Origin of the sequence: Pauljensenia sp. UMB3104 (assembly GCF_030217285.1) — a bacterium.
Lineage (GTDB): Bacteria > Actinomycetota > Actinomycetes > Actinomycetales > Actinomycetaceae > Pauljensenia.
Genome location: NZ_JASONN010000002.1, coordinates 114,441 through 208,589, shown reverse-complemented (window position 1 = coordinate 208,589; position 94,149 = coordinate 114,441). Strand labels below are relative to the sequence as shown.

Sequence of the window (94,149 nt, the reverse complement as noted above, 5' to 3'; positions counted from 1 at the left end):
TGCCCGGCCACAAGCAGCCGAGACTACTCAGAACAACCCTCTCAAAACAAACGGTCCGAAAAACCCAGACCCCTCCAAAGGCTGCGCGGAGTCGTTCTTGTTGACGCTTCGTGAGCCGATCACGCGAGGCGCGAAGGAGAAGCCGGATTTGGTAGAGGGGATCCCCCTTGCGTCCGCGGTGACCGGTCGTGTCTTGCTGGACGCGACGACGTACCTCATCGAGAGCGTCACCGGCGAGCTTGACGATGTGAAAGGCATCGAGCACGCTGGTGGCGTCTTGGAGCTGGTCATCAATGGCGTTCTTATATCCCTGGAAGGGATCCAGCGTCGCGATCTGGATACCGGAGCGAAACTGTTCGCCGCGCTCGGCCAGCCAGTTCTTGTACACGGTGCCAGACCTTCCCGGGACCAGATCCAACAAGCGGGCCGTGGGATGATCCTCCCCGCGTGTCAGGTCCACGATGCCGGTGAACTCACGCGGGCCCCGGCGGCGTCGGTCCTGGTGGTGCCACACGTGCTCATCGACCCCCAGCACCCGCACCCCTGCGAAACGGGCGGGGTCATCAGATGCGGCTTGCAGGCACGGCTTAATATGGGACCACACGGTATTCCACGTGGTTCCTAACTGGCGAGCCAGCCCCGAGATAGTGGCTCCCTCGAAGCGCAACTGTCGGATCGCCCAGCGGATCGCCCGAACACCCAGGCGCGCCCTGGGAGCACACACCGAGTGGTTCTGCTCAGTGAAAGTCGCGATCTGGCAGGTGTGTTCGCGGCATATCCAGCGTCGCTTAAACCACCGGATCCGCGCCGGGACCCCGGCCCAGGGCGCGTCAATCACCTCCACCACCACACGCCCGTGACCTTGAGCGATCACCCCACAACCCGGGCAGCCAGCAAAGTGCTCGCAGGACTCTATGTCAAGCACCAGACCACACTCACGTCGAGCGACAGCGATCAGATGGAAGCCCTCCAAGTCGACGAGCAGATCACACCGATCACAACGATCAAGCGACACAGAGCAGCAGCAGGTAGGGTGAGACATTGTCGAGGTCCTTGACGACAGCGGGGGTAGAAGTCCGCTCATCATCAAGGACCTCGACCTCTACCCGCAACCCCCGACCAACACCCGGTCACCCACACTCAACTCGGAAGAGCCCTATTTCACTGTCTGGGACAAGGATGGAACCACGTTCTTCTCATGGTCGGAAAGACAGCCATCGACTAGTGCTGATCTTCAGACCGATTCTGATTCTGTCGCTGCTTACGTCTTAACGATGGAGCTGGGAGCAAAGCGTGCCATGGCACTGCATTTCGACGTACCGAGATTCCCCGAAAGGCTCGAACAACTCCACCCGTCATGGGTAGCCGACAAGACCCCATGGCCACCCACCTTGCTCTACCACCGCATCGACGATCCGAGCGTCCGCTTTTATTCAATCAGCTCATCCCTTGCCGTGCCCATCACTCACGCGATGCAAGACGACCTCGAAGACCTCCTCAAGAAATACATGGCCTAGGCCAACAGTCGGATCACTTCGGAGTTCTCTCCCTCCAGCACGCACGCCTTGTCTGGCCAGCCTGCCTCGCCCCGGCCTCGTCCCCGCACACAGACAGCGAGGCAGAGGGAGCTACGCGCTCCCACCGCCTCCCCAGATACACGTCGGGGGCCGCGCCAGCCGGCGCGGCCCCCGAGCACAGCTCAGATACGATTACTTCGTGCGATTCGCACGGTAGTACTCGATGAGAGCGCGGGTGGACTGATCCTGCGCCTCCAGGGCCTCGGAGGAGCCCTCGATGGCGGGGAGGATCTGCTTGGCCAGGACCTTGCCCAGCTCAACGCCCCACTGGTCGAAGGAGTCAATACCCCACACGGCACCCTCCACGAAGGTGATGTGCTCGTACAGGGCGATCAACTGGCCCAGGACCGAGGGGGTCAGGGCGGGGGCCATGATCGAGGTCGTGGGACGGTTGCCGGTGAACACGCGGGCGGAGACGATGGCCTCGGGCGTGCCCTCGGCGCGCACCTCCTCGCTGGTCTTGCCGAATGCCAGGGCCTTGGTCTGCGCGAAGAAGTTCGACAGGAACAGCTCGTGCATGTCGGCGTCGCCATCACCCAGTGCCCACGTCGGGTTCGCAAACGCAATGAAGTCGGCGGGAACCATGCGGGTGCCCTGGTGGATCAGCTGGTAGAAGGCGTGCTGGCCGTTAGTGCCGGGCTCGCCCCAGAAGACCTCGCCGGTCTCGTAGGTGACGGGGCTGCCGTCGCGGCGCACGGACTTGCCATTGGACTCCATGGTCAGCTGCTGCAGGTACGCGGGGAAGCGATGCAGGTACTGGGAGTAGGGCAGGACGGCGTGCGTGTCGGCGCCCAGGAAGTTCGAGTACCACACGTTGAGCAGGCCCATCAGCAGGGGCACGTTCTTCTCGGGCGCGGTCTCGACGAAGTGACGGTCCATCGCGTGGAAGCCAGCGAGGAAGTCAGCGAAGCCCTCGGGGCCGATCGCGACGGCCAGGGAGGTGCCGACGGCGGAATCCACGGAGTAGCGGCCGCCGACCCAGCTCCAGAAGCCGAAGGCGTTGGCGGGGTCGATGCCGAACTCGGCGACCTTGTCCAGGGCGGTGGACACGGCGACGAAGTGCTTGGCGATCGCTTCCTTCTCGGAGGCCTCGTCGGTGACGATGCCGCGCTCACGCAGACCGTCCAGCAGCCAGGCGCGCACGACCTTGGCGTTCGTGATGGTCTCGAGCGTCGTGAAGGTCTTGGAGGCCACGATCACGAGGGTCGTCTCGGGATCCAGGTCCTTCGTGGTCTCACCCGCGTCGGTGGGGTCAATGTTGGAGATAAAGCGGCACTCCAGGCCCTCCTGCACGTAGGGCTTGAGGGCCTCGTACGCCATGACGGGACCCAGGTCGGAGCCGCCGATGCCGACGTTGACGACGGTCTTGACGGGCTTGCCGGTGATGCCCACCCACTCGCCGGAGCGGACGCGGCGAGCGAAGGCGTAGACCTTCTCGAGGACCTCGTGCACGTCGGCGATCGCGTCCTGGCCGTCGACCGTCAGCGAGTCGGTCGCGGGGCGACGCAGCGCGGTGTGCAGGACGGCGCGGTCCTCGGTGACGTTGATGTGCTCACCCGCGAACATGCGGTCGCGCAGCTCCAGGACGCCCGTCTGCTCGGCGAGGGCGAGGAGGTGGCCCACCAGCGTGGGGCACACGAGGTTCTTCGACAGGTCGACGTGCAGGTCAGCCGCGTCGAAGGTGAAGGTCTGGGTGCGGTTGGGGTCATCCGCGAAAAGCTTGCGCAGATCGGGTTCAAAGTTGTCGGCCAGCTGGTCGAGCGTGTCCCACGCGGGGGTCATCGTCGGGTCGATCACGGGGATATCACTCATGGGGTCTCCTGACAGTAGAGATAGGTTCGCACATTAGTTTAGCGGGGACTTGGCCCCTGGTCACCCCCGCTTGGCTCTCCTGACACGACGAGGCCGTGGCCCGCGAGCGCTCACGGAACCACGGCCTCGTACGCCGCGCGAATTCGGCGGGGTCAGGCGACCGGATCGTCGATGGGGATGGGCGTGGCCTCGATGCCCGGGTTCTGCAGCGACACGATGCGCTGGACGGGCACGAGGTCAAGCCACCACTGGTGGAAGGGACGACGATTCACGAGGTCGAGGTCGTCGAACATGTTCTTCACCGGGCGTGCCTCCATCGCGGCCCCGACCTGGCCGATGTAGTAGGCGCCGCAGTCGCCGCGCTCGAACTGGTCCACCAGCTGCTCGAAAGCCCGTGCCACGAGGCGTGTGGCGAGCAGGCGGTCGTACGGCGAGGGCGAGCCGCCCTGCTGCATGTGGCCGAGGGCCTGGTGACGCACGTCGTAGATTCCTTCGGACTCGGCGTTGAACACGTCGGCCAGGAACTCGCGGTCGTAGTACTGGGACGCAGACTCGTTGAGGAGCGTGAGGAACAGGCGTCGGCCAGACTTGAAGGAGGCGACCATCCGATCAGCGTCCGCGGCGATCTGCTCGAGGGAGGGGGACTCCTCGTTGATGTACATGTACTCCGCGCCGCTGGACAGGGCGCTCATGAGGGTCAGGTAGCCGCAGCGGCGTCCCATCGTCTCGGCGATGAAGCAGCGCTTGGAGGCCGCCGCGCTCTCCTTGATGCGGTCGATCGCCCACGTCGCGTTGTTGATCGCCGTGTCCGTGCCGATGGCGAGCTCGCAGCCGGGCAGGTTGTTGTCGATCGAGGCGGGGATGAGCAGAATCGGGATCTGGAACGCCGGGTAGCGGTCCTTCTCCGAGGTGATCGCGTGAACACCCAGGTAGGCGTTCATACCGCCGATGACGAGGAGCGCGTCGATCTGGTTGCGCTCGATGGCGCGACCCAGCGCGTAGAACTGCTCGACCGGCGGGATGTCGCGCTTCGTACCGAGCTCGGCGCCGCCCTTGAAGGCCCAGCCTTCCACGTCGGACCAACTCAGTTCACGCACGCGATCGTCGGCCAGGCCGCTCCACGAGCCCTCCACGCCGAGCATCGTCCATCCGCGGGCGATACCCAGGCGCACGGCCACGCGGGCCGCCGTGTTCATGCCGGGGGCCAGGCCGCCCGCGTGCAGGATCGCGACGCGCTTGGACTCACCCGTCGGCTCGGGGGTGAGCTGCGGGGGCGTGGACAGGATCTGGTTGATGCCCACCATCGAGGAGAAGGAGGAGCCGCGCGAGGCCTGGGCAGCCGCGTAGTCGCCGGCCGCGATCAGGTCCTTGACCGCTCGCGTGTCGTGGACGGCCTTCATGAGGGGGACGCGCGTGATGCGGTTGCGGCGCACGCCCAGGATGACGGGCTCGTACTCGGCCGTGGACGCGAGGATCTCCTGGACAGCGGCGTAGCCCAGCAGCGTCGACATCCAACGGTCGTACGCCGAGGGAGTACCGCCGCGCTGCACGTGGCCGAGGATCGTCACGCGCGCATCCTCACCGGTGCGCTCCTGGATCGTGTCGGCGATCAGCTGGGTCGACAGCTCGTTACCGTCACGGTCGTGCGCACCCTCTGCCACCAGGACGATGGACTCGCGGCGGCCGGCCTCGCGACCGAGACGCAGGTGCTCAGCCAGGTCGTCCTGCCAGCCCGGACCCGCCGGATCTTCGGGCGTGAAGACGTAGTCGGCGCCGCCCGCGACAGCCGCCATGAGGGGCAGGTAGCCGCAGTGGCGTCCCATGACCTCGACGACAAACGTGCGCTGGTGCGAGGCCGCCGTGCTGGTCAGCTGGTCGATGGCGTCCAGGATGCGGTGCAGCGCAGTGTCCGCTCCGATCGTCATGTCCGTGCCCACCATATCGTTATCGATCGAGCCGACGAGGCCGACGATGATGAGAGCGGGGTGTGCAGCTGCGGTCTCGGCCGAGATGACGCCCTCGGCTGCCAGCTCGGCAACATGCTGTGCCCACTCGCCGCGGAACTCGTTCGTACCCGACAGGGAACCGTCACCACCGATCACCACGAGGTGATCGATACCGTGCTCAAGCAGGTTCGCGGCCGCGCGGTGGCGACCCTCATACGTGCGGAAGTCCGCGCTGCGGGCCGTGCCGATCACCGTGCCGCCCTCGGCAAGGATCGAGGACACGTCCGACCACTCCATCTTCTTAATGGAATCGCCACCCGCGCAGGCCCCCTGCCAGCCTTCATAGATCGCGTAGGGCTGCGCGCCGCGCGCCAGCGCCGTACGCACAACCGCGCGAACAGCCGCGTTCATTCCCTGGGCGTCACCGCCCGAGGTGAGGACACCGATACGAACTGTGCTCATTTTTCTGCCATCTTTCGTTGACGGAGCGGGCTGCGAAGCCCGGTGTGCCTATCGTTCCCTATTCTACGTGACCTGCGCCTCCGCTACTAGGGCCTAACTCCCATTTACCGAGGAAACGACAAGCGCGCGCCCGCCGAAAGCGGCGGGCGCGCGCGAGCACATGGGCCGGAAACTAGGCGACCGTTTCGCTGCTATTGCGTGCAGCCGACTCCGCCAGTTCCTCGGGGCTCACAACGCCCTCGACGGACACGCGGTCCAGGTAGGCCATGCCGTCAAACGCCAGCTCGCGGGCGTTCTCCGGGTCGCCCTCGTTGCCGATCGAACCGTGGGCCATACGGTCCACGATCAGCGCGATCGCACCATCGCCCGTCACGTTCGTGGCGGTACCGAAGGAGTCCAGAGCAATGTAGGTGGCGATCATCAGCGCAACCTGCGCGTCGTTGAAGCCCAGCATCGAGCTCAGCAGGCCCGTGGCCGCCATGATGGCGCCGCCGGGCACGCCGGGGGCGGCGACCATGGTGATGCCCAGCATGAAGATGAAGCCGACCCACTGCAGGGAGCTCACCGTCAGGCCCTGGGTCAGGACGATGGCGAACGCGAAGGAGAAGATCTTCGAGGTCGAGCCAGCCAGGTGGATCGTCGCGCACAGCGGAATCGTGAAGGACGCGACCGCGTCGGACACGCCGTTCTTCTTCGTCTGACGCAGGGTCACCGGGATGGTGGCCGCGGACGAGGAGGTGCCCAGAGCCGTCAGGTAGGCCGGCATCATCGTAACGATGGCCTTGAAGGGGTTACGACGCGCAACGAGGCCCGCGAAGCAGAACTGGGTCAGCAGGATGATGACCTCGAGGACCAGAACCACGATGACCACGCGCAGCAGCGTGCGGATGACCGAAGCGGCCTCGCCCGTGTAGGTCAGGTTCAGGAAGATGCCGAAGATGTGCAGCGGCAGCAGCGGAATGATGATCGTCTCAATGAGGCGCGTGATGATGGCGCGGAACTCGATGAAGCCCTTACGCAGCACGCCGCGCGGCACCATCGACAGGCCCAGACCCACCACGAAGGACAGGAGCAGCGCCGTCATCACCTGCAGCGGCGCAGGCATCTCGATCGTGAAGTAGGACTCCAGGGCACTGCCCGGCTCGGCCACATCGGCCAGCTGGGTGGACGCCAGGAGGCGCGGGAACAGGGACGCGCACACCAGGTAGGTCAGGAAGCCCGAGAACAGCGTCGACGCGTAGGCGATCGCCGTCGTAATACCCAGCCACTTACCCGCGCCGCGGCCCAGATCCGCGATCGCGGGGGTCACGAGGCCGATAATGATCAGCGGGATCGAGAAGGACAGGAACTGGCTGAAAATAGCCGAGAAGGTCGCAAAGATACGGCCAATCTCAACGGGAACCAGGTGGTTATCGCCGATACGGACGGATCCGAGGACGGTCGCGAGGATGATCGCAGCGATCACCCACACGAGGATTCCGGATTTACGCAGGAACGCGCGCATGTCTTTCACCTTGAAATTAGGGATGATGGGTCACGCCTAGCATGCCCGAACTTTACGCATTCTTGAAGCGGTAGCCAGGATACGGGATAGATGCGGCGCAAATCACGTGGCCGACAGAGCGCCACGACGGGGCCATCCACCCCTCGCGCGGGCCACACTCCGCGGATTAACGCACCGCGAGCGTCGACACGTACGGCGCGAACCACCAAATTATCGCGGCGAGAATCACGTACACGGCGACATCCATGAGACGCGCGCGCGACGCAAACCACGGGCGTCCCGGCGTCCACAGGCGCAGCGCCCCCATCCCGACGAGCACGGCGACCATCAGCATGACTGCACGGTGACGGTGATCCGTCACGGCCAGCGCTATCACGCCGAGCACCCCCACCGCACTGAGGGCAGCCCCAAGCCACGCACCCACTCGTGCGCGCATGGTCTTCTCCTCGTCATTCACGCCCCCTACCCTAGCGCACGAGCGCACCCGACCATACGACCGCTCACATCACTGCGCACACCAGCCCCCGCCTCGTCCACGCACACAACCAGCCCCCGCCTCGTCCGAGCAAAGGAACGAGCAAAGGAATAGGACTCTCAGGGCGCGCGGGTTTAGTATTAGTCCAAAGGTCCCTGAGACCAGCAACATATTTCTCGCATCAAAGGAGCATTCGAGTGTCCCGCTTTATTGTCGTTGCCCCCGGTTCGTCGGAGGCCGCCGCCCTCGCCACTGACGAGCTGGCCCGCGTTCTCGGCGTCACCACGGTCGACGCCCTGGCCGGCACGACGGCCACCGACGCCGCCCTGCGCCCCGCCTCCGCCCTGCCCGCCGTGGTTGAAGCCGTGCGCGCCGCCGGCGACGACGCGCTCATCTCCCCCGCCCGTGAGGCCTCGAACCGCGCCTTCGACCACGTCGCCTGGAACCTGAACCTCGCCGCCGCCACGCGCGCCGGCGTCGTCCTCGCCTTCGATGCCGAGGGTGCCAGCGCCGAGCTCCTCGCCGAAGAGATCGCCGCCGCCCGCCTGCGCGCCGAGGCCGCCGCCGCTTCCGTCGTCGCCGTCGTCCTGACCGGTGGCGCCCCCACGCTCGAAGCCGACGTGCCCGTTCTCACCCTGCCCCTCGGCGAGGACGCCGCCGCCACCCTGCGCGAGGCCCCCGCCCCCACCGCCGTCACGCCGCTCGCCTTCCAGGCCGACCTCATCGAGCGCGCCCGCGCAAACCGCAAGCGCATCGTCCTGCCCGAGCCCGACGATGACCGCGTCCTGCAGGCCGCCGCCCAGGTCCTCGCCGCCGGCATCGCCGACATCACCTTCGTGGGCGACGCCGACTACGTCGCCAAGCGCGCCGGCGAACTCGGCCTCGACCTGAGCGCCGCCCAGGTCGTCTCCGTGAACGATCCCGCTTACCTCGAGCGCTACGCCGAGGAGTTCGCGCGCCTGCGCGCCAAGAAGGGCGTCACCCTCGAGCAGGCCCGCGAGAAGGTCACCGACGTGTCCTACTTCGGCACCATGATGGTCCACATGGGCGACGCCGACGGCATGGTCTCGGGCGCAGCCCACACGACCGCGCACACGATCGTCCCCTCCTTCCAGATCATCAAGACCGCCCCCGGCGTCTCCGTCGTCTCCTCCATTTTCCTCATGGCGATGAAGGACCGCGTGTGGGCATTCGGCGACTGCGCCGTCAACCCCAACCCCACGCCCGAGCAGCTCGCCGACATCGCCGTGACCTCCGCGCGCACCGCCGCCCAGTTCGGCGTCACCCCGCGCGTCGCCATGCTCTCCTACTCCACCGGCACCTCCGGATCCGGCCCCGACGTTGACGCCGTCGTCGAAGCCACCCGCCTCGCCCGTGAGAAGGCCCCCGAGCTGGCCATCGAAGGCCCCATTCAGTTCGACGCAGCCGTCGACGCGGCCGTCGCCTCCAAGAAGCTGCCCGGCTCCGACGTCGCCGGCAAGGCCACCGTCTTCGTCTTCCCCTCGCTGGAAGCCGGAAACATCGGCTATAAGGCCGTCCAGCGCTCCTCCGGCGCGCTCGCCGTCGGCCCGGTCCTGCAGGGCCTCAACAAGCCCGTCAACGACCTGTCGCGCGGCGCCCTCGTCGAAGACATCGTCAACACCGTCGCCCTGACCGCCGTCCAGGCCCAGGGCTGAACGGGAACGAGCCCCCGGGGTCCGGTTACCATTAAACGTAAACGGGCCCCGGCCTCGTCCTTCATCCCCCAACCCCACAACACGAAAGGCGAACGCGTGACCTCGTCCTCCGTTCTCGTCATTAACTCCGGCTCCTCCTCCATCAAGTACCAGCTCGTCGACCCCGAAACCGGCGACGCCATCGCCAAGGGCATCGTCGAGCGCATCGGCGACACCACCGGCCTCATCAAGCATGAGCACGGCGACGCCGTCACCAAGGAAGAGCTCCCGGTTCCCGACCACACCGTCGGCATGCGTGAGGTCCTGCGCCTCTTCGACACGGAGGGCCCGTCGCTGGCTGATGCGAACGTCGTCGCCGTCGGCCACCGCATCGTTCAGGGCGGCCGCTACTTCGACGGCCCGGCCCTCATCACCGACGAGGTCCGCAACCTGATCGAAGAGCTGTGCCCGCTGGCTCCGCTGCACAACCCCGCCCACCTCAAGGGCATCGACGTGGCGCGCGAGCTCATGCCCGACGTCCCCCACGTCGCCGTCTTCGACACCGCGTTCTTCCAGCAGCTGCCCGACAAGGCCGCCCTGTACGCCCTCGAGACCGAGACCGCCGAGAAGTACTCGGTGCGCCGCTACGGCGCCCACGGCACCTCCCACCAGTTCGTCTCCCAGGAAATCTCCACAATGCTGGGCCGCGACGACCTCAAGCAGATCGTCCTGCACCTGGGCAACGGCGCGTCCGCCTCCGCCGTCAAGAACGGCAAGCCGATCGACACCTCCATGGGCCTGACCCCCCTCGAGGGCCTCATGATGGGCACCCGCACCGGCGACATCGACCCCGCCGTCGTGTTCCACCTGCAGCGCGTCGCCGGCATGACCGTCGACGAGGTCGACACCCTCTTCAACAAGAAGTCCGGCATGAAGGGCATGACCGGCGAGTCCGACATGCGCTCCGTGTGGGAGGTCATCAACAACACCTCCGACCCCGAGGCCGCCAAGCGCGCCCGTACCGCCATGGACGTGTACATCAACCGCCTGCTGAAGTACGTGGGTTCCTACGCCGCTGAGCTCGGCGGCCTGGACGTCATCACCTTCACCGCCGGCATCGGCGAGAACGACGACGACGTGCGCCGCGAGCTGGCCGAGGCCCTCGCCCCCTTCGGCGTCAAGATCGACGTCGAGGCCAACAAGGGCCGCATCAAGGAGCCGCGCATCGTGTCCGCTCCCGACTCGACCGTCACCCTCGTCGTCTACCCGACCAACGAGGAGCTGGCGATCGCCCGCCAGGCACTGACCTTCGCCTGATCGGTTTTTCCGCCCGAGGCCGGGGTTCCCACGTGGGGCCCCGGCCTCGGGCGTATCCACGTCCACTGTTGACTGCACGCCAACACACCGACTACCATGACAAGTGGTAACGGCGAGCAAGTCCTCGCAGAGTGCCAATCCGCGGGCCCACGAGCGCACACGTTGCGCCGTGGGTCTTTGCGTCTCTCAGTGAGGAGAAACATGCTCATCGCTTACATCGACGAAGTTGGCGAGGCCGGCGCCTTTATTTCGAAGGACCACAAGAGATTCAATACCTCACCTGTCTTTGGCTATGCAGGCTTCGTCGTCCCTGAACAGCATGTCCATGCTTTATCGCGAGATGTCGCAGCAACCAAGAAGAAGTTCTACTCATTCCTCTGCGGCGAGGGTGAGGAAGAGCCGGGAAGTTACGCTCCTACGTGGGAGCGTAAAGGGTCTGATCTCCTGAGTAAACACGCGATGGGGCGTGCAGGACGACAGGAAGTAGTTGAGCTGCGTTCATTGCTTTCACGAATCCCGAGTAGGTATGGCGGCAAGCTCTTCTACTTCGTGCGCGAGAAACCCATCGGCTCCCCCGGACAGGTGTGGGGAAAAGACACCGGCAATCGTTGGGAGGCCATGCGAGAAGAAAGAACGCTTGAGTGCCTGGGCGAAGCGATCAACCGGCTCTGCAGGCACGCCGAACACGAAGACCAGAACATACTCCTCTTCCAGGACATGATCAACGAGAAGCAACGCTTTCACCAGGTGACACGCAGTTATGCCCACATCTACAGTCGCATCAAGGATCACCAGGAGATGCTGAGAATCCTCGAAGCCCCCGCATATATCGACTCGGAGCTTTCGACGAACATCCAGTGCGCAGACTGGGTCGCGGCTCTCATTGGCCGCGCATGCGACTATCAACTGGTTCTCCACAGCTCCTACCGATGGGTAGCAGACAGTTTTATCGCTGATCTTCGGGGAGGTTTCACATATGAATCCACTCTCCAGTTTCATCAACGCAGCATCGACAATATCCACCACATCCGGATTCTCGATAGGGCACGACCCCACCTCGATTCGCTGACCGGCATGTCTGCCGAGAATCTCTCTCGCCTCCAGCTCGTGCACGCTCGCGCAAGTGCACCGACCCCGAGCAAACCGTCGTCTTCAATCTGCTGACGTCAAGACACACACCGGGAGCTGGCGATCGCCCGCCAGGCACTGACCTTCGCCTGACCGGTTTTTCCGCACGAGGCCGGGGTTCCCACGTGGGGCCCCGGCCTCGGGCGTATCCTGGGAGAGTAGTCATCCCGAGGAGGGCCTCATGAACAGCGACGTTTCCACCCTGGCGGACTGGATTGCTGCTTCCCCGTCAACCGTGTTTTTCGGCGGCGCGGGCGTCTCCACTGAGTCCGGGATCCCCGATTTTCGCGGGGCGAACGGCTTCTACTTCCAGGAACGCGAGATCCCCCTCGAAACGGTCCTGAGTATCGACTTTTTCACCCAGCACCCCGAGGCGTACTGGGAGTGGTTCCACGAGATCTACCGCCCCGTGGAACCCAACGGCGCGCACAGGGCCCTGGCCGCGTTGGAGGGCGCGGGGCGCCTGGACGCTGTGATCACGCAGAACATTGACGGCCTGCACCAGCGGGCCGGGTCGCGCGCCGTGTGGGAGCTGCACGGCAATTGGGAGCGGCTCGTGTGCACGAGCTGCGGGACAGTCGCGTCATTAGGGGATGCCGTCACGATTGACGGGGATCCCGTGCCCGCGTGCCCCTCGTGCGCCTCACAGATGCGCCCGGACATCGTCATGTACGGCGAATCCCTCGACGAGGGCGTCATCGAGGCCGCCGTGTCAGCCATCGCGCGAGCGTCCACACTGATCGTGGCCGGAACGTCCCTCGTGGTCTACCCGGCTGCTGGCCTCATCAACTACTTCTCCGGGGACCACCTGGTCCTCATGAACGCCACCCCGACCTCGGCGGATGCGCACGCCGACCTGATCGTCCGCGAGCCGGTTGGCGCGACCCTTGATCGCGTCATGGACGAGCTGAGCGCGCGGGGCATCGTGCCCGCGTAGCGCTTGCGGCGGACGGGATTCACTCACAAGCCACGGCCTCAACGCACAGGCGCCCCTGCCCTACACACATGCGGATAGGTTGTGCGCATATGGATAGGTTATGCGCATGCGGATAGCTTATTTTCCTATCCGTATCTTCATTACCTATCCGCATCTTCGTAACCTATCCGTATCTCTGTGTCCTATCCAGAAGCCATCACACACCGCCCCACAGGATCACCCCTCCCCCAGGCCAGCCGGATCGACGAGAGCGAGGGCTCGCGGGGCGCGAGCGATCCGCACGCGTTGCCCCCAGGTGAGGGTCAGGCGGTCTGACTCCATGCCGTCGCCGAAGAGCACGAGGGATTCGGAGCCAACGACGAGGCTGAGATCCTCACCGTCGTCCAGGAGGCCCTCGGTGTGCTCGACTCCGGTGTAGGGAGAGGGCCACGCCTCGCGCACGAACCACGCGAGCGAGCGCGAGGTCGGCGCGGGAAGCTCCCCCATGTGGCGGCCGCGCTTGAGGGAGGCGCCCCACCCGGTCGCCCCGGTTCCGGTGGAGACGACGACACCGGAGGAGGATTGGCGTTCGACGGATGAGCCCACGGACAGCTCGTAGCGGGCACTCTGGTGACTGTGATGCCCAATAAAAACCTCGTTGAGGGCTGTGAGCGTGCGCGAGTCGTCGGCGCTCGCGCGCACCATCGTCAGCTGGTCCACACGCAGGTCGGCACCCGCGTCGATGCGACCGAGGGCCGCAACCCCCTGGTCGGGCGTGCATCGTACGAGGACACCGGCGTTTGACTGGGGCACCGAGTTGATGCCGACGATGGTCTGGTCGCCCGCGTACTTGGAGACGTTGGCGACCAGGCCGTCGGGCCCCACGACGACGATGACGTCCTCGGGGGCGAAGAGGAAGCGCGAGAGGGAGTCGCGCTCCACGTCGGCGCTCGCCCACCCGTCCGGGATGCCCGCCCGCACGTGGGCCAGCGCGGCCGTGTGCGCCTCGTGAGCGCGTTCGACGGACTCCAGGGTGCGCCCACGCGAGCGCAGGACGAATTCGACCTGGCCGCGCGTGGAGTAGCGGTCCATGAGCTCGTCGAACTCGGTGGGGCGACGGACGATGACGGCGCGGCGACGCATGGTTACTTGCCTTCCTTCGCGTGACCGGTGAACGCCGAGACGAGATCGCTGAGCACGTCGGCGGTAATGGTGATGTTTCCGAAGGACGGCATGTTCTTGGCCATTTCCTTCAGGGCGAGGGCGCGCGCCACTTCGGGGCCGGCCTCGGCGAGGGCCTGGATGTAGGCCGCGTCGTTGGCGATGCGTGCGCGGCCCGCGGTGTTCCAGTCGATTTCGTATGCCTTGGCCTTCTCCGTGATGCGGCGGGCTTCCGCTTCGACGGCGATTGCGTCCGCTGCAGCCTTCTCCTCGGCTTCGCGACGCGCGTTGTGGCCTTCCTGATCGACCAGGTCAGCACGCTTGCGGGCCAGGTCGAGCTTGGATTGCATCTCGTTTTCAGAGATCTGGGATTCGCGTTCGACGGCGAGTGCACGACGTTCGTAGAGGGCGCGGTCGGCCTCGGCCTGGAGCTGCTCGAGGAGCGGGGCTCGCAGGGAGGATTCGACGCCCTCGTCCGGGCGCAGGCTCAGGAGGCGTGCGTCGACGACGGCAACGCCGGTGGCGCGCAGCTGCTCGTCGTCCGCGAAGGCTTGGGTAAGCACGCGGCCGACCCGCTCGAGGGATCCAGCGATGGCGTCGGTCAGCGTCATCTCCCCGATCGCCGAGGCCAGGGCGGAGAAAGCGATGCGGGTGACGGTTTCGTCGATCTGCCACAGGCCCTGTGCGTCCGCCCCGGCCTCGCGCGGGTAGAGCCCGAAGTCGTAGTGAGCGGCGGCGGCCTCGGCATCCTCGATGTGGTAGGTGATGGCGACCTGCGCGTTGATGTTTTGTTGGTCGGAGGTCGTCGCCTGGACGAGGAAGCTGTGGGCGCGGTTGGCGGTGGGGACTTCCGCGAGCGCACAGCGTCCGGCTCGCAGCCAGAAGGACTGGCCGACGCCGGATCGGATGGTGCGTCCGGCGCGGATCTGGACGACGTGGTCGCCGGCTCCGCCCTGGTAGCGGATGAGGAAGGGGTGGTGGTGAAGGGTTCCCATGATGGCTCCTTGGTTGGTGGCTCATTTGTTTATGTCAGGATGACGATAACTCCATCAGGCATTTAATGTCAACTCGACACAAATGGGGTAGGATGACACCATGACACAGCCCCTCACCGTTCCTATCGCGGTCGACATCGTCGCCCTGACGGTCATCGACCACACCCTCCACGCCCTCGTCGTGCGTCGCGGTATCGAGCCCTTCAAGGACCACCTGGCCCTGCCCGGTGGCTTCCTGCGCGAGGGCGAACAAACCGAGGACGCTGCAGCGCGCGAACTGGCGGAAGAAACCGGCATCACGCCCCCCGGACACCTTGAACAGCTGTGCACCTACGGGCCGCAGGGACGAGACCCCCGAGGGCCGGTCCTCTCGGTCGCCTACCTCCTCCTCGCCCCATCTTTTGCGCCGGCCCGCGCGGGAGGCGATGCCTCGGGAGCTCTCTGGCACCCCGTCGACGCCCTCCTTGCGCCCGATTCACCCCTCGCCTTCGACCACGCGAGCATCCTCGCGGACGGAGTCGAGCGCGCCCGCTCCAAGATCGAATACTCACCCCTGGCCACGTCCTTCTGCGGCCCCGAATTCACGATCACGCAACTGCGCACGACGTACGAGGCCATCTGGGGCTCGGCACTCGACCCGCGCAACTTCCACCGCAAGGCCACAAAGACTGCCTCCTTCATCGAGCCGACGGGCGGCACCGTGCGCGAAGGGGCCGGTCGCCCGGCTGCCCTCTACCGCCTCGTCCCCGGCGTTGACGACACTGCCTTCGTCCTCGATCCTCCCCTGCGACGCCCGCCCGCCCCGGCCTCGTCACCGAAGAGCGCGAGCGCGCCGAGTACGCAAGAATAAGCCCAGTACCAAAGGAGAACTATGAACTTCCATTCCCTCTACGATCAGGGCTTTGCGCGCGTCGCCGCCGTGACCCTGCCCGTGCATCCCGCCCGCCCCTTCGAGAACGCGCGCGAGATCATCGACGCGGCCCGCCAGCTCGATGCGCGCGGCGTCGCCATGGGTGTCTTCCCCGAGCTCTGCGTCTCCGGTTACGCCATTGACGACCTCCTCTTGCAGGACGTGCTCCTCGATAACGTCGAGAAGGCCCTGGCCACCATCGTCGAGGCCAGCGCCAACCTGCTCCCCCTCCTCATCGTCGGCGCTCCCCTGCGCAAGGACAACGCCCTGTACAACTGCGCGGTCGCCATCCACGGCGGACGCGTCCTCGCGATCGTCCCCAAGTCGCACCTGCCCAACTACCGCGAGTTCTACGAGAAGCGCCACTTCGTCACCATGCCCCCGCGCGCCTGCGAGCGCATCGAAGTGCCGTGGGGCGGCGTCGAAGAATTCAGCGGCGGCCCCGTGTGGGTCCCCTTCGGCCCAGTCCTCCTGTCCGCCGACGACGTGCCCGGTCTGACGGTCGGCATCGAAGTCTGCGAGGACATGTGGGTCCCCGTCACGCCATCCACGGAGCTGGCGCTCGCGGGCGCGACCGTCCTGGCGAACCTGTCCGCCTCCCCGATCACCGTCGGGCGCGGCGCGGATCGCGAGCTCATGGTGCGCTCGATTTCCTCGCGCTGCTGCGCGGCCTACGTGTACACGGCCGCCGGCATGGGCGAATCCAGCACGGACCTCGCCTGGGACGGCGAAACCATGATTTACGAGGCCGGGGAACGCCTCGCGATCGGCGAGCGCTTCCAGGAGGGCACCCACATCACGATCGCCGACGTGGATCTGGAGCGCCTGCGCACCGAGCGCAAGCGCCAGAACTCGTTCACGGACAACGCGCAGCGCTACTTCGCAGGTGACGAGCGCATGGCCCCCCAAGAGGTTGAGTTCACGCTCGACCCGCCGCGCACCGACCTGGGCCTAGAGCGCTCCGTCAACCGCTTCCCCTTCGTCCCCAACGACCCGACCCGCCTGGAACAGGACTGCTACGAGGCCTACAACATTCAGGTGGCCGGCCTCGTGCAGCGCCTGCGCGCGATCGGGAACCCGAAGATCGTCATCGGCGTCTCGGGCGGCCTGGATTCGACGCACGCGCTGGTCGTGGCCGCGCACGCGATGGACCTGCTGGGCCGTCCGCGCACGGACATCCTGTGCTACACACTGCCCGGCTTCGCCACCTCCGAGCGCACGAAGACGAACGCGACCCGCCTGTGCGAGTACCTGGGCACGTCCTTCCAGGAGATCGACATCCGTCCGGCGGCCGCGCAGATGCTCGCCGACATCGGTCACCCCTACGGCGAGGGCGAGGCCACCTACGACGTGACCTTTGAGAACGTCCAGGCGGGCCTGCGCACCGACTACCTGTTCCGCCTGGCCAACCACCTGGGTGGCATCGTGCTGGGCACGGGCGACCTGTCCGAGCTGGCGCTGGGCTGGTGCACGTACGGCGTGGGCGACCAGATGAGCCACTACGCGGTCAACACGGGCGTGCCCAAGACCCTCATGCAGCACCTGATTCGCTGGGTCGTGGCCTCCAAGCAGTTCGACGAGCGCGTCGGCGAGGTCCTCCTGTCGATCCTGCACACGGAGATCTCTCCCGAGCTGGTTCCCGCTAAGCCGGGCGAGAAGATGCAGTCCACGCAGGACAAGATCGGCCCCTACAACCTGCAGGATTTCACGCTGTACTACGTGCTGCGTCGCGGCGCGCGCCCCTCGAAGATCGCTTTCCTGGCCGAGAAGGCCTGGTCGGACGCCTCGGTCGGCTCCTGGCCGGTCGGCTTCCCCGAGGAGGACAAGGTCGCGTACTCGCTGGACGAGATCGTCAAGTGGGAGCGCCTGTTCCTGTGGCGTTTCTTCAGCCAGCAGTTCAAGCGCAGCGCCCTGCCCAACGGCCCGAAGGTCATGGCCGGCGGCTCCCTGTCCCCGCGCGGGGATTGGCGCATGCCCTCGGACGTGTCGGGCGCGGATTGGGTCGCCGAACTCGACGAGGCCGTGAAGGGCCTGGTCGACTAAAGCATCGCGTCGCTCGGGCCGATTGCACAGGCGCGAGCGAATGCGATCAGCACACACGCCGTCGAGGCCCTTGGGAACCACGGAGACAGCGATCCGTTGCGTCCCGAGGGCCTCGACTCGCACCTCCGTCATATCCCTCCCAGCCGTAGAATTCGCCCATTAGTCAGGAGGCGACACGATGCCCATCGCTATCAACGGAAACGTCAACGGAACTCAGATTTGGATACCCGACCACCACTGGTGGGATAACCCGTTCCTCTGGCCGCTCCCCAAGCGGCCCGAGGACGGGCAGCTCGACTGGGAGCGCCTCTTCCCCCATCAACGCGACGTTGTCCGTCGTTTTTCGTCGATCTTGCGCACGCTGTGGGGACTGCCCCCGGAGCTGCCGCCGGTTCCCTACCAGCCCTTCGGAACGCCGAGTCCGCAGGGGTGGGTAATGCCCCTGGACATGGGCAGTCGAGCCTACCTGCAGATTGGCGGGATGCGCTGCGGCGGCTTTATCCAATCCCATCACCCCGTTCGAGGAACGGACACATTTGCGCTGCTCATCGACTTCGGAGCTGGCAACCCCTGGTTCGTTCTGCGCGCAGATGGCCGTCCCTGGCACGACAATCCGCGCGCTAATCACACACGAGCAGCCTCCGTACAAGTGAACGTTCTCGCGTGGCAGGCCACCACAAAACGGGTCTTGCCTGATAGCACGATCGACATCATCCCCCAGACCCTCCCTACGTGGGTGCGCACCATCTACCCAGAACGGAACCGCGACGACTCATCTCTCTACGGCACTCTCGAGTCTCTGCCTGCACCGGTCGAGGATCGCATCGAGGTTCAGGATGTCCCCGTGTGGTGGAAGGGATTGCACAACCAGCTCTGGAAGCACTTCCTGCGACCAGATCCCCAGAAACCAGAGAGCCTCCCCTACGGAGCGAACTCGATCGAGGAGGAGAATGCCTTCCAATGCATCACCCAGTACGGGTACCTCGTCAAGGACTGGACGGAACCCTACGAACCCAATCCTCGTTTGGCGGCACGCTTCGAGGAGCAGGATTGATAATGAGCCAATAACCCGTCATGGCATATAACGGGCCTGGTCGACTGACCTGACACACGCTCGGCAAGCCGAGCTGTTTCCTGAGGGGCGGTGCTCACGCGAGCACCGCCCCTTGGCATACGCACAGCGGTCATTTCCGGGCCTCATCAGGCCATACACCCCCTGCACATCACCCTCAAAACTATGCAGGTATTCACACGCACGAGGCTCAAAATTTCTGTAAGGTTAGTTTGGCAGTTAGGTAAGCCTTGCTTTTCCTATTTCAGCCCCAACACAGATACCCTCGACGGAGAAATGATGTCTCGTACGACCACCTCCCTGGCCGCCATCGCCGCCCTCGCCGCCCTCGGACTGGCCGCATGTTCTTCCGGCGCCACCACTTCTTCCTCCCAGTCCTCCGCTTCGCCGAGCGAGACCACGCAGGCCACCCAGGCCTCGTCCGTGAGCATCGAAGCAAACGATGGCACGGTCGAGATCAAGCTGCCCGTGACCCGCGCCGCCTCCCTTGACAACCGCACCTTCGAGGTGCTGCAGCAGTGGGATGTTCCGCTCGTCGCCGTCCCCAAGAAGCTGATCCCCTCCACCGTCACCGCGTACAACGGCGATGACATCGCCGACGTGGGCATGCACCGCGACCCCAACCTGGAGGCCCTGGTCGCCGCCGAACCCGACCTGATCATCTCCGGTCAGCGCTTCTCCAAGTTCGACGCGCAGATCAAGGAACTCGCGCCCGACGTCCCGCTCATCAACCTGGAGCCGCGCGAGGGCCAGCCCTTCGATCAGGAGCTCATCCGCGAGGTCACCAACCTGGGTGAGATCTTCGGCAAGCAGGACGAGGCCAAGAAGCTCGTCGACGACTTCAACGCCTCGATCGAGCGCGCGAAGAAGGCCTACGATGGTTCCTCGACCGTCATGGCGGTTGACGTCTCCGGCGGCAACATCGGCTACGTCGCGCCCGGCAAGGGCCGCACGTGGGGCCCGGTCTTCGACCTTCTCGGCCTGAAGCCCGCCCTCGAGGTCGAGGGTGCGACCGACTCGCACACCGGTGACGACATCTCCGTCGAGGCCATCGCCGAGGCCAACCCGGCGTGGATCTTCGTCCTCGACCGCGACGCCGCCATCACCAAGGATGGCTCCAACACGCCGGCCGAGACCGTCATCAACGACAATGCTGCCCTGCAGAACGTCGCTGCGCTGCAGAACAAGCACGTCGTGTACGCGCCGAATGACACGTACACCAACGAGTCCATCATCACCTACACGGAGATCTTCAACTCCATCGCGGACGCCTTCGAAGCCGCGAAGAAGTGACCCTCTGACACACAAGCGGGTGCCGCCCCTCGGGGCGGCACCCGCACCCCGTTTTCCTATGACGCACTCCCCCACCACCACACCTCCCGCGGGCGCCGCAACGAGCGAGCCCCACGCGCGCGAGGCCGCCCCGGCCTCGTCGAAGCGCCGACCCCTGGCGCTCGCTGTGGCCACGCTCGCCGTGGCTGCACTCCTCGTCCTGTCACTCTCGACCGGCGAATACTCGATCTTCTCCCAAGATGACGGCTGGCAGATTTTCCTCGCCGTTCGCGTGCCTCGCACGATCGCGCTCGTCCTGTCAGGCGCCGCGATGTCGATGAGCGGCCTGGTCATGCAGCTGGTCACCCAGAACCGCTTCGCCGAGCCCTCCACGACGGGCACGACCGAGTGGGCGGGCCTCGGCCTGCTCGTCATCATGATCGTGTGGCCCGGCGCCCCAATCCTGGTGCGCATGACCTGCGCGATCGTCTTCGCGTTCGTGGGAACCATGGTGTTTTTCGCGCTGCTGCGCCGCGTCTCACTGCGATCCTCGCTGCTCGTGCCGATCATGGGCATGATGCTCGGCGCGGTCGTCTCCGCGATCTCGACGTTCCTGGCCCTCGAGACGAACACCCTGCAGAGCGTGTCGGTGTGGTTCCAGGGGTCCTTCACCTCGGTGTACGAGGGCCAGTACGAGGTCCTGTGGATCGTCGCCATCGTCGTCGCGATCGTGTTCGTCATGGCGGACAGGCTGACAGCCGTCTCGCTCGGGGAGGACATCGCGGTGTCGCTTGGCGTCAACTATCACCGCATGATCCTGATCGCGACGGGGCTCGTGGCCGTGGCAACCGGTGTCGTCACCGTGGTCGTCGGATCGCTTCCCTTCCTGGGCCTCATCGTCCCCAACCTCGTGTCACTGTCGATGGGCGACAACCTGCGCACGAACCTGCCGTGGGTGTGCCTGGCGGGCATCGCGCTCGTGACGGTCACGGACCTGCTGGCCCGCACGATCATCTCCCCCTTCGAGATGCCCGTCTCGGTCATCCTGGGCGTCCTCGGATCCTTCGTTTTCATTGTGCTCGTGCTGCGCCAGGCCAGGAAGGGGGCCACCCTGTGAGCGCCCTGCCCTCCGCCGCGCGCGCCGAGGCCCTCCCCGCTTCCCCGGCCCCGGCCTCGTCCGCCCGTGCGAAGCGCCCCTCTCGGCGCACCGGCGCCTTCACCTCCCCGGCTGCCCGGCGCCGCTGGTGGATCCTCTTCGGTGTCGCGTGCGCGGTCGCGATCCTCGCCTGCATCGGCCTCATCGCGTGGAAGAACCCCGCGCAGTTCGGCACCCCGGTCTTTTGGAGGCTCGCCCGCAGGCGCGCCTTCGCGGTCCTCGCGATCGCCATCGTGGCGGTGTGCCAGGGCATGGCGACGGTCGCCTTCCAGACGGTGGCGAACAACCGTATCATCACGCCCTCAATCCTCGGGTTTGAGTCCCTGTACCGGGCGATCCACACTTCCACGATCTTCTTCCTGGGCGTGGCCGGCCTCAACGCGTCGGCGACAGTCGGGAACTTCGTCGGGCAGCTCGCCCTCATGATCGCCCTGACGCTCGCGCTCTACTCGTGGCTGCTGACCTCGCAGCGGGCCTCGATGCACGCGATGCTCCTCATCGGCGTCATGCTGGGCGCGGGCCTCGGCTCAATCTCGACGTTCATGCGGCGCCTCCTCACTCCCTCGGAGTTCGACGTGCTGACCGCGCGCCTGTTCGGCTCGATCGCGAACGCGCAAAAGGAGTACTTCCCGATCGCAGTGCCGCTCGTCGCGGTCGCGGCGATCGCCCTCGTGGCGCTCACCCGCCAGCTTTCGGTGCTCTCGCTCGGCCGAGAGACGGCCACCAACCTGGGCCTGAATCACCGTCGCACATCCGTACTCGTCCTCGTCCTGGTGTCGATCCTCATGGCCACGTCCACCGCGCTCGTGGGTCCCATGACGTTCCTCGGGTTCCTCGTGGCCACGCTGGCCTACCAGTTCTCGGACACGCACGATCACCGCTACATCTTCGCGATGTCCGTCGCCCTGGGCGCCGCGATCCTGGCCAGCGCGTATTTCGTCATGAATCACGTCTTCAACACGCAGGGCGTCGTCTCCATCATTATCGAGTTCGTCGGCGGACTCGCGTTCATCGTCACTATTTTGCGGAAGGGCCGCCTGTGATCTCCATCGATTCCGTCGTCAAGCAATACTCCCCGTCCGTGCGCATCGGCGCGGTCTCCCTCGACATCCCCACGGGTGGCATCACGGCGCTCGTCGGCCCCAACGGCGCGGGCAAGTCCACGATCCTCACCATGATCGGGCGCCTCCTGGGCATCGACGAGGGCACGATCGAGGTCGGCGGCCTCAACGTGGCCACGACGAAGTCCGCCGAGCTGGCGCGCACCCTGTCGATCCTGCGCCAGGAGAACCACTTCATTTCGCGCCTGACAGTGCGTCAGCTGGTGGGTTTTGGGCGCTTCCCCCACTCGAAGGGACGCCTCAGCGCCGAGGACGAGGCCATCATCGACCGCTACATCGGCTTCCTCGACCTGGAGGAGCTCGAGGGGCGCTACCTCGATCAGCTCTCGGGCGGCCAGCGCCAGCGCGCCTACGTCGCCATGGTGCTCGCTCAGGAGACCGAGTACGTCCTGCTGGACGAGCCCCTCAACAACCTGGACATCGCGCGCAGCGTCGAGATGATGCGCATGCTGGAGCGAGCGGCCCGCGAGTTTTCGCGCACGATCGTCATCGTCCTGCACGACATCAACTTCGCGGCGCGCTACGCCTCGCAGATCTGCGCGCTCAAGGACGGGAGGGTCGCCTTCATGGGCACGCCCGAGGAGATCATGCGCGAGGAGATCCTCACCGACATCTTCGACACCCCCGTCACCGTCGTTCCCGGCCCGCACGGCCCGATCGCCTGCTACTTCTAAGCGGGGCTGGTTCGCGCTTTTCTCGGAGGCCAACGTTTCCGCCCGCCGCTGCCCGCCCGACGTTTCCGCCCGCCTCAGCGGCGACGAGGCTGGGGCCGGGTAGAATGGTCGCGCGGCCCCTCGTGAAACGGCCGTGAAACGCTTATCTTCCAAGGGGTTCCCGTGCACGTCGGACTGATCGCCGTCTTCCTGCTTCTCGCTCTCGCTCTCATCGCGGGCGGCCTCTACCTCTTCATGTCCGGGCTGACCGCACGCGCCGGGGTGTGCCGCCCGCCCCTGGGGCTGCGCCTTCAGGGCGTCGAGCCCGGCTCGCAGGACTGGGAGCGCGCCCACCGCGCCGCGTGGCCCATCCTCTTCGGTGGTGGCGTCCTGGGCACCGCCCACGGCATCGCCCTGGCTGCCACCACCCTCATGGACGCGCGCGTCTCCGTGCCCATCGTCTTCATCGTCTCGGGGCTCATCGTCGAGGTCGGCCTCTGGCTGGTCGCCAAAGGCGCCGGGAAGGCGTCGCTGAAGTAACGCCTCGCGGGGCGCCGATGCCCCGCTCACCCGCCGCGGATACGACAAACGGGCCCCGGCCTCGTGCATCACCTCACGAGGACGGGGCCCGCCGCACAGTGTCGGGGTCTCAGGCCTTGGGGCGCTCGCGGCGATCGAGCATGTACAGGGCCATCTTCGAGGGCTCGAGCGCGCGCACGGCGTGCGGCAGGCGCGTGCCGAAGTGGATGACGTCGCCGGGCTTGAGGACAACGGTGCGACCGTCAGCCTCGATTTCGAGGGCGCCCTCGAGGGTGTGCAGGATGACGGGCATCGCAGCGGTGTGCTCGCTGAGGATCTCGTCCTTATCAAAGCTGAAGAGCACCAGGCGCACGCCCTCAGCGTGCATGACGGTACGCGACACCGTGGCTTCCTCGTTGACCTGGATCATCGAGGCGATGTCCTGCAGGTCCGTCATGATGGGCGTGGGGACCTCGGTGTTCGAATCGAGGGACAGGCTCATTGGCTCTCCTTGGGTTTGCGCGCGACGATGGCGACGCCGCACAGGTGTCGATCATATTTCTGAAACGTGCGCGCCATCGTCGTGACGCGTTCACGCAGGTCTTTGTCTCGCGCGACGTTGCGCATGATGCGCAGGGCACCGCGCACGCCCTCGTCGGCGACCATTCGGCCGGGCTTGAGGAGGGCCATGGGGGCCATACGGGTTTCTTCGACGACGAGGCCGACGTCCTCGAGCGCACGCCTCCAGTCCGCGACCGTGAGGGGGCGGGCGTTGACGTTGATGGCGCGGGCAAGGGCACGGCGAATCTCGGTAGCGGGTTCTTCCCCGATGGTGTCGGGGCGCATCGCCAGCTCGTGGATGACGTAGCGGCCGCCGGGTCGTAGGATGCGCGCGGCCTCGCCCATGATGGCGCGCTTGGCCTTCTCCCCCTGCATGGAAAGCATCGCTTCACCGACGACGACGTCCGCGCTCTCATCCGGCAGACCGGTCTCGGCAGCATCAGCGTTCACGCAGCGCCCCACGCCCGATGCAATGGCGTCCACGCGCGTCGCAGCGTTCGGATCGCGCTCCACGCCCACGTAGGAGGCGGGTCCCACCCCGATGATCGCCGAGGCCGTGACGCCCAGGCCGGGCGCGAACTCGACAACATCGGAACCAGGCAGAACTGCGCGCTTGAGGGCCCACGTGCTGAGCGCGAGTCCTCCGGGGCGCAGCACCGTCTTTCCGGCGCGTGCAAGGACCCAGTGGCCGGGTGCCTTCTCGACGGGCCGGTCGGCGAAGGGAAGGGCCTCCGCCAGCGATTCACTGTGAGTTGCCATATACGCAAGTATAGCGTTATCTATTTCTTCACGCAGGGCTATACCCACAGAAAATACGCCGACGGACCCCTTCCTCTGGACTACAGACCGATAATCTCGGCGAAAGCTCCCTTAATTGCGTCGAGGCGCTCGCGCGCCTGGTCCCAGGGCAGCGGCTCCCCGTCTGCGACCGGCAGGATCACCTCGAGGTAGCACTTGAGCTTGGGCTCGGTGCCGGAGGGGCGCGCAATGACGCGGTCCCCGGCCTCGGTGAGCACGAGGACGCCGTCCGTGGGCGGCAGGCCGCGGTATCCCTGAGAGAGGTCCGAGACCTCGACGACGGGCGAACCGGCGAGGACGGTCGGCGGCTGGGCGCGCAGGCGCGCCATACCGCTGGCGATCTGCTCGATGTCGTCGACGCGGAAGGTCAGCGGCGAACTCACGTGCAAGCCGTGCAGTCGCGCCAGGCGCTCCAGCTCGTCCCACACGCTGCGCCCCTGCGCCTTCAGCGAGGCCACGAGGGAGGCGGCGACGACCGAGGTCGCGATGCCGTCCTTGTCGCGCACGTGGGCAGGGTCCGAGCAAAAGCCGATGGCCTCCTCGTAGCCGAATCCAAGCCCGGGGGCGCGTGCGATCCACTTGAAGCCGGTGAGCGTCGTGTGGTGCTCGAGGCCGTGAGCGCGGGCGATCCTCGAGAGCAGCCGCGAGGACACGATCGAGTTCGCGAGCGAGCCCGTCAGGCCCCGCGAGGCCAGGAACTCGCCCAACAGCGAGCCGATCTGATCGCCGCTGAGCGGACTCCACCCGGTCTCCGACGCCGGGTCTGGCACCGCGAGCGCGCAGCGGTCCGCGTCAGGATCAACCGCGATGATGAGGTCTGCCCCTTGCTCGCGCGCCTGCTCAATCGCCATGTCGAGCGCGCCGGCCTCTTCGGGATTGGGGAAGGGGACGGTCGGGAAGTCGGGGTCGGGATCAGCCTGGGCCGCCACGAGGGAGACGTTGGTGAATCCGGCCTCGGCTAGGACGCGCGAGGTAATCTCAGCACCCACGCCGTGCATGGCGGTCAGGACGATGCGCAGGTCCTCGCGCGCCGATGCGTCGCCCGAGGCCAGGGCGGACGCGCAGGCCACGTACTCCTCGCGCGGGTCCACGGCCTCGATGAGGTCGTCGTTCATCGGGACCTCATCCGCGGGCGGCGCGGCCTCGATGGCGGCCGCGATCTCGGCATCGAAAGGCGGGACGATCTGCACGCCGCGCCCGTCGCCCTGAACGACGCTGCCGCCCAGGTAGACCTTGTAGCCGTTATCGGGGGCGGGATTGTGCGAGGCGGTCACCATGACACCCGCGTCCGCGTCGAAGTGCAGCATCGAGAAGGAGGTCAGCGGGGTCGGGTTGGCCTGCGGCAGCGCGAGGACGCGGACCCCCGCAGCCGAGGCGACGCGGCAGGCGGCCGTGGCGAACTCGGAGGACCCGTAGCGGGCGTCGCAGCCGACGACCAGCGTGGGGGTGCCAGTTGCGTGGCGCTTGACGACCTCGCACAGGCCCGCGGTCGCGCGAATGACGACCGCGAGGTTCATGCGGGACTCGCCCGGACCCACGACGCCTCGCAGGCCGGCGGTGCCGAACTGGAGGGGGCCGTTCATGGCCGCGCCGACGCGGGCCGCCGCCTCCTCGTCGCCGCGCTCCGCGGCCTCAATGTCGGCGCTCAGGGCCGAGGCCGTGGCGGGGTCCGGGTCGTGGCTCGCCCACTGGCGGGCGCGCTCGAGCAGCTCCATCGTCTCAGTCCTCCAGTCCTGCCAGGATGGCCGTCGTCGCAGAGACGCCCAGGCGGGAGGCTCCGGCCTCGATCATGGCCACGGCCGTCTCGGCGTCACGGATACCGCCCGAGGCCTTGACCCCCAGGGCGTCGCCGACCGTGGCGCGCATGAGGGCGACCGCGTGGGTCGAGGCGCCGCCCGCGGGGTGGAAGCCCGTCGAGGTCTTGACGAAGTCTGCACCCGCAGCCACCGAAGCCGTGCACGCGGCGACGATCTCGTCGTCGGTGAGCGCGGCGGACTCGATAATGACTTTGAGGACGCGCGGGGCAGGGACGACGCGACGCACGTCCGCGATCTCCTCCTCGAGCTCGTGGAGGCGCGCGTCCTTCACCAGCTCGATGTTGATGACCATGTCGATCTCGTCCGCGCCGTCGGCGACCGCCTGGGCGGCCTCGAAAGCCTTGACCTGGGGCTTGACCGCGCCCGAGGGGAAGCCGACCACGCAGGCGACCTTCAGGCCCTCGGGAACGTCGAGGGGCAGCATCGAGGGGGACACGCACACCGAGAAGGTACCGGCCGCGGCCCCCTCCTCGACGATGCGCGCCACGTCCGCCTTGGTGGCCTCGGGCTTGAGGATCGTGTGGTCGATGAGTGCGGCCACGTCACGCTTCTTCATGGAACTACTTTCTTGTCGCATCACAGCTGGGCCAGAGGCAGGGCCAGCTCCATCATGGTGGTAAAGGAGGTCTGACGCGCCTGGGCGTCCGTAGCCTCGCCCGTCACCAGGGAGTCCGAGACCGTGAAGATACCCACGGCCTCGACACCCGCGTGAGCGGCCGTCGCGTACAGGCCCGCAGACTCCATCTCGACCGCGAGCACGCCCATGCGCTGCCAGGCCTCGTTGAAGGTCGGATTCGCGTTGTAGAACGTGTCGGAGGAGAGGATGTTACCCACGTGGATCGGCACGTCGGCCTCGCGGGCGCGGCGCACCACGTCCTCAATGAGGCGGAAGGAGCCGATCGGCGCGTAGGAGCCGGGGATCTGGTACTGGTCCAGGAAGGCCGAGTTCGAGCAGGCGGCCTGGGCGACGACGACGTCGTACAGGTTGACGTCGGGCTGCAGGGCGCCGCAGGTGCCCACGCGCACGAGGCGCGTGCAGCCGAACTCGTGGATCAGCTCGTGGGCGTACAGCGAGATCGACGGGATGCCCATGCCCGAGCCCATGACGGACACCGGGGTGCCGCGGTAGGTGCCGGTGTAGCCCAGCATGTTACGCACCGCGTTGAACTGGCGCGCATCCTCCAGGTAGGTCTCGGCGATGAACTTGGCGCGCAGCGGGTCTCCGGGCAGGAGGATCGTCGGCGCGATGGGGGCGGTGGGGTTGATGTGCGGTGTCGAGCGCATGTGTCCTCCTGTGGTGTCGAGGAGCCGGGGCTCCGTCGAGGCTTCTTTACCCTTGTCGCAAGGCTATGCCGTGCAATTGAAATGTGTCAATGAATGCTTTGACAAATGTTCTCATCCGCCCGGGGCGTCCTCGAACGCCCCACGCGGGATTACCCTCTCCTGCCTCTCCAACAGAGCAAGGGCCAGGTCCTGATCGACCACGAGGTGCGTGGCCAACCCCATGTGCAGCGCCGTCTCCAGCGCCTCCGCTTTGACTCGCCCACCTGCAACCAGCACCCGTACGGGGCGAGCGCGCAGCTCCTCGAGCGTGATACCGACCGTGCGGCGGTCGACCGAGGCCAGGGCAACCGCGCCCTCGCGCGTAAAAAATCGCGAACACGCGTCCCCGACCGCGGCGCGCAGGAGCGCCTCCACCTCGTCGTCCTCGAGCTGGCCAAGGTTCAGCGAGAGGGCCTCGCGCCCCAGCGCCCCCACCGTAAAGACCGCCACGTCCACTCCGCGCCCCTCTTGCAAGACACGCTCAATCGCCCGGTCGCGGCGCACGATCGAAAGCATCGCCGTGTCCTGGAAAATCACCGGCAGCGGCAGGTAGCGCGGCTGCGCATCGAAAGCCTCGCAAAACGCCCGCATGATCTCAAAATCATGCGTCGCCCGCTCAGAAAACGACGTCCCGCCCTTGAGCTGCACGACGCGCACCCCCTGACGAGGGGCGCGCGTCAGGTGAGCCGCGAGCGCACTCATCGTGCGCCCCCAGGAAATCCCCACGCTGATGCCGTCGCGCACGAGCTGAGTCACCACATCCGCACCCACGCGGCCAACCTGCTCGATGGCCTCGCCCTCGGTCATATCGCGGCCGTGGGCGACGCGCACGCTCGCCAAGCCGAAGCGCTTCTCCAAGCGCAGGGCGATCTCCGAGGCATCCTCGCGGGGATCGTGGATCTCGATGGTCACGAAGCCGCGCTCACGGCCACGGGCAAGGAGTTTGGCGACCGTGGGGCGCGACAAACCCATGCGGGTGGCGACCTCGGCCTGGCTCAGTCCCTGCTGGTAGTAGAGCTTGACGGCCTCGATCGACTGTTCGTCACGCCTTTCCACGATTCCTCCTCCCTGCGCGCTCGCGGTTTCACGGCTTCAGGACACGGTCTCCAACACGACGCTGCGAGGCTCGGGGGTGACCCCGTCAGCGATCTCGATCGCGCCCGAGAGCGACTCCAGTGCACGCTCGATGCGCCACTCGTCGTCGGTGTGGAGCGTCAGCAGAGGCTGACCCGCCGCGACGCGCTCCCCCGGCTTGGCGTGGATCTCGATGCCGGCGCCCGCCTGCACCGGGTCCTCCTTGACGGCGCGGCCTGCGCCCAGCCTCCACGAGGCCACGCCCACGGACAGGGCGTCCATGCCGACAACGGTTCCCCCGGCCTCGGCGAGGACCTGGTGGGTGTGCGCGGCGCGCGGCAGCGGCGCATCCGGGTCTCCGCCCTGCTCGCGGATCATCGCGCGCCAGCGGTCCATCGCGCGCCCGTCCGCCAGCGCGGCCTCCACGTCGGCGTCGCTCACCCCCGCGAGGTCGAGCATGTTGCGCGCCAGCTCGCAGGTCAGCTCAACGACGTCGGCGGGGCCGCCTCCAGCGAGAACCTCGACGGATTCCTCGACCTCAAGAGCGTTGCCGATCTTTCGTCCCAGCGGCACGGACATGTCGGTGAGCAGCGCCCGCGTGGCGACCCCCGCGTCGCGGCCGAGGTCCACCATCGTGCGGGCGAGCTCGCGCGCGGCGTCCAGGTCCTTCATGAAGGCGCCCGATCCGACCTTGACGTCCAGGACCAGGGCTCCCGTGCCCTCGGCGATCTTCTTGCTCATGATGGAGCTGGCGATCAGCGCGATCGACTCCACGGTCGATGTGATGTCGCGCAGCGCGTAGAGCTTCTTGTCGGCGGGCGCCAGGCCTGAGCCCGCCGCGCAGATGACCGCGCCGCAGCCGGAACCCAGCTGGGTCATGATCTCATCGTTGCTCAGCTGGGCGCGCCACCCGGGGATCGCCTCGAGCTTGTCGAGGGTGCCGCCCGTGTGCCCCAGGCCTCGGCCCGAGAGCTGCGGGACGGCCACGCCGAAGCACGCGACCAGCGGCGCCAGCGGCAGCGTAATCTTGTCGCCCACGCCGCCCGTGGAGTGCTTGTCGGCCGTCGGCTTACCGATGCCGGAAAAATCCATGCGCGCGCCCGAGCGGATCATCGCGTCCGTCCAGCGGGCAATCTCGCCCCGGTCCATGCCGCGCAGGAAAATCGCCATGGCCAGGGCGGCCATCTGCTCGTCCTTGATAACGCCCTTCGTGTAGGCGTCGATCGTCCAGTCGATCTGGTCGGGGGTCAGCACTCCCCCATCGCGCTTGACGCGGATGATGTCAACGGCATCAAAGAGAGCCATCGTGTCCTTCTTTCTCCGTCGGCGAGGCCGGGGTGGCCTGGGCGACGCTCGACAGGTCGTGGGGTCCGAACGCGCCGGGCAGCACCTCGGTCATGGGGGCGACGCCGCCGGGCATGAGGACCAGGCACAAGGGCCCGCCGTGCTCGTAGATGAGCTGGCGGCAACGCCCGCACGGGGCCACCGGCTCCTCGTTGCAGTTAACGGCGACGACCGCGACGAGCGTGCCACCGCCGGAGCGGATGAGGTCTGAGACCATGCCGCATTCGGCGCACAGGGTCACGCCGTAGCCTGCGTTTTCGACGTTGCAGCCGCTGACGAGCCAGCCGTCGGCGGTCAGGCCCGCAGCCCCCACGGGGAAGTTCGAGTAGGGGCAATAGGCGTGGTGCATGGCCTCGATAGCCTCGGCCAGCAACGCCTCCCAGTCAATATCTGTTGGATCCATACGAGTTCTCACTTCACGTAGGGGATGTTCTCGGCGGCGGGCGCGCGCGACTTGCCGACGAATCCAGCAACGGCCACGATCGTGACCACGTAGGGGATCATCGACACGAGGTCCGCGGGGATCGCGGGCTCGATGTTGGGCAGCATGCGCGCCAGGGCTTGCGCGAAACCGAACATGACGGCCGCGCCCATGGCACCCAGCGGGTTCCACTTGCCCAGGATCATGGCGGCCAGGGCGATATAGCCGTTGCCCGCGGAAATGTTATCCGTGAAGGCCAGGCCGGAACCGATCGTGAAGAACGCGCCGCCCAAGCCCGCGAACGACGAGCCGAGGATCGTGTTGAGGGTGCGCGTGCGCCCCACGTTGATACCGACGGTATCGGCGGCGCGCGGGTGCTCACCGCAGGCTCGCAGGCGCAGCCCCCAGCGCGAACGGAACAGGAAGAACGCCAGGGCGATGACGGCCGCGTACATCAGGTACACGAGGATCGACTGGTTGAACAGGACCGGGCCGACGACCGGGATTTCCGAGAGCACGGGGATCTTAATGTCGGACAGCGAGAACTGGTTGGTGTTCAGGCTCCCGGGGGAGTTCTTCATGATCGTCCCGTAGAAGAACGTCGTCAGGCCCAGCGCCAGGACGTTCAGGACGACGCCGACGATGATCTGGTCGACCCCGTACTTAACGGAGAACAGCGCCAGCAGGGACCCCAGGGCCGCGCCCGCGAGGGGTGCGGCGACGAGGCCCGCGTAGGGGGTCTGGAAGTACGAGGCCGCCATAACGCCCGCAAACGCGCCGACGAGCAGATCGCCCTCAATCGCGATATTCACGACGCCGACGCGCTCCGAAACGACACCCGAGAGGGAGCCGAAGATGAGCGGCGTCGAAATCGCCACGGTGGACACGAGGGTCGAGGTCAGGGTGACGACGCCCGTCGACCCGGAGCCCGCGTAGAACAGGAATCCCAGGATCGTCGACAACCCGACGACGGCCATCCCTCCAACGCGCGCCCACGCGGGCTGGGTGATGCGCCGCACGGTCGCCACAACCGTCCACGCGGTGATCGCGATCGTCAGGACTGCAAGCACCCACACGATGGGGGCACCCGCGGTAACGATGTCGGGGATCGTATAGGACTGCGACTTGTCGTTCAGGCGCAGCGTCATGTCGCCTCGGGCAGCCACCGCGAAGACGACGAGCAGAACGCAGGCCGCCACGTAGATGCCAGGCAGCTTCCAGGAGCGCTTCGCCTCAACCTGCGTGACCACGGTGGACTCACTTGTGCTCATCAGCGTTCCCCTTTCGCGTCTGCGCGGCCAGCGCGCGCACATCGGGCAGACGGAACAGCCAGCGCACCAGCGCCGGCGCGGCAATCAGGAGGACGATCACCGACTGCAGAATCAGGATCATGTCGATCGGCACGCCCTTGGCCTGCATCGTGTAGCCACCCGCCTTGAAGGCACCAAAGAGGAGGCCCGCACCGAATGTTCCCCACGTCTTGTTGCGCCCCAGCAGGGCCACCGTGATCGCGTCGAAGCCGATCGAACCGGCCACGTCGCGCGAGACGTACCCGATGGTTCCCAAGGCCTCGTTCGCGCCAGCCAGGCCCAGGAACGCGCCCGAGAGAACCATCGTGATCGCCGTGATGCGCTCGACCGAGATGCCGGCCGTGCGAGCGGCGGCCGCGTTCGCGCCGACCGCGCGAATCTGGAACCCCAGCGTCGAGCGCTCGATGAGCCACCAGAAGAAGGCGAGGGCAACCAGGGCGACAATGAAACCGACATGCAGCTTGAAGGGCGCGGGGAGCAGACGCGTCAGAGCCGCGCTGTCCGCGACCTTCGGCGTCACCGGCTGGTTCGAGCCGGGCACCTGCCACGCCTTCTGCGTGAGCGTGTACCCCAGACCCAGCGTCGCGATCGAGTTGAGCATGATCGTCACGATCACCTCGTTCGCGCCCGTCTTCGCCTTCAAGACGCCCGCGATGCCGCCGTACAGACCACCCGCAATAATCGCGACAAGGAGGGCCACCAGCGTGTGGAGGACCGGCGGCAGGTTCACCGCGAAGCCCACCCACACGGCCGCGAGCGCTCCGACGATGATCTGGCCCTTACCTCCGATGTTGAACAGGCCGGCTCGGAAACCGAGCGCCAGGCCCAGGCCCGAAATGATCAGCGGGATCGAATAGAACAGGGAGTCCGTCAGCGGCTTGATCTGGCGGACGAAGGTCGCCGCGTTGGGGTCGATGATCGATCCGCGGAACATCGCGTAGTAGGCGTCCACCACGGACGCCCCCGACAGCGCGATGAGGACCGCACCGATCACAAACGCAATGAGGACGGCCAGCACCGAGACGAACCACTGCGAGCCAAAGATCCGGGTGAGGATGCCCGGCCCGTTACTCGTGCGCGCGCTCATTGTTCCTCCTTCCTGACAGCCCCGGGGTCCGTGGCGCAGCCCGAGGAGGCGGCCACGGCCTCGTCCAAGGGGACACCCGCCATCATCAGGCCGAGGACGTCACGGCCCGTGTCAGCCGGGACGATGCCCACGATGCGGCCGCGGTACATGACGGCGATACGGTCCGCCAGCGAGACAACCTCGTCGAGTTCCGAGGAGATCAGCAGGACCGCGCAGCCCTGGTCCCGCACGTCCACGATCCGGCGGTGAATGAACTCAATCGAGCCGACGTCGACACCGCGCGTCGGCTGGTTGGCGACGAGCAGCGTCAGGTCGCGCGACATCTCACGGGCCACGACCACCTTCTGCTGATTGCCGCCCGACAGGGAGGACACGGGATCCTCAATCGAGGTCAGGCGGATGTCGTACTCCGCCTCCTTGTCGCGGGCGTTGCGCGCAATCGCGCCGCGTTTCAGGGAGCCGAACGAGGCGAAAGCCGAGGAGCGGAACTGGTCCAACACCAGGTTATCCGCGATCGAAAACGAAGCGATGATGCCATCCGTCGAGCGGTCCTCGGGGATAAAACCGACTCCCGCGTCCAGGGACTGACGCGGCTTCGCACGCGTAATGTCCGCGTCCTCGAGGCGGATCACGCCGCTGTCGGGGGTGCGCAGGCCCAGGATCACCTCCGCCAGCTCCGTCTGCCCGTTACCCTGCACGCCGGCGACCGCCAGGATCTCACCGCGCGGAACGTCGAAGGACACGTGGTCGAGAAGCGGCACGCCGCCCGCACCGAGCAGGGACACGTCCTCGAAGGCTAGGCCGCCGCCAGCGGGATGCGCGGGATCCTTCTCCACGCGCATGAGCACCTCGCGTCCCACCATCTGCGTGGCCAGCGAGGCCTCGGAATCGCTCGGGGACGCGTGCCCCACGACGCGGCCGCGGCGAATGACCGTGATCTCGTCGGCCACGGCGCGCACCTCGCGCAGCTTGTGGGTAATGAACACGATCGACGTCCCCGCATCGGCGAGCTGACGCATGATCGTCATCAACTCATCCGTCTCCTGAGGGGTCAGCACGGCCGTCGGCTCATCGAGGATGAGGACCTTCGCCTGACGCGACAGGGCTTTGACGATCTCCACCCGCTGCTGAGCGCCCACGGGCAGATCCTCAATGAGGGCATCAGGGTCCAGGTCGAAGCCGAAACGCGCCGACACCTCGCGCACCGTGCGCCGTGCGCGCTCTCGGCTGATAATCCCCGCCGGGCCGGTCGGCTCAAAACCCAGGGCAATCGACTCCGCGACCGTGAAAACAGGGATCAGCATGAAGTGCTGGTGCACCATGCCGATACCCGCCGCGACCGCATCTCCCGGCCCCTTGAACGTCACGGGCGTACCGTCGATGAGAATTTCACCCTCATCGGGTGCGTGCATGCCGTACAAGACGTTCATGAGCGTGGACTTGCCCGCGCCATTCTCTCCGAGCAGGGCGTGAATATGCCCCTCCTCGATCGTTAAATCAATCGAGTCATTGGCGATGAGGGGACCAAACCTCTTCGTGATCCCCCGCAGCTCTAATTTCATTCCTTCGACCTTCCCCAGCCGGTGGGCGCACCCCGCCCCGATGCCCGTGTGGGGCCGACAGCGTCACCGCCGCCAGCCCCACACGCATCGCATCACTTCGGGGCGTTCTGCGATTCGATCACGAGCTTGCCGGACTTGATGTCGTCCGTGAGCTTGCTCAGATCCGCCTTCAGCTCAGCGGACACCTTGTCGTCGAAATCGTGGAACGGAGCGATCGAGACACCGCCGTTGGCCAGGGTGCCCACGTACGGGGTCGCGCTGAACTTACCGTTCACGGAGTCCTGAATCGCCTGCTCGACCGAGGCGCCGATCTCCTTCATGACCGAGGTCAGTACGATCGAGGAGTAGTCGGGGTTCGCCTCGTACCAGTCGGAGTCAACGCCGATGATCCAGGTGTTTCCATCCGCCTTGGCGGCCGCAGCAGCACCCAGGCCGACCGGGCCCGCGACGGGCATGATGATGTCCGCACCCTGGGAGATGAACTGCTGCGCCTGCTCCTTGCCCAGCGTCTGATCGTCGAAGGACTGCGTAAAGGAGCCGTTCTGCGTGGCCTTGTCCCAGCCGAGCAGCTGGACGCTCGTCCCCTTGGCCTTGTTGTAGGCCGCAACACCATCGGCGAAGCCGTCCATGAACACCGTCACCGAGGGGATCTGGATGCCACCGAAGGTCGCGACCTTGCCGGTCTTCGTCATGCCCGCGGCGACGTAGCCCGCCAGGTAGGCGGCCTCGGCCGTGTTGAAGAGCAGCGGGCGCGCGTTCTCCACCGTCACCGTGTTGTTGTTGCCATCGTTGAAGCTGGAGTCGACGAGGGCGTAGTGCAGGTCCTTGTTCTCGTCGGCGGAAGTGTGGATGGCCTTCTCCAGGTTGAAGCCGACGCCGATGATCAGGTTGCAGCCGTCGGAGACCATGGACTCCACGTTCGGGTTGAAGTCGGCGTCCGAGTTGGACTCGGCCGTGTTGATCTGGATACCGAGGCTGGACTGGGAGGCCTTGAGGCCGTCATAGGCGGACTCGTTGAATGACTTATCGTCCCAGCCGCCGGCGTCCGAGACCGCGCAGGCCTTGAACGAGCTGGCGTCCTTCGTCCCCGTGGACTGGCTGGTGGTGGCCCCTCCGCCGCCACCGCAGCCGGCCAAGGCGAGGGTTGCGACTCCCGCCGCGGCGAGGAGCTTCGTGAGGTGCTTCATGAGTGTTTTCCTCCGTTGATGTGGATTCTTCCTTGAACCGGTGGCGGCGCGAGCCGCGGATCGTGTCCGCGCAGCCATTGCGCGAACATTTGTCATGATCGACTTTTACGTCTGATCCGAGTGTCTCGCGCCGCCTCCGCGCCTGTCAAGGGCTACTTGTTCTCGCTTTGGTAACGATTGGCGCGGCGACGGGCGACCAGCCCGGCAACACCGATCGCACCGACAAACAGCGCTCCGACCAGGCCCTCCGTGTCCGCGCCCGTGCGGGCCAGGGAGCTCTTGGGAGCCTTCGCGTTCTTGTGCTGCGTCGGAGCTGGCGCCTGGCTGCCGGACTGGGAACCATCCGCAGCATCGGTCGAGGGGCTCGGGGCGGGCGCCGCCGTTCCCGCGCAGGTCACGGGGATCGTCAGGCCGTCCGAGGCCTCGACGACCGTCGCGAAGTCGGTGGCAACCGTGACGGGCACGTTCACGACCTCGCCAGCGGCCTTGCCCTCGCAGGCGCCGACGACCGTCACGTCCACGCTCGCCTGGCCTGCCCCGTCCGTCGTGATGACCGAGGCAGCGTCGGAGGCATGCGCGTCCACGAGGGAGTTATCGACCTCGGCCACGGCCTGCGCTCCCCCGGCGCTCACGCGCACCTTCGTGGTGATGGACGGCCCCTCGGAGAAGGACAGGCCGCGCAGCGGGATCGTCACCATCGAGCCGTCGGCAACCGCCTCGGTGGGCAGGGTCAGGCCGATCGAGGACTTCGCCTCGCGCGGCGTCAGGCCGCCCGCGTCCTGGAGGGAGCGGGCCGCCGTCCCCGAATGCGCACCCAGGTAGGCATTGAAGGAGTCGCGGTCCAGGTTTCCGTTCGTGGTGGCCGCTCCCCCGCGGGTCAGGGCGTCGAAAGAGTCACCGCCAGCGAGCAGGAAGGTCACGGACCCGACCGTGTACGTCGCGTCGGCCTTCAGCGGCTCGCCGTTGATCGTCACCGACGTGATGCGCTCCCCGTAGGGCTTCGCCGGGTCGTAGGTGTAGCGCACGTTCGAGGACAGGCCAAGCTTGAGCATGGGCCGGGAGTTCTGCGAGTTCAGGTCCGTCTTCCACTGCTGCTCGAGCGCGTCCTTGACGTCCGATCCCTTGAGCGTGACGTATCCCAGCTCGTTGGAGAAGGGCTCGACCTCGTAGGTCTGCGCGTACGTGATCGTCCCGTCCTCGTTCGGCACCAGGTCGGCGCGCAGGCCACCCGCGTTGATCATGCCGATGTCGACGCTCTTTCCGTCCGGGGTGAGGATGGTTTCACGCAGGGAGTCGGCCACCAGGTCGCCCAGGGAGGACTCGATGCCTCGGTTCGATCCGGGATCCGTGGCCCCCTCGGGGGTGGTGAAGACGCCGCGCCTGAAGGGCTCCGTGTACCCGGTGGCGACGACGCGCTTGCCAGCTTCCTTCGAGTCGGCCTCGGCCTTATCGACGATGGCCTGAGTATCGGGGTCCGCACCGCACTGGGCGACCTCGGCGGCAGGGATGAGGATCGAGTCCGCACTGGTCACCTGGCGCGTCGCGGGGTCGATCGTCAGGCGGATGAGGCCCAGGTTGTCCGTGTACGAGCCCGACGCGATGCCCGCCAGGCGTGGGTTCGCGGAGTTGAAGGCCTCGACCGAGTTCACGTGGTCGAACTCGTAGGGAACGTGCGTGTCCCCGCCCATGAGGCCGTCGACGTCCTTGCCGACCTTCGTGTAGTTGTTCTTCACGTCGTCGTCGAGCATGGCGATGACGACGTCGGCCTGTCCACTGGTCTTCAGCTTCGCAGCCAGGGAATTGATGCGCGCGATCGGGTCAGTGAATGTCAGGCCCTCCGTCGTGCCGGGACTGAGCTTGTAGGGCACGTCCTGAGCAATTGCACCGATGAACGCCACCTTCATGCCCGAGGGCGACGTCCACACCTTGTAGTCCCCCAGATACGGGATGCCGTCACCGTAGGTGCCCATGCCCTCGATGTTGGCCCCCAGGTAGGGGAAGGTCGCCTGCACGAATTCGCTCGGGTTCGACCCGTCAACGCGCTGCTTGAAGACGGCCTGTCCCATGTCCAGCTCGTGGTTGCCAATCGTCGAGGCCAAAGGGTTCATTGTGTTGAGCGCCGCGATGGTCGGGTTGTCCTTGAGCGCGCCCGAAATGTAGGGGGACGCGCCAATGTTGTCGCCCAGCAGCGTGAACGAGGAGTTGGGGTTCGTCGCGCGTGCCTTCTTCAGATAGCAGTTCATCGCGGGCAGCCCGGCCTCGCGCACGACACCCTTCTTGGTGACCTGCTGGATGTGTCCGTGAACGTCCGTCAGGGTGTAGAGGTCGAGGGTGATCGGCGCGGCCTCGTCCGCTGAGGCCTCGTCCTGCCCGGCCGCGAGCGCTGCGGCTGGCAGGGACGCCAGGGAGAGGGCGGCCGCCGAGGCGAGCGCGAGTCGAGTCCATGGTCTGTGCATGGGTGTGTTCCTTTCATCGGGGCGGCGCCGGCGCCGCGTCCTGCATTGTGCGTGGGGAGTTTGTGGGGTCAGCCGCGGCGGCGAACGCGACGCGCGACGAGGAGGAGGCCACCGCCCGCTGCGGCAAGGAGGACACCCAAGCCCACCGCTCGGTCGGCATCGGTGCCGGTGCGCGGCAGGTTACCTGGGGTGCGGGTCTGGCGCGTGGGTGTCGCGCGGGGCGAGGCCGTGGTCCCCTGGGAGAGGCCGCGCTGGGGCGCCGGGGACGGGGCTTGGGACGAGGCCGGGGCCGGGCTGGGCGCCTCTGTTGGGGCGGCGGACGGGTCGGCGCTCGGCGCCGGGGCTGGATCCTCTCGACCGCTCAGGGTGAGCCCAATGAGCTCGGGGTTGTGATCCGAGGAGCGGTAGGGGTTGTCCGCCTCGACGGCCAGGTGAGCGTTCATACCGGCCCGCGAGTATTCGAATGCGATGGATTCTTGGGCGTTGACGGCCCAGCTGGTCACCCCCGCGAGGAGCGGCTTGGCGGCCGCGTTGGCGAAGACATGGTCGAGCGATCCCGAGCGCCCCGAGTAAACGTAGGAGGACTCGCCAGCGCCGGATACGTGCGCCCAGCCCGCGTTTTCGAGGGTCTTGATCGGGTCCTCCTGGGAGTAGGAGTTGAAGTCGCCGACGAGCAGGGTCGGTTTGTCCGAGAAGCGAGCGGCGAAGGATGCCAGCGCCTCGGCCTGTGCGACGCGGATCGCGTTCGCGTTGCCCTGGCCGTCGCCGTTGTCGACGTTGCCCTCGCCCGCGCCCTCGGGCACGGACCCCTTCGACTTGAAGTGGTTGGCGACGACGACGAAGGAGGCGGGCGTGGATCGCTCGGCGGTGACACGCACGAACTCCTGAGCAAGAGGCTGGCGCGCCAGGCCCGTGAACGCCGGGTCGTCGTCAATGAGCGACTCACCGATGGGGGCGACGGTCGCGGGCTTGTAGATGAAGGCGACGCGGATGACGTCCTCGGCCTCGGGAACGGTCTTGGGCGAGGGCACGTACGCCCAGGTCCCCGCTCCCGCTGCCTTGTTGAGGGCCTCGACAAGGCGCGCCAGGGATGCGTCGCGGTCCGTTCCCACGCCCACGGCCACCGGGTTTTCGATCTCCTCCAGGGCGACCACGTCGGCCCCCAAGGCGTTGATCGCTGAGACGATCTTGGCCTCCTGGTTCGCGAAGGCCTCGCGCGAGAACGCGCCGCGCACCTTGCACTTCTTCGCCGTCACGAAGGCGCCCGTGCGGTCGGGGTAGCCCGTGCATCCGGCCTCGTCGACGCCCAGGTCCGAGAAGTAGTTGAGGACATTGAAGGTCGCCACGCGCGTGTCACCTCCGACCGTGGGGGCGCTCGGACGCTGCCCCGTGATGGTGACGGGCGAGCGGTCAGGGTACCCGGCGACCATGGAGGTCGGCTGGAAAACGAAGGACCCGTGCCTGGGTTCAAGGACAACCGGCCCCGCGAAGGACACGTGGTAGCCGACGCGTGCGGGCGAGCCGTTGGCCAGGTAGGCGTAGGCGGCCTCGGTGGCGGCCCCCTTCAGCAGGTTCGTGTTCGTGCCATCATCGAGGGCGATGACGCGCGCAGCATTGGCGGCCTCGTAGTCGCGGGCCGCCTGCCCGGGAGCGACCACGTCGGTGGCCGAGCGCAGCGGGCTCTCACCCGGGGTGAGGGCGAGGGTGCCGTATTGGTTCGTCTGGTAGTTGTCGGTAATGGTCCACGTGCCCTGGGGAGCCAGGAGCATCGACTCGTAGGGCTCCGCCTGATCGGGGGTAGGGACACCGGTCACCGGCGTGGGTGTCACGGCCTGGCAGCCCTCGACGTTACTCACGGAGGTCACCGCCAACTGGGTGAGGCTCTGCAGGTTTCCCTTCGCGGTCGTCGCGGGGAACTCACCAACCGTTCCGGTGACGCGCACGCACGTTCCGACCGCTGGAACCTGGCCGTTCTTCCCCGCGTAGACAAACAGAGCATCCGAACTCGCGCGTCCTTCATCCCACGCGCCGCCCGACCCGGGGGTCTGGATCGTGTAGCCGTCCAGCGTCGCGCCCAAGCCGGACTCGGCGGCCGGGTACGCGGCGGTCACAACGCCAAGCGTCGTCACGGCGGCCCCCACCATCGCGGAATCATCCCCCGCACCCACGGCCTGGATGTCCGGGATCGGCGTATCGACGAGGCCTGGGCTGGCCTCCCCCGACTGCGCGGAAGTCTCGGGAGCGGAAGATTGAGCGGGCTGCGTCGGCTCCTCAGGCTGCGCCGCACCTGACTGGGCCTGCGTGCCCTCAGTCTGCGCAGCTCCCGACTGGCTTGCTTCCACAGCACCCGATTGGCCCGCATCAGCCGCCCATGCGGCGGGCACAAGCCCGATCGCGGACAGCGCGAGCGCGCCGAATGCAGCTAGTGATCGTGTCCCGCACTTCATCGGGATGTCCTCTCAACCTCACCTCACCGTGAGGGGCCGACCAGCCCCGTGCCGCAGGCGTCTTTACCAACGGCAACACGAGTTATGACAAGTGTAATCACATGCACACGTGTGCGGAAGACATTGAGAATATTCCCGCAAATACAAGGCGTTTCCGGGCGAGCGTGCACCCGACAGCGAGAAGCGGCCCCGGCCTCGTCAAACTGAGCCGAGGTCGCGGCGTTCCCCAGGCCTCGGCATACCCAGCCCCGGCCTCGTCGCGGAGCGAACGAAGGTTAGGACGCCGAGTACGGGGAGACGACCACCTGGGCGCGCTGCAGATCCTTGACCTCCGAGTATCCCGTCGAGGCCATGGTCCGTTTGAGCGCGCCAATGAAGTTCAGCGAACCATCCGCGCGCGTCGAGGGGCCATAGAGGATCTGCTCAAGCGTGCCCGTCGTACCCACGTGGACGCGCTGGCCGCGCGGCATATCCGGGTGCGTCGCCTCCGACCCCCAGTGCCAGCCGCGCCCGGGAGCCTCCTCCGCGCGAGCGATCGCCGCACCCAGCATGACAGCGTCCGCGCCGCACGCAATCGCGCGCGACAGGTCACCGGAGCGACCAATGCCGCCGTCCGCGATGACGTGCACGTAGCGGCCGCCGGACTCGTCCATGTAGTCGCGACGGGCTGCCGCCACGTCCGCGATCGCCGTCGCCATGGGCGCGTGCACGCCCAGGGACTGGCGCGTCGAGTGCGCCGCTCCCCCGCCAAAACCGACGAGGACACCCGCCGCGCCCGTACGCATCAGGTGCAGAGCCGCCGCATCCGTACACACGCCACCGACGATGACGGGGACGTCCAGCTCGTAGATGAAACGCTTGAGATTGAGGGGCTCGCTGCGCGAGGAGACATGCTCGGCGGACACGGTCGAGCCGCGAATGATGAACAGGTCAACGCCCGCGTCCACGACCGCGCGCCAGTACTTCTGCACGCGCTGGGGTGAGAGCTTGCCGGCGACCACCACGCCGGCTTCGCGCAGCTGCTTGAGGCGCGCGGTGATCAGCGACGGCTTAATCGGCTCCGAATAGATGCGCTGGAGGGACGCGATCGACTCCTCCTCGCCCAGGTGGGAGATGCGCTCAAGGATCGGGGTCGGATCCTCGTAGCGGGTCCACAGGCCATCCAGGTCGAGCACGCCGATACCACCGAGGCGGCCGAAGGCGATCGCCGTCTCCGGGCTCATCACCGAGTCCATCGGGGCCGCCATCACGGGAATGTCGACGTGGTAAGCGTCGATCTGCCAGCCCACGTTGACGTCTTCGGGATCCCGGGTGCGCCGCGCGGGCACGAGGGCGATATCGTCCAGCGTGTAGGCGCGGCGCCCGCGCTTGCCACGACCGATTTCCACTTCGTCGCTCATGACCCGATTCTACTGCCTCCAGCACGCTTCCACTGCCTCCGGGACGCAGATGTGCCCGCCCTCTGCCACACTGGAGTCACCGGCAAGGCGAGGAGCAATCATGAGCTGGATCGACGACCCATGGATGGGTTTTGACACCGAGACGACGGGCGTGCGCGCACTCAAGGACCGCCTCGTCACCGCCGCGCTGGTGCTGCGCATCGACGGCGCCTCCTACCGCAGCGGCGTCAGCGCCCCCGACCAGGTGGCCACGTGGCTGACCGACCCGGGCGTCGAGATCCCCGAGCAGGCCACGGCCGTCCACGGCATCACGACCGAGCAGGCGCGCCGCGACGGCCGCCCCATCGAGGAGGTCCTGCACGAGCTGGCCGGTTCCATCGTCGAGCACTGGCTGCGCGGATACCCGGTCGTCGCCTTCAACGCAACCTACGACATCACGCTGGTGAACCAGGAGCTGCGCCGCCACCACCTGGGGTCCTTCGAGGAGCGCCTGGAGGGTGCGCCGATGCTGGTTGTCGACCCGCTGGTTTTGGACCGCAAGCTCGACCGCTTCCGCAAGGGCAAGAAGACGCTGACGGAGATGGCGCCCGTCTACGGGGCGGTCGCTTCCCCGGACGCTCACACGGCCGAGGTCGACGTGGCCATGACGCTCGACGTGCTCGCCGGCATGGTGGATAAGTACCCGCAGCTGGGGTCCATGAGCGCCCTGGAGCTCATGGATTATCAGCTCCAGGCTCACCAGGATTGGGCCGAGGACTTCGAGAAGTACCTGCGCAAGCAGGGCAAGGACGCGAACATCGACCGCGAGTGGCCCCAGATCACGCCGCGAGGCCGCGGCGGCGACCAGGAGTAAGAACACGTCGGGCGGGGGTCGGCGGTCGGCCCCCGTTTTCGTTGTGTCTGAAGAGTCCTCCGTGCGGTGCATGGACGAGCTGCATGGAGGGTGCGGCAGCTAGGTGACGCGATGGCTGGGGTGAGGCGAGCCTGGCCGAGCAACGCGCAACACGTCACCAGTACGCGCAACACGTCACCAGTGTGGAGGGCGCCGCGAGTAGCGCGGCCTGCCCCCAAAAGTCGCATGCAATTCAATTAAGTGAAGATTCAACAAAGCCTGAAAACGTTGCAATTCCAGCGCATATCTTTCAATATCTGAAAGGTTGACAGGGAAATTGCATGCGACATTGTCAGGGAACTATCCCCATGCCCTACACAGGACCAGACCAAGGGACATGACGCCAGTTCGGGAGGATGACGCCAGTTAGGGAGCATTACACCACCTCCGAACTGGTGTAATACCCACCTAAGTGGTGTAACACCACTTAGCAACAAGCCTGAACGCGGGCTCGCTCGAGTGGACAGGCCAAGGCCGTCGGCCACCAGCTCACATACGGATAGGTAAGCAACATCCGGATAGGTAACGAGCATCCGGATAGCTTAATAAGCTATCCGGATGTGCATAACCTATCCACGTGCGCACAACCTATCCGGATGACACCTGGGGGTACAGGGTTTTGCCGAGCAACGCGCACCACGCGCCACCAGTGTGGAGGGTGCCGGCGGGGAGCGATGCCTGTTCGCCCACAAAAGTCGCATGCAATTCGATTAGGTGAAGATTCAACAGAGTCTGAAAACGTTGCAATTCCAACGCTGTAAATTCATGGTTTGAAATAGTCACAGGGGAATTGCATGCGAAATTGGTGGGGATCAGCGGTGAAGAGGCGCGAGGGCTGCAGGTAACGTGGGCCGGGCACGCGCAACGCGCCACCAGTGTGGAGGGCGCCGGCGGGGCCGCGGCCTGGCCGGGCTTCGAGCCGACGCGCCGAGCGAAGCTCGTGGCGCGGACCGTGAGCGGGCAGGCGGGCCCGACGGCGCCCGGAACACCGGTGGCGCAGCCAACGGAACGCCGGTGGCGCAGCAGCAATGCGGGTATGCGAGAGGCCCGGAGGCGAGTCACCACCTCCGGGCCTCTACGCACAGCTCACTTTTCCTTGATGAGGTCCAGCCACGTGCGGCGCTCGCCGACGAGGAAGCCGAAGTCGCGGTTCTGGTCCGCAATGGCTGCGTCAGTCGCGGGGTTCTTGATGAGCGCGGCCAGCACGTCGGGGGCCGCGGTGATAGCACCCACGCCCTGGCGGACCAGCTCGAGGACCTGCTCGGAGTTCTTGAAGGACGCGGCCAGAACGTCGGCCTTCAAGTCGTAGGAACGCAGGGTGCGGTGGATTTCGGAGGCGACGCGCACGCCGTCGATGCCGTAGTTGTCCATGCGGTTGACATAGGGGGCGACGTAGCGGGCGCCCGCCTTGGCGGCCATGAAGCCCTGCATCGAGGAGTGGATGCCGGTCGCGGTGACCTGCATGCCTTCGCGCACGATGCGCGGGATGGCGGCGAAACCTTCGCGCGTGACGGGGAGCTTGATGAAGAGGTTGCCGCCGATCTCGCCGCGCAGGGCACGGGCCTCGGCGACCATGTCATCGGCGCGCTGGGAGACGATCTGGACGTGCAGCTGAGCGCCGTCGGGCAGGAGCTGCTTAATGGCGTGGAGCACCTCGAGAGGTTCCTTGCCCTCGCGGTACAGGATCGTCGGATTGGTGGTCACGCCGTCAATGGGCAGGTATTCCAGGGTCTTGGCGATGGAATCGACGTTCGCGTGATCGATGAGGATGAGCATCTGAGCAGCTCCTTTGCGGTGTTGTGAGTTTTCGCACCCCTAGGATAGCGCGGGCGGGAGCAGCCCAGCGACTGCTCCCGCCCGCAGTTCACGCTCGATCGAGCTGTTCAAGGATGAGCTTCACCGCTTTTGCGTTGCCCCCTGCGTTCCGCGTCTCTTGGCGAAACGCGGACAGGCGCGCATGGCACTCACGATCCGATAGCACGCGCATTGCCGCCTCACGAAGGACATCGGGAGTTGCTTCGCGGATGTCCAACGCTTCACCCAATCCCAGTTCCTCCACCCGCCGCGCCACAGTCGGCTGGTCATTACCAACAGGAACAACCAGCATCGGTACACCGTAGAAGAGTGCCTCATTGACGCTGTTCATACCGCCGTGGGTAATAAAGAGAGATGCTCGCGAAAGCACCTCGAGCTGCGGAACCCTGCGGCGAACCATCATCGTATGAGGAACGGGTCCTAGGCTCTCGGGGCGCACCGAGTCGCCGATTGCCATGACAACACGCATACCAGTGCTGCCGAAAGCTGCCACGCACCGACGGAAGAACCGTTCGGATTTATTGAGTTCTGTTCCGAGAGATATGTAGACGAGAGACCCACTGCCCTCAGGAGGCTCAAATGGCTCGTGGCGACGTCCATCGATAGATGCACCTACGAATGCATACCGTGATTGAGGAAATTCATTGGCGTACACCTGGAAGCTACGAGGCGTGTAGGTGATGTTGAGAGCAGGGCTATTACGCACAATCTCAGCCTCAAGCTCTCGGAATCGCCAGCCATATCTCCTACTCATAGGTGCAGAAATGAGCGATCTCAGGCGCGGAAAACGGAAGATCGAGGTTAGATACAACCCGCCGTTACGCCCGAAGTCTTCCAGCACATGTTCATTAAGTGCGAAGGTTGAAAATAGCCTAATGGGGACTATCCCCAAACGGTCAGCGAGCGCCTTGCCTGATACAAAAAGCATTTCGTAGATCAGGCAGTCGTATTCTGCGCCAATACGCAGCACCGTCCGATAAGCCGCACGCCAGCAGCGCATGCGATCCTGGAATGGACTCGGGAAGAGGGGATAGTCATCGTAAGGGACAAAACGTGCGCCCGTATTTTCCACCGTTTCTCGCCACGTAGGCGAATGAACATAAGTGACACGATGCCCCATATCAGTGAGCATCCGTGCTAAGCCGAGCGTCGGGTTCGTGTGTCCAGAAAACGGCAAATTCACCATGAGAATGGAGTAGGATTTGCGTTCACTCATAGAAACGACCTACCCCGTTCTTGATAACTGCGATAGCGTCCTCACTGAGTACCTGCGCATCGAAACGCTCGAGGAACGCGGCGATGAAGTCCACCTTTTGACACATTCGCTCATACGTATCCGCAACGATCAGCGGATCGACCCACACATCGACAAGGAGGACCAACACTTCGGCGACTTCATGGGGGAAGATACAGCCGATTTCACCAGACTCCATTCCCTGGCGCAGCATTTGTTCCAGGTGGGGCGCAAGCTTCGTCAGCGAGTGACGCAATGATTCCAGTAAGGCTTCAGGAACCTCACTCACCCAGTTGGCGCGTCCGAGACCACTTTGCGGACTAGACGCGACCATGTGCGTCGCAAGGACCTTCATTCTATCGGTCACCGACGCATCAGATTGCGCAGCAAGGTCTTCGACAAATACGTTGAGATAGCGCCACTCTCCCTCTATAACGGAACGCAGCACCTCCTGCTTTGACGAGAAATGATGATAAATCGCCCCCTTCGACATGCCACTCGTCCTGACGATATCTTGCATGGTGGTCGTGTCGTAGCCCTTCTCTGCGAAGAGCTGACGGGCGGCTACGCAGATCGCTTCCCGGGCACGCTCGGATTTCTCGGCCTGATTCATACAACCTCCATTCCAAACCGACGGTCGGTTTTACTTTAGTTTCCTCCTCCACCCCCAACAAGACAGCCCACTGAAGAGTCCGGATAACAAGACGGGCCACACTGCCACGACTTAACGAAAGAACCAGCTCCCCGTCCTCTTTACACAGCTCCCCACCCACACAGTCGCCACATAAACCCTTGAATGTTTCCAAGACACAACATGCCCGCTACCAACTCAGACAGCGCATCTCCCCCGGTCACCCTTGAAGACAAGAAGCGGGCGGGAGCAGCCCAGCGACTGCTCCCGCCCGTCATGACCTCTCGATCTGCGATTACTTCGCCGACGAGGAGTGGTAGTTCGGCGCTTCCGTCGTCATCTGGACGTCGTGCGGGTGCGACTCGCGCAGGCCCGCGCTGGTGATGCGCACGAAGCGACCGTTGGCCTTGACCTGGGAGATCGTGGAGGCACCCAGGTAGAACATGGTCTGGTGCAGGCCGCCGACGAGCTGGTAGATCACCGAGGCGAGGGAGCCGGTGTAGGGCACCTGGCCCTCGATGCCCTCGGGGACGATCTTATCGTCGGAGGTGACGTCGGCCTGGAAGTAGCGGTCCTTGGAGTAGGACTTGCGCCCGCGCGAGCTCATCGCGCCGAGCGAGCCCATGCCGCGGTAGCGCTTGAACTGCTTGCCGTTGGTGAACACGACCTCGCCGGGGGATTCCTCGCAGCCGGCCAGCAGGGAGCCGAGCATGACGGTGTCGGCGCCGGCCACGAGGGCCTTGCCGATGTCGCCCGAGTACTGCAGGCCGCCGTCCGCGATGAGCGGGACTCCGGCGGGGCCGCAGGCCTGGGCGGCCAGGTGGATCGCGGTGATCTGGGGGACGCCGACGCCGGCGACGACGCGGGTGGTGCAGATCGAGCCGGGACCCACGCCGACCTTGACGGCGTCGACGCCCGCGTCGATGAGGGCCTGCGCGCCCTCGGTCGTGGCGACGTTGCCGCCGATGATGTCGATGCCCTCAAACGTCGGGTCGGCCTTGATGCGGCGGATCATATCGAGGGCGAGCTGGGCACCGCCGTTCGCGGTGTCGACGACGAGGACGTCCACGCCGGCCTCGGCCAGGGCGGTGGCGCGCTCCCAGGTGTCACCCCAGTAGCCGACGGCCGCACCGACGACGAGACGGCCGCGCGAGTCCTTCGTGGCGTTGGGGTACTGCTCGGTCTTGACGAAGTCCTTGACGGTGATGAGGCCGGTCAGGTGGTCGTTCTCGTCGACGATGGGCAGCTTTTCGACGCGGTGTTCGGCCAGCAGGTGCTTGGCGTGTTCGCGGGAGATGCCGACCTGTCCGACGACGAGGCGGTCGCGCGGGGTCATGCAGTCGCGCACGCGCAGGGTGGCCCATTCGCTCTGGGGGACGAAGCGCAGGTCGCGGTTCGTGATGATGCCCAGGAGGGCGCCGTCCTCGTTCACGACGGGCAGGCCGGAGACGCGGTAGTGGCCGCAGAGGCGGTCGAGTTCGTCGATGGTGGCGTCGGGGCCGACGGTCACCGGGTCTTCGACCATGCCGGATTCGCTGCGCTTGACCTGGCGGACTTGCGCGGCCTGTTCCTCGATGGAGAGGTTGCGGTGGAGGATGCCGATGCCGCCCTGGCGGGCCATGGCGATGGCCATGCGCGCCTCGGTGACGGTGTCCATGGCGGCGGACAGGAGCGGGACGCGCAGCGAGATGTTTGTCGTCAGGCGACTGCTCGTGTCAACGGATGAAGGAACGACGTCCGTGAGCTCGGGAAGGAGCAGGACGTCGTCGTAGGTGAGGCCGGTCAGGCCGAAAGGATCATGTGTTGCGAGTTCTCCCATGGGCCAATTGTAGGCGGTCGGTGGCGCTTTCGCGTCCTCGCCTCCGCACATATGCCACAGCCGGGCATGAATGGGACGAGGCCGGGGCGCCCGCGCTGCCCTCAGGAGGTCGCGCTGGGGGTGGACTGGGAGGCGGAGCGGGCGGCGGTTGCGCCGGTGACTGTGAGATGGATCGGGGCGGCGCCTCGTGCCAGCATGCGGGCGGCGGTGAGGGCGTCGGGGCGCCCCTCCCACACGAGCATGGAGACGGAGCCGTCGGGCGCGACTTCGTGGATCCAGCGTCCCATCCCGGCGCGGGCGTGGGAGTCGGCCCAGGCGACGGCGCGGGCGTAGTCGACGGCGAGGTCCTCGGCGCGCGAGGGGTCCACGACCTCGGCGAGGACGCGGGCGGCGCTGGCGGCCTCGCAGACGACCCAGTGCATGCGCTGGGGGGCGGCGACAACGCCTGTGGGGTCGAGGGTGTAGACGATGCCGCCCACGCCTTCGTCCGTCCACCCGTCGGCGAGGGCGCGGTCGTAGAGCGCGGTCGCCGTGTCGATCATCCAGGGGCCGGGTTGTTCGCCCATGTGGGTGAGGATGGCGTAGGCCTGCCCGATGAGGCGAGCGGCTTTGAATCCGAGGCCGGGGAGGGTATCTCCGGGGCGGATGAGCTCGACGGGGGCTTGGTCGGCCGAGGCAGGCAGGGGGCGCCATTCCTCGTCGTAGAGGTCGGGCAGGGCGAAGCCGCAGCGCGCGGCGATCTCGCCGACGAGGCGCAGGATTGAGCGCGCGCGGTCGAACCAGACGCGCTCCCCCGTCGCTTCCCAGGCCGCCAGGTAGGCCTGCGCGGTGTCGAGGTTGGTGGAGAGGCGACGCAGGGGCGAGCGCTTGCCAGTCGCGGCCTCGATCTCCTCGCGCACGGCACCGGCGCACGGGTCCCACCAGCGCTGATCCTGGTCCGCTTCAAGGTCGGCGAGCAGATCGCGTGCCTCATCGTGCCCGACCATCACAGCGGCGGCCGCAGCGCCGATCATCGCCGACTGGGCGCGCTGAGAGAAGATCGCTCGAGGAACGGGGGTCGCCCTATTTTCCGACGTGGGAACGACCTCGGCGTACCAGGAGCCATTCGGAGCGCGCAGGGGTCCGATAAGGGCGGCGAGGCCGTGGCTGACCAGGTGCGCGGCCCCCTCAATGCCTCGCATCTGCGCGAGGGCGAAGACGTGCGTCATGCGCGCGCTGATGCGCGCGTCGAGCGGGCGTCCGAGGTCCACCTGACCGTCGGCGCGCAGGAAGGCGAAACCGACCCGCGCCTTCGACCGGGAAGCGAAGGCGACGAGCGCGTCAAAATCAGCGTCAAAAGCACGGCGCAGATCTTCGTTGTTCCAGGGGGCGTTCATGACTGTTCTCCTGCCGGTACGTGCCTTCACGGTATCACCTGTCCAGGCACCGCGGGTGGAGGTGGGGGCCGCGTGCGCGCAGTTGAGCGCACAATTGCGAGTGAGCCGTCAAGGCGTCAGGAGCGGCCGACGAGCTCCAGGTCGGCCTGGGGCGCGAGGAGGGCGAGGGCCTCCTCGACGCAGGCGCTGATGGTGCGCACGCGCTGCACCTGGGGCGAGAGGATTTCGGGGGCGTCCGCGCCGACCATGATCGTGGGCACTCCGTATCGTGCGACGAGGTTTTCCACCGTTTGCGCACACTCGGGACCACATCCGAGGACGACGGTGAGCGCGGGCACGCCTCCGCGCACGTACTCGCGGAAGCGTTCGGTGGTGCTGATGCCGCCGTAGTTTTCGCTGGAGAGCATGCGCGCGTCGCAGCCGTACCAGGCCAGAGCGACGCCGATGACCTGGGCGGCGGTCTCGTGGAGCGAGTCGGAGATGATCGCGACGCGGTCCCCGCCGATGAGGGCGCGCGTGGGCCGCGACTGGTAAGCGCAGCGGCATACGCGCTGGAAGGCGTTGACGAGCATGATGGCGGGCGAGGATCCGACCGGGTCGCCGCCGGGTGCGGATCGCAGAGATTTGAGGGCGGGTTCGACGAAGCGTGACCACGTATGGACGAGGCCGTGGCTGGCGACCGCCGATTCGAGCACTTCCTCGAGGCGCTCGTAGTCGTCGGCGAGGACCACGGTGCGCAGCTGTGCGGCGTTGTCGGGGCCGGATTGGGGCAGGCGTGCCCGTTCGGCCAGGGCACGTTTGGCCGCCTCGGCGGCGGGCAACCCGGCGCGCACGTGGTGGATCATGGCGCGCAGGCGTTCAACGTCCTCGGGCAGGTAGCGACGGCGCGCTCCGGCTTCTCGTTGCGCGGGGCCGAGGCCGTAGCGTCGTTCCCAGGTACGCAGCGTCGACGCTGACACGCCGAGTTCGTCGGAGACGGAGGAGACGGTACGGGAGCGGTCGGCGAGAGCCGACTGCTCGATGATCGCCCGTGGCATGCCTGCTCCTCTCCGCATTGTGTCGGTGTTTGTCCGGTACCCCGATTCTTGCGTGTGAGAAGCTGACACGCCACAGGAACGACCCCACGCACACACAAAAAGTTGTTCATAAAGTTATTCACTGCTCGTTCAACTCGCGTGCCTGAGTTTTTTCGGGGTTTTAACAGTCCAGACCCCCACATGCTGAGAACTGGATCATAATTCGAGAAAGATCCTTGAATAACTACCGCGCAAGTGTCTATTCTTGCCGACATCGTGTGCCGAAAATGTCGGCACGACAGACATGAAGGAGGCACCCAATGACTGACGTCTCCCGTCTGCCCGGACCCATGATCGATGCGTGGGAATGGCAGTACGAAGCGGCGTGCCGTGACCTGGACACCGAGCTGTTCTTCCACCCCGAGGGTGAGCGCGGCTCCACACGCCGACGCCGCGCGGCGAACGCCAAGGCGATCTGCGCAACCTGCCCGGTGATCGAGCAGTGCCGGTCCTACGCTCTAGCCGCCCAGGAGCCCTACGGCATCTGGGGTGGAATGACCGAAGAAGAACGACGCGAAGAAATCCGCTCCTCCGGGCGCGGTCGCCGCGTCTCCTAACGCGCATCCATTGTTCGGTGCGGCATCGCCACCGCGGTGCCGCACCTTTTTACTGCCCACCCAAACGCCCATCCTCTCCGGGAGCTCGCATGACCGACAACGACAACAAGGCCTCGCAGAACAAGGCCGAGGACGCCCCGACCAACCTGTACAAGACGCTCTTCTTCGTGACCGCGCCGATCACGGCGATCCTCGCGGGCGCATGCGTGTGGATGGGCGTCCAGCTCTCCTCCACCTCTCCGGCGGGTCAGGCCACCCCTACGGCGACGCCGACAGCGGCCGCTCAGATGCCGCAGAATACGGAGACTGCGGCTCCCAGCCAGACGAACGCGAGCAATCTGGAGATCATGAAGTCGTTCGTGCGCCACCAGGCTGACGACCCGCAGGCGAAGGGCGACATCAACGCTCCCGTGACGATGGTTCTCTTCTCCGATTTTGCGTGCCCCTATTGCACGAAGTACGCCCAGGAGATCGACCCGGCGCTGGCTGACCTCGTCGCGGATGGCACGCTGCGCGTGGAGTGGTACGACCTGGCGCAAATCACCGAGACCTCTCCCCTGGCCGCGCAGGCGGGCATCGCAGCCGGCGAGCAGGGCAAGTTCTGGGAGTTCCACGACGTGGTCTACGCGGCGGCTGACCCGACCGGGCACCCGCAGTACTCCGAGCAGGCTCTCGTTGATTTCGCGGCCCAGGCGGGTGTGCCCGACCTGGACAAGTTCCGCGCAACGATGCTCGCCGACCACACCGTCTCCAAGGTGAAGGCCGCCAAGGAACAGGCTCACCAGGCGGGTATCAGCGGCACGCCCACGATGTTTATCAACAAGGCGTTCGTCAGCGGTTACCGGGACGCCTCCTACATCCGCAACACGATCCTCGAACAGGCGGCACAGTCCGCTTCCTGATACGAGGCCTCGCGCCGCACGGATGCACGACGCGGAAGACACGAACAAAAGGGCGGCCCGGAAGGATTCCTTCCGGGCCGCCCCTGTAGCGTTCAGTGTGCGAAGCGCTCAGCGCTCCACGACCGCCAGCACGTCACGCGAGGACAGGATCTGGAACTCCTGGCCGTCGTACTTGACCTCGGTGCCGCCGTAGCGCGAGTAGATGACCACGTCGCCGACCTTGACGTCGACGGGAATGCGGTTGCCGTTGTCGTCCACGCGGCCGGGGCCCACGGCGATAACTTCGCCTTCCTGCGGCTTCTCCTTGGCGGTGTCCGGAATGACCAGGCCGGAGGCGGTGGTCTGCTCGGCCTCAACCTGGCGGATGACGATGCGGTCCTCGAGGGGCTTGATGGAGATCGACATTGTCGCTCCCTTTCTTTTTTGTCACGAAGGTGCTCGTCCGTTCCCTGCCGTCGCGGGGGTCAGGTGCGGGACCGGTCGCGGGTTTTCCCGCGCTTCCTCCACGAGTGTAGGCGCGGTCCTGGCACTCGGGCAAGCCGAGTGCCAGGCGCGTTCACCCTGGGCGAGACTCGGCCCGCACTATCCGCACCCGACCGCACACCCACAGACGACCTCGCCGCCGAAGAGATGGGACAATAAGCAGGTGAGCGCCCTGACCCCTATTCTGTCCTCCCCCGGCTGGGAGCTGCTGGAATCCCTGCAGGCCAAGCAGGCCGCCAACCCGATTCCCCTGCCGGAGCTCGGCTCTGCCCTGCGAGCCTCCGGCCTCGACGCGGAGCTGGTGGTCGCCGTCCTCACCCAGCTCGCCCTGCGCCAGGCTGCGCGCGCCAAGTTCGGCCCCTTCGCCTCGCACATGGTGTTCACGCGCGACGGCCTCGAGCAGGCCACGCGCCTCGTCGTGGCCGCCCGGCATGCCCAGCGATTCCGGGACTGCGGTGCGAGCCGCGTCGCGGACCTGGGCTGCGGCATCGGGTCGGATGCCATGGCGATCGCCGGCCTGGGCATGGACGTGCTGGCCGTCGACATCGACCCCGACGCCGCGGGGGCCGTGGCCGCGAACCTGCGCGCCTTCGAGGGCTCCGAGGTGCGTCTGGGGGACGTCACCGACCTCGACATGGGCGAACTGGCCGAAGAAGGCGTCGACGCAATCTTCGCGGATCCCGCCCGACGCACGGGAGCCTCGCGCGGATCGGCGCGCATCACGGACCCGGAGCAGTGGTCCCCTCCCCTCTCTCTCGCCCTGGGCTGGGCCTCCACGATCGACCGCGTCGGCATCAAGGTCGCGCCGGGCATCGCGTACGAGCACATCCCCTCCTCCTGGCACGCGCAGTGGGTGAGCGTGGGCGGCGACCTCGTCGAGGCCTCGCTCTGGTCTCCCGCACTGTCCCCCGAGGGGCGGGGGCGTTCGTGCCTCCTCCTCGACGAGGCCGGGGCCGCCCATTCGCTCTCCACGCCCGAGGGCTTCGCGCCGAACGCGCCAGCGCCCCGCGTGGAGGTTACTCCCCTGGGCGCGATGGTTGCCGAACCCGACAGCGCGGTCATCCGCGCGGGCCTCCTGGGGCGTCTCGCACAGGACGTCGGTGCCGGCATCGTGTCCGACAAGATCGCCTACCTGACAGGGGATGACCTGCCCAACTCTCCCTTCTACGACCGTTTCGAGGTCCTCGCGGTGACCAACCTGCGGGCAAAGGCAATTTCTGTCGAGCTGCGCTCGCGCGGGGCGGGCAGCGTCGAAATCAAGAAGCGCGGAGCAGACATCAACCCGGACGACCTGCGTAAATCCTTGAAATTGGGCGGCGGAGGCGAGCAGCTGACCATCATCGCGACGCGCGTCGACGGGCGTCACCGCGCGATCATCTGCCGACGGTTGGCTAAAAACCTGTAAGGAAGCTCTCGGCCGCCACTGGGCCCCTGCCTGCCAGAATGGAGGCAGCCAGCGAAAGGATCGACATGTCTTTGCCCTTCGGTTCCTCCCAGCGCTCCACGATTGGGGTCGAGTGGGAGCTCCAGCTCGTTGACCGTGATTCCCACGACCTGCGTCAAAGCGCGGACGCCATCATCGACCGCGCCACAACCGACGGCAAGCTCTACCCGGGCGTGCACCGCGAGATGCTCCTCAACACGATCGAGGTCGTCTCCAAGCCACGTGCGACCGTCGCCGAGTGCATGGCCGACCTCATGGACTGCGTTGACTACTTGACTCCGCTGGCCTCGGACCTGCGCATCGACCTGGCGACCGCCGGCACCCACCCCTTCGCGCGCCCAGGCCGACAGCGCGTCACCGATTCGCAGCGCTACGCGCAGCTGGTCGAGCGCACCGCCTACTGGGGGCACCAGATGCTCCTGTACGGCGTCCACGTCCACGTCGGCGTCGAGGACCGCGCGAAGATCCTGCCGATCCAGGCCGCCCTCACCGCACACCTGGGCCACCTGCAGGCCATCTCCGCATCCTCCCCCTTCTGGGCGGGCGAGGACACCGGCTACGCATCCAATCGCGCGATGGTCTTCCAACAGCTGCCCACCGCCGGTATCCCGCGCCAGTTCGCCACGTGGGAGGACCTTGAGGCCTACACGGACGACATGATCCGCACGGGCGTCATCGAGGGATTCGACGAGGTCCGCTGGGACATCCGCCCCTCCCCCGCCTTCGGCACGATCGAGAACCGGGTGTACGACGCGGCGACGAACGCGACCGAGGTCGGCATTTTCGCAGCCTTCACCCACGTCCTCGTCGAGCACTTCTCGCGCCTGTACGACGCGGGCGAGCCGCTACCCGTCCTACCGGACTGGTTCGTCGCCGAAAACAAGTGGCGCTCCGCCCGCTACGGCATGGACGCAACCCTCATCGTCTCGCGCGACGGCGCAACCGAGAGCGCCCGCGACGGCATCGCACGACTGAAGGAGGAGCTGGCCCCCGTGGCCGAGGACCTGGGATGCGCGCGCGAGTTCGCGGGCCTTGAGACGATCCTGGCGATCGGCGCGTCCTACGAGCGTCAGCGCGCCGTCGCGGCGGCCGCCCGCCCCGGTCAGGGCCTCGACGCAGTGGTGGATCTCATGCGCGCCGAAATGAGCGCTGGACGCCCCCTCGCCCTCGCCGAATTCGCAACCCTGAACGCCTAAACGCGTGCAACAAGTTGCCCCACGCCTCCACCCGGGCGTGGGGTTTTGTCATCATCGCCACACGTTCCCAGCACACTGTCAGCGCACTCCCAGAACACCGCCGTATCCTTAAAGCGGCCGTTAAACTGAAGCTGAGAGGACACTCGCCCGTGGTGCAGGAAGCAACGCAGTCACCCGAATCCGAACACGTTCCATCCACGCTTGCCAAGGTCCTCACCCCGGTTGGAACTACCCTGCAGACCCTCTGGCTCCTGCTCTCCTCGCTCGCGCGACTCACCGTCCGCTGGCTCTCGCGCTGCCCCGCCACAGCGGTCCTGACCGTCGCGTTGATCATCGCCTCGGCGAGCTACTGGGTATGGCGTGGCCAGTTCCAAGCCCTCGAAGCCGACCCGTCCAGCCCCCACTGGTGGGCCATCCTCTCCTCCGTCGGCGCGGTTCCCGGCAACTTCATCGCGACGGCCGTGCTCGGCATCATCGTCATGATCGTCGCGGGCGGCGCGGCCGAGCGGCACCTGGGTACCCGCGCGTGGATCGCCGCCGCCGCGGCCGGACAGATCGTCGGCGTCGCCGCCACCTGGCTGACGCTGCCGCTCCTCACCCGCTTCTTCTCCACCTGGGGACAGACCATCGACGCGGGAAGCCTGTGGGGCACCAGCCTCGTCCTCGTCGCGCTCGTGGGTGCGGCCGCGCAATCGCTGGCCTCCCACTGGCGCTGGCGCGCACACTTCCTTCTCATCGGCATCCTCGTGCTGTCGGCCGCGATCCTCGGGTCGGCGATCTCCTACGCGCGCGTCTGGGCTCTTCTCGCGGGCATGGTGGCCGCGCGGCTTGCTGGCGTGCGCGGCCCGCGCACCGACTCGCGCGACGACATCACGATCGGCCGCCAGCTCGCCTCCGTCTCCGCCCTGTGTTGGGCGTGCGCGGCTACCCTGACGGTCGTGGCCTCGTCCCCCGAGGGCCCTCTCGGGCAGATGCGCTGGTCGCTGGGACCGGCGTGGTGGCTCGAAGGACGCACGGGCATCATCGCAACCCTCCTGTGTCTGGCACCCATCACGCTTCAGCTCATCTTCGCCTACGGCTTGCGTAAGGGCCGTCGCGCCGCCTACTACGGCACCCTCATCCTGCAGCTCGTTCTCGGCCTCTCGACCGTCGCGTCGACGGCTACTGCCCTCGCCCAGGGCACCGACGAGAACGGCATGGCCAGGCCCGAGCTCGTGACCACGGCGTCGCTCCTCCTCGTCCCCGTCATCCTCAACATCGCCCTGTGCGCCATCACGTGGTCGGTGCGCCGCGCCTTCACCATCCACGCGGTGCCTTCCACGACCTCGACCCTGCTGCGCCGCTGGCTGATCCTCATGGCGGCCTGCGCGGGCGCTGTCCTCGTCCTTGGTTTCCTCACGAGCGACTCGTTCGTCCCCCTCGACGCTCTCAACTCCGGCGATGAGCTCACTGTCACCGACTACGCCTCACCGTTGCAGATCTTCCACGACTACCTGCTCGCTCTGCTCCCCACGGCAACCGCCTCGATCTTCGAGCCGTCCCTCGTTCCGATGACCCTCTTCGCCGAGGCACCGGTCCAGTGGGTGCCCCTCGTCGCCTGGGTGGGCACGCTCGTGATCATCCTGAGCGCGCTGCTGGCCAGGCCTCGTATCCCGCAGTCCTCACCGCTCGAGCGCCTCACGCCGCTCCTGCGCGCCCACGGCGGCGGCACGCTCGGATGGATGCAAACGTGGGCGGGCAACCAGGTGTGGGTGTCTGAGTCGGGCGAGGCGGGGGCCGCCTACCGCGGGTCGGGCGGCGTCGCGCTGACGGTCACCGACCTCGCGTACGAACCGGGCAAGGCCACCGAAGCCATCGCACAGTTCGCGTCCTTCGCGTCCTCCGCGGGCCTGACCCCCGCGCTCTACTCGGTCCACGAGGAACTCGCGCAGGCCGCGCGCGAGGAGGGCTGGACGATCATGCAGGTCGCCGAAGAATCCCTGCTCGACCTGCCCGATCTCGCCTTTAAGGGCAAGGCCTACCAGGACGTGCGCACCGCCATGAACCACGCGACCCGCGAGGGTGTGTCGGCTGTGTGGACCACCTGGGACGAGTGCCCGGCGGGATGGCGCGACCAGATCACGGTCATTTCCGACACGTGGAGCGCCGACAAGGCCCTGCCCGAGATGAGCTTTACGCTCGGTGGCGTGCGCGAACTCGCGGTTCCCGAAACACGCATCCTGGTCGCCATCGACGAGGAATCGACGATCCACGCCGTCACCTCATGGCTGCCCATCTACCGCGACGGAACGGTCATCGGCCTCACCCTGGACGTCATGCGTCGGCGCGCAAGCGGGTGGCGCCCCGCGATCGAGTTCCTCATCGGCAAGGCCGCCCTGGCCGCACAGGAGGAAGGCCTGGAGATCCTCTCCCTGTCGGGCGCTCCCCTGTCGCGCTCGGCCGACGACACCTCGGCGTTCGGGCCTCTCACCGACGCACTCGCGGCCATCATGGAGCCGCTCTACGGCTTCACATCGCTGCACGCGTTCAAGCGCAAATTCAAGCCCCGCACACAGTCCCTCTATCTGGCGGTTCCGGATCCGGCCTCGCTCGCAACCGTCGGCCTGGCCATCTCGCACGCATACGTGCCCCACGTATCCCCCGCGCAGACCCTCACGCTCGTCGCTTCGGTCAGCGGCGGACTGGCCAAACTCGCCGCGAAAGGCGTGGGCGATCTGCGGTCCACGCGCGCGGCCTCGCGCGAGGTCGCGCAGGCCCAGGCCGGGAAGGACAAGCAATGAGCGTTATTGGAAACATTCCGCTGACCTCGCTGACAACCCTCGTCGTTGTCGGAGCACTCGCCCTCGTCGCCCTGCTGGGTGGGGCGGCCCTGCTGGCGCGCTCTGAGCCCTCGCGCTGCCCGGGACGGGCGAGGCGATGGCTGGGTCGCACCGCCATCCTCCTCGTCCCCACGATCCTCCTCGCGTCGGCGGGTGGGTTGGTCTTCAATCGTTCGCTCGTCCTCGTGAAAACCAGCGGCGACCTGGGAAACCTCATCATGTCGACCGTCGTCGGCTCGACCACCCAGACCGGGGGCGAGGCCGACGTCGAGGCGCAGTCAGCTTCCGCATCCGAACTCGACGCAACCTTCACGACCGCCGACGACGGAATGCTGGAAACCACCTGGACCGGCCCATCGAGCGGGATCACCCAACCGGTCGACGTCATTACGCCGACCGGATATTCGACGACTGACGGCAAGACCTACGGCGTCATCGAGCTCCTACACGGTTACCCGGGCGGCCCCGACGGAATCCTGCAAGGCCTCGGCATCCAACAGGAACTGGACAAGGCCATTGCCGCAGGCATCATCCCGCCGGCGATCGTCGTCGCCCCCGGTCTCAACGTCGATGAGGAAGCGCACGACTGCGCTGACATCGAAGGGCGCCCAGCCGTGTACACGTGGGTCTCCCACGACGTCCCCGAGATGATTCGGCACAACTTCCCCAACACGACGTCCAACCGCGATGGCTGGATGATCGGCGGCTTCTCCGCGGGCGCCTACTGCGCGATCTGGACCGCTCTGCGTACCCCGCAGACCTACGGGGCTGCCGCGTCGCTGTCCGGCTACGACACGCAGATCGAGGGACAGATGACCAACCAGGGGGACCAGTACCTCGCCGACAACACGCTGTCGACCATGCTGGCGAACCGCACGCCGGACGGGCTGCGCATCTACGCGATGGCAGCCGGAGACGACGCGGTTGGCGGCGCCTACACCGCCCTCAAGATGGCCTCGGCCGTCAAAGATCCTGACTCGGTCACCACGGATGTCCCGCCGACCGGCGGACATACGGGCCCCCTCTGGAGCGAACACATCCCCAACATGCTGGCCTGGTGGGGTTCTTCTGATCGCGTCGCCCGCGCCGTAGGTTCCACGCCGACGGCGGCTACCGCTCAGTCATCCGAGGCCTACGAATCCGTCGAGCCGGTGACCACCGTGACCCACGAAGTTCGGCCAACCGCTCCGAACGGCTACGTGACGCTCGGCATCCTCATCGTCGGGGTTCTTATCTCCCTCGTCCTCGCCTGGCACTTCGCGCCGCGCTGGCAGCTGGGCCGCCACGACGAGGGGACCGACGAGGAGCACGGCGAGCACCACGCGCGTCACCGCGCGCAGCGCTCGGGCCGGTTCAATGCACTCCCCCGCCCAGTGCTCAGCGCACTCGGATACCTGGCACGGCTCACCGCGCTGGGCGCCGCAGTCGGGAGCGCCGCAGCACTCATCGGCATTGCCTCCAACATGGTGGGCGGCTTCTACACCTCGTGGAGCTCGATCGCCGAAAGCTTCGTGGCCGGCCTGCGCTAACAGCGCGCCAGCTTCAGGCGCGGGGCGCCATGTAGGTCGTCGTCAGCTCCATGCCCGAGTCCGGGGAGAAATCCCAGTCCGAGGGCGGCAGGCCTGCGGCGACCAGCTCCGAGCCAATCGCAGCGATCTGAGCGCCATTGTCCGTGCAGAAGCGCAGCGGAGGCATACGGACGGCGACACCCGCGGCCTCGGCTCGCTCCGTCAGGAGGGCGCGCAGGCGCGAATTCGCGGAGAAACCGCCGCCCACGACGATCGTGTTGCACCCGGTGTCCAAGGCCGCTCGCACGGCCTTCGCCGTCAGAGAGTCGTTAACTGCCTCGGAGAACGCCGCGCAGACGTTTTCCTTGCTGACACTCTCACCTCGTGCGGTCGCGCCCTCGATGTAGCGGGCGACAGCCGTCTTCAGGCCCGAGAACGAGAAGTCGTACTTGTGGCGTTCCTTGTCCTTACCTGCGGCCAGGCCGCGCGGGAAACGGATTGCCTCGCGGTCCCCCTGCTGGGAGAGGCGGTCCACGTGCGGGCCGCCCGGGTAGGGCAGGTCAAGGAGACGCCCGACCTTGTCGAAGGCCTCACCGGCCGCATCGTCCAGGGTCCCGCCGAGCTCGACGACATCCGTCGCGATATTACGGATCTCGAGGATGTTCGAGTGCCCACCCGAGACCACGAGGCCGATAAAGTGATCGGGCAGCGGCCCCTCGGCGAGCTTATCGACCGCGAGGTGACCGATCACGTGGTTGACGCCGTACAGGGGCTTGCCCAGGGACGAGGCCAGGGCCTTCGCCGCGCAAATACCAACGGTCAGAGAACCGACGAGGCCCGGTCCAGCGGCCACCGCGATCGCGTCGACGTCCGCAAGGGTGACGTCTGCCTCGTCGAGCGCGGCGTGCAGCGTCGGCAGGAAGGACTCAAGGTGCGCGCGCGATGCAATCTCGGGGATGATACCGCCGTAACGCGCGTACTCATCCATCGACGTCGCCGTGCGGTCGACGAGCAGCTGCGTGCCACGCACGAGGCCGACGCCGGTCTCATCGCAGGTTGACTCAATACCAAGGACCAGGGGTTCACTCACGTCCCCTAGTTTAGGACGCACCAGCGGGCGCCGCCGCACACGCGCGGGCGCACAGCCCGACGAGTCAGGAGTCGGCGTCGACCTGATCCCCAGAACGCGCGTTCGCAACGAACATCGCGACGCCCGCAACGGCAAAGACCAGCAGGCTCCACGGGAACAGCGAATCCGCGATCGGCTTGATCTGAGGCGACCCGAATAGAACGCCCAGGAGCAGGAGGATCGACAGAATCGCAAAGACAATCATCGCCGTGATGCCGATGGTCGCGCTGACCCAGTAACGCCGCGTGTGCGTGTTCGGGCCGGTTTCATCGAAGTGCATGGCAGGACTCCTCTCTGAGCCGATGATCCTTTCATCATCATACGCCCCGCACCGCCGCATGATTGGCACTTTGGATCAGGCTGCGCCGAGGCCCCCACGAGAAGGAGACTACGGCGGGTTATGGGGGTAACAACGCGAGAGGGCCCGGCGCATACGCGCCGGGCCCTCCGTGAGGCCACTCCAGATCGATCAGACGCCCTTGAAGGCAGCCTTGCCGAGCTGGCGGTTGAGGTTTGCGATCACGTCGAGCGGGATCTGCTTGGGGCACACCGCCGCGCACTCACCGATGTTCGAGCAGGAGCCGAAGCCTTCCTCGTCCATCTGGTTGAGCATGTTGACCACGCGCTTGTAGTTCTCGGGCTTGCCCTGCGGGAGCAGGCCGAGGTGCGTGACCTTCGCGGAGGTGAACAGCATCGCGGACGCGTTCGGGCAGGCAGCCACGCACGCACCACAGCCGATGCATGCGGCAGCCTCGAACGCGCGATCCGCGTCCTGCTTCGGAACCGGGGTCGCGTGTGCGTCGGGGGCTGCACCCGTGTTCACGGAAATGTAGCCGCCGGCCTGGATGATGCGATCCAGCGCGGAGCGGTTGACCACGAGGTCCTTGATGATCGGGAAGCCCTCTGCACGCCACGGCTCGATCGTGATGACGTCACCGTCGTTGAAGGAACGCATGTGCAGCTGGCAGGTCGTGGTGACCTCCGGGCCGTGCGCGATACCGTTGATGACGATGCCACACTGACCGCAGATACCCTCGCGGCAGTCGGAGTCGAAGGCGATGGGTTCCTCGCCGCGTGCGAAGAGCTCTTCGTTCAGGACGTCGAGCATCTCCAGGAACGAGGACTCTTCCGAGATTCCCTTCACCTGGTATTCATGAATTGCGCCCTTGTCTTCGGGACCGTTTTGGCGCCAGATCCTCAGTGTCAGGTTCACTTGTAGCTCCGCTGCTTCAGCTCGATGTCGTTGTAAATCAGGTCTTCCTTGTGGAGGATCGGGGGCTCGCCGTCACCGGCAAACTCCCAGGCCGCCACGTACAGGAACTTGTCGTCGTGACGCAGGGCCTCGCCCTCGGGAGTCTGGGACTCCGCGCGGAAGTGGCCACCACACGACTCTTCGCGGTGCAGGGCGTCGATGCACATGAGCTCGCCCAGCTCCATGAAGTCAGCCACGCGGCCGGCCTTCTCGAGGGACTGGTTGAGTTCGCCGATCGACTTGCCGGGAACGCGAACGTTCTTCCAGTAGTCGGCACGCAGCTCACGGATCAGACCGATGGCCTTCTTCAGGCCCGCCTCGGTGCGCTCCATGCCGCAGTACTCCCACATGATCTTGCCCAGCTCCTTGTGGAACGAATCCACGGAGCGAGTGCCATTGATCGACATGAGGGTGTCGATGCGTCCCTGAGCGGACTCGAGAGCTTCCTTGACGGAAGGCGAGTTCTCGTCCAGCTTGGGCAGGTGGAAGCAGTGCGCCAGGTAGTCGTTGATCGTGTTGGGCAGGACGAAGTAGCCGTCCGACAGGCCCTGCATGAGCGCCGAGGCGCCCAGGCGGTTAGCGCCGTGGTCGGAGAAGTTCGCCTCGCCGGCCACGTACAGACCGGGCAGGTTCGACTCGAGGTCGTAGTCAACCCACAGGCCACCCATGGTGTAGTGGACGGCCGGGTAGATGCGCATGGGCACCTCGTAGGGGTTGTCGCCCGTGATGCGCTCGTACATGTCGAAGAGGTTGCCGTACTTCGCGGAGACGGCCGCCTTGCCCATGCGGGAGATGGCCTCGGAGAAGTCGAGGTAGACGCCGCGGGCGACACCGTCGATCTTCGGGCCGACGCCACGGCCCTCGTCGCACATGTTCTTGGCCTGGCGCGACGCGATGTCGCGGGGCACGAGGTTACCGAAGGAGGGGTAGATGCGCTCCAGGTAGTAGTCGCGATCCTCTTCGGGGATGTCGCGCGGGTCCTTCTCGCAGTCCTCGGCGCGCTTGGGCACCCAGATGCGGCCGTCGTTACGCAGCGACTCCGACATAAGGGTCAGCTTCGACTGCTGGTCGCCGTGCTGGGGGATGCACGTGGGGTGGATCTGCGTGAAGCAGGGGTTGCCGAAGTAGGCGCCCTTGCGGTACGCACGCCAGATGGCGGTCGCGTTGCAGCCCATCGCGTTGGTGGACAGGAAGAACACGTTGCCGTAGCCGCCGGTGGCCAGGACGACCGCGTCGGCGATGAAGGTCTCGAGCTTGCCGGTGGACATGTCGCGGGCGATGATGCCGCGCGCCTTGCCCTCGTCGACGATGAGCTCGACCATTTCGTGACGCGAGTGCTCGGTGACGGTGCCCGCGGCGACCTGACGCTCGAGCGCCTGGTAGGCGCCGATCAGGAGCTGCTGGCCGGTCTGGCCACGCGCGTAGAACGTACGGGACACCTGCACGCCACCGAAGGAGCGGTTGTCGAGGAGGCCGCCGTACTCGCGGGCGAAGGGAACGCCCTGCGCGACGCACTGGTCGATGATGTTGGCGCTGACCTCGGCGAGGCGGTAGACGTTGTCCTCACGGGCGCGGTAGTCGCCGCCCTTGACCGTGTCGTAGAAGAGACGGTAGACGGAGTCGTTGTCGTTGCGGTAGTTCTTCGCGGCGTTGATACCACCCTGCGCGGCGATGGAGTGCGCGCGGCGGGCGGAGTCCTGGTAGAAGAACACGTCGACGTTGTAGCCCATTTCGCCGAGCGAGGCGGCGGCAGCGCCGCCTGCCAGGCCGGAGCCGACGATGATGACGCGCAGCTTGCGGCGGTTAGCGGGGTTGACCAGCGCGGCGGTGAACTTACGCTGCTCCCAGCGCTGCGCGATCGGAACGTCGTGGGGGGCCTTCGTATCGGCGATCTTCTCGCCTTCACGGTAGAGGCCGTGGATGAGTGTATCGGTCATGATTGCGTGCCCTTCCTCAGTGGATCAAGCCGGTGACGATGGCGACGGGCGGGGCCATGAACATCACGAAGATGACCAGACCAACCAGGCCCGACAGGACAACCAGAGGCTTGCGGGTCGCGGGACGCACCCAGCCGAGCGACTGGAACATGGACCAGAAGCCGTGGGACACGTGGATGCATGCGCAACCGACGAACACGGCGTAGAGGATCACGAGGACCGGCGACTGGAAGGACGCGATCATGCGGTCGTAAGGAGTGGTGACGTCAGTGCCGAAGTTCGCGACCTTCGCGGGCAGGCTCACGGTGGTGAAGTGAGCGATGTGGAAGATCAGGATCAGCAGGATGAGGACACCGCTCATGCGCATGGTGCGGGCCGCGTAGGAGTCCGTGACGGACTTCTTCACGACGTAGCGGGTGGAGCGGGCGCGGCGCGAACGCTTCCAGGTGTAGGCGGCAGCCCACAGGTGGATGACAAGCATCAGCACCATGGCGGCGCGGAAGACCCAGATGAATCCGCCGTGCGGGAAGATCGGCACGAAAGCCTCTTCATGCAGCCAGTGCGCGTAGTCGTTGTAGACCTGCGCACCCAGGAACATCTTGAGGTTGCCGTAGGAGTGGAACAGCAAGAAGAAAACGAAAACGAAGCCCGAGACGGCCATCAGCTGCTTAATAAAGACGCTGGTGGTCCACGCGCGGCGCTTCTTCGTTGCGACATTTTGAGTGGCCATGCAATGAGCATATCGACGCTTTTCGTCCGCCTCGTAGGACCATGGCACGAGGACCCGCGCACCCCTTGTCGACACGCTGTCATTTTCCGCTATTTTCCGCGGTTATCCCGCACCCCTTGCCCCGCGATTGCAAGGAAAACACCTAGGACCATCGGCCCCATAAACAGGGGCCGAGAGACACGAATTTTGATACATCGACTGCACCTATTTAGTGGTGGTCGTCGCATCTGCTCAGGTCAGGGATGCCCTCATCTCGACGGCCTCTTCGACGGGGTTGTGGAAGTAGCGGGGACGGCGCCCAATTTCGACGAATCCGCGCGACTCGTACAGGCCGATGGCCCCCTCGTTCGAGGGTCGAACGTCGAGGAAGATTTCGCGCGCCCCGGCCTCGCGAGACCAATCCAGGAGGGTATCGAGGATGGCCGCCCCAAAGCCTTGTCCGCGCGCGTGGGAGCGCACGCCGATCGTCATGACGTCTCCTTGGTCTCCCCCGACCTTGGCGCCGCCGTATCCGACGACCTCCCCCGCGTCATCGGTGGCGACCCAGTAGCGTGAGGCCGGGGAGGAGAGCTCCTCGGCGATCATGTAGGGGGTCCAGGGGTCTTCGGCGAAGACCTCGGCCTCGAGAGCTGCGAACAGTTCGAGGTCGTCTGGCCCCGCGACGCGCAGCGCAGCGTTCACAGGCGCGCGGTGGGCTGGCCCTGGATGTCCGGGCGACGCAGGTAGAGCGGATCGGTGCGCAGGCGGTCCTCCTCGCCGCGCGATAGGCGCGTGGCGACGATGCGGCTCATGACCGCGGGATCGAGGCTCACCTGGGGGCCGAGGTCGGCGCGAGCGAGCGCGTCGGCGCTGTGCGCGGGGATCGGCGCTCCGGCCACGACGAGGCCGGGGGCAGAGCGCATGGCGCTCAGCAGCGCGGACACGTCCCCTACCTCAAGGCGCCCTTCGAGGGTGACGTCGTCGGGTCCGGCGGCCACAAAGGCCCCCCAGTACAGTTCGCGGCGGCGCGCGTCGGCGATCGCGTAGACGCGGGCGTCAGGGGCGAGCAGGTCGAGGCCCTGGCGGGCGATCACGTCGAGGGCGGACACGCCGTAGGCCGGTACACCCGCAACGGCGGCGAGGACGCGGGCGGAGACGAGACCGGCGCGCAGGCCGGTGAAGGGAGCGGGGCCGGTGCCTACGAGGATGCGGTCGATGCCAGCATCCGCGAGCTCGGCGGGCAGTCCGGCGGCCGCGAGGGCCTCGCGCACGAGCGGGGTGATCGATTCGGCGTGGTGGCGCCCAGAATCGTTGTGGGCGCGGGCGATGACGCGGCCATCGTCGACGATGGCGACGGTGGTGGCGGCTTGGGTATCCAGGGCTATCTCTCGCACGGTGTGATCCTACTCGTCGGTGTCGGGCTCGTCGATGCGACGACCGCCGTGGGCAGCGACGAGGGCGTCAAGCACGCCGTCCCAGCGGTGGCCGTGGGCGCGCAGGACGATGAGGCGCGTACCGTCGTCCATGTGCTCCAGGTCGATGATGTCGCCGTCGGTGTCGGCCTGCCCGCCGGAGGCTCGGCGCACCTCGATGGAGAGGCGTTCGTCGCTCATGGCCTCGGTCTTGCCTTCGCCCCACTCGACGACGGTGACGGCCTCGTCGAGGGAGGAGTCGAGGTCGAGGGTCTCGAGGTCGCTGAGGTCCTTGATGCGGTATGCGTCCGCATGGATGAGGTCGGGGCCGCCGCTTAAGGAGGGGTGCACGCGCGCGACGATGAAGGTCGGCGAGGCCACGCGACCGCGCACTCCCATGCCGATGCCGATGCCCTGGGTGAGGGTGGTCTTGCCCGCGCCGAGGCCGCCCGAGAGCATGACGAGGTCTCCGGCGGCGAGAATCCGCCCGAGGTCTTCGCCGAGCGCGCGCGTCTGGTCTGCGTCGCTCGTTGACACCTGGAACGTGGCGGTGATTGTGTCACTCATGCGTGTTCTTCTCCTGCGTGTGCGCGGTGTGGTCCCGGTAGGCGCGCGGAATGTGGGCCCCGAGGTTGGTGACGATCTCGTAGTTGATGGTAGAGGCAGCGTCCGCCCATTCATCGGCCAGGGGTTCGCCGAGCGCGCCCGTGCCAAACAAGACGGCGGTGTCCCCCACGGCCGCAGGGGCATCCCCGCTGCGCGCGGTCGGGGTTCCGGGCTCTCCCTCGGCGGGACCGAGATCGACCATGAATTGGTCCATGCACACGCGTCCGACGAGCGGTGCATTGAGGAGGCCGGCCTCGGTGCGAACGACGACGCGAGCATTATTGGAGGCCGCGCGGAAGATGCCGTCGCCGTAGCCGAGGGGCACGAGGCCGATCCACCGGCGCGTGGGCGCGACCCAGGTTCCCCCGTACGAGGCGGGGGTGCCCTCTTCGATGACCTTGACGGAGGTCAGCGGGGCGTGCAGCTCGAGGGCGGGGATGAGACCGAGTTCGTCGGCCGTCGCAACCGCTGGGTCGGGGCTCAGGCCGTACAGGCCGATGCCGGCGCGGACCATGTCGTAGTGGGCCTCGGGATGCCACAGGATGCCCGACGTGGCGGAGAGGTGACGGATGCGCGGGGTGATGCCGGCGTCGGCGAGGATCGCCAGGCCCTCCTCGAAGATGCGCACGTGGTTCGCGGTCGAGGCGTTGCCCGCCTCGCTGGGATCGTCGGCGCGCGACATGTGGCTCCACGCGCCCACAATGTCGACGAGGCCGTCGTCTGCGGCCATGCGCAGGGCCGAGGCCAGGGCGGGCAGGTCGGCGAGGGTGGAGCCCGCGCGGGACATGCCGGTGTCGATCTTGACGTGGACGCGGGCGGGGCGGCCAACCGCTCGGGCGGCGGCGCAGATGTCGGCGAGGACCCAGGTCCACGACACGGACAGGTCGATGTCGGCCTCGATCGCGGCGGCGAAGTCGGAGGAGGAGGTGGAAATCCACGCGAGAAGGGGCGCGTCCGCGCGGGCAATACCGGCCTCGTCGAGGCCTCGGCGCAGCGCGAAAGCCTCGGCCAACTGAGCGACGCCCAGCCAGTCAGCCCCTCCCTCAAGCGCCGCGAGCGCGACAGGGACGAGCCCGTGCCCGTAGGCGTTCGCCTTGACGGTGGCGAGCTGGAGCGCGTCCGGGGCTGCGGCCCGCAGGACACTCAGGTTGTGCTTGATGGCGGCCAGGTCGACGGCCGCGCACGACGGGTATCCCCGTCCCTCGCTTTGAATGTCTGTGACAGTCACACCCCTAGTATCTCACGCGAGAGAGACCGCGCAGCGCCACCGAAGCCAGCGGCGTCTGACGTGTTACGGCCTGCGGTCGGCCAGGACGGAGGGAATCGCGGCCACAATGTCGCTGGCCTGAATGGGGGCGCCGCCGTTGTGTTGATTCGCGGCAGCGTCGGCCGCGCGGGCGTGCAGACACACGGCTGCCGATAGGCGCGCCGAGGTCACGCACTGCGAGCGAGAGCCAGCGCTTGCTCGCGCACTGGCGCGCGCCAGGATTCCCGCGATGAAACCTGCCAGGACGTCACCGTTGCCTGCGATGCCGGCCCAGGACGTGCTTGTCGCACTGACCGTGGGTTCGTAGACGCGCGTGAGCTCGGGGCGCGCGTCCGCGCCGCTGCCGGTCCCGTCAACGCTGGTAGCGGAGTTTTCCTCCGCGTCGACGGCGACGTATTCGAAGGAGTAGACGATCGTCACGGGGCCCTTGAGGACAATGTGGCAGCCCGTGGCCTCGTGGAGGGCGCGAGCGTAGCGCAGGGGGGAGGCCGCGACCTCGCGCTTCGTGATCGGCGTTCCGAGCGCGCTCAGCAGGCGCGCCGCCTCGCCGTAGTGCGGGGTGAGCACGGTGGCATCAGCGGTGAGCGAGCCGAGAAGCTCGGGGACGAGGTCAAGCGCCCACGCGTCAATGACGAGGGGAAGGCCCGACGTCCCGCAGAACTGCGCGAGTTCGAGCGCGTCCTCGCGGCGCTCCTCGTCCAGGCCGGGCCCGATAAGTGCCGCCTGAATGCGTCCCCCGACCATCACGACGCCCGGCTGGTCGGCCAGCACGAGATCCTGGACGCGCCGGGTCGAGTTGAGGCGCGCCATACCCACGCCCGCGGCTAGCGCTCCGCGCGTGGCGAGAATACCCGCGCCCGGATAGGTGTCGGAGCCGGCGACGAGGCCGACAACGCCGCGCGCGTACTTGTCGTCCGAGAATGCGGGAACGGGCACGGCGGAGTGGGCGCGATATTCATCGTCGTAGTAGTAGATGTCGCCCGCGCCGATCGTTCCGTCAGCGTCGGGACGCGTGCTCGTGGCCACCTCGCTCCAATACATTCGCATGAGCCTCACCTCGCCGGAGTATTCGACGGCGGGTGGCAGGATCTGTGCGCGCTTGTAGGTGCCAACCGCGAGGGTGTGCGTGGCTCGCAGAATCGGACCGCGGACCGCACCGTCGTCATCGGTCAGGCCCGACGGTACATCGATGGCAATCACTTTCTTCGGGTGCGCGCGCATCGCGTCGTTCAGGCACGTCACCGTATCCGCAAGCTCACCGGTGAGGGGACCGCGTGAACCGATGCCCACGATTCCGTCGATCCACAGGCGCGCACCGCAGATGGTGCCCCACTCGGGTGTCCCTACGATAGAGCGCAGGGAGCGACCGCCCAGTTCCACGATGCCGACGCCCGCTTCTCGAGCCGCAGCCAGGCCGCGCGCATGACAGGTGGGCTTGAGCAGGAATGCTGTGACAACCATCCCCTGCTCCGCCAGCAGCGCGCACGCGTACAGGGCATCACCCCCGTTGTCGCCTCCGCCAACGAAGGCGGCTACGCAGGTATCCAAGTCTTCGATGCGGGCCGCCGCCTCGTCAAGGCCGAGGTCGTCTCGCAGCCTGGAAATGGCGGCCGCCTCCGGTATGTCCCACAGCCACGCAAGCGGATCGGACAAGTAGCGGACACGATCGGCGACCTTCTCGGCGACCTGGCGCATGTAGCGGTCTGGGTCGCCTTCCGCCGCGGCGGATTCAACGTGCTGACGTTCAATGTCTCGGGCCTCGGCGAAAGACAGGGCGCGACCGTCCAGAATCAACATGGGGCAATTCTCCCACACGTGCCGATCCTCGCAGGGAGGCGGGTGAGGGGAAGATGCTAACAAACACGGCGGCGAGGCCTCCGACCCGCCGCCGTCAGATGTTCAGATAGTCACCGCCCCGATCAGGCGACGTCGAGGGTCTTGGCGACCCCTGCGAGGACCGCGCCCACGATGACGAGGGCGACGCCGATGATGGTCCAGCGCAGTTCCTTGCGCGTGCGGGTCTCGTGGAGCCACAGGATGCCCAGCGGCGTGGAGATGAGGATTCCGAGCTGGGAGAGGGTAAAGCCCGTGCCCGCGCCCAGCTTGTTGGAGTTGAGCTGGAGGAGCAGGATGGCGGTGCCCCACAGGACGCCATTGAAAATCGAGGGGACCATGCGGCGGTGACGCAGCGAGTCCTCGGGGGCGACGCCGCCGCGGCCCTGGATCGCGAAGAAGATCGCGCAGTACACGGTGTAGCCGATCGCCTGGGGCAGGAGGAACTCAGCGGGTGCGATCCCGAACCACTTGATGATGAGGGGGAAAGCCACGAGGCCCAGCGTCGAGGTGGTCAGCAGGAAGGCGCCGCGCTTCCAGTCGAGGGAGGCCGCGTCGGAGCCGGACTCGGAGCGCGACAGGAACCAAATGCCGACGATGAGGACCACGATGGCGGCGATTCCGTAGGGCAGCGCGCCGCCGTGGAGCCACTCGCCGAAGATCGCGATGCCGGCCAGGGACATGAGGACGAGCTGGCCGCCGGTGGACAGGGGCATCGTGCGGCTCATGCCCAGGACCGAGTAGGAGCGCAGCTGATCGCACACGCCGACGCCGAGGAGCAGGCCGGTCAGGAAGGAGACGCCCAGGTTCAGGGGTGTCCAGGCGGGGTGCAGGAAGGGGGTGGCGACGGCGGCCATGAGCAGGCCGCCGAGGACGGCGCCCATGACTCGCTGGCGGTCTGAGCCGCCGGTCTTTCCCATCAGCGTCGTAGCGACACCGAAGAAGACAGAGGGCAGGATCCCGATAAGGATCGTGGACAGGGTCATGTGCGCACCTCCCGGGGTGGTTGCGGCCGTCGTGTCACGAGGCCGGGGCTTGCTTGCGTTGTTGGGTGTGACGGGCTTCCCGCCGCGTCTTCCACGCTAGTCGCCCCCTCCCCCGCCCTCGCAATCACCCGAGCCGTTTTGGCTACTGTTTCACAGGGTTATCGTGAATACCTTCACGCTTTGCGACACATTCGATGACGCAGCACACCCGGGTGGGGGTGTCTGCGGAGATAGGCCGCAAACGCGCCGCGGGCCTCGTCCCACATGAGGAACGAGGCCCGCCGCGTTCACGAGGCGCTAGCCCCGCGCCGGCGGATCACTCCACCGTCACGGACTTGGCCAGGTTGCGCGGCTGGTCGACGTCCAACCCCTTGACGGAGGCGAGCTCGCAGGCGAAGATCTGCAGCGGCACGACGGTCAGGAGCGGTGCGTACAGGGTCGGCACGGGGGGCACGCGGAAGACAACCTCGGCGAACTCGTCGACGGAGGAGTCACCCTCCTCGGCGACAACGATCGTGCGGGCACCGCGGGCACGGACCTCGGCGATGTTGGCCAGGACCTTACCGTGCAGCTCGGGGCGGCGCGGGGTCGGCACGATGACGATGACCGGCTGGCCCTCGTCCACGAGCGCGATCGGGCCGTGCTTGAGCTCGCCGGCGGCGAAGCCCTCGGCGTGGATGTAGCAGATTTCCTTGAGCTTGAGCGCGCCCTCGAGCGCGACGGGGAAGCCGACGTGACGGCCCAGGTAGATGACCGAGGTCGCGTCCTGCATCGTGCGGGCAAACTGGCGGACCGTCTCACCGTTGTCCAGGACCTTCGCGATGGCCTCGGGGACGCGCGCGAGCTTGTCCATGTAGTCGGCGATCTCGTCGGCGTACTTGTTGCCGCGTACCTGCGCCAGGTACAGGCCCAGGATGTAGCAGGCGGTGACCTGCGCGGTGAACGCCTTCGTGGAGGCGACCGCGATCTCGGGGCCGGCGTGGGTGAGGATCACGGCGTCGGATTCGCGGGAGATCGTCGATCCGGGCGTGTTCACGATGGCGACGACCTTCGCGCCCTGCTCGCGGGCGTGGCGGATCGCCTGGATGGTGTCCATGGTTTCGCCGCTCTGAGAAATGGCGACGACCAGCGTCTTTTCGCCCACCACCGGGTCGCGGTAGCGGAACTCGCTGGAGAGCTCGACCTCGACGGGGATGCGGCACCAGTGCTCGATCGCGTAGCGGGCAACCTGTCCGGCGTAGGAGGCGGTGCCGCAGCCGATCATGATGACCTTGTCGACGGAGCGCAGGACGTGCTCGGGGATGCGCACCTCGTCGAGGGCCAGGTGTCCGTGAGAGTCGATGCGATCGGCCAGGGTCGCGCCCACGGCCTCGGGCTGCTCGTGGATTTCCTTCTCCATGAAGGTCGGCCAGCCGTTCTTGGTGGCGCGATCGGAGGAGAAGTCGACCTCGTACGCCTCGCGCTCGACGGGGTTGCCGCTGGGGTCGATGACGGTCACGCCGGTCGCGGAGACGACCACGACCTCGTCCTGGCCGACCTCGAGCGCGCGGTTCGTGTGTTCGACGAAGGCCAGGACGTCGGAGCCGAGGAAGTTCTCCCCCTCGCCCAGGCCGATGACCAGCGGGGAGGAACGGCGGGCAGCGACGATGACGTTCGGAGACTCGGTGCTCACCACCAGCAGCGTGAAAGTACCGTGCAGCTGCGCGGTCACCGCGCGCATCGCGACGACGAGGCGGCGCGCCACCTCTTCGTCCGCACCCGTCAGTCCGGCGACTCCGCCGGTGTACGAGGCCGCCTCGACCTCGTCGTAGGCGCGCGCTAGCAGGTGGACGACCACCTCGGTGTCGGTCTCGGAAGCGAAGGTCTCGCCGTCGGCGACGAGGGCGGCGCGCAGGACGTCCGCGTTCTCAATGATGCCGTTGTGGACGAGGGCGAAGCGCCCGTCCGGGCTGGTATGGGGGTGGGCGTTCGCGACCGTCGGGCGCCCGTGGGTGGCCCAGCGGGTATGCCCGATGCCGGCCATGGCGTCGGCGGGGGCGTCCGCGTCAACTTCTTCGACGAGGTTGACGAGCTTGCCGACCGCGCGGCGCACGTAGAGGCCGTTGTTCGAGGTCAGGGCGATGCCCGCCGAGTCGTATCCGCGATATTCGAGGCGCGCCAGGCCACCGAGGACAACCTCGCGGCTACGCTGGGACGCCTTGCATGCAATATGTCCAACAATTCCGCACATGCTACCCATTCCAACACACCCACCCCCTTCCCTGGCAGGTAACGTGTGTCGCTTCACGCGGCGAACTGGGTGCGCGCCAGCATCAGCTTGTGGGGCACAATGGGGTCGTGAGCATCACCGAGAGCCCCTCGAACGTCCCCTCTCCGGCCTCGCCGAACGCCTCGCCTGACGGGCCGACGCAGGCCACTATGCATGGCGCGCCCAACCCCTACGCGCGTTTTGATCGCAGCGAGTGGGACAGCCTCGCCGATCGCACTCCCCTGCCGCTGACCCAGGAGGACATCGACCGCATCGCGTCGCTGGGCGATCCCATCGATATGACCGAGGTCGACACGATTTACCGTCCCCTGAGCGCGTTGCTGCAGCTCTACATCGACGGTCGCCGCCGCACTGCGGCCGAGCGGCACGCGTTCCTCGGCGAGTCCGAGGCCCACTCGACCCCCTTCGTCATCGGCATCGCTGGCTCGGTTGCCGTCGGAAAGTCGACGGTCGCGCGCCTGCTCCAGCTGCTGCTCTCGCGCTGGGATTCCACCCCGCGCGTGGACCTCGTGACGACCGACGGGTTCCTCTACCCGAACCGGATCCTGCAGGAACGTTCCCTCATCGCCCGCAAGGGCTTCCCCGAGTCCTACGACCGCACGGCCCTCATCTCGTTCCTGGCCTCGGTCAAGGCGGGCAACCCGCACGCCCAGGCACCCGTGTACTCCCACGTCACCTACGACATCGTGCCCGACGCCTTCATCGACGTGGATCGCCCCGACATCCTCATCGTCGAGGGCCTCAACGTGCTCCAGCCGCCGCGCTCGGCGCCCGGCTCCGTGTCGGTGGCCGTCTCGGACTACTTCGACTTCTCCATCTACGTCGACGCCGACGAGACGTTCATCGAACAGTGGTATGTCGATCGCTTCCTGAAGCTGCGAGCGACCGCGTTCTCGCGCGAAGACTCCTACTTCAAGACATACGCATCCCTCGCAGACGACGAGGCCGTCTCCACCGCACACGTCGTGTGGAACGCGATCAACCTGCCGAACCTGCGCGAAAACATTCGCCCCACCCGCGAGCGCGCAACCCTCATCTTCACGAAGGGCGCCGACCACCGCGTCGAATCGCTGTCGATCCGCAAGGACTGACGTTCCTGCCCCGATCATGCGCAAACGAGGCCGCAGCCGGAAAACCCGGCCACGGCCTCGTCTCACGGAAAGCTAACGGTTAGCCGATCCACGCGCCCGAGGGAGCGAAGTGGTACCAGGACCAACCGATCATTTCCCAACCGGTGGCCATGGAGCCATTCCCGCGCAGGTAGAACCAGGTCGGGCCCTCCTGATACCAGCCGGTGGTCATCGCACCGTTGGCGCCCAGGTGGTACCAGGTTCCGCCGAGGAGCTGCCAGCCGGTGACCATGGAACCGGAGGGCGACAGGTAGTACCAGGCGCCGCCGTCCTTGACCCAGCCGGTGCGCATGACGCCGGAGGAGGACAGGTAGAACCAGGTTCCGCCGATCTGGGTCCAGCCGGTGGCCATCTGCCCGGTCGCGGGGTCGAGGTAGTACCAGGAGCCGCGGTCCTGAATCCAGCCGGACTGCTGGGCGCCGCTGGCGCCGTGGTAGTACCAGTGTCCGCCGTCGTAGACCCAGCCCATCTTCAGGTAGCCGCTCGCGTCGAAGCGGTAGGTGAAGCCGTCGATGACCAGGGTTTCGTTGGCGGCGTAGGTGCCGTCAGAGTAGCTGTACCACCAGCCGAAGTAGCCGGACTTCCACTGGCCAGTACGAGGCTGGGGCGTGGGATCCGGGGTCGGAGCCGGGGTCGGATCCACAGAAGGCTGCGGCGCCGGGGTCGGATCCACGGTGGGCTGCGGCGCCGGGGTCGGATCCACGGAAGGCTGCGGGTCCGGGGTGGGAGCCGGGTTCTCGATCGTCACCCAGTACAGGAAACGCGAGTCACCGCCGCCGACGGCGTGGAGCACGACCTGCGAGGTCTCACCATCGCCGAGCTCGACTTCCTGCGTCGTCTTGTCGGCGGGGTTGACAAGCATCAGGTGCGCGTTCGCGCTCGGCTTCTTGACGGTCAGGGTGATGTCCTGAGCGGTCTCGGCCAGCGAGCCGTTATCGGTGCGCGGGTCGAGGAGGTAGGACGGGTAGTGCGTCTGGCCGGTCAGCGCGTTGACGACCATGAAGCCCGTGGGGGCCGTCGTGGAGTCGCCGAAGATCTCGGCGGACTTAGCGCTATCCAGGCCCTTCAGCTGTTCGAAGTAGCCGACGACGACGTCGCCGGGCATTCCGTCGTTGACGGAGCCGACGTTGGTCACCGACATGTCAACCAGGCCGACGGCCGCATTGGCGGCCTTGGCCTCGTCGCCGGAGGCGAAGTCACCGTACTTGTAGCCGCTCAGCGAGGGGGTGGTGCCGCGAGCCGCGTACTGGCCGGGCTTGTAGGCGACGAACGTGGAGTTCATGGCCTTCGTGTAGTTACCGATGTAGCTGACGTTTCCAAAGATGTTGGAGAACTCGTAGAACGAGCGCGTCGGCGCGCCATCGTGGTCGATGATCGAGGAGCGGTCGTAACCGTTGTACTCCATGCGGAACAGGCCGAACCACTTCTGGCCGGTCGCCAGGCCCAGGGAGGGGACGATCGACTTTTCGGAGGCCGACACGTTCGCGTCCCAGTTGTAATCCAGGTACTGGCCGTACAGGATCGGGGCGGAGCCGTCACCGGTGGTGCCCTTCAGGCCGTATTCGCGCTGCTTCTTCCAGGTGTTGGTGTTCAGCAGGTCCATGACGACCCTGCTCGGAGCCGGGCCACCGTTGGCGCCCCAGTAGTACTTGTCCCAGCTGAGCAGGTCGGGCTTGGCGTTCTCGACGTAGTAGCTCAGGTTCGCGTCGCGGTACCAGGAGGGGTCATCCCAGGAGTTGGCGTGAACGACGGCGCCGGGGATGTTCTGCTTGGACCAGGAGAACCAGTTCTTGAAGCACTCCGATTCGACGCGGTTGAAGCCGCCCTCATCGCCGTACTGGATGTCGACGAGCGTGGAGGCGTAGGGCTTCATGTATTCGTTCATGAAGTCGTGGGGATCACCCGCGTTGCACATGCTGTTCTTGCCGGTGGGGGCCTTTGCGAGGGCCCACGGCGCGCCCTTGCCCAGGGACTCCATCATGGGGGTGTTGAACATGGGCAGGTCGTAGAACATGGGGAACGCGCCACCGGTCAGGTCGCGCTCGTTGGCGTCGAAGCCACCACGGCCGTAGCCCTCGGAGGGAACCCACGCGGGCATCATGACGCCGTACTGCAGCGCGAGGGCCTGGGCGCGGTTCACGCCCCACTTGCCCTCTCCGGGGTCAAAGCCGGAGTAGCGCTCGTACATGGAGTTGTCGACCGCCGGGGCCACCGGGGTCTTGCCGGCGGGCAGGCCCCACACCTCGACGTCGTTGAAGGTGACGGCGGTGGCAATATTCTGCGGGGTCTGGGGCTCGGTCTCGTCGTTCATCCAGATGCGGATGTTCTTGGCGAGGTGATAGGCGTTGAAATCCCAGTACCACAGGCCGCGCGCGTCGCGCGTGAGCGAGCCGTGGGTGACGATGGTCTTCCACTCGCCACCGTCGGCCTCCTGGACCGCGATGGCGACGGAGTTACCGCCGTGCCATCCCTGGACGCCGGCGGGCAGGGTCGGGGTGCCCCATCCGTTGACGCGGTGGACGTAGCGGGCCTCGCCCAGGTGCAGCTCGATGCCGGTGACGCTGTCCGACCACTCGTTCGCGCGCACGAGCGGGTCAGAGGTCCACGTCGTCTTCGGGTCGAGGTCGGTAAGGGCCGCGTTGTCGGCCTCGGTGCCGCCGTTCGCGGTGGCGGTCACGGGGACCATGACGTTGCCGCGGAAGTCGGTGTCCACCTTGGTGATGTTGACGACGTAGGTGGCTTCCTTGCCGTCTTTGGACACGGTCGCGGTGATGACGTTCAGTCCGGTGGTCAGGTCAAGGTTGGACACGCGTCCGTCCGCGTCTGGGGTCGCGCCGTTGATGGTGACGGTGGCTCCGTCGACCGTACGGATGCGGGCCGAGACGGTGGTGGCGTGGTAGTAGCCGGTGGCCGTGTAGGTGTGAGTGCCGGGGGCGAAGTCGACGGGCTTGCCGGGGTCGCCGTAGGGCAGCTGGTCGATGACGAAGTCAACGACGAGGTCGGACGCGCCGGATCCCTGCTCGGGGGCCTCGGGGTGGGGCACGACGGGACGCGTCGCGGTGTTGTTGCCGCTGTTGTCGTCGCTGCCGTAGGAGGTGATGGCGTTGCCCTCGGCGTCGCAGGGCAGGAGCTTGATGTCGGACAGCGCCATGTCCTTCTTGCCGGGGGCGAGGGAGCGCAGGCCCGTCAGGGTGAAGACGCGCTTCGTGGTCGCCGGGAAGGTGACGTACTGTTCCTTGTTGCCGAATTGCAGGTCACTGCCGTGCGCGACTTCGGTCCCGCCGTCCCAGGTGCCCGCGGCCACCTTGGTCTTCCAGTCGGCGAAGGAGGCTTCTGCGGCCGGGTTTCCGGGGTCCTCATCGAAGGCGAAGACGCGGTATTCACCCGGGAACTGGTCGTTGCCGAGCGTCGAATCGTAGGTGGGACGCGGGGTCAGGCCGAGGCCGCAGACCTGCGTGCCGGGGGTGGGATTCTGGACGGCGAGAGCGTGAGGATATTCGTCGAGGCCACCCTTCCACTTGGTGGTCCAGAAGGTCTTGGTCGCGTCGGTGCGGGTCGTGTCGTCGTCGACGAGGGCGGCGATGGTGCCGTTGGGGGCGCTTTCGCCGACCTTCTCTTCGGAGGTCGCCCACAGGACGGTCGGGTGATACGGGGTTTCGGTGGCGGCGAGCGCCGCGGTCGGTGCGAGGCCAAGCATGGTGGCCGCAAGAATCGGGGCTGAGAGCGCACCGATGATGGGTCTAGTCCCCATGAGTTTAACTCCTTCGTCAGTATGGGGGTGATGGCAGGGATAGGTCGCTAGACGTTTGAAAACGAATAATCCCTAACACGTGTTAGTTTTTTGTGAAAAAACCTCCTTTTAGGTAGAGAAGATCCCCGCGGGTGCGAGGCGCACCCGCGGGGAGAGAAATCAGAACTTCAGACCGCCGTCTTCGATGCCGCGGAAGAAGAACTTCTGGCTGAAGGCGAAGACCAGGACGACGGGGATCATCGCAACGACAGCACCGGCCAGCACCAGCTGGTAGGTGACGCCCTGCGGCGAGTTCTGGATGGCCGTCAGCGTCAGCATCAGCGTCTGCTTGTTCGGGTCCGGCAGCATGAGCAGCGGGAAGATGAAGTCGGACCAGGCCCCGATGAAGGAGGTCAGGCCGACGACGGTCAGGGTGCCGCGCACCTGGGGCAGGAAGATCGACCAGAAGCGGCGCAGTTCGCCCGCGCCGTCGATGAGGGCCGCATCCTCGATCTCGTCGGGGATACCCATGAACGCGGCGCGCATCATGAGGATCTGGAACGGGCCGATCATGGCGACCATCCACACGCCGGGAAGCGTGTTGTACAGGTCCAGCTGCACCATCATCTTGAACAGCGAGAGCATGATCGACTCGAAGGGGAAGATCATGGCGGACAGGACCACGAAGTACATGATGTTGCGCCCGGTCCACCCACGCCTCGACAGCATGTAGCCGCCGATGCAGGACAGGACGACGTTCGAGGTGACCGTCAGGGTCGCAAGAATCGCGGAGTTCTTGATGGACAGGAGGATGTTCGTGCGTTCGAAGAGGACGTAGAAGGAGTCCAGTGACCAGTGCTGGGGCAGCATGGTCGCACCCTGACCAAAGACGGATTCGCCGGGGGCCTTGAAGGCCGCCATGAGGGGCAGGACGAGGGGGCCGACCAGGATGAGGGCGACGACGACGAGGAGGACGTAGCGGGCAAACAGGGCCCCGCCACGCATCTGACGCGATGCCGTGTTGCGTCCCTGGCGTTCGAGGCGGCGCTCCTTGCGCCACTGCGCGAAACGCTCGCCAAAGGAGGCGGGAGTGGTCGAGGTTGCGGTGCTCATGATTCTTCAGCCTTCCTCTGCAGGCTCTGCGAAGCGATGATGAAGCCGAAGGTGATGAGGAAGAGGCACACCGAGGCGGCGTCGCCCTGTCCCAGCGATCCGAAGGTCGGGTCCACGATTCGGTCTCGGATGTACATCGTGAGGGTCTTCGTGGGCGATGCGGAGCCGCCCAGCAGGTAGACCTCGGTGAAGATCTTCAGGCATCCGATCGTCGTCAGGGTGGCGACGAGGAACATCATGACCTTGACGCCGGGGACCGTGACGGTGAAGAAGCGACGGATGGGTCCGGCGCCGTCGAGTTCGGCAGCCTCGTACAGGGACTTATCCACGTTCGCGAGGGCCGACAAGTACAGGATCATGTAGTAGGGCAGGCCCTGCCACAGGGTGATGATCATGGCGCAGAAGAGGATCAACCACTGATTCGACAGGAATGGAATCGGGTCGAGGCCCCACGACGCCAGCAGGTTATTGATGGGACCGCGCTGGTCGAGAAGGTAGCGCCAGGCCAGGGAGATAACGACCAGCGAGGAGATGGCCGGCAGGTAGTAGAGGGCGCGGAAGAAGCCGATGCCGGGCACGTGCGACTTGACGAGGAGGGCCAGCAGCAGCGGCAGGAGCACCATGAGCGGGACGACGCACACCGCATAGATGAGGGAGTTCGTCAGCGACTGCCAGAACTCGGGATCTGACAGTACCGCGGTGAAGTTGTCGAGACCAACGAAGCGACCGATGCGCCCCATCGGCTTGGTCTTCGTGAACGACACGTAGACGGTCGTGATGAAGGGGTAGATGTAGAAGGAGATGACCGCGAGGACCGGGAGGGTCACCCACAGCCAGGGAACCCAGCCCGGGCGGAATCGGGCGGCGCCATTGAGGGAGCGCACCTGCGCGCTCTTACGTGTCGGCATACCAAAATCCTTTATGAGGGGTGCGCGGGGTCGTGAGCCGGCGGCCCGACGCTGGGCGAGGAATGCGTCGGGGGCCGAGGCCAGGCCTCGGCCCCCGAGCGGTCAATCAGTCTCCGAGAGCCTTGAGCTTCTCGTTCATCTGATCCTGAGCGGTCTTGAGGGCGGTCTTGGGATCGACCTCACCGCGGATGGCCTTGTTGACGTTCTCAATGAGGGCGTCCTTCACGGCGCCGGTCGCGTAGAAGACGTCGGTGTAGGCCTCGGCGTCCTTGGCGGCCTTAGCGGCCTCCTCGTAGGCGGCCTTGAAGACCGGGTCGTCGGCGATCTCCGGCGGGTTGGCGACGAGCTTGTCGAGGGCGTCGGTGGCGGCCGGGAAGATGATGGCGCCGCCGTCGTGCGTCCAGGCGTACTCGTTCTCAGCGTTGGTGATCCACTCAGCGAACTTCATGGCCAGCGGGGCGTTCTGCGTGGTGACGGAGACGCCGATGTACTGACCCTCGAAGACGGGCTTGATGCCGGGGTTGGTCGGGAACGGGCCGACGCCGGTGTTCTGGTAGACCGTCTCGTTGTTCTTCTTAACGGACTTGAGGAACGAGGCGTTGGGCGTACCGAAGGCGAGGTTGCCGTCGGTGTAGGCCTTGCCCGGGTCAGGCTCACCGGTCAGGGAGTCCTTCGGGATGGCGCCGGAGGCATAGAGCTCGGAGAGCTTGGTGACGTAGTTGATCGCAGCCTCGTTGTCGGCGAAGTCGAAGGCGGTCTTGTCGGCGTTGAGCAGGTTGACGCCCATGCCGTGCAGCTGAGCGATCATGTACCACTCGGGCGAGCCGTAGATACCGTAGTCACCCTGCCCGTCGGCGCCGACCTTAGCGGCGTCGTCGAACAGCTCATCCATGGTCTTGGGCGGCATGTTCTCGTCGAGACCAGCGCGCTTGAAGACCTCCTTGTTGTAGGTGGTGATGTAGGGGCCGAAGTACCAGGGCAGAGCCGTGTGGTGGTCGTTCGCGCCGAGGGCGGTGGAGTCCCAAATGGACTTCACGAACTTGTCGCCGATGCCGGGGGCCTTGACGTCGTAGTCCATGAGGAGGTTGGACTTGGACAGGGCAAGGATGGTGGAGGAGGGAACGTTGATGACGTCCGCCATCTTGCAGTTCGAGGCCTGCGCGGTGACGGTCTGGTCGAACTCGGCGCCGCCGCCCTGGTCGGTCCAGTTGATCGTCACGCCGGGGTTGGCGTCCTCGAATTCCTTGATCTTGGCCTTGAAGAAGTCGCCGAAGTCGTTCTGCAGACCCTGGGTCTGGAAGGTGATCTGGCCTTCGACCTTCGAGGTGTCGATCTTCGAGTTGTCAAGGTTGCCCGCGGGGATGTCGCACGCGACGTCGGGCTCGGGGATGGAACCGGCAGCGGTCGAACCGCCGCTGGAGCTGGTGGAGCCAGAACCGCCGTCGTTGCAGGCGGCCAGGCCGAGGGTACTGAACATGGCGAGGGCGACAACGCCAGCAGCCATCTTCTTCTTCAACATGCGAAACCTCCGTTGGTCCGTTTTTGTTGGTCGATCGATGGGATCGAGTCACTAACTATCTCGTGTTAGTTGATGCCTAAATCATAGCGACCTGTCACGCTTTGCGCATCATTTGCCAATAACTTTGCGCATCGTTATCAAGCCGCAACATAACAGTACGACGCTCAATCACCCCCGACCTGGGCAATCACGAATGTCATGTCCGCATCGCGCATGCGGCCAGCAAACTCGGGCCGAGAGTCAGGCCCGCACGACCGGGTACCGATGCCGTCCTGGAAGGCGTCGAGCCACACGAACAGACGGTCACTGTCAGGCAGATCCTCCCAGTGCGCAGCCTGCGCCAGCTCACGCTCGTTCCACGGGGACACACTCCAGCCGACGGGCGAGGCGGGGAGGATGAGGAACTCCCCGGCCTCGCCTCGCAGGGACAGCGCCTCGAGATCGAGTCGCTGACCGCCTTCCTGCGGACGTACGCAGACGTCCCACAGGTCCGAGGCCTCGGCTCGCCCATACCCGCGAGCGCCGGGGACCCGCATGTCGGAGTAGCCGATGAGCGTGTCCCCCAGCCACGATGCCTCCCACGAGGACCCGCCCAGCTCGATGCGCACGCCCAGGCGCGGCACCCGATCGGGCCACACGCCGTCGGGAACGACGCTCACGGACAGCGACAGGGCGGGGATGTCACCGACTCGCACCGGCCGGTATTCCCAGGTGAGGGTCGCACCAAAGTGCGCGGCGGGAGGCGCCCAACGCTCGATGACACGCTGGCACTGCTCATCCCCCTCGACCGACACGAGGCGGCGGCGCAGCAGGTGCAGGCGCGCCGCCTCCCAACGCATCGCGTGCGAGGTGCCGTGCTCGCCGCGTCCGACGCCCAGGGGACCGAGGTCGTCCGCGCCGATTCCCCAGTAGTCGACGGGGCCTCGACCCCGATCGTTGTCCGTGGGGGCACGGAAGACACTCAGCTCGACGGACACCGGGAGGCCGCCAACCCTCACGAGCCGCCCACGCGAGTCGAGCTCGTAGGGACGGTCGGCAGCGCTGAGAGTATGCACGGGTTCAACCGGCGCCGAGGCGAGGGAACGCAGGCGCTCGTCGTCGCGACCGCTACCGGCATCCTTGAGGGCCGAAGCGAGGGCTGGCGCGTCGGGCGCCATGGCCGCAACCCACGCCCAGGTGCCCGCGTAGGGGCGAGAGAGCGCATCGACGAGGCCGTCGCACACGAAGTTGCCGTCGTGCACTTCCTCGCCGAAGTCGCCGCCGTAGGCCAGGGCGCGGCGCCCGTCCGGGAGGGTGCGCCACAGGGCGTGGTCGCGCCATTCCCACACGAAGCCTCCGGCGTGGCGCGGGTGGCTCATCTGCGCGGCATAACCGGCGGCGTTTCCGGGGCCGGTTCCCATCGCGTGCAGGTATTCGCACATGAGGTAGGGGGCGCGGCGGATGCGTTCGCGGGCCGAGTCGTCAACACGGGCGGCAACGTGGGTGGGAACCGCGACCTCGGCGTGGAGATCGCTATCGTCGAGGACGGCCGCAACCTCCTCGAGGGTGGGGTACATGCGCGAGTAGATATCCGTGTACTCGAGGGCGTGGTCTCCCTCGTAATGGACGATGGCCCTGTTTCCCGTGCGCTCGTGGATCCAGCGCGCGCAGGCGACCAGGTTGACGCCGGTTCCGGACTCGTTGCCAAGGCTCCAGATCATGATCGAGGGGTGGTTCTTGTCGCGCTCGAACGCGCGCACGGTGCGATCCAGGTAGGCGTCGGCCCAACGCGGATCGTCGGAGGGGTTGTCGATCCACTCCCCCGTCCCCTCGAACCCGTGCGTCTCAATATCTCCTTCGAGCATGACCCACAGTCCGATCTCGTCGGCCAGGTCGAGGACGCGGGGGTGCGACGGGTAGTGGGAGGTGCGAATCGCGTTGATTCCCATGGATTTCATGAGGGCGAGGTCCTTGCGTACCCATTCCTCATCGAACACGCGACCTTCGTCGGCGCGCACCTCGTGGCGATTGACGCCGTTGAGCGTCAGGGGCTGTCCGTTCGCCGTCAGAACGCCGTCCTCGATGCTCACTCGACGGAATCCGATGCGCAGGCTGCGCACACCATTGACGAGGCCGTCCTCGCCTTCGACGCGCACGCGAGCGTCGTAGAGGGCGGGGTCGGCGGCGCTCCACGGGCGCACGCTTCCAACCTCAATGCGGCCGCTGCGGTAGCGCCCCTCACCCACTGGCTCGAGGGAGTATGCGAAGGACCAGAGGCCGTCGATCTCCAGGTGGCCGGAGAGATGCGGATCCTGCGCGCCACGGACCCGGGCCTCGATGGTCGCGTAACCAACCCCGGCCTCGTAGTCGGTGTCGATCCACAGATCCTCGATCGCCCCGGAGGCGAGGTGGCGCAGGCTCACCGAGCGGAAGATGCCGGGCAGCCACCACTGGTCCTGATCCTCGAGGTAGGTGCCGGGGCTGAACTGGTGGACGCGCACAGTGACCCGATTGGTACCGGCGTGCACGGCCTCGGTCACGTCGAATTCGTGGGCCAGACGGGAGCCGCGGGCCATGCCAATCCACGTGCCGTTGACCCACACGCTGGCCTGACTCTCGACGCCGTCGAAGCGCAGGGCGATGACACCGCCCTCCCAGTCGGCCGGGAGCTCGAAGGTGCGACGGTAGTCGCCCACCGGGTTGTCCTCGGGCGGGAAAGGCGGGTCGACGGGGAATGGGAAGTCGACGTTCGTGTACGCGGGGTGACCCCAGGCGCCTTCGCCGCGCAGGACCCAGTGACTGGGCACGTCGATCGTGTCCGCGTCGTCGCCGACGGCTGGTTCATCCCAGGGTTCTTCAACGCTGACCCAGGGGGCCGGATCGGTACGGTGATAGACGAAGGACCAGGTACCGTCGAGGCTGACAACGCCGGGATCATCGACCAGATGCGCGCGCGGCGGCAGGAGCGCTCCCGCATCGGGAGCATAGGAAGGTAGTATCGATATCACGTCTGTGTGCCTTTCGGATGTCATCGTCGAAACTCCGATCGTCAGAGATAAGACTAACACGTTATAGTTGTTGCGTTTCAACGAAACGCAACCGAGCATTGGGAGCCATGCATGGAGCGCGCAACCCGGGCCGATGTCGCCCGCGCGGCAGGCGTCGCACCGTCGACCGTCTCGCTCGTCCTCAACGGACGAGGCCGAGATGTGAAGATCGCGCCCGCCACGATCGAGCGCGTCAAGGCGGCCGCACGCGAGCTCAACTACATCCCCAACGCGGCCGCCCGCTCGCTGCGCCGCGGCAAGTCGCACCTCATCGCCCTCCTCATGGCCGAACTGCCGGACGACCCGTTCGTGCCCGTCGTCCACACAGTGCTCACGACAGCGATGATCGACATCCAGCGCCGCGGCTACCTCCTCCTCCCTCTCTTCCAGTCTGGCGATGGAGCCTCCGACGCCGAGGTCATCCGCGGGGTCCTGGGCGACACCCAGCTGGCCGGCATCATCCGCGAGACCACGTCGGCCGAGGCCTTCACCTCGCGGCTGCTCGCGAACCTCGGTATCCCCGTCGTCGCCATGTCCATGATCGAGGCCGACCCGACCGGATCGGAATCTTCCCTCATCCGCATCGACGAGGGCGCCGGGGTGCAGCTGGTGTTGTCCGACTGCGCGCTCATCGACCCATCGACCGGGATGGGGACGGGGCACGCCGTCTTCCTGGCGGGGCCAAACACGAACCACGCCCGACAGAACCCGGTCGCGAGCGCTTTCTCTACGAACTTCACGCTCTACTCGCTGCCCGACTGGGAGGCGTCGACGGCGTATCAGGCCGCGCTGCGCCTCCTCGACGAGGATCCGTCGATCTCACTGATCGCCCTGGCCGACGACTCTCAGGCCCCCGGCGTCTTCCAGGCGGCCGCAGACCTCGATCTGTCGGTGCCCGGCGATCTGTCGATCCTCGGTTTCGGCAACCAGGATCGCCACAGCGCCGAGGCGCTCGGCCTGACGACCGTGGAGTGGCCGCTCAAGGACATGACCGAGGCCGCCGTCGCCTCGATCATCAACGTCATCGAGGGCCGCTCCCCCATGGCCGACGTCCACCCCAGTGCGTCACTTGAGGACAAGGCCCCCGACGGAACCCCCATCGCGACGATCCCGACGCGCCCGGTGTGGCGTTCGTCCGTCGCCAGGCGCGGCTAAAGAGCGTATCGTGGCATGGCATGCGCGCTGCGCGCAAAGCTGAGCCAATCACCCACAACAATGACAGTAGCGCTATGTACCAACCAAACCTCCTGTACCCAATGGGCACGATGTTTCCAGGGTACGTCGACTCCGCTCTCATTCCCCTCCTCGTACGCCAGCTGAAGAAAAAGGGACTCAACGTCGAGGTGACGATCGACCACAACAATGCGCTGATGTATCTAGTCGTCAACAACGTATTGACTTGCAACCTGGTAGCGATTTTCTACGACCTACTCAACACGCCGCCAATTAATCACAGGGGCATCCTCAACAATTGGGCTGATCGAATCTTCGATCAGATTCGCATGGAGGCCGCAGAACTCTCCATCCCCGACGTGCTGCGTCGGCGCGTACGCACCGAGCTCGTCCCCACTTACACAGTCCAACACCCCGACTTCTCCTATGCACGGCCTTTCCCCGGTGGGCTCTCAATGATCCTGAGTATCGTCCATGCAGCCGGCACAACCAGGTGCACCACCGAGGAACTCCGTTCTCGCCCTCTCAGCGTCGATGAGCTTTTCCACTACGGACAGCTGAACACTGACGCCATCACGATCACCATCACGCAGAAATCCGGCCCGACAACATGCCTGTCCGGCCCGTCGCCTTTCATTGCCGCCAAAGCAGCAAACATGCCTGCGGTGGTCAAGCAGCACGCGATCGAAGCGCCACACGGTCTCTTCGCGCTCATCCCACAGCAGCATCTCCTCTTTGTTGCACCCGTAACCCCCGACGACCTCTCAGGTCAGCTGCAAACACTGGTGGATTTTGGCCGATTCGCAATCATCGACGCACAGCGGAACAACCCACGCTATGCCGTGAGCCGCGATATCTTCTACTTCTCACCAGAGGGCGCATGTGAGACCGTGACGTGCTCGAACGACCCCGCCGTTCAGGAGCTGCTGAGCAACCCTCAGATCAGCCCAGCCAACTACCACTTCAGCGCGCAGAAATACCTGTCTTTGCCTCCCGCTTTCGAGCAGCGGTTTTCTCGTGCTGACCACGCCTCACCTGCAGAACAGAACGACCAATAGCGCGAGGGGAGGAGGGGCGGATGCCAGTCGGCATCCGCCCCTCCCTTATGCTGACGCCTCGCGCCGGGCGCCTCCCACACGCTCACAAAATGCGGGAGTGACACCCGGCGACGACGCCGTTACTCGCCGAGGCCGCAGGCCCGGTAGATGTTGGTCAGCATCTCCAGGCGCTTCTCCAGGGACGCATCCTTGGGCACGCACACCTTGGCACCAAGGTAGTTGGCACCACCCTCGATGGCAGCCTTGGCACAGCGAGCGATCTCGGCCTCGTCCATGAGCGAGGTCGGCTCGTCGGCCTGCGCGGGCAGGTGTCCATCGATCCAGGAGTAGCCGTACTGGGTTTCCTCCGGGCCTGCGCCCGAGAAAATGATGCCGTCCAGGACGCCGCGCTTACCGGCCTCGAGCACATGCTCGTAAGCGGTGTCAGCGCTGCGGCCTTCCACGGCGGAACGGCCCCAGTTGAGGTGAATACCGATGCCAGCCTCGGAAACGATGTCGATCTCGGATTCGAGGGACAGGAAGCCCTTCTCGGGGTTCTGCTCGGGCACGTACTTGTCACAGTGCTCGATGACGAGGCGTGCCCCGCACCAGTCCCACGTGGCCAGCTCGGCGAGCGAGCGCTTGAAGGCGTCCTCCTGGGCCAGGCGCGTCGGCGCCGAGTGCAGCTGCACGCGGGCGACCAGCTGTCGGCCCGCTCGATCGCACAGGGCGGCGAGGTCGTCGCACAGAGCGCGGGTGAAGTCGAGAGCGGCGGCGCGTCCGGCCTCGTCGGGCGAGGCCAGGCCGAAGTTCTCGTTCTTCCACACGTTCTGCATGGTGCCCGGGATCGCCGTGATCGTATTGAAGTCCCAGTGGGAGGCCAGGTGGCTGGCCAGGACCTCGCCCTGGGTGGCGAGCTGGCCCGGGTAGGGCATCTCGACGCCGCTGACCCACGGCTGGTCCGCGAGGAGACGGTAGTAGTCAGCCTCCAGCTCCGGCGCCGGATGCGACGCGTACGCGCCGATAACGAAAGGAAGTGTCATGGTGATCATCCCTCTTTGATGATGTCGTCGTTTCCATCTTCAGGACGAACATACTCCGGCCCCACGGCCTTCTGCAGCAGACGCGGGATATTCGCACCGATGGACACCATGACGATCGCGGCGAACCCGAAGGACAGGATCGCCAGGGCCATACCCAGACCCAGCTGATCGGCGATCGCAGCGCCGAGGACGGGGCCGACCGCACCGCCAAGAGCACCGACGTTGTAGCAGAAGCCGAGGCCAGCAGCACGCTTGTCGACCGGGAAGTAGGAGGACACCCACTTGGGCAGCAGGCCCGAGACGCCCTGGCCGAACATCTGCTGGAAGAAGAGCAGACCCGCCACGAGGGCGACGTACTTGCCGTCCTGCATGAACAGCGGGAAGACGATGACCTGCGAGAGCAGCAGCGAGATCGCGTACCAGCGACGCATACCAAACTTGTCACCCGCAAAGCCGGCGATGATGTAGCCAGCGGCGTTGCCGAGGCCCGCGAAGGACACGACGTTCGCAACGACCTTCTGGTCCATACCAACACCGTGCAGGTAGGTCGGCAGGAGGCCCTGGATCGGCCACGTGTACATGAAGGACGCGAAGATCGTCAGCATGATCGCGATGCCAATGATCCAGCGATTCGAATCGAACTGGATGATCAGGTAGATGAAGACAACCGCGCAGACGAGGCCGACCAGGCTCACCGCAACAACGCCGCCCACCTGCTGAGTGAAGATGAGAAGCAGGCCGATAAATGCGATCACGACGACGATGTAGTTGAGGACCTTGCGCTGCCCGCCGAAGAGGACGGCGAGCATGTCGTTCTTCTCGTCGCCGCCCTTCTCCTTGGCCTCACTCCAGTCCGCGGCCTCGGGAAGGGTGCGCCGCATGTAGATGGCGACGACGATCGGGACGATGCCGGTGAGGAACAGGGCTCGCCAGCCCCAGCCGGGGTGCATCGAATCGACCCAGGTCACGAAGTACTTGTCGACCTGAGCAGCGGCGATGACGCCGAAGGCGTAGCCGGAGAGAAGGAAGCCCGACGCCTTGTTGCGCATGTGCTTGGGCCACGACTCGATGACGTACGCGGCGGATGCTGAGTACTCGCCTGCCATTGCGAAGCCAATGATGAGGCGCAGGACGAAGAGGATCCAGAAGTTCGGAGCGAGCGCACAGGCAATCGAACCGAAAGCGAACATGAAGATCGACAGGATCATCGCTGGCTTGCGCCCGTAGCGGTCACCGATTGCGCCGAGCACGAGGCCGCCGATCCAGCGGCTGATGAAGGCCGCCGAAATCAGGGATGCGCTCTGGACGAGCGTCAGGCTGAACGCTTCCTTGATCGCGGGGAGTGCAAAGGAGATGAGGACGAAGTCGTAGCCATCAAGCAGAACGCCGATCCATGCGGCGAAGAAGGCCTTGCGGTCTTCTTTGGTGAGGTATTGATACCAGGGCTTTTTGGGAAGCGCCTGTGCGGGGGACGTACTCATGATGAGTGCCTTCCTGAAATTTCATCGTCGAATAACGAGGGGCTTTGAGTCCAGATGTCTAACTAGCAAGTTGTCAGACAACTTGCGAGTATGTTAGCTCCCTCTCACCCTAGAGTCAAGGGGAAATTTTGGCTCAATCTGCATATTGCCAACGAAATGTCGCAGTGATAATCTGTCTGACAACTTCACTATTGTGACTGAACGCACCCTTCGCCTCGTAACGACGCGAGGCGGAATGAGCAACTAACAGAAAGGTGTCAAACATGAGTATTGACGCAGGTCACCCGGGAATTTCCTGGACCTTACAGTTCCGCGCACGCATCGACGGAGCACTGATCGCCCTCCACAGCACCGATGACACAGGGTGGAAGCTGTTCATCCGCTCGAGCGCCCTCTTCCTCGAAGGCTCAACACAAGCGATGACCTTCGCCCTGGACATGGAGGACACCGCCTCCGTCACGGATGGCACCTGGCATTCGCTCGCGCTCACTGCGACCGCTGCGGGTTCGAAGATCTTCCTCGACGGCTACCAGTGCTTCTCGACCACCGCAGACCTCTCTCCCGCCGCCAGCGGCCCCGACGCGCAGCTCTCCCTCACCCCGGGAGCCAGCATTGAGATCCGCTCCTTCGCAGAGCACGAGTCCGTCCTCTCCGCGGAAGAGATCCTTGCCCTCTCCCCCGCCCCCACACCCCTCATCGAGTTCGCCGCCGCCCACCTGTCGGATTACGACGTCGCCGAGCTGTCCGAACTCACCGCTGGCACCATCTTCGCCCGCTATCGCGTGCGCGGCCCCGGGCAGCACGGAACGATCCTTGCAGCCGGCGGCGCAGGCACTGAGCAGCTGAACCTGTCCGTGACAGCCGACGGCATCGAATACAAGGTCCTGGGCCGCGCGGGCCAGTGGCGCACGTTCACGGCTTACGGCCATTGGGATCAGGGACACTGGCACGACGTTGTCGTGCGCGTCGGACACGGCGCGGTCCAGATCTACGTGGACGGTTACCTTGAGGCCCACCTGCCCGGACAGGCTTTCTTCGCCGCCGTCGATTCCCTCGACGAGGTCGTCATCGGTCAGGACACCTCCGGATCCCGCCTCTTCGGCGAGGTCCGCAACGCCGCCCTCTTCTCCTCGGTCCTCAACGACTCGCAGATCAAAAAGCTGTCCTCCGTCGCTCCACTCGACACGCAGTGCCTCTTCGATGCCGGGTTTCACGACTCCATCAGCTACCGAATCCCCTCGCTGATTACCTTGAAGTCCGGGGTCGTCGTCGCCGGTGCCGACCAGCGTGAGACCATCGCAAATGACTCCCCCAACTCGATCAACTTCACGGTGCGCCGCTCCTTCGACGGCGGACACACATGGGGTGACCTCCAGACGGTGCTCTCCTACCCCGGTCACGGGGCGAAGGGCGCGTCGGTCATCGATTCGTGCGTCGTTCAGGACCGCCGTAACGGACGCCTCGTCGTCCTCATCGACCACTTCCCCGGCGGGATCGGTCAGCCCAACGCCGAGGCCGGCCTCGGCGTCGACGAGAAGGGCCGCTACATCCTGCACGACAGTCAGGGTGCCACCTACACCTGGAACGAGGACGGCAGTGTCACGGACGCTGACGGCAACACCACCCCCTTCAGAATCTCCGAGCGCGGTGACGTTACCGTCACCGAGGATGGACAGGAAAAGCCCGGCGGCAACGTGTTCCTCGCTGATGGGGAAGATCCCCACCAGACACTGCTCACGGCCCGCACCTGCTTCCTGCAGATGATCTACTCCGACGACGACGGAGAGACCTGGTCCGGCCCCTTCAACCTCAACCAGGACGTGAAGGAAGAGTGGATGTCCTTCTGCGGCACCTCCCCGGGCACGGGCGTGCAGCTGCGCAGCGGACGCCTCGTCATCCCGATCTACTACAACGGGGACCACAAGCGCCACTTCTCCGCTTCCGTCGTCTACTCCGACGATGGCGGCGCCACGTGGAAGCGCGGCAAGTCCCCCAACGACGGGCGTATCTTCGAGGGCCGCGAGATCGATTCGCGCACGCTCGACACCGAGGCCGCCGCGACGCACGAGGCCACCCTCATCGAGCGCGCCGACGGCTCCCTGCTCATGCTCATGCGCAACCAGCACCCGAGCGGCAAGGTCGCCACAACCGTCAGCCCCGACGGAGGCGAGACGTGGAGCGACGTCTCCTTCGCGCAAGAGATCACCGAGATCTTCTGCCAGCCCAACGCTGTGCCGTGGCCGACGGAGGATTGCCCCGAGCGCGTCGTCTTCGCGAACGCCTCGCAGATGCGCCCCTACCGCGGCCGCGGTGTCCTTCGCCTCTCCGAAGACGGAGGACGCACGTGGATCGCGTCGCGCACCTTCAACCCGGCGCACTACGTCTACCAGTGCATGACGATCCTGCCCGACGGAACACTCGGCCTCCTGTGGGAGCGTGAGATGCAGGGCCTGTACTTCACCCGCATCCCGCTTGAGTGGATCGAGGCCGCCAAGATCTGACGACTCTCCGCACCGGCACGAGGCCGCCTGCCGCACTCTGCCCGCAGGAGGGCGCCAGGCGACCTCGTCTATCAGCAACACACACGCGAGGGCGGGCACCCACCGGTACCCGCCCTCGCCTCTGTCTGGAGTGCGCTCAGAGCGCCAGGTTCTCCTTGACGACGTCTGCCAGCGACGCAGCCACGGCATCGGCCTCGTCCTGGGTCGCGGCCTCGACCATGACGCGAACGAGCGGCTCGGTGCCCGAAGGACGCAGGAGCACGCGGCCGGTGTCGCCCAGGCGAGCCTCAGCGGCTGCCACGGCCTCGGCGACGGCCTCATTCGTCGACGCGGCAGCGCGGTCCACGCCGCCCACGTTGATGAGGGTCTGCGGCAGGCGCTGGATGAAGGAAGTCAGATCGGCCAGCGAACGGCCGGATTCCTTCACCATGCGCGAGACCAGGAGCGAGGACAGAATGCCGTCACCGGTGGTCGCGTGATCGCGGGCGATGATGTGGCCGGACTGCTCGCCACCGAGGCAGTAGCCGGACGCCAGCATCTCCTCGAGCACGTAGCGGTCACCCACACCGGTCTGCACGGTGTTGATGCCAGCCTCGCGCATGGCGATCAGCAGACCCAGGTTGCTCATGACAGTGACGACGAGCGTGTCCTTGGCGAGGGCCCCACGCGCCTTGGCGTTGACGGCCAGCGCACCCATGATCTTGTCACCGTCGATGAGGTTGCCCTCGTGGTCGACGGCCAGGCAGCGGTCCGCATCGCCATCGTAAGCGACGCCGAAATCGCAGCCGGACTCGACGACGGCGGCCTGCAGGGCCTCGGGGTGAGTCGAACCCGCGTTCAGGTTGATGTTGCGCCCATCCGGGGACGCGTTGATGACCGTGATGTCGGCCCCGAGCTCGCGGAAGACCGCCGGGCCCAGCTCGGAGGCCGCGCCATTCGCGCAATCGATCGCGATCTTCATGCCGCGCAGGTCCGTGCCGATCGCGCCAACAAGGTGGGCAATGTAGGAGTCCTTAGCCCACGCGTGATCGGCGTTGATCTCGCCGACGCCGTCACCGGTGGGGCGATCCCACTCGGTGTTCACGAGGGCCTCGATCTCATCCTCGACAGAGTCCGCGAGCTTGTAGCCGCCGTGCGCGAAGAACTTAATGCCGTTATCGGGCATCGGGTTGTGCGACGCGGAAATCATGACTCCGAGGTCAACGGTGTCCTCGGTGGCCGTCAGGTGCGCGACCGTGGGCGTGGTGACGACGCCGATGCGGGTCACGTCCATGCCGGCGCTGGCCAGGCCCGCCGCGAGGGCGTGATCGAGGAACTCGCCCGAAATACGCGTATCGCGTCCGATGATCGCGCGGGGCTTCGAACCGTCCGCACGCCGGGAGCCGCCGAACTGGCGGGCGGCGGCCTCGCCGAGCTGCAGCGCAAGGTCCGCAGTGATGTCAACGTTCGCCAGTCCTCGCACGCCATCCGTGCCGAACATCCTGGGCATAGTCTCTCCGTTCAGTGGATCGTATGACTGCACTAAGCCTACCGCGCTCGCGCCCGCTCATTGGCACGAGGCCGGGGCGCGGACAGCGGAGACGCTCACATCCTGGCACACACGCGTCGGTAAACGAAGGCCGCGCCCCGCAGGTGCGGGGCGCGGCCAACGCAAAATGTGCTGAATAAAATCAGCGCTTCGAGAACTGCGAAGCCTTGCGGGCCTTCTTGAGGCCTGCCTTCTTACGCTCGGTGGCGCGGGCATCGCGGGTCAGGAAGCCAGCCTTCTTGAGGGCCGGACGGTTCGCGTCGCGGTCGATCTCGTTGAGGGCGCGCGACACGCCGAGGCGCAGGGCGCCGGCCTGGCCGGAAATGC

General features: G+C 66.3%; 73 protein-coding genes and 1 pseudogene (1 of these 74 cut by a window edge). 24 read left to right on the top strand and 50 right to left on the bottom strand.

All coding sequences use genetic code 11. The features are described 5' to 3' along the window. Positions 1 to 76: 76 nt before the first annotated feature. Positions 77 to 1,042: pseudogene (locus QP415_RS02155) on the bottom strand (ISL3 family transposase); the annotation flags it as partial. A 256-nt stretch (positions 1,043 to 1,298) separates the two neighbouring features. Between QP415_RS02155 and QP415_RS02150 the strand changes: the two are divergent. Continuing rightward, on the top strand, positions 1,299 to 1,517 hold the full coding sequence (locus QP415_RS02150) for a DUF4230 domain-containing protein (RefSeq protein ID WP_285098339.1): 219 nt from the start codon (positions 1,299 to 1,301) through the stop codon (positions 1,515 to 1,517). Positions 1,518 to 1,709: 192 nt separating this feature from the next. On the opposite strand, the gene pgi is transcribed toward QP415_RS02150, so the two are convergent. The 4 genes from pgi to QP415_RS02130 all read right to left on the bottom strand — a co-directional run bounded on the left by pgi (position 1,710) and on the right by QP415_RS02130 (position 7,737). Continuing rightward, complete coding sequence (gene pgi / locus QP415_RS02145; RefSeq protein ID WP_285098338.1) at positions 1,710 to 3,389, bottom strand: glucose-6-phosphate isomerase; 1,680 nt, start codon at positions 3,387 to 3,389, stop codon at positions 1,710 to 1,712. A 152-nt stretch (positions 3,390 to 3,541) separates the two neighbouring features. Next, positions 3,542 to 5,797, bottom strand: a complete 2,256-nt coding sequence (locus QP415_RS02140; protein WP_285098337.1) for a 6-phosphofructokinase — start codon at positions 5,795 to 5,797, stop codon at positions 3,542 to 3,544. Positions 5,798 to 5,969: 172 nt separating this feature from the next. Continuing rightward, positions 5,970 to 7,301 carry a dicarboxylate/amino acid:cation symporter gene (locus QP415_RS02135; protein WP_048674673.1) on the bottom strand — a complete coding sequence of 444 codons (1,332 nt, stop codon included), beginning with the start codon at positions 7,299 to 7,301 and terminating at the stop codon, positions 5,970 to 5,972. A 166-nt stretch (positions 7,302 to 7,467) separates the two neighbouring features. Continuing rightward, on the bottom strand, positions 7,468 to 7,737 hold the full coding sequence (locus QP415_RS02130; RefSeq protein WP_048674694.1) for a hypothetical protein: 270 nt from the start codon (positions 7,735 to 7,737) through the stop codon (positions 7,468 to 7,470). A 236-nt stretch (positions 7,738 to 7,973) separates the two neighbouring features. Here QP415_RS02130 and pta point away from each other — a divergent pair, with 236 nt between their 5' ends. The 4 genes from pta (at position 7,974) to QP415_RS02110 (ending at position 12,813) form a co-directional block, all read left to right on the top strand. After that, entirely contained in the window at positions 7,974 to 9,452 is a 1,479-nt protein-coding gene (gene pta / locus QP415_RS02125) for a phosphate acetyltransferase (RefSeq protein ID WP_285098336.1), read from the top strand. Between the two features lie 96 nt (positions 9,453 to 9,548). After that, on the top strand, positions 9,549 to 10,748 hold the full coding sequence (locus QP415_RS02120) for an acetate/propionate family kinase (protein ID WP_285098335.1): 1,200 nt from the start codon (positions 9,549 to 9,551) through the stop codon (positions 10,746 to 10,748). Between the two features lie 201 nt (positions 10,749 to 10,949). Beyond that, complete coding sequence (locus QP415_RS02115) at positions 10,950 to 11,912, top strand: DUF3800 domain-containing protein (RefSeq protein ID WP_285098334.1); 963 nt, start codon at positions 10,950 to 10,952, stop codon at positions 11,910 to 11,912. A 145-nt stretch (positions 11,913 to 12,057) separates the two neighbouring features. Then, positions 12,058 to 12,813, top strand: a complete 756-nt coding sequence (locus tag QP415_RS02110) for an NAD-dependent protein deacylase (protein WP_285098333.1) — start codon at positions 12,058 to 12,060, stop codon at positions 12,811 to 12,813. Between the two features lie 216 nt (positions 12,814 to 13,029). Here QP415_RS02110 and QP415_RS02105 read toward each other — a convergent pair whose 3' ends face one another. Both QP415_RS02105 and QP415_RS02100 read right to left on the bottom strand, forming a co-directional pair. Then, the gene (locus QP415_RS02105; protein ID WP_285098332.1) at positions 13,030 to 13,935 is read right to left on the bottom strand and encodes a hypothetical protein; all 906 of its coding nucleotides are present in this window, start codon (positions 13,933 to 13,935) and stop codon (positions 13,030 to 13,032) included. 2 nt (positions 13,936 to 13,937) lie between these two features. Continuing rightward, entirely contained in the window at positions 13,938 to 14,948 is a 1,011-nt protein-coding gene (locus tag QP415_RS02100; RefSeq protein ID WP_016460251.1) for an SPFH domain-containing protein, read from the bottom strand. A gap of 100 nt (positions 14,949 to 15,048) precedes the next feature. On the opposite strand from QP415_RS02100, the gene QP415_RS02095 reads away from it, so the two are divergent. The 8 genes from QP415_RS02095 to QP415_RS02060 all read left to right on the top strand — a co-directional run bounded on the left by QP415_RS02095 (position 15,049) and on the right by QP415_RS02060 (position 23,715). Then, positions 15,049 to 15,798 carry an NUDIX hydrolase gene (locus QP415_RS02095; RefSeq protein ID WP_285098331.1) on the top strand — a complete coding sequence of 250 codons (750 nt, stop codon included), beginning with the start codon at positions 15,049 to 15,051 and terminating at the stop codon, positions 15,796 to 15,798. Positions 15,799 to 15,819: 21 nt separating this feature from the next. Beyond that, positions 15,820 to 17,901, top strand: coding sequence for an NAD(+) synthase (locus QP415_RS02090; RefSeq protein WP_285098330.1), 2,082 nt, complete (start codon positions 15,820 to 15,822; stop codon positions 17,899 to 17,901). 178 nt (positions 17,902 to 18,079) lie between these two features. Continuing rightward, the gene (locus QP415_RS02085; protein ID WP_016460255.1) at positions 18,080 to 18,955 is read left to right on the top strand and encodes a hypothetical protein; all 876 of its coding nucleotides are present in this window, start codon (positions 18,080 to 18,082) and stop codon (positions 18,953 to 18,955) included. Between the two features lie 297 nt (positions 18,956 to 19,252). Next, the gene (locus QP415_RS02080; protein ID WP_285098328.1) at positions 19,253 to 20,266 is read left to right on the top strand and encodes a siderophore ABC transporter substrate-binding protein; all 1,014 of its coding nucleotides are present in this window, start codon (positions 19,253 to 19,255) and stop codon (positions 20,264 to 20,266) included. A 58-nt stretch (positions 20,267 to 20,324) separates the two neighbouring features. Further along, positions 20,325 to 21,362 (top strand): ABC transporter permease, encoded by a 1,038-nt coding sequence (locus QP415_RS02075; RefSeq protein WP_285098326.1) that lies wholly within the window; start codon positions 20,325 to 20,327, stop codon positions 21,360 to 21,362. After that, positions 21,359 to 22,444 carry an iron chelate uptake ABC transporter family permease subunit gene (locus tag QP415_RS02070; protein WP_285098325.1) on the top strand — a complete coding sequence of 362 codons (1,086 nt, stop codon included), beginning with the start codon at positions 21,359 to 21,361 and terminating at the stop codon, positions 22,442 to 22,444. The genes QP415_RS02075 and QP415_RS02070 overlap by 4 nt, the downstream gene beginning before the upstream one ends. Continuing rightward, positions 22,441 to 23,196 carry an iron ABC transporter ATP-binding protein gene (locus tag QP415_RS02065; RefSeq protein ID WP_285098323.1) on the top strand — a complete coding sequence of 252 codons (756 nt, stop codon included), beginning with the start codon at positions 22,441 to 22,443 and terminating at the stop codon, positions 23,194 to 23,196. Before QP415_RS02070 ends, QP415_RS02065 begins: the two co-directional genes overlap by 4 nt. Before the next feature lie 162 nt (positions 23,197 to 23,358). Beyond that, on the top strand, positions 23,359 to 23,715 hold the full coding sequence (locus tag QP415_RS02060) for a permease (protein ID WP_285098322.1): 357 nt from the start codon (positions 23,359 to 23,361) through the stop codon (positions 23,713 to 23,715). 109 nt (positions 23,716 to 23,824) lie between these two features. Here the strand turns inward: QP415_RS02060 and QP415_RS02055 are convergent, their stop codons facing one another. From QP415_RS02055 to QP415_RS01985, 15 genes are all read right to left on the bottom strand, one after another. Next, entirely contained in the window at positions 23,825 to 24,196 is a 372-nt protein-coding gene (locus QP415_RS02055; RefSeq protein WP_016460261.1) for a cupin domain-containing protein, read from the bottom strand. After that, complete coding sequence (locus QP415_RS02050; protein ID WP_048674633.1) at positions 24,193 to 25,014, bottom strand: class I SAM-dependent methyltransferase; 822 nt, start codon at positions 25,012 to 25,014, stop codon at positions 24,193 to 24,195. The genes QP415_RS02055 and QP415_RS02050 overlap by 4 nt, the downstream gene beginning before the upstream one ends. Positions 25,015 to 25,094: 80 nt before the next feature. Further along, positions 25,095 to 26,768: a phospho-sugar mutase gene (locus QP415_RS02045; RefSeq protein ID WP_285098320.1), complete on the bottom strand. Its 1,674-nt coding sequence runs from the start codon at positions 26,766 to 26,768 to the stop codon at positions 25,095 to 25,097. A 4-nt stretch (positions 26,769 to 26,772) separates the two neighbouring features. Next, positions 26,773 to 27,426: a deoxyribose-phosphate aldolase gene (gene deoC, locus QP415_RS02040; RefSeq protein ID WP_285098319.1), complete on the bottom strand. Its 654-nt coding sequence runs from the start codon at positions 27,424 to 27,426 to the stop codon at positions 26,773 to 26,775. A 20-nt stretch (positions 27,427 to 27,446) separates the two neighbouring features. Next, positions 27,447 to 28,154 carry a purine-nucleoside phosphorylase gene (gene deoD, locus QP415_RS02035; RefSeq protein ID WP_016460265.1) on the bottom strand — a complete coding sequence of 236 codons (708 nt, stop codon included), beginning with the start codon at positions 28,152 to 28,154 and terminating at the stop codon, positions 27,447 to 27,449. A gap of 111 nt (positions 28,155 to 28,265) precedes the next feature. Next, positions 28,266 to 29,249 carry a sugar-binding transcriptional regulator gene (locus QP415_RS02030; protein WP_285098317.1) on the bottom strand — a complete coding sequence of 328 codons (984 nt, stop codon included), beginning with the start codon at positions 29,247 to 29,249 and terminating at the stop codon, positions 28,266 to 28,268. A 36-nt stretch (positions 29,250 to 29,285) separates the two neighbouring features. Next, on the bottom strand, positions 29,286 to 30,572 hold the full coding sequence (locus QP415_RS02025; RefSeq protein ID WP_285098315.1) for a thymidine phosphorylase: 1,287 nt from the start codon (positions 30,570 to 30,572) through the stop codon (positions 29,286 to 29,288). Further along, positions 30,559 to 31,014 carry a cytidine deaminase gene (locus tag QP415_RS02020; RefSeq protein ID WP_285098314.1) on the bottom strand — a complete coding sequence of 152 codons (456 nt, stop codon included), beginning with the start codon at positions 31,012 to 31,014 and terminating at the stop codon, positions 30,559 to 30,561. The genes QP415_RS02025 and QP415_RS02020 overlap by 14 nt, the downstream gene beginning before the upstream one ends. 8 nt (positions 31,015 to 31,022) lie before the next feature. Next, positions 31,023 to 32,303 carry an ABC transporter permease gene (locus QP415_RS02015; RefSeq protein ID WP_285098313.1) on the bottom strand — a complete coding sequence of 427 codons (1,281 nt, stop codon included), beginning with the start codon at positions 32,301 to 32,303 and terminating at the stop codon, positions 31,023 to 31,025. Continuing rightward, a complete protein-coding gene (locus tag QP415_RS02010; RefSeq protein ID WP_048674616.1) occupies positions 32,290 to 33,429 on the bottom strand; it encodes an ABC transporter permease in 1,140 nt (379 codons plus the stop codon). Before QP415_RS02010 ends, QP415_RS02015 begins: the two co-directional genes overlap by 14 nt. Continuing rightward, the gene (locus QP415_RS02005; protein ID WP_285098311.1) at positions 33,426 to 34,991 is read right to left on the bottom strand and encodes an ABC transporter ATP-binding protein; all 1,566 of its coding nucleotides are present in this window, start codon (positions 34,989 to 34,991) and stop codon (positions 33,426 to 33,428) included. The genes QP415_RS02010 and QP415_RS02005 overlap by 4 nt, the downstream gene beginning before the upstream one ends. A gap of 92 nt (positions 34,992 to 35,083) precedes the next feature. Further along, positions 35,084 to 36,178 (bottom strand): BMP family lipoprotein, encoded by a 1,095-nt coding sequence (locus tag QP415_RS02000; RefSeq protein ID WP_048674610.1) that lies wholly within the window; start codon positions 36,176 to 36,178, stop codon positions 35,084 to 35,086. A gap of 152 nt (positions 36,179 to 36,330) precedes the next feature. Then, positions 36,331 to 38,634, bottom strand: coding sequence for a bifunctional metallophosphatase/5'-nucleotidase (locus QP415_RS01995; RefSeq protein ID WP_285098306.1), 2,304 nt, complete (start codon positions 38,632 to 38,634; stop codon positions 36,331 to 36,333). 68 nt (positions 38,635 to 38,702) lie between these two features. Further along, positions 38,703 to 41,081, bottom strand: a complete 2,379-nt coding sequence (locus QP415_RS01990) for an ExeM/NucH family extracellular endonuclease (protein ID WP_285098304.1) — start codon at positions 41,079 to 41,081, stop codon at positions 38,703 to 38,705. A gap of 275 nt (positions 41,082 to 41,356) precedes the next feature. Then, on the bottom strand, positions 41,357 to 42,481 hold the full coding sequence (locus QP415_RS01985; protein WP_016460275.1) for a GuaB3 family IMP dehydrogenase-related protein: 1,125 nt from the start codon (positions 42,479 to 42,481) through the stop codon (positions 41,357 to 41,359). Positions 42,482 to 42,581: 100 nt separating this feature from the next. Here QP415_RS01985 and QP415_RS01980 point away from each other — a divergent pair, with 100 nt between their 5' ends. Continuing rightward, positions 42,582 to 43,334: an exonuclease domain-containing protein gene (locus QP415_RS01980; RefSeq protein WP_016460276.1), complete on the top strand. Its 753-nt coding sequence runs from the start codon at positions 42,582 to 42,584 to the stop codon at positions 43,332 to 43,334. A gap of 1,125 nt (positions 43,335 to 44,459) precedes the next feature. On the opposite strand, the gene QP415_RS01975 is transcribed toward QP415_RS01980, so the two are convergent. From QP415_RS01975 to QP415_RS01950, 6 genes are all read right to left on the bottom strand, one after another. After that, a complete protein-coding gene (locus QP415_RS01975; protein ID WP_003790462.1) occupies positions 44,460 to 45,149 on the bottom strand; it encodes a transaldolase family protein in 690 nt (229 codons plus the stop codon). An 88-nt stretch (positions 45,150 to 45,237) separates the two neighbouring features. Continuing rightward, positions 45,238 to 46,404, bottom strand: a complete 1,167-nt coding sequence (locus QP415_RS01970; RefSeq protein ID WP_285098302.1) for a macrolide family glycosyltransferase — start codon at positions 46,402 to 46,404, stop codon at positions 45,238 to 45,240. Further along, on the bottom strand, positions 46,397 to 47,035 hold the full coding sequence (locus QP415_RS01965) for a TetR/AcrR family transcriptional regulator (RefSeq protein WP_285098299.1): 639 nt from the start codon (positions 47,033 to 47,035) through the stop codon (positions 46,397 to 46,399). The genes QP415_RS01970 and QP415_RS01965 overlap by 8 nt, the downstream gene beginning before the upstream one ends. Positions 47,036 to 47,348: 313 nt before the next feature. Beyond that, the gene (guaB, locus tag QP415_RS01960) at positions 47,349 to 48,872 is read right to left on the bottom strand and encodes an IMP dehydrogenase (protein WP_034474784.1); all 1,524 of its coding nucleotides are present in this window, start codon (positions 48,870 to 48,872) and stop codon (positions 47,349 to 47,351) included. Positions 48,873 to 48,973: 101 nt separating this feature from the next. After that, positions 48,974 to 50,248 (bottom strand): AGE family epimerase/isomerase, encoded by a 1,275-nt coding sequence (locus tag QP415_RS01955; protein WP_285098295.1) that lies wholly within the window; start codon positions 50,246 to 50,248, stop codon positions 48,974 to 48,976. Between the two features lie 116 nt (positions 50,249 to 50,364). Further along, positions 50,365 to 51,285, bottom strand: coding sequence for a MerR family transcriptional regulator (locus tag QP415_RS01950; protein WP_285098292.1), 921 nt, complete (start codon positions 51,283 to 51,285; stop codon positions 50,365 to 50,367). 299 nt (positions 51,286 to 51,584) lie between these two features. On the opposite strand from QP415_RS01950, the gene QP415_RS01945 reads away from it, so the two are divergent. Together QP415_RS01945 and QP415_RS01940 are read left to right on the top strand one after the other, a co-directional pair. After that, on the top strand, positions 51,585 to 51,881 hold the full coding sequence (locus tag QP415_RS01945; RefSeq protein ID WP_003790481.1) for a WhiB family transcriptional regulator: 297 nt from the start codon (positions 51,585 to 51,587) through the stop codon (positions 51,879 to 51,881). A gap of 89 nt (positions 51,882 to 51,970) precedes the next feature. After that, positions 51,971 to 52,783, top strand: coding sequence for a DsbA family protein (locus tag QP415_RS01940; RefSeq protein ID WP_285098289.1), 813 nt, complete (start codon positions 51,971 to 51,973; stop codon positions 52,781 to 52,783). A 108-nt stretch (positions 52,784 to 52,891) separates the two neighbouring features. Here QP415_RS01940 and groES read toward each other — a convergent pair whose 3' ends face one another. Then, positions 52,892 to 53,188: a co-chaperone GroES gene (gene groES / locus QP415_RS01935; RefSeq protein WP_003790486.1), complete on the bottom strand. Its 297-nt coding sequence runs from the start codon at positions 53,186 to 53,188 to the stop codon at positions 52,892 to 52,894. Positions 53,189 to 53,429: 241 nt separating this feature from the next. Between groES and QP415_RS01930 the strand changes: the two genes are divergently transcribed. The 4 genes from QP415_RS01930 to QP415_RS01915 all read left to right on the top strand — a co-directional run bounded on the left by QP415_RS01930 (position 53,430) and on the right by QP415_RS01915 (position 60,254). Continuing rightward, entirely contained in the window at positions 53,430 to 54,671 is a 1,242-nt protein-coding gene (locus tag QP415_RS01930; protein WP_285098286.1) for a class I SAM-dependent methyltransferase, read from the top strand. A 65-nt stretch (positions 54,672 to 54,736) separates the two neighbouring features. Next, positions 54,737 to 55,906, top strand: a complete 1,170-nt coding sequence (locus tag QP415_RS01925) for a glutamate--cysteine ligase (protein ID WP_048677070.1) — start codon at positions 54,737 to 54,739, stop codon at positions 55,904 to 55,906. Between the two features lie 149 nt (positions 55,907 to 56,055). Continuing rightward, positions 56,056 to 58,686 (top strand): bifunctional lysylphosphatidylglycerol flippase/synthetase MprF, encoded by a 2,631-nt coding sequence (locus QP415_RS01920; protein ID WP_285098283.1) that lies wholly within the window; start codon positions 56,056 to 56,058, stop codon positions 58,684 to 58,686. Next, entirely contained in the window at positions 58,683 to 60,254 is a 1,572-nt protein-coding gene (locus QP415_RS01915) for an alpha/beta hydrolase (RefSeq protein ID WP_048677053.1), read from the top strand. Before QP415_RS01920 ends, QP415_RS01915 begins: the two co-directional genes overlap by 4 nt. A gap of 13 nt (positions 60,255 to 60,267) precedes the next feature. Here the strand turns inward: QP415_RS01915 and tsaD are convergent, their stop codons facing one another. From tsaD to glmS, 12 genes are all read right to left on the bottom strand, one after another. Further along, positions 60,268 to 61,323 (bottom strand): tRNA (adenosine(37)-N6)-threonylcarbamoyltransferase complex transferase subunit TsaD, encoded by a 1,056-nt coding sequence (tsaD, locus tag QP415_RS01910; protein WP_048677052.1) that lies wholly within the window; start codon positions 61,321 to 61,323, stop codon positions 60,268 to 60,270. Between the two features lie 64 nt (positions 61,324 to 61,387). Next, positions 61,388 to 61,642 (bottom strand): hypothetical protein, encoded by a 255-nt coding sequence (locus QP415_RS01905; protein ID WP_048677050.1) that lies wholly within the window; start codon positions 61,640 to 61,642, stop codon positions 61,388 to 61,390. A gap of 189 nt (positions 61,643 to 61,831) precedes the next feature. Continuing rightward, entirely contained in the window at positions 61,832 to 62,575 is a 744-nt protein-coding gene (locus QP415_RS01900; RefSeq protein WP_016460287.1) for a succinate dehydrogenase/fumarate reductase iron-sulfur subunit, read from the bottom strand. Then, complete coding sequence (locus tag QP415_RS01895) at positions 62,572 to 64,551, bottom strand: fumarate reductase/succinate dehydrogenase flavoprotein subunit (protein ID WP_285098278.1); 1,980 nt, start codon at positions 64,549 to 64,551, stop codon at positions 62,572 to 62,574. The genes QP415_RS01900 and QP415_RS01895 overlap by 4 nt, the downstream gene beginning before the upstream one ends. Positions 64,552 to 64,567: 16 nt before the next feature. Then, entirely contained in the window at positions 64,568 to 65,281 is a 714-nt protein-coding gene (locus QP415_RS01890) for a succinate dehydrogenase cytochrome b subunit (protein WP_285098276.1), read from the bottom strand. A gap of 231 nt (positions 65,282 to 65,512) precedes the next feature. After that, a complete protein-coding gene (rimI, locus tag QP415_RS01885) occupies positions 65,513 to 65,962 on the bottom strand; it encodes a ribosomal protein S18-alanine N-acetyltransferase (RefSeq protein ID WP_285098274.1) in 450 nt (149 codons plus the stop codon). Beyond that, the gene (tsaB, locus tag QP415_RS01880) at positions 65,959 to 66,654 is read right to left on the bottom strand and encodes a tRNA (adenosine(37)-N6)-threonylcarbamoyltransferase complex dimerization subunit type 1 TsaB (protein ID WP_048677046.1); all 696 of its coding nucleotides are present in this window, start codon (positions 66,652 to 66,654) and stop codon (positions 65,959 to 65,961) included. The genes rimI and tsaB overlap by 4 nt, the downstream gene beginning before the upstream one ends. 9 nt (positions 66,655 to 66,663) lie before the next feature. After that, the gene (gene tsaE / locus QP415_RS01875; protein WP_048677044.1) at positions 66,664 to 67,239 is read right to left on the bottom strand and encodes a tRNA (adenosine(37)-N6)-threonylcarbamoyltransferase complex ATPase subunit type 1 TsaE; all 576 of its coding nucleotides are present in this window, start codon (positions 67,237 to 67,239) and stop codon (positions 66,664 to 66,666) included. Then, positions 67,232 to 68,506, bottom strand: coding sequence for an alanine racemase (gene alr, locus QP415_RS01870; RefSeq protein WP_285098269.1), 1,275 nt, complete (start codon positions 68,504 to 68,506; stop codon positions 67,232 to 67,234). The genes tsaE and alr overlap by 8 nt, the downstream gene beginning before the upstream one ends. 63 nt (positions 68,507 to 68,569) lie before the next feature. Beyond that, the gene (locus QP415_RS01865; protein WP_285098267.1) at positions 68,570 to 70,342 is read right to left on the bottom strand and encodes a bifunctional ADP-dependent NAD(P)H-hydrate dehydratase/NAD(P)H-hydrate epimerase; all 1,773 of its coding nucleotides are present in this window, start codon (positions 70,340 to 70,342) and stop codon (positions 68,570 to 68,572) included. A gap of 122 nt (positions 70,343 to 70,464) precedes the next feature. Further along, complete coding sequence (locus QP415_RS01860) at positions 70,465 to 71,364, bottom strand: GRP family sugar transporter (RefSeq protein WP_285098265.1); 900 nt, start codon at positions 71,362 to 71,364, stop codon at positions 70,465 to 70,467. A gap of 316 nt (positions 71,365 to 71,680) precedes the next feature. Then, positions 71,681 to 73,594 carry a glutamine--fructose-6-phosphate transaminase (isomerizing) gene (gene glmS / locus QP415_RS01855; protein WP_285098264.1) on the bottom strand — a complete coding sequence of 638 codons (1,914 nt, stop codon included), beginning with the start codon at positions 73,592 to 73,594 and terminating at the stop codon, positions 71,681 to 71,683. A 188-nt stretch (positions 73,595 to 73,782) separates the two neighbouring features. Here glmS and coaA point away from each other — a divergent pair, with 188 nt between their 5' ends. Further along, a complete protein-coding gene (gene coaA, locus QP415_RS01850; protein WP_285098343.1) occupies positions 73,783 to 74,724 on the top strand; it encodes a type I pantothenate kinase in 942 nt (313 codons plus the stop codon). Positions 74,725 to 74,803: 79 nt separating this feature from the next. Here coaA and QP415_RS01845 read toward each other — a convergent pair whose 3' ends face one another. From QP415_RS01845 to QP415_RS01825, 5 genes are all read right to left on the bottom strand, one after another. Beyond that, positions 74,804 to 78,514, bottom strand: coding sequence for a cadherin-like beta sandwich domain-containing protein (locus tag QP415_RS01845; protein ID WP_285098261.1), 3,711 nt, complete (start codon positions 78,512 to 78,514; stop codon positions 74,804 to 74,806). Positions 78,515 to 78,673: 159 nt separating this feature from the next. After that, positions 78,674 to 79,606 carry a carbohydrate ABC transporter permease gene (locus QP415_RS01840; protein WP_016460299.1) on the bottom strand — a complete coding sequence of 311 codons (933 nt, stop codon included), beginning with the start codon at positions 79,604 to 79,606 and terminating at the stop codon, positions 78,674 to 78,676. After that, positions 79,603 to 80,514, bottom strand: coding sequence for a carbohydrate ABC transporter permease (locus QP415_RS01835; protein WP_285098260.1), 912 nt, complete (start codon positions 80,512 to 80,514; stop codon positions 79,603 to 79,605). Before QP415_RS01835 ends, QP415_RS01840 begins: the two co-directional genes overlap by 4 nt. A gap of 106 nt (positions 80,515 to 80,620) precedes the next feature. Next, a complete protein-coding gene (locus tag QP415_RS01830) occupies positions 80,621 to 82,033 on the bottom strand; it encodes an extracellular solute-binding protein (protein ID WP_016460301.1) in 1,413 nt (470 codons plus the stop codon). Positions 82,034 to 82,197: 164 nt separating this feature from the next. Further along, positions 82,198 to 85,020, bottom strand: coding sequence for a glycoside hydrolase family 2 TIM barrel-domain containing protein (locus QP415_RS01825; protein ID WP_285098256.1), 2,823 nt, complete (start codon positions 85,018 to 85,020; stop codon positions 82,198 to 82,200). 111 nt (positions 85,021 to 85,131) lie between these two features. Between QP415_RS01825 and QP415_RS01820 the strand changes: the two genes are divergently transcribed. Both QP415_RS01820 and QP415_RS01815 read left to right on the top strand, forming a co-directional pair. Then, positions 85,132 to 86,214 (top strand): LacI family DNA-binding transcriptional regulator, encoded by a 1,083-nt coding sequence (locus QP415_RS01820; RefSeq protein WP_285098254.1) that lies wholly within the window; start codon positions 85,132 to 85,134, stop codon positions 86,212 to 86,214. After that, positions 86,184 to 87,290, top strand: a complete 1,107-nt coding sequence (locus QP415_RS01815; RefSeq protein ID WP_285098251.1) for a hypothetical protein — start codon at positions 86,184 to 86,186, stop codon at positions 87,288 to 87,290. Before QP415_RS01820 ends, QP415_RS01815 begins: the two co-directional genes overlap by 31 nt. Before the next feature lie 119 nt (positions 87,291 to 87,409). On the opposite strand, the gene QP415_RS01810 is transcribed toward QP415_RS01815, so the two are convergent. After that, positions 87,410 to 88,312, bottom strand: a complete 903-nt coding sequence (locus QP415_RS01810; RefSeq protein WP_285098249.1) for a DUF4862 family protein — start codon at positions 88,310 to 88,312, stop codon at positions 87,410 to 87,412. Positions 88,313 to 88,317: 5 nt separating this feature from the next. Further along, positions 88,318 to 89,793, bottom strand: coding sequence for an MFS transporter (locus QP415_RS01805; RefSeq protein ID WP_048676560.1), 1,476 nt, complete (start codon positions 89,791 to 89,793; stop codon positions 88,318 to 88,320). 263 nt (positions 89,794 to 90,056) lie between these two features. On the opposite strand from QP415_RS01805, the gene QP415_RS01800 reads away from it, so the two are divergent. Continuing rightward, positions 90,057 to 92,294: a sialidase family protein gene (locus QP415_RS01800; protein ID WP_285098246.1), complete on the top strand. Its 2,238-nt coding sequence runs from the start codon at positions 90,057 to 90,059 to the stop codon at positions 92,292 to 92,294. A 136-nt stretch (positions 92,295 to 92,430) separates the two neighbouring features. On the opposite strand, the gene glmM is transcribed toward QP415_RS01800, so the two are convergent. Together glmM and rpsI are read right to left on the bottom strand one after the other, a co-directional pair. After that, entirely contained in the window at positions 92,431 to 93,783 is a 1,353-nt protein-coding gene (glmM, locus tag QP415_RS01795) for a phosphoglucosamine mutase (RefSeq protein WP_048676557.1), read from the bottom strand. Between the two features lie 181 nt (positions 93,784 to 93,964). Further along, positions 93,965 to 94,149 carry the 3' end of a 30S ribosomal protein S9 gene (gene rpsI / locus QP415_RS01790; protein WP_016460311.1) on the bottom strand. The gene runs 307 nt beyond the window's last position, so only the last 185 of its 492 coding nucleotides appear in the window; its start codon lies beyond the right edge, outside the window — the gene reads right to left on this strand; the stop codon is at positions 93,965 to 93,967.

Excerpts from the sequence above, each read along its gene's own strand:
- QP415_RS01985 (WP_016460275.1), bottom strand. The coding sequence starts at position 42,481 with ATGAGCGACGAAGTGGAAATCGGTCGTGGCAAGCGCGGGCGCCGCGCC.
- QP415_RS01975 (WP_003790462.1), bottom strand. The coding sequence starts at position 45,149 with ATGCTCATCCTCATCGATCACGCGAACGTCGATTCCATCGCCAAGACC.
- QP415_RS01865 (WP_285098267.1), bottom strand. The coding sequence starts at position 70,342 with ATGTTGATTCTGGACGGTCGCGCCCTGTCTTTCGCCGAGGCCCGAGAC.
- glmM (WP_048676557.1), bottom strand. The coding sequence starts at position 93,783 with ATGCCCAGGATGTTCGGCACGGATGGCGTGCGAGGACTGGCGAACGTT.
- QP415_RS01840 (WP_016460299.1), bottom strand. The coding sequence starts at position 79,606 with ATGAGCACCGCAACCTCGACCACTCCCGCCTCCTTTGGCGAGCGTTTC.
- QP415_RS01895 (WP_285098278.1), bottom strand. The coding sequence starts at position 64,551 with ATGACCGATACACTCATCCACGGCCTCTACCGTGAAGGCGAGAAGATC.
- QP415_RS02005 (WP_285098311.1), bottom strand. The coding sequence starts at position 34,991 with ATGAAATTAGAGCTGCGGGGGATCACGAAGAGGTTTGGTCCCCTCATC.
- tsaE (WP_048677044.1), bottom strand. The coding sequence starts at position 67,239 with ATGAGTGACACAATCACCGCCACGTTCCAGGTGTCAACGAGCGACGCA.
- QP415_RS01995 (WP_285098306.1), bottom strand. The coding sequence starts at position 38,634 with ATGCACAGACCATGGACTCGACTCGCGCTCGCCTCGGCGGCCGCCCTC.
- QP415_RS01965 (WP_285098299.1), bottom strand. The coding sequence starts at position 47,035 with ATGAATCAGGCCGAGAAATCCGAGCGTGCCCGGGAAGCGATCTGCGTA.
- QP415_RS02115 (WP_285098334.1), top strand. The coding sequence starts at position 10,950 with ATGCTCATCGCTTACATCGACGAAGTTGGCGAGGCCGGCGCCTTTATT.
- pgi (WP_285098338.1), bottom strand. The coding sequence starts at position 3,389 with ATGAGTGATATCCCCGTGATCGACCCGACGATGACCCCCGCGTGGGAC.
- QP415_RS01810 (WP_285098249.1), bottom strand. The coding sequence starts at position 88,312 with ATGACACTTCCTTTCGTTATCGGCGCGTACGCGTCGCATCCGGCGCCG.
- deoD (WP_016460265.1), bottom strand. The coding sequence starts at position 28,154 with ATGCGCTCGACACCGCACATCAACCCCACCGCCCCCATCGCGCCGACG.
- QP415_RS02010 (WP_048674616.1), bottom strand. The coding sequence starts at position 33,429 with ATGAGCGCGCGCACGAGTAACGGGCCGGGCATCCTCACCCGGATCTTT.
- QP415_RS02130 (WP_048674694.1), bottom strand. The coding sequence starts at position 7,737 with ATGCGCGCACGAGTGGGTGCGTGGCTTGGGGCTGCCCTCAGTGCGGTG.
- QP415_RS01980 (WP_016460276.1), top strand. The coding sequence starts at position 42,582 with ATGAGCTGGATCGACGACCCATGGATGGGTTTTGACACCGAGACGACG.
- QP415_RS01970 (WP_285098302.1), bottom strand. The coding sequence starts at position 46,404 with ATGAGTGAACGCAAATCCTACTCCATTCTCATGGTGAATTTGCCGTTT.
- QP415_RS01945 (WP_003790481.1), top strand. The coding sequence starts at position 51,585 with ATGACTGACGTCTCCCGTCTGCCCGGACCCATGATCGATGCGTGGGAA.
- QP415_RS02000 (WP_048674610.1), bottom strand. The coding sequence starts at position 36,178 with ATGAAGCACCTCACGAAGCTCCTCGCCGCGGCGGGAGTCGCAACCCTC.
- QP415_RS02085 (WP_016460255.1), top strand. The coding sequence starts at position 18,080 with ATGCCCATCGCTATCAACGGAAACGTCAACGGAACTCAGATTTGGATA.
- QP415_RS02055 (WP_016460261.1), bottom strand. The coding sequence starts at position 24,196 with ATGAGCCTGTCCCTCGATTCGAACACCGAGGTCCCCACGCCCATCATG.
- groES (WP_003790486.1), bottom strand. The coding sequence starts at position 53,188 with ATGTCGATCTCCATCAAGCCCCTCGAGGACCGCATCGTCATCCGCCAG.
- QP415_RS02075 (WP_285098326.1), top strand. The coding sequence starts at position 20,325 with ATGACGCACTCCCCCACCACCACACCTCCCGCGGGCGCCGCAACGAGC.
- QP415_RS01925 (WP_048677070.1), top strand. The coding sequence starts at position 54,737 with ATGTCTTTGCCCTTCGGTTCCTCCCAGCGCTCCACGATTGGGGTCGAG.
- QP415_RS01820 (WP_285098254.1), top strand. The coding sequence starts at position 85,132 with ATGGAGCGCGCAACCCGGGCCGATGTCGCCCGCGCGGCAGGCGTCGCA.
- QP415_RS01905 (WP_048677050.1), bottom strand. The coding sequence starts at position 61,642 with ATGCACTTCGATGAAACCGGCCCGAACACGCACACGCGGCGTTACTGG.
- QP415_RS01940 (WP_285098289.1), top strand. The coding sequence starts at position 51,971 with ATGACCGACAACGACAACAAGGCCTCGCAGAACAAGGCCGAGGACGCC.
- QP415_RS02045 (WP_285098320.1), bottom strand. The coding sequence starts at position 26,768 with ATGGAGCTGCTCGAGCGCGCCCGCCAGTGGGCGAGCCACGACCCGGAC.
- QP415_RS02095 (WP_285098331.1), top strand. The coding sequence starts at position 15,049 with ATGACACAGCCCCTCACCGTTCCTATCGCGGTCGACATCGTCGCCCTG.
- coaA (WP_285098343.1), top strand. The coding sequence starts at position 73,783 with ATGCATGGCGCGCCCAACCCCTACGCGCGTTTTGATCGCAGCGAGTGG.
- QP415_RS02150 (WP_285098339.1), top strand. The coding sequence starts at position 1,299 with ATGGCACTGCATTTCGACGTACCGAGATTCCCCGAAAGGCTCGAACAA.
- QP415_RS01800 (WP_285098246.1), top strand. The coding sequence starts at position 90,057 with ATGAGTATTGACGCAGGTCACCCGGGAATTTCCTGGACCTTACAGTTC.
- QP415_RS02020 (WP_285098314.1), bottom strand. The coding sequence starts at position 31,014 with ATGGATCCAACAGATATTGACTGGGAGGCGTTGCTGGCCGAGGCTATC.
- QP415_RS02140 (WP_285098337.1), bottom strand. The coding sequence starts at position 5,797 with ATGAGCACAGTTCGTATCGGTGTCCTCACCTCGGGCGGTGACGCCCAG.
- QP415_RS01950 (WP_285098292.1), bottom strand. The coding sequence starts at position 51,285 with ATGCCACGGGCGATCATCGAGCAGTCGGCTCTCGCCGACCGCTCCCGT.
- QP415_RS02110 (WP_285098333.1), top strand. The coding sequence starts at position 12,058 with ATGAACAGCGACGTTTCCACCCTGGCGGACTGGATTGCTGCTTCCCCG.
- QP415_RS01845 (WP_285098261.1), bottom strand. The coding sequence starts at position 78,514 with ATGGGGACTAGACCCATCATCGGTGCGCTCTCAGCCCCGATTCTTGCG.
- QP415_RS01915 (WP_048677053.1), top strand. The coding sequence starts at position 58,683 with ATGAGCGTTATTGGAAACATTCCGCTGACCTCGCTGACAACCCTCGTC.
- QP415_RS02105 (WP_285098332.1), bottom strand. The coding sequence starts at position 13,935 with ATGCGTCGCCGCGCCGTCATCGTCCGTCGCCCCACCGAGTTCGACGAG.
- QP415_RS02015 (WP_285098313.1), bottom strand. The coding sequence starts at position 32,303 with ATGAGCACAAGTGAGTCCACCGTGGTCACGCAGGTTGAGGCGAAGCGC.
- QP415_RS01955 (WP_285098295.1), bottom strand. The coding sequence starts at position 50,248 with ATGAACGCCCCCTGGAACAACGAAGATCTGCGCCGTGCTTTTGACGCT.
- QP415_RS01990 (WP_285098304.1), bottom strand. The coding sequence starts at position 41,081 with ATGAAGTGCGGGACACGATCACTAGCTGCATTCGGCGCGCTCGCGCTG.
- QP415_RS01835 (WP_285098260.1), bottom strand. The coding sequence starts at position 80,514 with ATGCCGACACGTAAGAGCGCGCAGGTGCGCTCCCTCAATGGCGCCGCC.
- glmS (WP_285098264.1), bottom strand. The coding sequence starts at position 73,594 with ATGTGCGGAATTGTTGGACATATTGCATGCAAGGCGTCCCAGCGTAGC.
- QP415_RS02050 (WP_048674633.1), bottom strand. The coding sequence starts at position 25,014 with ATGGCAACTCACAGTGAATCGCTGGCGGAGGCCCTTCCCTTCGCCGAC.
- guaB (WP_034474784.1), bottom strand. The coding sequence starts at position 48,872 with ATGGGAGAACTCGCAACACATGATCCTTTCGGCCTGACCGGCCTCACC.
- QP415_RS01805 (WP_048676560.1), bottom strand. The coding sequence starts at position 89,793 with ATGAGTACGTCCCCCGCACAGGCGCTTCCCAAAAAGCCCTGGTATCAA.
- QP415_RS02025 (WP_285098315.1), bottom strand. The coding sequence starts at position 30,572 with ATGGCTCTCTTTGATGCCGTTGACATCATCCGCGTCAAGCGCGATGGG.
- deoC (WP_285098319.1), bottom strand. The coding sequence starts at position 27,426 with ATGAAGAAGCGTGACGTGGCCGCACTCATCGACCACACGATCCTCAAG.
- QP415_RS01860 (WP_285098265.1), bottom strand. The coding sequence starts at position 71,364 with ATGACCCTGTCCACGATCCTTATCGGGATCCTGCCCTCTGTCTTCTTC.
- QP415_RS02100 (WP_016460251.1), bottom strand. The coding sequence starts at position 14,948 with ATGGGAACCCTTCACCACCACCCCTTCCTCATCCGCTACCAGGGCGGA.
- QP415_RS01830 (WP_016460301.1), bottom strand. The coding sequence starts at position 82,033 with ATGTTGAAGAAGAAGATGGCTGCTGGCGTTGTCGCCCTCGCCATGTTC.
- QP415_RS02090 (WP_285098330.1), top strand. The coding sequence starts at position 15,820 with ATGAACTTCCATTCCCTCTACGATCAGGGCTTTGCGCGCGTCGCCGCC.
- QP415_RS02135 (WP_048674673.1), bottom strand. The coding sequence starts at position 7,301 with ATGCGCGCGTTCCTGCGTAAATCCGGAATCCTCGTGTGGGTGATCGCT.
- QP415_RS01890 (WP_285098276.1), bottom strand. The coding sequence starts at position 65,281 with ATGGCCACTCAAAATGTCGCAACGAAGAAGCGCCGCGCGTGGACCACC.
- QP415_RS02080 (WP_285098328.1), top strand. The coding sequence starts at position 19,253 with ATGTCTCGTACGACCACCTCCCTGGCCGCCATCGCCGCCCTCGCCGCC.